The sequence below is a fragment of the Pseudomonas rhodesiae genome, from assembly GCF_007858255.1.
Taxonomy (GTDB): domain Bacteria; phylum Pseudomonadota; class Gammaproteobacteria; order Pseudomonadales; family Pseudomonadaceae; genus Aquipseudomonas; species Aquipseudomonas rhodesiae.
In genome coordinates, this window is sequence record NZ_VFEU01000014.1 from 1 (window position 1) to 115,343 (window position 115,343).

The window sequence follows — 115,343 nt, forward strand, 5'->3', positions numbered from 1 at the left end:
GGGTCCGGGTGGCGAAAACGTAAGAAATACTCGTCGAATTGATTGTTTTTTGATCATTTGGCGAGTTTAAAAGTTGCGCTAGGTGGTATGCCGGGGAAATACATGGCTACTTCAGACCATCCCTAACCGTAAATAATGGCAAGGCGCAATCTTAATTCAACCCCTCCAAGGCGCTCAATGGAGGACAGCACTTATCTACCAAGTGCTTTGTAATAATTGAGCAATTTCCACTCTTCTATCTGCCAATTATACTTGTTTTTTATAGCTAGCTGACCATTGCTTCCCATTATTCGCGCCTGCTCAGGATTCTCACATAAGAAATCAATTGCACGTGCGATGGACTGGCTGTCAAGAGGATCAACACACAGGCCACATTCACTCTCGATCACAACACTACGCCACAACGGAAAATCTGAAGCGATGACGGGTACGCCCGCACTCATATACTCGAACATCTTAACCGGCAGCGCATCAATGTAATTGATGGTCGGATGAAGAGTGACCAGCCCTGCCAAAGAACGCTGCAAGACGTCTCTAATGCCCTCTCTATCGAGATAACCTAAAGCGTCCACCTTCTTCCAAGCGAACATGCCTTGAGCCTGCGACTCGACAGCAGGCTCTGAAAACACACCGGCCAGCAAGAGTTTGACGTCATGCGCGCTACGCCCTACCGCGTCGATAATCTCCAAGATCCCGCGATTCTTCGAAATACCGCCGACATAACAAACATTGGGACTGAGACTTTGTTGCGCTGGCACGCCATCGGTCAATTCACCCAAGATAGGAAAATTATTGATATCAACAACATTCGAGTTAATTCTTAAAAACTTATCTCTGATGAAAGGCGTTGCCGCTATGACCCCGGTAAATTTGGACAAGACAATATGTTCGTACAAGTAAAAAACGCGGGAAAGCACATGTCTAACCACAACGTTCATGTAAGATTTAGCTAAAATTTGCTTTGGCAGATCTTCGTGTGCATCGAAAATTACTTTTTTATTATGACGCAGCAGCTTTCTGCCAACCGGGATCAGCTCTGGATCATGGATATGGTAAATATCGGCATCCACCAAAATTGCTCGTTGGAACACCCTTCGAGTGGTAGCGTACATCCGATTCAGTCTGCCTCTGGACCTGCCAACATCATGAATATTGATTCCGTTTTTCACTTCCTCACCCATACCATCGGCCACAACTAGCGACACTTCATATCCGGCATTTTTCAAGGACGCACACTCCTTGAAGAAAATTCGACTATCAAAACGAGGATGCGCCGATGTCAGGTGACATACTTTCATGATAAAACTTCCGAACGTTGAATGTTAAAAACACGTGGCATCAGGAGTACACGCTAAATCGCCGCCCCGTTAAACGAGCAATCACTCTTTGTACAAGCTTCAGAGTTCGATATCGCCCATTCCAAGTGGAAAAATCAGTATGACTATGAATCGGAGCATTCATCAGGTCATCGAACTCGGCTCTAGAGATCCTCAATTTTTTGCAAAAATAAGCAATATCGAGCTCAAGCTCATCCAAGTCATATAGTGGATCCTCGAGCTTCTCTAGCGCCGTTTCTCTGCTCATCTGACCGGAGACTATCAGGCTAGATAAGTGTGGGCGACGCTTATCGTAGCCAAATTTCTTGGGAAGATAATAATTCTGAAATAGCTTAGTAAACTGCGACTCGCCATGCTTACGGGCGTATGGCTTGTAGCCAACAGTATCCCTTAACTCTTGCAGCGCCTGCTCCTTATCGTATGGCATATAATTCAAGGGCCGCACAGTACGCATTTTTTTTATAAACGGGTACCAAATATAATACTGAAAAAAACTGATAGTCTTATAATTTTTAAGCTTGCGGGTACCGAATTTCTTATGAATTGCCTTCAGATTAATGGCATCCATTGCAGTCCCGTGCCACGACTCTGGAAAAACTCCTTCCGTCGCTAGATTTCCGCCAGACATCATGCAGTTAATACCATTCTTTATGGCGAAGTGATAAAGACTCGAGAAAAATATGTGATCTTGAGGAACGTCTTGGTTAGAGATGCCGGCTCTCATGTACGCAAGATGTAAATCACGCATTTCCTCCCAATCGACCACATGCGTGTGAAGATCATAATCGCAATGCTTGACGATGGATTCAATGTTCGCAACCGCCAGTTCACTGTTCCATCCAGCATCTACATGAACCACCAGCGGACGGAGCCCCCAGTCCTTCACCTTTATCGCCAAGTAAGAACTATCAACGCCGCCACTTAACCCCAGGACACAGTCATACTCCCTCCCCTTTCCGGCCTGTTTTATCTCTTCAATAATTTGCGCCCACTTCGCAGCCCCGGCCTCATTAGGAAACCAACTGCTCTTAGAAACCAGATCAAACTTCAAACAGTGATTACAGACACCTTCCTCACTAAAGGTAATCTCCTTATCAGAGGTATCCATTACACACTTGGTGCAGATCCTATATGTGTCATTTTGCAGCATAAGTACTGTCCACATTTCGTTTAGAGAAGATCAAGAGCGCCATCAACATACCTATTCCAGATGATAGCAACGCGGTTGTAGCGGCCTGCTCAACGACTAAGATGGAATAAGAGAAGCCAAGACATATAAAGCTAGGATTACTTTTCAATAGAAATGCAGAATCCAATATAAGAAAAACAACGCCTACCATCACGATTGTCAGAAAATAGTACGGCAGCCCTCCTGCCCCTAAACTATAGACAAATGCATTGGTATTGGCATTAAGACCTTCCATACCTAGGAAATTTTCGCCTACAAGAAGGCTGACGGGCTTATCCTCAATCGCTCCACCCAACAGCGTCCAGGAGGTATGGTCTGAACTCATAAATTCAAAAAAAGATGACATCACCCATGGTGGAACGGTAAACGACCTACGAATGAAATAGTCGGCTACATAAGAGTAGCCATTCAGGCTGTATTCAATAATAAATATGCAAAAAGCCCCAACCACCAGCCAATATACATATTTTATAAAAAAAACTATCTTCGCCTTGTTTGCCGCCACTCCCAGAAGAGCAGCCACACCGATAGCTAACAGAGGCGCCTTAACTCCCAACAAGTAAAAAAATGTCAACCAGCACAACATTGGCACTATCATTAGCCAGTGTTTTTTCTTCCAGCATGCCCAGAAAGCAATAAAAGGCGAAACGCCATTAATGATTGCAGAACTGATATAGGAAAAGAGAGAGCCTGAAATAAATATCTCCCGCCCCTCCAACCTGCGCTCATACACACTAGAGAAGTCAAAGCCTGCAGAGGCGGTCGGGTTAGATAACGCAACGGCAATACCGACCGCGACAAGAGAACAAAGAATAAAGATCACACTACCTTGAGTTAGAATTCCAGGCACCCGGATGACTGGCATGCTAATGACCATTAGCTTGACGATCAAAAGAGGTAGCACCAATACCGAGAAAAGCATGAAAAACTCTTCAATCGCTACATTTCCGCGTACGGAACTTAACATCACATAAGGGAGTAAAACAAAAAAACCATATAGGAACGAAAAAAAATCAGAGGGCCTGATAATTTTCTTAGGTAATAGTACACCGAGCAAGATTACCCCGCACAGGACGCGGAACATGTAGGCCATATCCGCATCTATATGTGTATAGCCTATATATTCATTATCCTGCTGCAGCTGCAGGACGTACGAAATCATTATAAACAACCCAATGGTTCCCAACACCATTGAGTTAATTATGCTTGCTTTGATCAAACGCCCATTGCCCATACTATAACTGAATGCTTTTAGGGTAATTGATTAGGACCGCGCGATGCTTACCGTGAAAAACAAACATACTACCCGCCGCCGCCCCCGAGACATGCCCTTCTTGAATGACACTCGCTAGATCTTCGATAGACCCTGCACCTCCACACGCGACCACGGGAACATTAACTCTACTGGTGGTACGCAAAATAGGGCTTAAGTCATAACCGCTCATCGTGCCGTCTCGATCAATATTATTTATAAAAATTTCGCCGACGCCCTCGGATACCAAATGGTCGATGTGCTCGTCCAAGCCGCACTTCACTTCGACCGTTGAAGACCTCACATAGACTTTATAGGTACCGAATATATTTCTCTTAATATCTACAGCACCTACAATCGCCTGGCTTCCAAATATATCTGCAGCCTTCCTTATAAGCCCTTTTGACTCAACCGATGCAGTATTTATTACTACTTTTTCAATACCCAACCTGATCAACTGCCTGACTTGGGAAATAGTCCTAATGCCTCCCCCATATGCCAGAGGCATAAAGGCCTCCCCCGCTATCTCCTCAATCAACTGATAATTGGGCTCGACTTGATTTTTCGATGCATCGATATCAAGAACAACAATCTCATCCGCTTCCTTGTCACTAAAAATTCTGACAGCATTAACAGGATCGCCGATATACCTTGAATCCTTGAATTTTTTGGTTTTTACCAAGCCATTGCCGCTTATCAGCAAACAAGGAATTATGCGTGGGCGGTGCATTTATAGTCCTCGCGCAAAAGAATTTAAAAGGCGCTTGCCAAAGCGATGACTTTTTTCAGGATGAAACTGGACGCCGCATATATTCCCCTGTGCAACACCAGCCGCGAACTCTAGACCATACTTCGCAGTCAATATAACATTGCGTGGGTCGGCAGGTTGCATAAAATAGCTGTGCACGAAATAGAATCGGGCATCGCTCTCAATATCATCCGTCAAATAGTGTCGTACGCCAGCGCACGCAAATACGTCATTCCAACCCATGTGAGGTACGCGTAAACCTTCTATTTCGGGAAATTTTTTCACTTCCATATCGAGCCATCCAAGACCAGCTTCATTTCCTTCAGAGCTACTCTTGCCCAGCATCTGGGCGCCCACGCAGATCCCCAAGAGTGGAGTATGTTGCCCCAATACCTTGCCTTCCAACAGACCAATCAGACCACTGGCTTTTAAATTTTTCATGCAGGCATCAAACGAGCCATTACCAGGCAGAATGATTTTACTTGCCTTCTCAATTTCCTGCGCATCTGAGGTGATCAGCGATCGAATACCCAAACGCATCAACATGTTCGATACAGCGGCCACATTGCCTATATCGTAATCGACAATAACAATCATTTTTTCTCACCCAAGCTGAAATGATACGACATGGCTATGTAAACGAAATACAAAGCAGCATATCCAGCACTGTAAATCTTCAACGCCGTCGCGTAATTCTGAAAGACGCTCAACGCAGTCACAGTCATCGCCAGTAGAGCCAACTGCCACATCAAATCAAGATTTTGCTTACCAGCGATGTAAACCATATAGCTCAGAGGACTGGCAATAAATGCCAACGCAAAGTAGGGCAACATCCAAGTAGCGATGGTTCCAGAGAAACGCCACTTCTCGCCAAAAAACACAACAAAAAGCGACTCACTCAAAAATAACATAGCTACGACAAATACTAATGAACCAACGGACAACACCTTAAGCGTGCGAATATACATATCGCTGCACTCTCCATATTGCCGATAGTGGGAAGCGGCGTGCCGTTTGAAAACGTCCAGCACCGACTTCCCCAACAGGCCAAGCGGAGCGCCTAGAATCCGCAATGTCATGGCCAGCAACCCAGCCACCTCAGCCCCATATCGATGCGCCACAATGATAATGGGCAACTGCGCAGCTGCGGAATTTATCGCATCCGCAGGTAGCGAAAATTGTGGAAACCTACGCTGACGGGACCAAAACTCTTTGATTGTTTTTACTTTAGTTGCATCCTGACCAGGGACACGAAGCGGCATGAGCTTCATGGCGATGCCACAAGCAATCAGTCCGCCAAGAAAATAGCCAACACCGAGCGTTGTGGCGCTTGGCTGAATCCAGCCCAACCCAATTTGTAAAAGGGTGATCGCCGATGCGCTGCAGATTCTCATTCTCGAAAGCTGGCCATAATTGCCTTCTGCGGCCGCCCAAGATTGCCAAGTCTGGAGAACGCCAATAGTGAGGGCAGTAGGGACGGCACATAGTAGTAACGTAATGGAAATACTCTGAGTGATTGCCGGGAACGCATATGACAGTACCAAAATCGCAAACATCAAACCGAAAGCGACCATAAGTGACGTGACCAGCACTGCATAGGCAGCATGACCTCGGGGTTCCCCGTCCTGCTCGATAGCCAGTGCGGTCTCAAACCTGCCGGTTACGAGTACGCCCAAAAAGACCACACCGCCCAACCACGAAGCAAAAACACCAAACTCACCGGGCGAATAGAGCCTCGCGATGACCAAAGCACCTAGAATGGGGATGATTTGGGCAATCGCCGACCCGGTCAGTACCGAGGCTATACTTCTCCAATAATCACTCTTTAAGATGAGCCTCATTAAAAAATATTCACTGTTGTATGTGTTGGACAATTAAGATCTGTTTGAGGGGCTGCGCCTTAATTCGACGTGTGTCCGGCAGTTTTTCATCCGCCACCAACACTATCACCATAAAAAGGCGCCTGCTCATGCCGACATTAGCTAATGGCTACTTCGACGATTTTCTTTTGATCCTCCACACTCAAGTATGGCCCCATCGGCAAGCTAATTACCTGATCGGCAATAAGATCACCCACTGGCAACTTTGCATCAGGGTCAGCAACTGCTGGTTGCTTGTTCAGAGGAATCGGATAGTGAACTGCCGTAGGAATTCCAACGTCACTGAGTTTTTTCTGCAATTCCTCTCGATTCTCGACCAGCAAGGTATATTGCGCCCACGCACTCGAATTGTAGGATTCGACAAAGGGAGGTGAAAACTTACCGGACGCTTTGAATAAATCATTGTATCTGCCAGCCACCTCCTCACGACGCTCCAACTCGTCAGAGAAAATCTTTAACTTTGGCAGTAAAATGGATGCTTGAAGAGTATCCAAACGGCTGTTCACACCTACTCTAATGTGATGGTAGCGCCTATCCTGTCCATGCCTGGCAATCTGTCGAATGATAGTTGCTAGACTATCGTCATTGGTAAAGATCGCGCCGCCATCGCCATAGCAGCCCAGAGGCTTACTAGGGAAAAAGCTTGTGCACGCAACCTTGCTCAGGTTGCAGGAGCGTCGACCTTTGTAAATAGCACCAAAGCTTTGCGCCGCGTCTTCAACAACAGGGATGCCATACTTCTCGGCGACTGAGTTAATCGAGTCAAAGTCAGCGCATTGGCCATAAAGCGATACAGGAATGATAGCTTTCGTGCGGGTCGTGATCGCAGCAGAGAGCAACGCAGGATCGAGGTTATACGTTTTTGCGTCGACATCGATATACACAGGCTTTGCGCCAAGCAGTGCCACCGTTTCCGCCGTAGCAATATAGGTGAACCCTGGGGTGATTACTTCGTCCCCCGGGCCTACCCCCAGCGCCATCAAAACGATCTGCAGCGCATCTGTTCCATTTGCACAGGTAATACAGTATTTAACGCCAACGAATTCTTTCAGCCGATCTTCTAACTCATAAACTTCTGGGCCGAGTATATACTGGCCATGAGCCAGGACTTTTTGTATACCCGAATCTATTTCATCTTTTATTCTGGCTTGCTGAGTTTTTAGATCAATGAATTCAATCATTTAAGCGTCCATTTTTTTTAGTTCATTTTGACACAACACATACACCGCGGCTGTATGCTGACATTTCACCGCCCCTTCCCCATTTAACGGAAGGTCAAGTTGCTCGCCAAACTCACTCATCCAGCCAATCTGCTTAGCAGGCACGCCGACCACTAAAGCATATGCCGGCACATCTCTATTTACCACAGCACCCGCACCAACAAAAGCGTAACGCCCAACTGTAGTACCACACACTATCGTGCAGTTAGCGCCAAGCGTCGCACCTTTCTGTATAAGCGTATTACGGTACTCATCTTTTCGCTGAATCAGTGATCGGGGGTTATAGACATTTGTAAACACCATACTAGGACCACAAAACACCCCCTCTTCTAATGTAACATTATCGTACACCGAAACATTGTTTTGAACCTTGCATCGGTCGCCAATGACGACTTTATTACCAACGAAGACGTTTTGCCCGAGAGAAACTTCCTCACCGATTACGGCGCCGCTACATACGTGTACAAAATGCCAAACTCGGGATCCACGCCCGATACTAGCCCCGTCATCAACAATCGCACTTGGATGTACCGTATAATCCATTTCGCCCTCATCATTAACATACAAAAGCAACACATCCAAAAAATAGCTTAACTATTAATATCCGACAGATCAAACTATCGAATCTCAGCTATTCATTTCAACTCACAATCCAGTACCCCAACCAACTGCTGCTCAATAAAAAATTCGTGCCCCGCATCAGCAGGAAAAATGCAAACGCTCGGTTGGCAATTCATCATAGCCGTCCCAAGAGATAGGAATCCCCACGAGCGACTCTCAGCGTGGAAATATTTGCGCCCATTACACACCGCAGACACCCTGGAGTTTGCATTTTCCCGCTTACATTTATCGCCATGTAAAAACGGAAAATAATCAGCTACTCCTATAAAAATCATACGTTTGTGAAAATATTTTCAATTGGGCTTATCGCTTCTGGCGTGAAATTAGTCCGCACGGGGGATGCACACACAATAATCGTGCCTCCCCCCGCTATCAAGCAGCTTGAATGAAAAATATCGGCGCAAAATCAATTCCCGTTTGCGGCGCGCAGTGAACTGAGAGGCCACCATCACCTGGCAGAACTACCACGAATGGTACATGATGGCGGTCAGTCTCATTCTGAAGTCGCTGCCAGGGCCGCTTTCAGGAACGGGACTGCGAACAGGCCATACTGCCGCGCTCCCAGCTCATTTAAATGACTGTCATCCATATAGATCAGTTGCCCTTGTACAAAGGGTGCATCGCGGAAGAACTCGCTGCGGGAAAAATCAAGAAACTGCACCCCGCGGTAGCGATTAGCCAGCTCAGAGACTTTTTGGTTGGCGCCTGCCCATTCGCTATTTTCCGTAATACTCACCGGCAATCCCAGCGCAGCAAAACGCTTTACCCTAACCAGGTTGGTGTTAAACATCGGAACCTGAGCCAGGACAATGACTTTCACATCACGCTGGGCGGCGGTGTCTAGGAAATCAGCGAGCGCAGCCATAAAATCTTTACTAGGGACATGCCATTGCCACATGGCGGCTATTACGATCACCTTAGCGTTATCGATGTATCCCTTCAGGGCGGCAATCTGCGCACGGCAATCAGCACGGGAAAAATCAGGAATTCGCTCAACGTCGAATTCGGCGATCGGAACACAATTGCTCGCGGTGATAACTCTCGCGGAAAACTTGCCTAAAACACCTGCCACGTCGAAAAACTCGTTCAATTGCGCAGCATGACTGTCTCCAATAATGAGTACAGGCTGGCTTTGCTCGTGATCACCACGTAAGCAATCTCCAATGATCCGCCCATGACAAATCTGGTCAGGAGGAGAATATCGGGTCATTTCTCTAGGCAGAGGCTTTTCAATCATTGGATTCAGAATCAGGCTAATCGCAATCATGCAAGCGGTAATCGCAGACAACACGACCCAGCGCCTAATCTTGACTAAACGACTTCTCAGGGGGGTTTCCACCCACCGGTAAGATGCCCATGCCAACAGATAGGTTAGAAGTACGAAGCTGCAGATCCATACAATTGGGAGCTTATCCTGGCCAAGGTAATAACGCATAAACGCCAATACAGGCCAGTGCCAGAGATATAGCGAATAGGACAGTGCGCCGATTGTAACTAACAGTGGCAAAGCCAGCAGGTTATTAACCACACCGCGCCGGGAAGCTATAATCATACCTACAGCAATACATGGCAAGCTCGAAGAGAATCCCGGAAAGTTCTTTTCATCGATAAATACGAGTGAAAACAGCAACAATGCAGCGCCCATCACTCCCACTACAAATGACAGCCTTGGAGACCACGATCGACCAACGCCACTTACCGTAATCAGCGCGCCAACTAGAAACTCAGGGACCCTGGCAAGAAGTGAGAAATACACGTGCCTCTGATTATCCGCTGCGCCTAGCTTTACCTCGGCATATGTGAAAAAAGCAATGGACAACACACCGAGCAAAAGCGCAAGGAACTGACGAGGAACATAGTAAATAATAATCGGCAAAAACAGATAAAACTGCATCTCAATTGCCAGCGACCATGTATGCAACAATGGTAACTCGTGCGCGCCCGGCGCAAAATAATCCCCAAATCCAGCGTAATACTGATTACTCACAAACAATAATGCAGAGCGTAAAGAGCTTTTAAAAAATGAAAAATCTACCGGTGTGAGCAACAGAGCGGAAACCACACACACCAAGGACAACATAACCAGGTAGACCGGGATAATTCTTTTGACTCGCGCCCAATAGAACTGACTCCAACTCAGCGCCTTGCCTTCTTTAAGAAGGACAGAAGAAATAATATAACCAGAAATCACAAAAAAAATATCCACACCAATGAATCCAGCCGGCAACCAGCTGCTATTGGCATGAAAAATCATGACGGCCAAGACCGCAATCGCTCTCAACCCTTGAATATCACCCCTAAAACCAATACCACTGTGTTCATTCGAGTCATTATTTTTTTTTGACATCAGCAATGTACTTTTCGCCTCACCAGCCACTACAGATTATTAATATTGGAAATCGAAAAGGATGGCAAGCGCCATCCTATCAGCACGAAAACCAATCAACGTAGCAGGGTTGCAAGCATCGGGTGACCCTCACCAGCGCCCGGTGCCACAGGTGCGGAAGCACGAATGGTCTCCACAGTTTGAACACAGTGGCGTGCGTCTTCTATACCATAGCCACGACCAGCTAATATTTCTTGGTAACTGATGGTGTGAAGATCAGTAAAGCCTTCCGAGAACTCCAGTTCTTCACCGTCTACTGTAATAGAACGGTAGGTCGACTTTTTACCTTTAACCGCGGCGGGCAAATCATTGGCGTCGATAGTCAGAAACCAACGCACCTTCGCTTTCTCGTATTCCAGATAGCCAGCCGCCTTGTGTTCATTAACAAAATGCACGACGTTTCGCTCAAGCTTGCCAAAAACGAAATGCAGCATGTCGTAGAAGTGAACGCCAATATTGGTCGCCACGCCAAATGACTTACGTGGGTCGCCTTTCCAGCTTTCCATGTACCACTTGCCACGAGAGGTCATATAGGTAAGTTCGACTTCGTACTTACCGTCTTTTTGCTCACTGGCGACCTTGCTCTTCAAGTTTAGGATTGCTTGGTGATGACGAAGTTGCAGGATGTTAAATACACGCTTACCGGTTTCTCTTTCTACGAGCGCAAGCTCATCAAGAATTTCGGTGGTAGGCACTAGCGGCTTTTCACAAATAACGTCACAGCCCAGTCGTAGGCCCGCAACAATGTGAGCATGGTGCAAATAGTTTGGTGAGCAGATTGCAACGTAATCAAGCGCTGTGCTCGAATCTCGCTTCAATCGAAATGCATGCTCTTGAAAACGCTCAAACTCAGTAAAAAACTCGCTGTCTGGAGACAAGCTGTCGATGATTCCAACCGAGTCATTGATGTCATACGCAGAAGCCAGCACGTTACCCGTGTCTTTGATGGCACGCATATGGCGCGGCGCGATGTACCCGGCAGCGCCAATAAGAGCAAAATTCTTCATGAGTCTTTCCTATAACATTCGAAGATTCCCAGCATTCCACGAATGGATGCCGGGAGCGCGCGTCATTCAGGACGGCTTGATCATGCCTTTACAATATGAGGTGCGGCAACACGGTACTTACCGCGGCTGTCCACGATCAGTTGGGCAGAAGACTTGATCAGTTCGTAGTCGAACTTCTCGTGGTCAGTGGCCAAAACAATCGCGTCAAAACTTGCCAGGCTATCGGCGGTCAGCTCTACACTGCTGAGGTCAAAATGGTGTTCACGCATTTTAGGGAATACCGGTACATGCGGATCACTGTAGGCAACCGTGGCGCCCTTGGCTTCGAGCATCTCCATGATTTCTACTGAAGGCGACTCACGCATATCATCTACGTTTTTCTTGTAGGCGATACCGAGTATCAGGACTTTGCTCCCCTTTAGCGGTTTACCCCGGTTATTCAAGCCGTCTGCCAACTTGCTCACAACGTATTCGGGCATTGCCTGGTTAACCTCACCAGAGAGTTCGATGAAGCGAGTGTGCAAGCCGTATTCGCGAGCCTTCCACGTCAAGTAGAACGGGTCGATTGGAATGCAGTGGCCGCCAAGACCCGGACCCGGGTAATAAGCGGTAAAGCCAAAAGGTTTAGTGGCTGCGGCATCCACCACTTCAAAAATATCAATACCCATACGGTCAGCAACGACTTTCATCTCGTTGACTAGACCGATATTGACGGCGCGATGGATATTTTCCAGCAACTTGGTCATCTCTGCCGCTTTAGTAGAGCTGACCGGAACAACCTGATCGATAGCTTGTTCATAGAGCGCAGTACCGACTTCCAGGCACGCCGCCGTGTCACCACCGATTATTTTCGGGATAGTGCGGGTTTCAAAGTTTGGATTGCCTGGATCTTCACGCTCAGGAGAGTAGACCAAAAAGATGTTCTCACCCACTACAAGACCACCTTCCTGTACGCGAGGGAGCAGCTCCTCAACGGTAGTACCAGGATAGGTAGTACTTTCCAGCGATACGATTTGACCTGCACGTAAGTAAGGCTTGATCGCGTCGGTGGTGTTGATGACGAAGCTCATGTCCGGCTCGCGGTACTTGTTGAGCGGTGTGGGCACGCACAAGATCAACGCATCACATTCAGCAACACGCTTGAAATCGACAGTAGCTTCAAAGCCCGAGTTGCGTGCGGCAGCAATTTTCGCGGAGGGGATATGCTCGATGTAGCTTTTGCCAGCGTTAAGCTCGTCGACCTTCTCTAGGTCAATATCGATGCCGAGTACGCGAAAGCCAATCGCATTGTAACGAAGCATTAAAGGCAGCCCGACATAACCAAGACCAACAATCCCGATCAACGCCTCCTTACTTTTGAACTTGGTAACACTGGCCAGCTTCTGCAGGTGCATTCGTAACGCTCCAATTAAACTAAAAAAATTTTAAAGTCAGTGCATGGCCCGTCATATGGTGATCTCTTGTTATCAAGTCTCACACAATGGCTCCAACCTTGCGCGGTTCTATCGTTACTCAAAGGCTGGTAGCATCAGATGACGGGTGTGCGGGCTAGCTCTCCCAAGGCGAATCGCTTCGCATCAGACATGAAACGAATTAAATCATAGCTTCGCTCCGAAATCCGCATAAAGATAGCGTGACAGGGGTACCCGGTCATGATAGACATCATAAAGCCATCATCCCTGACCGCGGCAATACCCCTTTTGACAGTACCCATCTCAGAGCGCTTCAACATTCGACAGCAGCGCTTTTTTTGCAGGGATTGATGAATGTGGCAGCAACGTCGTATCCGAACTGTTTTCACGGCGACTTTGGTCGGTGCCTCGCACAAATGCAGCAACCAGGCCCAACATCAAACCAAACACAATTCCGATAATGATAAGCAACATTTTCTTAGGTTTCACGGGTCCCAACGGATCAATGGCCTTTTTGTCAATTGTAACAAGCTTCAAGCCGCTCATATCGACATTTAGGTTGCGCAGTCGCACTTCTTCAGCGCGCAGAGGCTGTACACCACTGAGGAACAGATCTTCGTTTTTCCGCTGATTGAGCACTTCGACCTCACGATTAGCCTGAAGAAGCTGAAGCTCCTTGGCTATCTGGGCGATCCGCGCCTCGGTGAAGTCATCTGACTTGCGTTGCAACAGCGCAGCCCGCTCAGCCAACAGGGCATCTACGCCCATGAAATACAGGGGGATTTGCTGATTGTTTACCTCTGTCCGCATTACAGGCTGGCTTCCCTGGACACCCGCCCCCCCCAGAGAAGAAGGAGTGCTCGGCTTCTGGATACCTAGAGATTTCGCGATCCCAATCGCTTCGTTCAACTGCGCAATTTGGTCAGCACGCTGATTTTTCAGCTGGGCACGCAGAGCTTTCAATTCATCCTGCAGCTGAGCCCGCTTGAGATTATCCTCCTCGGTCAACTTAGCGATTTTAGCCGCCTTGTCAGTAACATAACTGGAGCGCGCTGAATCGAGCCTGCCAGCAAGTTCACTCAAACGGTTCCTGACAATCACTTCCATATCAGCAGCGATTTGCTGACGCTGACTTTCAATCGCGTACTGAACAAAGCCGTTTAGAATAGCGACGCCAGCAACACCCTCGGGGTAGTTCATTACCAGTTTAATATAAGCATTCAAGGAACCCGCGTTCTTGGCATCAGGAACCACTAATTTAATTGAGTTATAATTAAACTCTTCAAAACTTTGCTCCAAAGTTCTGCCGGGGCGTTCAAAATTTTTGAACAACTTTTGGTTCGCCCTGAAAAAACCAAGGCGAGTCTCATAGGACTCAAGAGAAGCACCCACCTTTATTAAAGCATCACCAGATGGCAACTGGTAAATTTCAGAGCGATTCAACGCATCTAGCTCATTGATCGCCGCTGGGCGCAAAACGCTACTAACTTGATATTCCGGACGCACGAGGAAAGCATAGGCACTTGCTAACGCTGCGACGACAACCGTGACCAACAATATCAGAGCCTTTTGCTGCAATACCATACGGCAAAAAATGTAGAGATCCATTTCATCAGATGAGGAAACGCGGGGAATTTGGAAGCTACTACTCACAACAAAAACCTGCCTTCAAAGAGAAACTGCGGGCTCGTTATGCGGAGCAAATTGTGTATTTTTTATTTTATTTTGATGACCGTGAAAACCCAGCGTCTCTGCCAGATTTTCAGCGCACAAAATGCACGTTATCGAGAACAGATTGCATTCTGCCATCTCTCAGACATATTACAAGCCTTGACATATCCGCAGAGCGCCTCAATGCATGACTAGCGGGAAGTCCTCAAATAACTCTCCTCTGAAGTGAAGACTGAACGAGCCGCCCGCAAGCGGCACCTTCGGTGTTTACGATGCCAAAAGCCCTTACCCATCTATACAGCAGCTGGAACGGCCAGACCAAGAATGCTTTCTAACGGCCAACACCAGGTCACGCACCCCACTTACCGATTTTGAGCACGGGCAATGTGCGAGCTATTGGATGAGCCTGGAACCTCGATTGCGGAACAATACGCCCAAAAAAGGGCCTACCAACATACCAATAATCAAGGACACCACCACGAATACTGATACCGGCATCTGCGCCGTAGCCAGACCAAAGAACACAAGGGAAACACCCTGCTTATTTTCCAAAATGAACACTAACACTACCAGAACAATTATCAGCGTCGCCAATACAACTGCGACTCGCTTAACCCCACGCATAACCTTCTCCCACTCTGAAAAGACTCAGACGCTTTCTTCTTCATCTTCGTTCACTCGGTCACGCAGCTCTTTTCCAGGCTTGAAGTGAGGTACAAATTTTCCATCGAGACTGACGGACTGGCCCGTCTTTGGATTGCGGCCGACGCGCGGAGCACGATAGTGCAGCGAAAAGCTGCCAAAACCGCGAATTTCAATCCGATCCCCGGTCGCAAGGCATTGAGACATCTGTTCAAGCATTGTCTTGATAGCCAGCTCAACATCCTTGGATGAAAGCAGCCCTTGATGGGTGACAATTCGTTCGATCAACTCCGACTTCGTCATATTTTTCCCTTCTTTTTCAAGCAGCTAGATCAGCGCTTCAAAGGTTTTAGCACGACTTCAAGCTTTTGAAAAGCCCGTCGGAAGACTTCACATGGTAAGAACCGTAAAAAACCTGTACGACCCCTCTATGATGTATATTCTCATCCCTACTCAAAGCGAACTTCAAACAAGCGGTACGAAAATACGAAGAGCTTTCGGCGACCTCATAAATACTTATCTCCCCGCCTCCTAGACCTAACAGCTTTTGCCGGAGAACCGTAAGCGACGGTATAGGACTGTACATCATCCAAAACCATCGATTGCCCTCCAATCACTGCATGCTCACCTATGTGCACGCCATGGCGCAAGCTAGCGCCAATCCCCACAGCCGAAGACCTCCCCACCTGACAGCTCCCGCCAGTGGTAACACCAGGCGCCAAACTGGAAAAATCCTGCATTGCAGAGTCGTGATCAAGAGACGCCTTCGTATTAACGATACAGAAATCACCTATCTGGCAACTTGGATTTACAACCGCCCCAGCCATAATTACCGTTCCAGCCCCAATTGAAACATCGATTCCGATAACCGCTGCAGGGTGTATTGCGCTGACAAAACGTAGACTAGGGCAGAGCATTGCGATTCGAGTCACCACACTCTCCCTAACCGCGTTATCTCCTATGGCAACAATCGCCCCGTCGATGCGATGCTCACTGATAAGGCTAGGGAGATCTGCCTCATTGCCAATGATTTCATAGCCGAGCGTTTGTGCCCCCAGCGGCCTCAAACTATCTACGAAGCCAACGATTTTATAGCGCGCCTGTTTTTCGACGATATCAACAACTACTTTGGCGTGACCGGAAGAACCGATCAGTACGATTTTTTCCACACTAAACTCCTAGAGATACAGCTCCCATTGTCATTCCTAGTCGACAGCCGGTCGGATGCATAGTTGTTGTTCATACACTAAGATCAGCACAACGCATATCGACTATTTAACACCTTGTCCATCACTCTATAAACTTATACACGCCTGCCAAACTTGCCTACTCATCCACGTAAAACTTAATTGGAGTCCCCCAATATCTCATATGTGACATGCACTGCTATAATTTCAGTCAAAAAATCAACTGCGTTGACTCCCGGCTATTATCACAACAACGTCAGACATCGAGTACGACACGGACTCACATCCACTATCCTTTTACCCCACCGCACATACGACTCCATACCGGAGGGGGGTCAGGTTAGGCGCCTAGACCGTTTTCATATCCAGTATTGAAACCAATTCGAGGTGGCCCCACAGTTTCTTCGGCAACGTCTGATTCATCCCCCCCCCAACGCCACTTGGACTTTTGCCTTCAACGCCAGATTGGCAGACACGAGCTTCCATAAGGTCCAGACATACCATAATGTGCATTTTTATAGAGAACGCCTTCCGTTGCCGCCATAGCACCATCAAAGTTTGTATGACTCCCAACCGCCCAACGTTCCGCTCACCCTTTTACCCTGATTCAGCTTGAGGTTGCTCGCCCAACTGCCCATAGTGGGTTTATTCGATCAATAGCCATAACCATCTTGCAACCCCGTGCTCCCCGCAGAGGATTCTGAGCCGATCACGCAAGCGGTTCAGGCTCATCATCACTCTTAGCCTCGTCTGCTAATGCCAGCTCACCCCATAAACCAGTCAGTCGCAAACCTAAGGCGGTGCCGCGTGGCTCGTTTCCCAATTCACTGCCAGTTTCAGGTGCCGGTTGAGAAAGCTCTCAACACCCGCTCACCAGCGCGACAACTGCACGCATAGATGTTGGCATCGTCGATATAGCGATCTAAGCAGTGCTCTCCTCCGCTCCAATTCACGGCCCAGCTCATCAAAAAGGATATTCGACAGTAACAGCGAGAGGAGGTCGCCTTGTGGCATTCCTTCCTGCAGTCAGCTGGCGATCCAACCCGACATATATCCTACTTCAAGATAACGGCGGATCAACCTGAGCATGTACCTGTCCTCAGTGTGACGCTCTATCTTGTCCATAAGAACTTCGTGATTCACTTAATCAAAGAACTTCCCCAGATCGAGCTCCATGCATCAACGATGGCTTGCTGCCATATGGGCGTGAGCCGTTTTAATGGCTTGATGGCACTCCGACTTAGACGAAACCCTCGGATTCCGACTGATACTTAGGATGAAAGCCCTCTTATCGAGAGATTTCTACTTTATTGGCATTCGATGAAACGCTAACGCCCATCGGCGGCATAACCAGTTCAGCTCTTCGTGGCAGGCTTTTTGCTATTTACCACAGCTTCGGCTGATTTCTGCTGACCATCCCGTCGCCTCTCGACGCCAGGAAAAACAGTAGATCCCCCAGGGGCAATTCGCGCACCCTTCCTTCTTATGCCGTCGGATATAAGCCGTAGCATTCCGTGCAGGTACCGTGCTTAACAATTTTCACCGCCTTACCTCACTATGCAATTTCTGTATGCTTCCTATTCGTTAGACAAGCATTTTGTCTCAGACCTCCTTTAGATTCGCAGTCATCCACGCCCCCCCCATTGTCTCTGCCTAAGATTTACCCTTGCCGCGCGTGTAGGAGGGCTTTACCTCCACTCACCAACAAAGCCAGCACAGCCAAGCTGGTTACTCTTCGCGCACAAAAAAGGGCGACCGAAGTCGCCCTTTTCCTACAGCTTTTACAGAACTTAGTTCTGCTTAGCCATTGCTTCGCGCAGCAGGGAGGCCATGGTGGTCTCGCCTTGTGCAGCTTCTGGAGCCGATTTCAGGCTCTGGATAGCTTCTTTCTCTTCCACTTCGTCTTTCGACTTGATGGAGAGTTGGATTACGCGGCTCTTGCGGTCAACGCTGATGATCTTGGCTTCTACTTCCTGGCCTTCTTTCAGAACGTTGCGCGCGTCTTCAACGCGGTCACGGCTGATTTCGGAGGCTTTCAGAGTCGCTTCGATATCGTCGGCCAGAGTGATGATGGCGCCTTTAGCGTCAACTTCTTTCACAGTGCCCTTAACGATTGCGCCTTTGTCGTTCTCTTGAACGTACTCGGAGAACGGATCGCTTTCCAGTTGCTTGATACCCAGGGAGATGCGCTCGCGCTCTGGGTCAACCGACAGGATAACGGTGTCCAGCTCGTCGCCCTTCTTGAAACGACGAACAGCTTCTTCGCCCACTTCGTTCCAGGAGATGTCGGACAGGTGAACCAGGCCGTCAATGCCGCCGTCCAGACCAATGAAGATACCGAAATCGGTGATCGACTTGATGGTGCCGGAGATTTTATCGCCCTTGTTGAACTGGCCAGAGAAATCTTCCCATGGGTTAGATTTGCACTGCTTGATGCCCAGGGAGATACGACGACGCTCTTCGTCGATGTCCAGAACCATAACTTCCACTTCGTCGCCGACTTGTACGACTTTCGAAGGGTGGATGTTTTTGTTGGTCCAGTCCATTTCGGAAACGTGCACCAGGCCTTCCACGCCTTCTTCCAGCTCAGCGAAGCAGCCGTAGTCGGTCAGGTTGGTAACACGCGCGGTCACGCGAGTGCCTTCTGGGTAACGTGCTTTGATAGCAACCCATGGATCTTCGCCCAGCTGCTTCAAGCCCAGGGAAACGCGGTTGCGCTCACGATCGTACTTCAGAACCTTGACATCGATCTCGTCGCCAACATTGACGATTTCGGAAGGATGCTTGATACGCTTCCAAGCCATGTCGGTAATGTGCAGCAGGCCATCGACGCCACCCAGATCGACGAATGCGCCGTAATCGGTGAGGTTTTTGACGATACCTTTGACTTGTTGGCCTTCCTGCAGGGATTCCAGCAGAGCTTCACGCTCGGCGGAGTTCTCTGCTTCCAGTACGCTGCGACGGGAAACGACAACGTTGTTGCGCTTCTGGTCGAGCTTGATGACCTTGAATTCGAGTTCTTTGCCTTCCAGGTGCGTGGTGTCGCGCACTGGACGAACGTCGACCAAAGAACCTGGCAGGAACGCACGGATGCCGTTAACGTCGACAGTGAAGCCGCCTTTAACCTTACCGTTGATAACGCCCTTGACCACTTCTTCAGCTGCGAAGGCTGCTTCGAGAACAATCCAGCATTCAGCGCGCTTGGCTTTTTCACGGGACAGCTTGGTTTCACCGAAACCGTCTTCAACCGAGTCCAGAGCAACGTGAACTTCGTCACCGACATTGATTGTCAGATCACCAGCATCGTTGTAGAACTGTTCCAGCGGGATCAGAGCTTCAGACTTCAGACCAGCGTGAACGGTTACCCAGCGAGCTTGGTAATCGATATCAACGATAACACCGGTGATGATGGAGCCTGCCTGAAGGTTCAGGGTTTTTAGGCTTTCTTCAAAGAGTTCCGCAAAGCTTTCGCTCATTTTAATTCCTGTTGATAAGGGCGAAGAATACGCCCATCTCCACACCCCAGACGGTGTGGGTCAGTTTCAATTAAAAGAAGCACCGCAGGACTATGACTGGTCCCCTGCAGCCTTCTTGGTCACCCGGCGATATCGCGAATGGCGATCTCGCTCATGATGCGTTCCAGCACCTGCTCGATGGACAACTCCGTGGAATCCAGCTGTATGGCATCGGCCGCCGGTTTGAGCGGGGCTACTGCGCGCTGGGTATCACGCTCATCGCGTGCACGGATCTCATCTAGCAGACTCGACAGACTAACACCATCGACTTTGCCCTTCAACTGCAAGTAGCGGCGGCGCGCCCGCTCCTCGGCGCTGGCCGTCAGAAAAATCTTCAGCGGCGCCTCGGGAAATACCACAGTGCCCATATCGCGCCCATCGGCGACCAGGCCCGGGGGCTCCTGAAACGCCCGCTGGCGCTGCAGCAGTGCATCCCGTACGGCCGGCAACGCCGCCACTTGGGACGCTCCGGAGCCGACATCTTCAGTGCGAATGGCATCACTGACTTCGTCGCCCTCCAGAATGATGCGCTGCAGTTGACCGTCTGTCGCGGCGATGAATTGCACATCCAGATGAGCAGCAAGCTGGGTCAGCAACGCTTCATTGGTCAGGTCGACCCCGTGGTTACGCGCGGCGAACGCCAGCAAGCGATACAGCGCGCCGGAATCCAGCAGGCCCCAGCCAAGGCGCTTTGCCAGGATGCCGGCGATCGTGCCTTTACCCGAACCGCTTGGCCCGTCGATGGTTATCACCGGTGCTTTGATATTCACAATTGAGCCTCTTGGGCAACACGGATGCCGACTTGGGCACACAGTGTAAGAAAATTCGGAAAAGACGTAGCAACATTGGCGCAGTCATGGATATGAATCGGCGCAGCCGCCCGCAACCCAGCCACACTAAAGGCCATGGCAATGCGATGGTCCCCATGGGCATGAACCTCACCCCCCGCCATCGGGCCGCCGTCAATGATAAGCCCATCAGGGGTGGCTTCACACTTCACGCCCAGCGCCAACAGACCGTCGGCCATGACCTGGATACGATCGGACTCCTTGACCCGCAACTCTTGCGCGCCGCGCAAAACGGTTCGCCCTTCAGCGCACGCCGCCGCGATAAACAATACTGGAAACTCATCGATCGCCAACGGCACCAGGGCCTCGGGGATTTCAATACCCGTCAGCGCAGCCGCACGCACCCGCAGGTCGGCTACTGGCTCGCCCCCCACTTCACGGGGATTTTCCAGCGTGATATCCGCGCCCATCAGCCGCAGGATATCGATCACGCCGGTGCGTGTCGGGTTGATGCCAACATGCTCCAGCACCAGCTCGGAACCCTCCGCAATTGAAGCCGCCACCATAAAGAACGCCGCCGACGAGATATCTCCCGGTACTTCAATATGGGTCGCCTTGAGCGCATGGCCGGATTCAACCGATGCCGTCGCCCCGTCCACCGCCACGGGATAACCAAAGCCGCGCAACATACGCTCGGTATGATCACGGGTTGGCGCCGGTTCAGTCACCGCGGTCTTGCCATTGGCATACAGACCGGCCAGCAGCAGGCAGGATTTAACCTGGGCGCTGGCCATCGGCAGCGTGTAGGTCAAACCCTTCAGGGACTGGCCACCGCGAATAGTCAACGGTGGTCGCCCTTGCGGGCCGGTTTCGATCTGCGCGCCCATTTCACGCAGCGGCTCGGCCACGCGGTTCATCGGGCGATTGGACAGCGACGCGTCGCCAGTCAATACGCTGTCGAAGCTTTGCGCAGCCAGCAACCCACAGAGCAAGCGCATGGATGTGCCGGAGTTACCCAGATAAATCGGCCCGGGCGCAGGTTTCAGACCGTGCAGCCCCACCCCATGGATGCTCACGCGACCATGGTGCGGACCTTCGATCACCACCCCCATGTCGCGAAACGCCTGCAAGGTCGCCAGGGCATCTTCGCCTTCAAGAAAGCCTTCGATTTCGGTCACGCCGTCGGCCAATGAGCCCAGCATGATGGAGCGATGGGAGATCGACTTATCCCCGGGCACCCGGATACGCCCACTGAGGCGGCCACCTGGATTGGCGAGAAAGGTCAACGCATCGGCGTTCACAGCGGTTTCCATATAGGCCCGGCGAGCCAGGATCTTGCTGAAATGTTCACGCGCCACCCGCGCACGGGTGAACACGCCCAATAATTGATGGCCATCCCCGGCGTCGACCGCATCGCGCAAAGCGTCGAGATCGCTGCGGAAGGTGTCCAGGGTGCGCAACACCGCCTCGCGATTAGCCAGGAAGATGTCGTGCCACATCACCGGGTCGCTGCCGGCAATACGCGTGAAATCGCGGAAACCTCCGGCGGCGTAACGGAAAATCTCAAGGTTCTCGTTGCGCTTGGCCAACGAATCCACCAGGCCAAAGGCAAGTAAATGCGGCAAATGACTGGTCGCCGCCAGCACTTCATCGTGCCGCTCGACCTGCATATGCTCCACATCCGCCCCTAGCTCGCGCCACAGACGATCCACCACCGCCAAGGCCGCTGGATCCGTTTGCTCAAGCGGCGTCAGGATGACCTTATGCCGGCGGAACAACTGCGCATTCGACGCCTCCACCCCGCTCTGCTCGGAGCCGGCAATCGGATGCCCAGGCACGAAGCGCGCGGGCATGCCGCCAAAGGCCCGTTGCGCCGCGCGCACCACATTGCCCTTGGCACTGCCGACATCAGTCAGGATCGCTTGCCCCAGGTCCATCTGAGCCAGCACTGCAAGCAGCTTTTCCATGGCCAGGATGGGCACGGCGAGCTGGATCACGTCAGCACCTTTACACGCGAGCGCCAGGTCGGCTTCACAGCGATCCACCACGCCCAACTCAACGGCCAGTTGGCGCGATTGCGGGTCCAGGTCGACGCCCACTACTTCACCGCACAGCCCGCTTTCACGCAGGCCCTTGGCGAAGGAACCGCCGATCAAGCCCAGACCCACTACCACCAGGCGACCGATCATAGGCACAGCAGGTTGCAATGCAGTGACATCAACCACGGGCCAGAACCTTGGCCAACGCCTCCAGGAAGCGACTGTTTTCAGCCGGCAAGCCGATGGTGATACGCAGGTGGTTCGGCATCCCGTAGTTGTCCACCGGGCGCACGATCACACCTTCGCGCAGCAACCCTTGAAATATCGGCGCAGCCACTTGGCCCAGATCGACACAGATAAAGTTGCCCTTGGACGCAATCCAGCCCAGGCCCAATGCGCGGAAGCCATCCTGCAACTGCTGCATACCGCTTTCATTGAGGCGACGGCTTTCTTCCAGGTAGTCGACATCCTTCACCGCCGCACAGGCCGCCGCCAGGGCGAGGCTGTTGACGTTGAACGGTTGGCGCACGCGGTTCAGCACATCGGCGACCACCGCGCTCGACAGGCCATAGCCCACCCGCAGCGACGCCAGGCCATAGGCCTTGGAAAACGTGCGCGACACCAGCAGGTTCGGATACGCCGCGAGGAAATCCAGGCCGTCCGGCAGGTCGCTGCCTTCGGCGTACTCGATGTAGGCTTCGTCCAGCACCACCAGCACATGCTCCGGCACGTCCTGCAGGAAGTCGTTCAAGGCTTCGGCACCGAACCAGGTGCCGGTGGGGTTGTTCGGATTGGCGATAAATACCACGCGGGTCTGGGCGTCGATGGCCGCCAGCATGGCCGGCAGGTCATGCCCCCACTCCTTGGCTGGAATCACCCGCGCCTCGGCACCAACGGCCTGAGTCACGATCGGGTAGACCGCGAACGCGTGCTCGCTGAACACCGCATTCAGGCCCGGGGCCAGATAAGCACGGCCTACCAACTCAAGAATGTCGTTGGAGCCGTTGCCCAGGGTCACCTGGTTCAGTTCCACCCGGCATTGTTCCGCCAACAAGGACTTGAGTGCGAAGCCATTGCCGTCCGGATAACGGGTCAGCTCCGCCAGCTCTTCACGAATCGCCGCCAACACCTTGGGGCTTGGGCCCAACGGGTTCTCGTTACTGGCCAGCTTGACGATGTTGGCCGGATCCAGGTTCAACTCGCGCGCCAGCTCGTCCACCGGCTTGCCCGGAACGTAAGGCGACAGTTGTTGCACGCCCGGCTGAGCCAGGGCGAGGAAGTTGCCACTCATGTTAACGCCTCACAAAACCGCTTTCGGGTAGGAGCCCAGCACCTTGAGTGCCACGGCTTCCTGACTGATTTTCTCGAGCACGCCTTTGACCAGCGGGTCGCGGTGATGGCCGACGAAATCGATAAAGAACACGTAGGTCCATTTACCGCTGCGCGAAGGCCGAGTCTCGATGCGCGTCAGATCGATCCCGTTATCATGGAACGGCACCAGCAGCTCATGCAGGGCGCCGGGCTTGTTGCTCATGGACACGATGATCGAGGTCTTGTCGTCGCCGGTCGGCGGCACTTCCTGATTGCCGATCATCAAAAAGCGCGTGGAGTTGTCCGGGCGGTCTTCGATTTTTTCCGCCAGGCGCGTCAGGCCGTACAGGCCCGCGGCCATATCCCCAGCGATCGCCGCTGAGTTCCACTCGCCCTTGACCCGCTTGGCCGCTTCGGCGTTGCTGGACACCGCCACGCGCTCGACATTCGGGTAGTGGGCATCCAGCCACTTGCGGCACTGAGCCAGGGACTGAGCGTGGGAATAGATGCGGCTGATGCTGTCGGTCTTGGTGTTCTCGCCCACCAACAAGTGGTGGTGGATACGCAGCTCCACTTCGCCACAGATCACCATGTCGTGTTCAAGGAAGCTGTCGAGGGTGTGGTTGACCGCACCTTCGGTGGAATTCTCCACCGGCACCACGCCAAAATTCACCGCCCCGGCCGCCACTTCGCGGAACACTTCGTCGATCGCCGCCATTGGTTTGCTGATCACCGCGTGGCCGAAGTGCTTCATGGCCGCCGCTTGTGTAAAAGTGCCCTCAGGACCGAGGTACGCCACTTTCAGCGGCTGCTCCAGGGCCAGGCACGACGACATGATTTCACGGAACAACCGCGCCATCTCTTCGTTGCCCAGCGGGCCCTTGTTGCGCTCCATTACGCGCTTGAGCACTTGGGCTTCGCGTTCAGGGCGGTAGAACACCGGCACTTCGCCTTCGGCTAGGGACGCCATCTTCACTCGCGCCACTTCCTGGGCGCATCGCGCGCGCTCGCTGATCAGCTCCAGGACTTTCTCGTCCAGGCTGTCAATGCGAACGCGCAGGGCCTTGAGTTCTTGTTCAGACATTAGCCGTGTTCCTTTTCGAACTCTGCCATGTAGGCCACCAGCGCGTTGATCGCGTTGATGTCGACAGCGTTGTAGATGGAGGCGCGCATGCCACCTACCGAACGGTGGCCTTTGAGGTTGAGCAGACCGCGTTCGTCGGCACCGGCCAGGAACGGCTTGTCCAGGCGATCATCGGCCAGGCGGAACGGTACGTTCATCCACGAGCGATCCGTTTTGTTGATCGGGTTGCTGTAGAGGCCGCTGGCGTCGATGAAGTCGTACAGGGTGCGCTTCTTCACTTCGTTAAGCTTGCCCATGGCAGCCACACCGCCCTGCTCCTTGAGCCACTCAAACACCAGGCCCGACAGGTACCAGGCGAATGCCGGCGGCGTGTTGTACATCGAGCCGTTATCGGCCGCGACCTTGTAGTTGAGCATGGTCGGGCACAGCGAACGGGCGCGGCCCAGCAGGTCTTCGCGGATGATGTTGACCAGGATGCCGCTCGGGCCGATGTTCTTCTGCGCGCCGGCGTAGATCATGCCGTATTTGGACACATCGATCGGGCGCGAGAGGATGTCCGAGGACATGTCGCACACCAACGGGACGTCACCGACTTCCGGCACCCAGTCGAACTCCAGGCCTCCGATGGTTTCGTTCTGTACGTAGTGCACGTAGGCCGCGTCCTTCGACAGCTTCCACTCGTTCTGACCGGGAATCGCGAAATAGTCGTAAGGCTTGGCGGTGCCCGCCACATTGACGTGGCCGTAGCGCGAAGCCTCCTCAATGGCTTTCTGCCCCCAGATACCGGTGTCGATGTAGTCCGCAGTGCCGTCTTCCGGCAGCAGATTCAGCGGGATCTGGGCGAACTGCTGACTGGCGCCGCCTTGCAGGAACAACACTTTGTAATTGGATGGGATGTCAAGCAAGTCGCGCAGGTCCTGCTCGGCCTTGGTGGCAATGGACACGAACTCATCGCTGCGATGGCTCATTTCCATCACGGAGAGGCCTTTTCCATGCCAGTCGAGGAGTTCACCCTGCGCGCGCTGCAGGACTGCTTCAGGAAGCGCCGCGGGACCGGCACAGAAGTTATAGGCTCTCTTGCTCACATCCAATCTCACTCTGATCTGGTGGGGCTGCAATCATGTTCGGTAACAACCTTTCTCTGGAGCGAACCCTTGTGGGAGCTGGCTTGCCGGCGATAGGGGCACCTCGGTAGCGCAGTGATACCGCGGCGCTGCCATCGCAGGCAAGCCAGCTCCCACATTGACCGCGTCCAGCCAAAGGACGTGTTATTTCATAGGGGACAAACAACAAGGGGCGAATCTTCATCCGCCCCCTGTGTGTCCGCTTATTCCTGCGGTTCTTCTTCGTCTGCGGCAGCGTCGAGGGTAGGCTCGTCGACGGTGTCATCGCCTGTCGGGATCACCTCGCCTTCAAACGCCTCACCTTCCAGCTCTTCGCCTTCGACTTCCGAGGGTTCCTGGACGCGTTCCAGGCCCACCAGTTTTTCGTCCTTGGCCAGCTTGATCAAGGTGACGCCCTGAGTGTTACGACCCAGGCTCGACACTTCGGCCACGCGAGTACGCACCAAGGTACCCTGGTCGGAAATCAGCATGATTTCCTCGCCGTCGAGCACTTGCACCGCGCCGACCAGACGGCCGTTGCGCTCGTTGCTGACCATGGCGATCACGCCCTGGCCGCCACGCTTGTACTCCGGGAACTCGCTGATGGCGGTGCGCTTGCCGTAACCACGCTCGGAAGCGGTGAGGATCTGGCTGCCTTCTTCCGGGATCAGCATCGAGATCAGCTTCTGCCCTTCCGGCAGACGCATGCCGCGCACACCACGGGCGGTACGGCCCATGGCACGTACGTCGGACTCCTTGAAGCGCGTAACCTTGCCACCGTCGGAGAACAGCATGACTTCACGTTCGCCATCGGTGATGGCGGCCGAGATCAGCACGTCGCCTTCGTCCAGCTCCAGGGCGATCAGGCCCACGCTGCGCTGACGGCTGAAGGATTCCAGTGGGGTCTTCTTCACGGTGCCTTTGGCGGTAGCCATGAAGATGAAGTGACCTTCGGTGTATTCCTCGACCGGCAGCATGGTGGTGATGTACTCATCACTGTCCAGCGGCAGCAGGTTGACCAACGGACGACCACGGGCGGCACGGGAGGCTTCCGGGATCTCGTAGGTCTTGAGCCAGTACACCTTGCCCTTGCTGGAGAACAGCAACAGCGTGGTGTGGCTGTTGGCGACCAGCAGGTGAGCGATGTAGTCCTCATCCTTCACGCCGGTAGCCGACTTACCTTTACCGCCACGACGCTGGGCCTGGTAGGCCGCCAACGGTTGGGTCTTGGCATAGCCGCCGTGGGAGATGGTCACCACGCGCTCTTCTTCCGGGATCATGTCGCCCAGGGTCAGGTCGAGGCGCGCATCGAGGATCTCGGTGCGGCGCACATCGCCGTACTCGGCGCGGATCACCTCCAGTTCTTCGCGGATCACTTCCATCAGGCGCACCGCGCTGCTGAGGATGCGGATCAACTCGCCGATCTGGTTGAGGATCTCCTGGTACTCGGCCAGCAGCTTCTCGTGCTCCAGACCGGTAAGGCGGTGCAGACGCAGTTCCAGGATGGCCTGGGCCTGTTCCGGGGACAGGAAGTACTTGCCTTCGCGCAGACCGTATTGCGGGTCCAGGTTCTCCGGACGGCAGGAGTCGGCGCCAGCGCGCTCGACCATGGCTACCACGGCGCTGGATTCCCAAGGCGTGCTGATCAGCGCTTCCTTGGCTTCCGACGGGGTTGGCGAGGCTTTGATCAGCGCGATCACCGGATCGATGTTCGACAACGCAACCGCCTGGCCTTCCAGGATGTGGCCACGTTCGCGGGCCTTGCGCAGTTCGAACACGGTACGGCGGGTGACGACTTCGCGACGGTGACGGACGAAGGCTTCCAGCAGATCCTTGAGGTTCAGGATGCGCGGGCGACCGTCGATGAGAGCTACGACGTTGATACCAAACACGCTTTGCAGCTGGGTCTGGGCGTAGAGGTTGTTGAGGATCACCTCCGGCACTTCGCCACGACGCAGCTCGATCACGACGCGCATACCGTCCTTGTCGGACTCGTCGCGCAGCTCGGTAATACCTTCGAGCTTCTTCTCCTTGACCAGCTCGGCGATCTTCTCGATCAGACGCGCCTTGTTCAGCTGGTAAGGGAGTTCGGTGATCACGATCTGCTGGCGGCCACCGACCTTGTCGATGTCTTCGATGATCGAGCGGGCACGCATGTAAATGCGCCCGCGACCGGTGCGGTAGGCTTCGATGATACCGGCGCGACCATTGATGATCGCGGCGGTCGGGAAGTCCGGACCAGGGATGTACTGCATCAGCTCATCGACGGTCAGCTCAGGATTGTCGATGAGGGCCAGGCAACCGTCGATGACTTCACCGAGGTTGTGCGGCGGGATGTTGGTGGCCATGCCCACGGCGATACCGCTGGAACCGTTGACCAGCAGGTTGGGGATCTTGGTCGGCATGACGGCCGGGATCATTTCGGTGCCGTCGTAGTTCGGCACCCAGTCCACGGTTTCTTTATGCAGGTCGGCCAGCAGCTCGTGCGCCAGCTTGGTCATGCGCACTTCGGTGTATCGCATGGCCGCGGCGTTGTCGCCGTCGACCGAACCGAAGTTGCCTTGACCGTCTACCAGCAGGTAGCGCAGGGAAAACGGCTGGGCCATACGTACGATGGTGTCGTACACCGCAGTGTCGCCGTGAGGGTGATACTTACCGATCACGTCACCGACAACACGGGCAGATTTCTTGTACGGCTTGTTCCAGTCGTTACCCAGCTCGCTCATCGCGAACAGCACACGCCGGTGCACGGGCTTCAAGCCATCGCGTGCATCAGGCAGTGCTCGACCGACAATCACGCTCATCGCGTAGTCGAGGTAGGACTGTTTCAGCTCGTCTTCGATATTGACCGGGAGGATTTCTTTGGCCAGTTCGCCCATGAGAAGCCTGATTCCTTTTTCGGGTGAAACTTCGTCACATCCATATGGGACGAACGAAGCTCGCCGCTGCCGGCAGAGTGCCTGGCAACGACTTACGACAAATCAACGAGTTATGACACGGATCTGCACGTTATAGGCCGCCCCTCGGGGTGACCTTGGAAACCGCCGGATGTTATCACAATCGCCGCCACGCACCTATCCCCTTGATGGGCATGGAGCATAGTAAGTTGACGGATGACAGGCTTGAGGGCGACGAGAGGGGCTCAGAGGTGGGGTGGTGGTATTTTTCGAGGGAGAATCCGAGGGTTTTGTTGACTTTTAGAGCCAATCGGGGGCAAGCCCCCTCGCACACTGAAAATGTGAACACAGTCAAATGTGGGAGGGGGCTTGCCACGATGACCATTTCAGCCTCAACATAAACCTCAGTGCAGCCGCTTACGGCACATCAACTTGGCCAATTTCGCGGTATCCGGCCGTTCGACGATGCCTTTTTCGGTCACGATCACATCGATCAGGTCGGCTGGCGTCACATCGAACACCGGGTTGTAGGCGCCGACCTCCAGCTGCTGCCCCATCACCTCCAGCAATTCACCGGCATTGCGTTCTTCCAGGGCGACGTCTTCGCCGGTCTCCATCATCAGGTCCAGGGTGGAACTCGGCGCCACTACCATAAAGCGCACGCCGTGATGCATGGCGCAGACCGCAAGTTGATAGGTGCCGATCTTGCCGACCACATCACCGTTGGCGGCGATGCAGTCCGCGCCCACGACCACCCAGGTCACACCTTTGGTCTTGAGGATATGGGCACCGGCCGAGTCGGCATTCACCGTAACCGGGATGCCCTCGCCCGCCAGTTCCCAGGCGGTCAGCCGTGAACCTTGCAGCCAAGGACGGGTTTCATTGACGTAGACCTGCTCGACCATGCCCTCAAGGAATGCGCCACGGATCACCCCCAGCGCCGTGCCGACCCCGCCGGTGGCCAGCGCGCCCGCGTTGCCGTGGGTCAAAATGGCCTGGGCATTGCCCTGATGCTTGCGGATCAGGTCGACGCCCAATTGCGCCATGGTCAGGTTGGCTTCGCGGTCGCTTTCATGAATCGCAATGGCCTCGGCTTCCAGCGCAGCCAGCGGATCGGCGTGTTTCTTGAGACGGTCGAGGCGGTCTCGCATGCATTTGAGGGCCCAGAACAGGTTCGACGCGGTCGGACGACTCTCGGCGAGCAGTGCGTAGTCTTCTTCCCACCCGGCCTGCCAGTCACCGCCCTCGGCGATGCGCGCCCGAGCGGCCAGAACCAGGCCATAGGCCGCGCTGATACCGATGGCTGCCGCGCCGCGCACCACCATCCCACGGATGGCCGCGGCCACTTCGTCCACCGTGGCGCAGGCGACCCAACGCTCGCGGGACGGCAAAGCGCGTTGGTCGAGCAGGCGCAGCGTGCCGTCGCGCCAATCGATGGCCTTCACTTTCTCCGCAGCCAACAGTCGATCGCGCATCCCTTACTCCGCACTCATGAACAAAAGCCGCCGATTATAGCGATCCGCCAGCCAGGACGCTCGGGTATACTTCGCGCTTCTTTTATAGCTGCCCAGGAAGAAGCCCGCGATGACCCCCACCGCCGCCCCGCTCGACATCTTGCTGTTGCCGACCTGGCTGGTACCTGTGGAGCCCGCCGGCGTGGTGCTCAGGGAGCACGGCCTGGGCATCCGCGACGGGCGCATCGCCTTTATCGGGCCTCGGGCGGCAGCGCTGAAACTGCAAGCCGCCGAGGTGCGCGAGCTGCCGGGCATGCTGCTCAGCCCCGGTTTGATCAACGCCCACGGGCACGCGGCCATGAGCCTGTTTCGCGGCCTGGCCGATGATCTGCCGCTGATGACCTGGCTGGAAAAGCACATCTGGCCCGCCGAGGCCAAGTGGGTCGATGAAGCCTTTGTACGCGACGGCACCGACCTGGCTATCGCCGAACAGCTCAAAGGGGGCATCACCTGTTTCTCCGATATGTACTTCTACCCCAAGGTCGCCAGCGACTGCGTACACAACAGCGGCATGCGCGCGCAGATCGCGATTCCGATCCTCGATTTCCCGATCCCTGGCGCCAGCACCGCCGATGAAGCGATTCGCCAGGGCATCGAGCTGTTCGGCGACCTCAAGCACCACCCGCGCGTCAATATCACCTTCGGCCCCCACGCGCCCTACACCGTATGCGATGCCAACCTGGAGAAAATCCGAGTAATCGCCGAAGAACTCGACGCCGCCATCCATATGCATGTACACGAAACCGCCGGCGAGGTGCAGCAAGCCGTGGAGCAGACCGGCGAGCGGCCGTTGGCGCGCCTGAGCCGCCTCGGGCTGTTGGGGCCGCGCTTCCAGGCCGTTCACATGACTCAAATCAGCGAGGACGACCTGGTTTTGCTGGTAGAAAGCAATACCAGCGTGATCCATTGCCCTGAGTCGAACCTGAAACTGGCCAGTGGCTTCTGCCCGGTGGAACGTCTGTGGCAGGCTGGCGTCAATGTGGCCCTCGGCACCGACGGCGCCGCCAGCAATAACGACTTGGATTTACTCGGCGAAACCCGCACCGCTGCGATGTTGGCCAAGGCCGTCGCCGGTTCGGCCACCGCTCTGGATGCGCATCGCGCACTGCGCATGGCTACGCTCAACGGAGCGCGCGCCATGGGGCTGGACACTGAGATCGGTTCGCTGGAGCTGGGCAAGGCGGCGGATATCGTCGCCTTCGATCTGTCGGGGCTGGCGCAACAACCGATCTACGATCCGGTCTCACAGCTTATATATGCCACCGGACGCGATTGCGTGAAACACCTTTGGGTCGCCGGCAAGCAGTTGCTCGACGACCGGCGATTGACCCGCATGGATGAGCAACAGTTGACCGCCACGGCCGTCGCCTGGGGCCGGCGCATCAGCGGGCAGCACGAATAACGACGGTGGTGAACCTGCGCGTTCAACACCGGCCACCGATTTATCAGATTCAGAGGATGCACCATGAGCAACGTCGACCACGCCGAAATCGCCAAATTCGAAGCCCTGGCCCACCGCTGGTGGGACCGCGAAAGCGAGTTCAAACCGCTGCACGACATCAACCCGCTGCGAGTCAACTGGATTGACGAACGCGTCAATCTGGCCGGCAAGAAAGTGTTGGACGTCGGCTGCGGCGGCGGCATCCTCAGCGAAGCCATGGCCCAGCGCGGCGCCACGGTGATGGGCATCGACATGGGCGAAGCGCCACTGGCCGTGGCCCAGTTGCACCAGTTGGAGTCCGGCGTGAACGTGGAGTACCGCCAGATCACCGCCGAAGCCCTGGCCGAAGAGATGCCCGAGCAGTTCGACGTGGTCACCTGCCTGGAAATGCTCGAACACGTGCCGGACCCGTCATCGGTGATCCGCGCGTGCTTCCGCATGGTCAAGCCGGGCGGCCAGGTGTTTTTCTCCACCATCAACCGCAACCCCAAGGCCTACCTGTTCGCGATCATCGGCGCTGAATACATCATGAAGCTGCTGCCGCGCGGCACCCATGACTTCAAGAAATTCATCCGCCCGTCCGAGCTGGGGGCCTGGAGCCGCCAGGCCGGCTTGACCGTCAAGGACATTATCGGCCTGACCTACAACCCGCTGACCAAGCACTACAAGCTGGCCAACGACGTCGACGTCAACTACATGATCCAGACCCTGCGCGAGGAGTAAGCCTGTGAAGTTGCGAGCGGTTCTCTTCGATATGGACGGCACCCTGCTGGATACGGCGCCGGACTTTATCGCCATCTGCCAGGCCATGCGCGCCGACCGAGGCCTGGCGCCGATCAACGACCAACACATCCGCGATGAAATCTCCGGCGGCGCGCGGGCGATGGTCGCGGTGACGTTCTCGATGGACCCAGAGTCTCCAGGCTTCGAGGAACTGCGCCAAGAGTTTCTCGAACGCTACCTCAAGGGCTGCGCGATCCATAGCAAGCTGTTCGACGGCATGGGCGAGCTGCTGGCGGACATCGAAAAGGCCAACCTGATCTGGGGCGTGGTCACCAACAAGCCGGTGCGCTTTGCCGAGCCGATCATGCAGCAGCTGGGCTTGGCCGAGCGTTCGGCATTGCTGATCTGCCCGGACCATGTGAAGAACAGCAAACCGGACCCCGAGCCGCTGATCCTGGCGTGCAAGATGCTCGACCTCGACCCGGCCAGCGTGCTGTTCGTGGGTGACGACCTGCGTGACATCGAGTCCGGCCGCGACGCCGGCACGCGCACAGCGGCGGTCACCTATGGCTATATCCACCCGGATGACAACCCGCGCCATTGGGGCGCGGATGTGGTGGTGGATCACCCGCTGGAACTGCGCAAGGTGCTGGATAACGCGCTATGCAGTTGCTGATGGCTCACCGATCCAGCTGACCGATGAAGATCCCCTGTGGGAGGGGGCTTGCCCCTGATTGCAATGTGTCAGTCATTGCATTTGTTGACTGATCCACCGTTATCGGGGGCAAGCCCCCTCCCACAAGGGGTCTCCATCGATCTCAAGTTTTGTGCTGAAACATGTTGAATTCTGTCGAGGCTATTTATGTTTGATTACTCCGCACGTCCAGAACTGCTCAAAGACCGCGTCATCCTGGTGACCGGCGCCGGTCGCGGGATTGGCGCGGCAGCGGCGAAAACCTATGCCGCCCATGGCGCCACCGTGCTCTTGCTGGGCAAGACCGAAGCCAACCTGGCCCAGGTGTATGACGAAATCGAAGCCGCCGGCCACCCGCAACCGGTGGTGATTCCGTTTAACCTGGAGACCGCCCTGCCCCATCAATACGATGAGTTGGCGGCGATGATCGAGAAGGAATTCGGCCACCTCGACGGCCTGCTGCACAACGCCTCGATCATCGGCCCACGCACGCCGATCGAACAGTTGTCCGGCGAGAACTTCATGCGGGTGATGCATGTGAACGTCAATGCGATGTTTATGCTGACCAGCACTTTGCTGCCGCTGCTCAAGCTGTCCCAGGATGCATCGGTGGTGTTCACCTCCAGCAGCGTCGGGCGCAAAGGCCGGGCGTACTGGGGCGCGTATGGCGTATCGAAGTTCGCCACCGAAGGCTTGATGCAGACCCTGGCCGACGAACTGGAGGATGTGGCGGCGGTGCGGGCCAACAGCATCAACCCAGGCGGCACCCGCACCAGCATGCGTGCCCAGGCTTATCCGGGGGAAAACCCGATGGAAAGGCCGGCACCGGAGGAAATCATGCCGGTGTACCTGTATTTGATGGGGCCGGACAGCGCGGGCGTGAATGGGCAGGCATTCGATGCCCAGTAACCACTGACACAACTGGAACAAAATGTGGGAGGGGGTTTGCCCCCTGCCACATTTGCATTGCGCGGTTCCCTGATTATTAGTTTTTCACCACTTCCTCAAGGGTGAAGCGGCCCAGCGGGTTTTGCAGGAAGTTGCTTATGTTCTTACGTGAGATGTTGATGTAAGGGCTGTAGTACAAGTCGATCCAGTTCACGTCCTGTTTCGCCAGTTTCTGCAGTTCCACATACATCTGCTCGCGCTTGGCCGGGTCAGCTTCGATGCGGGCTGCGGCTACCAGGTCCTTGACCTTGTCGTTCTTGTAACGGGTCATGTAGTTCTGGTTGGTGTCGTGCCCCAGCACGAAGGTGGTTTTCTGGTCCGGGTCGAGGATGTCGTTGGTCCAGTACATCACAGAAATATCGTACTCACCGTCCACCAGCATCTGCCAGCTCTGGGTCGGGTCGACCTTCTGCAGGTTGGCGGTCACGCCGACCTTGGCCAACTGATCCTTGATGATCACCGCAATCTGCTCGTCGGCTTCGTTGCCGGCATTGACCACATAGTTAAGCTTCAAGTCCTTGGCGCCGGCCTGCTCCAGCAGCTTTTTGGCGGCGGTAGGGTCGTAGGGGCGTTGCAGGTTGTTGGCGTAGTGGTACAGCGAGCCTTTTGGGATGTAGGAATAGGCCACGGTGCCTTGTCCGTACGTGACGGTTTTGACCAGCGATTGCTTATCGATGGCCATGTCCAGCGCCTGGCGCACTTCCGGCTTGGCCAGCAGGCCGTGGGCATGGTTGATCAGCAGGTGATCTTCGCGGGTGGATGGGTCGGCGTGAACCACCACGTTTTTGTCTTTCTTCAGTTCTTCAACCCGGGAGAACGGCACGAAGATCGCGGTATCGAGTTCGTTGTTCTGCACCATGCGCATACGGGTGTTGTCGTCGGTCACCGAGACCCACTCCACGCCGTCCAGGCTGACGTTTTTAGCTTGCCAGAAGTTCGGGTTCTTCTTGAGGATCACCCGATCGCCCTTGCGCCACTCTTCCACAGTGAACGCACCCGACGTCACCGGATTTTCCGAGTAGGCGTCTTCGCCCATGGAGGTCATGGCTTTTTCCGACAGGATCGACACCGTCGGCGAAGCGAGCTGGGACAGGAAGGCCACCGCCGGGGTCTTGAGGGTGACGACCAGGGTTTTCGGGTCGGCGGCTTTCGCGGTGTCGATCAGGCTGAACGGGTCGCTCCACAACGAGGCTTTGTTGTCGCGGATGCGCAACAGGCTGAAGGCGGCGTCGGCGGCGGTGATCGGCGAACCATCGGAGAATTTCGCGTCGCGCAGGGTGAAGGTGTAAGTCAGGCCGTCCTTGGAAATGTCCCAGCGTTCAGCCAGGCCCGGTTCCATCTTGGTGCCCAGGTTATCCACGCGCACCAGGGTGTCGTAGACATTGGCGAACACCCAGGTATCGCGGTTCTGCGCACTTTTGATCGGGTCAAAGGTGGTGCTGTCTTCACGGCAACCAATGGTGAGCACACCGGCGGCCTGGGCGAAACCGGCGGTCAGCGACCAGGCAGTCAACGTGGCGGCGGCGAGTAACTTCAAGTGGCGGGATTGCATGTCATAACTCCTTGTTCATGAATGGCAGAGGGTTAAAGCAAAGGCGTTTCAAGCACGCAACTGTACCGATGCTCGTGCAGGTGATGGGTAGGCGGCAACGCCACGGAACACATTGCCCGCGCATGCCGGCAACGGGGGTGGAAGGCACAGCCGGTCGGCAAATTCAGTGGGCTTGGCGGCTCGCCCGGCAGGGGTTCGGTCGGCAATGGCCGCTGCGGGTCGATCTCGGGAATCGCCTGGATCAACGCCGCCGTATACGGATGACGCGGTGCACTGAACACCGCTTCCACCGGCCCTTCTTCGACGATCTTGCCCAGATACATCACCGCCACGCGGTCGCACAGGCGCCGCACGATGGCCAGGTCATGGGCGATAAACAGGATCGCCAGGTTCATTCGCTGTTGCAGTTCCAGCAGCAGGTTGATGATCTGGCCTTGGATCGACACATCCAGCGCCGCCACGCATTCATCGGCGACGATCAAACGCGGCTCCACCGCCAGCGCGCGGGCGATGCCGACCCGTTGGCATTGACCGCCGCTGAGAGCACCGGGTTTGCGCGTAGCCAGTTCAGGTCGCAGGCCCACCAGGTCGAGCAGTTCATTGACCCGCGTCGGAATCTGCGACGCGGCGACCTTGCGCTGCACCCGCAACACTTCGGCCAGGGTCTCGCCAATGCTGTGCCGTGGATTGAGCGCGGCGTACGGGTCTTGGAAGATCATTGCGGTTTCATGGCGCAGGCGCGTGATGTCGACGGCGCTGGCGTGGGCCATGTCGACACCATCGAACACCACCTGCCCGGCGCTGATGGGGTTGAGGTGCAGAATCGCCCGGCCCAGGGTGCTCTTGCCGCTGCCCGACTCGCCCACCAGGCCCAGGGTTTCGCCGGCCGCCAGGTTCAGCGACACACCGTTCACCGCCCTCACCCACTGCTTGTTCAGCCCGAACACGCCGCTGCCGGACGCCGCGAAGCGGACTTCCAGGTCCTTGATCTGCAACAGGCTCATGGGCGGTCTCCCAAGGGGTAGTGGCACGCCACCCGCGCGCCATGGGGCAACTGCTCGGTGCATAACGCGCCCACTTGCGGGCACCGCGGGCTGAAGCGGCACCCGGCGGGCAATGCGTCGAGCAACGGCGGCTGGCCGGGGATGGTACGCAGCAAGGCGTGGCCACTGCTGTGGGCCGGCTGGCAGTCGATCAGGCCGGCGGTGTACGGATGCTGTGGATGCGCCAGCACCTCGTACTTGCTGGCGTGCTCGCACAAACGCCCGGCATACATCACTGCGATGGAGTCGCAGGTTTGCGCCACCACGCCGAGGTCGTGGGTGATCATGATGATCGACAGGCCGCGCCGGTCGCGCAGGTCCAGCAGCAGACGCAGAATCTGCGCCTGCACGGTCACGTCCAAGGCAGTGGTCGGTTCGTCGGCGATCAGCACCTTGGGGTTGCAGCCCAGTGCCACGGCGATCATCGCGCGCTGACGCATGCCGCCGGAGAATTCGTGGGGGTAGTTGTCGACGCGGGCCTGCGGATCGGGAATGCCGACTTGGCGCAGCACCTCGACGGCCTGACGACGCGCGTCCTTTTTCGACGCGCCCTGATGCAACCGAATGCCCTCGGCGATCTGCTCACCGACGCGCATCAAAGGGTCCAGGTGGCTGCTGGGGTTCTGGAAAATCATGCCCAACTGCCCGCCGCGCACCGCGCGCATGTCGGCCTCGCCCATGGCCAGCAGGTCCTGACCGGCCAGGCGCAGCGCGCCGCCCTGCACGCGCAGGTTAGGCGATGGCAGCAGGCGGATCAGGCCACGACAGGCCATGGTCTTGCCCGAACCGCTTTCGCCCACCAGGCCGAGAATCTCGCCTTCGGCCAGGTCGAACGAGACACGGTCCACCAGGGTCACGTCATGCCCGGCGTTGTTGGCGATCACACTCAGGTCGCGTACCTGCAACAGGCTCATGAGCGGTCCCCCAGGATCTGCGCCACACCGTCGGCCAGCAGGCTGAAGCCCATGGCCAGGGTCACGATGGCCAGGCCGGGAAAAGTGCAGATCCACCACGCTGTGGTGATAAACGCCTGGCCTTCGGCAACCATGGTGCCCCACTCGGCGGTCGGCGGTTGCACCCCCAGGCCCAGGTAGCTCACGGCTGCGCCATTGAGCAGCACCAGCACCGCATCGGACATGGAAAACACAATCGAGCCGAACATCGCATTGGGCAGCAGGTGCCGAAACAGGATGCGCCCGTGGCCAAAGCCCAGGCTCTTGGCGGCCAAGGCGAAGTCGCTTTCCTTGAGCACCAGGATCTGCGAGCGGATCAACCGCGCGTAAGACACCCAACCCACCAGCGCCATGGCGATATAGAAGCTCTTCAGGCCCGGACCGAGGATCGCCATGATCGCCAGCATCAACACCAGGAACGGGAACGCCAGAATCACATCGATCACGCGCATGCACACGCTGTCGAAACGCCCGCCGATATAGCCCGAGACCGCACCGATAAACGTGCCGATGAGAAACGGGAAGATCACCCCGACCACCGCCAATTGCAGATCGATGCGCGCGCCCCAGATAACACGCGAAAGGATGTCTCGACCGTAGTTATCCGTGCCAAATGGATGGGTCAGACTGGGCGCCAACAGGCTCAGATCGGTGTTCTGCGCAATCGGATCGTACGGCGCGATCCACGGCGCAAACAGCGCCAAGCCAAGCCACACGCCTAAAATCAGCAGGCCCCACGCGGCCGTCAACCGGCCATTGCGCAAACCGAATCGTAGCCGCAGGCGCCACGGGGCAATCAGGGGGCGGCTACTCATTGCATTTTTACCCGTGGGTCGAGGGCGACGGTCACCAGGTCGGCGACGAAATTGACCAGCACGGTAGCGCACGCCAGCACCATTGCCACGCCCTGCACCACCATGTAATCGCGGGTAAAGATGCCGCGCACCAGCAACTGGCCGATGCCGGGAATGGCGAACAGGCTTTCGATGACCACCGTGCCGCTGATCAGCCAGCCAATATTGACCGCCAGCAAGTTGACCGCCGGTACTAGGGAGTTGGGCAACACATGCCGACGAAACACCGCCGCCTCCGACAGCCCACGCGCCCGGGCGGCGGTGACGTGGTCGGCCTGCAGCTCCATCAACATGCTCGCACGCAGGTTGCGCACCAGCACCGCCGACAACGCCAGGGCGATGGTCAAGCACGGCAACACCATGTGGTGCGCCTTGTCCAGCCAGGTACGGCCGTAGCCGGAGACCGGGAACAGCCCCCATTGCACGCTGAGCAGCAGGATCAGCATCAAGCCCAGCCAGAACGCCGGCATGCCCAGGCCGACGGTGGTGAAGACACGAATCAGGTTATCCGCCCAGCCGCCCTTATGCCGCGCGGCCACGCTGGCCAGCGGCAGCGCGATCAGCAGCGCCAGCAATACGCTGCCGAGCACCAGCATCAGGGTCGGTTCGATCCGGGTCACGATCAGTTTCAGCGCATCGACCTTGTATAACAGCGACTGGCCGAGATCGCCCTTGAGCAGGTTCTTCAGGAAGTAGAAATACTGCAGCCACAGCGGCTGGTCGAGGCCGTACTGGGCGCGGATTTTCAACAGCGCATCGGGTGTGCTGCGCGAACCCAGCAGCGCCCGCGCCGGATCGCCGGGAATCGAGCGCACCAGCACGAACGTGATCACGCTGATGCCAAACAGCACCGGCAGCAGTTGCAGCGGCCGGTACAGCACGAAACGGTAACGCGCCAGGTTCATCCGTCAGCCTCGATGGCGAGCGAGAAAGTCCAACAGCACCGGGAAGTATGCCTGGGGTTCTTCGTAGAACGGCATATGGCTACTGTTGGGGAAGACATGCAATTCGGCGTGCCGGGCCGCCATTTTCATGCGCATGGCGCAGGCCGGCGTGAGTTCGTCGTGCTGGCCGGTGGTGATCAGCATGGGCATCGTGAAGTCGGCCATTTCAGGGATGCGGTTCCAATCCTTGAGGTTGCCGACGTAGAGAAACTCGTTGGGGCCCTGCATGGTTTCATAAGGCCCCATGTTCCAGTCGCCGAGGGAGCGCTTGACCGGCTCGGGCCATTCGTCCAGACGGCACACATGGCGATAGTTGAGCAACGTGATCGCGGCCTGATACTGCGGGTGATCGAGGGTGCCCATGGCTTCGTGGCGTTGCATCATGGCCACGGTTTCGCTGCCCAGGGCACCGCGCAGGCGCTCCAGTTCCTGGGACAGGTGCGGGATATCGCCGACGGTGTTTTCCAGGATCAGGCTTTTGAGCGCATCGGGATAATGAATGGCGTATTCGATGCCCAGCCAGCCGCCCCAGGAATGGCCAAGCAGATGCACGCGGCCCAGGCCCAGGGCCTGGCGCACGGTTTCGACTTCTTCGACATAACGGCGGATTTCCCACAGGGAAACATCGGTCGGTCTGGCTGATGCCCCCGTGCCGAGCTGGTCGAATGCGACCACTCGCAGGTTATGCTCCTTGAGCCAGCCATGGGCGTCGCGCAAGTAGTCACACGGCAGGCCGGGGCCGCCGTTGAGGCACAACAGCACCTCATCGCCCTGGCCAAAGCTGTAGACCACGAGGTTATGGCCATCGACTTGCACGTTGTACCGCTGGTCGGGGGCAATTTCACGCCACATGCATACATTCCTTGTGTGGTATCGGCCTGGCAGGTCGCGGCCGTTTATTAGGCCAACACTACCGAGGATGCCGTGCGTCCATAACCTAGTATTTCTTATAGGTTTGGCCTGGCAGTCCTTCGCCGGGGCGTGGCATTCTACTTGGCGCAAGTCGAGATTCAAATGAAAACGGGAGCAGAACGGATGCTGACCAAGCTAACTGCATTCAACGACCGTCTGATGCCGGGCAGGAGCCTGGATGAACAGATGGACAACACTTTCATCCTCGCCCGACAACTGGGCTTCGATGCCTTGGTGTATGACTACACACCGGTGCCGATGGACCAGAAGGGCGCGTTGATCACCCCTTCGGTCTTGGAACTGCGCAACACCCCGCCGGACTGGCACGCCTTATGGTGCAGCGAAGGCTTCTATCAGATCGATCCGGTGCAGCACCTGGCGCTGAGCACAGTGTCGCCGTTTGTGTGGTCCTACGACGTCAAAGCCGATACCCCGCTTAAGAAGGTCATGGACCCCTGCCATGCGCCAGTGTCTTCCTACCTGCACGACCAGCAACTGACCTGCGGGGTCAGTGTGCCGATCCATTTGCCCCGAGGCGGTTTTGCCTCACTGACCGGCCTGCGCGTCGGCAAGACCCGCGCGGTGCTGCGGGATGCGCAACACACCCTGGCGGATTTCAGCTTGATCACCCATGCCTTGCAGGAAGCGGCCTACCCGCTGTTCGGCAAAGAACTGCGCAGCTACCCGCATATCCGCCTGACCAAACGCGAACGCGAGTGCCTTAAATGGGCCGCCGAAGGCCTGACCGCGGCGGAAATCGCCACCCAGTTGAGCCGTTCACTGGCCGTGGTGACCCTGCACCTGGCCTCGGCGATGCACAAACTGGGGGCCAAGAATCGCGTACAGGCCGTGGTGCGCGCTACCCATTACCGCCTGCTGGAAGACTGATCCGCCGATAAAACCTAGCTGTTTTGCTAGTTACCTAAATGTGCGCGGCGGCTTATCGTGACCCTGATCCTTTTTTTCAAAGAGCAGGGTACGAAATGGAATTCATCGAAAAAATCCGCGAAGGGTATGCGGCGTTCGGCGCCTACCAGACCTGGTACCGCGTCACCGGTGACCTGAACAGCGGCCGCACGCCGCTGGTGATCATCCACGGTGGCCCCGGCTGCACCCATGACTACGTCGACGCCTTCAAGGACGTCGCGGCCAGTGGCCATGCCGTGATCCATTACGATCAACTCGGCAACGGCCGCTCCACCCATTTGCCAGATGAAGATCCATCCTTCTGGACGGTCGAACTGTTCCTCGCCGAGCTGAACAACCTGCTGGACCACCTGCAGATCAGCGATAACTACGCGATCCTGGGTCAGTCCTGGGGCGGCATGCTTGGCAGCGAACACGCGATCCTGCAGCCGAAGGGCCTGCGCGCGTTTATCCCGGCCAACTCGCCGACCTGCATGCGTACCTGGGTCAGCGAAGCCAATCGCCTGCGCAAACTGCTGCCTGAAGGCGTGCACGAAACCCTGCTTAAACACGAAGCCGCCGGCACCTACCAAGACCCGGAATACCTCGCCGCGTCGCGGATCTTCTATGACCAGCATGTGTGCCGGGTCAACCCATGGCCGGAAGAAGTGGCCCGCACCTTTGCCCAGGTCGATTCGGACCCGACGGTGTACCACGCCATGAGCGGACCCACCGAGTTCCACGTCATCGGCAGCCTGAAGGATTGGAAATCGATTGGCCGTTTGTCGAAGATCAACGTGCCGACCCTGGTGATCTCCGGCCGCCACGACGAGGCCACACCGCTGGTGGTCAAGCCGTTCCTGGATGAGATCGCCGATGTGCGCTGGGCGCTGTTTGAGGACTCCAGCCACATGCCCCATGTGGAAGAACGCCAGGCGTGCATGGGGACTGTGGTGAAGTTTTTGGACGAAGCGTGCGCAGTACCGCACGCAACACGCAAGGCAGGTTGAGTTGAGTGTGGGAGCAAGCGGGCTTGCTCCCCCCCTTCACACCTCGGAAGTCTCAGGCGTTGACGGCTGCCTTGCCGGTTCAGCCATCAGCGGAATCTCTTTGCCCTCGGCATCAAACAGCTTGCCGCCCCTGAAGTAATCCCCATCCCGCAGCGCCGCCACATCGTGGAAGCACAGGCTGCGTTCGGTCCCCGCGACAAACACCGACTGCTGATCCGAGTTGCCGGCGGTGAAATGGTTGAACGCCAGGTTCAGCAGGATCGCCATGATCGCCGACGAACTGATGCCGGAATGGAAAATGGTCGCGAACCAGCTGGGGAAGTGATCGTAGAAGCTCGGTGCGGCGATGGGGATCATGCCGAAGCCAATGGAAGTGGCGACGATGATCAGGTTCATGTTGTTGCGGTAATCCACCTTGGACAAGGTGCGAATCCCACTGGCCGCCACCGTGCCAAACAGCACGATCCCGGCTCCTCCCAGCACCGATGTCGGCACTGCGGCAATCACCCGGCCCATAAACGGCAGCAATCCGAGAATCACCAGGAATAGCCCACCGGTGGCCACTACAAAACGGCTTTTCACCCCGGTGACCGCCACCAGGCCGACGTTTTGGGCAAAAGCGCTTTGGGTAAACGAACCGAAAATCGGCGCGAACATGCTCGACAGCATATCGGCGCGCAGGCCGTTGCCCAAGCGTTTGGAATCGACCTTGGTGTCGATGATTTCACCCACGGCCAGGATGTCCGCCGAGGTTTCCACCAGGGTCACCATTACCACGATGCACATGGAAATAATCGCGGCGATGTGAAAGGTCGGCATGCCGAAATGGAACGGCGTGGGGAAGCCGAACATCGGCCCTTGGGCGACGCCCGAGAAGTCGGCCATGCCCAGCAGCACCGCGATCAGCGTGCCGATCACCATCGCCAGCAGGATCGATAAACGCGAAATAGTGGCGCTGCCGATTTTGCTCAGCAGCAACACCAGCACCAGGGTCAACGCTGCCAGACCGATATTGGACATGCTGCCGAAATCCGCCGCGCGGCTGTTGCCACCCATGGCCCAGCGCGCCGCGACAGGCATCAGGGTCAGGCCGATGGTGGTGATGACAATACCGGTGACCAATGGCGGAAAAAACTTGGTAATCCGCGAGAACACCGGCGTGATCAGCAGCCCGATCAAGGACGCGGCCATCACCGCCCCCAGGATCGCCGGTATACCGCCCGCTCCGTCACTGCCAACGATCGCCACCATGGTGGCCACACCGGCGAACGACACGCCTTGCACCAGTGGCAACTGACAACCGAAAAATGGCAGGCCAAGGGTTTGCAGCAGAGTCGCCAAGCCACCGGCAAACAACGACGCAGCGATCAGCAGGCCGATATCCGCCGGCGATAAGCCGGCCGCTTGGCCGACGATCAACGGGACGGCAACGATGCCGCCGTACATGGTGAGTACATGCTGCAGGCCATAAGCCATATTGGCCGCGACGCCGAGATTCTCATCTTCTGGCCGCTGCGGTGACGCCTTCGGGGTAGTCATGGTGAGGGGTTCTCTGTTTTTGTTGTGGGGCCACTGTATGCAATCCTAGGACTGGATGTCCATAGAGTTGTATACAATCATTCAGACAAGATACCCTCCGCCGGCGTTACAAAAACCATTCGGCCGTGATGAGCCGCAACGCCAAAGGACACAAAAACAATGAAAAAGGCATTACAGGGCGCTACCGTCGCACTCACTCTGCTGGGCGGCGGGGAGGCTGTCGCGGTGGAGTGGATGAACAACAGCGTAGGATTTCGCTACGGCCAGCAGTTCACCAACCCGAACAACCCCGATGAATTCAGCAAGCGTATCTACAGCTTCACCCACGCCAGCGGCTACCGGTACGGCAGCAACTTCCTCAACCTGGATGTGTTTCTGTCGGACAGCCGCGACCCGCGCAAGGGCACCGATCACGGCGGCAGCGAGGTGTACGCGGTGTACCGGCACCAGCTCTATGCGTCGCGGGTATTCGACAGGCCGCTGGGCACGGGTGCGATCAAGGATTACGCCCTGACCCTGGGCTTCGACGCCAACCGCAATAACAACTTCGCCTCCGCGAAGAAACGCGCGCTGGTGATCGGCCCGACCGTAAAATTCAATACTGTCGGCGTATTGGACCTGAGCCTGCTGTATTACAAGGAGCGCAACCACACAGGCATTCCCGGCGCCCAGGAATCCGACCACACCTTCGACGACACCTACATGCTTAACCTGACGTGGATGCGCCCGTTCGAGATCGCCAACCACGGGGCGAAATTCCAAGGGTTCATCAATTACGTCGGGGCTAAAGGCGAGGACTACCACGGCCGCGATACCGCTGCCGAAGCGCTGATGCGCACCGCGTTGATGGTGGCCGTGCGACCGGGCAAGAGCGTCAAACCGAACCTGTACCTGGGCGTGGGTTACGAGTACTGGCATAACAAATTTGGCGTGGACGGCGGGCGCGGCAGCCGCACCTCCACGCCGACCGTGAATATGGAAATCACCTTTTAATCACGGGTGCTGCTGTGAGTCAGACACACCGCATTCGCAGCCATTAGGGCCGCTGCGCAGCCCAACGCAGGGCAAGCCTGCTCCCCACAAGGAAGCAGCCCCCCCGCAAGTTGTGGTGAGCGGGCTTGCCCCGCGCTGGGGCGCGAAGCGGCCCTGTCTCCAGACACTGCGGTGTGCCAGGCATAAACGGTTTACAGGCTTTGGGGCAGCCGCTGCGCAGGGTCCTCTTTCAGTTCAGCTCTGTCACCAGCTCGGCGCGATTGGCCTTCGGCCGGGCCAGCCAATATCCCAACACCGCCAACGGCGCGGTCGCCAGCATCACGATCACGGTGATCATTAGCGGATGCTCGAGCATCGATGACACCAGCAGGCTGCTCACAAAGCACAACCCCAGTTGCAGGGTGTTTTGCAGCGCTGCGGCCTTGCCGGAATTTTCCGCAAAGGGCATCAGCGCATTCGCCACCACGATGGGGTAACTGGCACCGTTGCACAGCGCCATCAGGCAGAACGGAATCAGCAAGGTGGTCAGGGTCGGCACGGTCAACGTGGCAACCAGGTACAGCGCGCCCATGCTCACGCAGTAGGCCAGCAACAACCACGGCAGCAACGTTTTGCCCGGCAGATGCTGCAAGGCGCTGCGACAGCTGTAGCCGCCGATCAGGAACGCCAAGGTCGGCAGCACATAACTCAAACCGATATCGTTAGGGCTGTAGCCCATGCCGCCGAGGATAAAGGGAGAGGCCGTCAGCCAGGCGAAGAAACTGGCCGAGCACGCGGCAAAGATCATCACATTGCCGCTGAACACCCGCGATTTAAGCAACTGCCCATAACCCAAACGTGCCGACGCCTGTGTCAGCCGTTTCGGCACGCTGCGCAGGAACAAGGTGGGCACCAGCAGCACCAGCGACACACCCAACAGCACGCCGAAGATTGCCTGCCAGCCCAGATGATTCAACACCACCGCTCCCAACAACGGCGCCAAAGCCGGCGACAGCGACATCAACGGCATGATGCTGGCAAATACGCGGTGGGCCTTATCGGCGGGGTAGCGATCGATCACCAGTGCCTGCCAACTCACGGCGGCGGAACACACCCCAACCGCCTGGATAAAGCGCAGGGCCAGCAGTTGCGCAGCGCTGTCGACCCAGAACATCCCGACGCAGCCCAGCACAAACAGGCTCAGGCCCGCGAGCAGGATTGGCTTGCGTCCTAGCCGGTCGGACAGCGGCCCCCAAATCAACTGCCCCAGCGCAAAACCTGCGAGGAATACGCTCAAGCTCGCGCCAACCGCGCTCGCGCTGATCTGCAAGTGCTGGCCCATGGCGCCGAACGCCGGCAAGTACATGTCCATGGCGAGATAACCGAGCATGCTCAGGCCCGCTAGATACCCGGTGAAACCAAACGAATTTTTCATTGAAGCCTTGCTGACATTGCCATCAAACTATTTGCTGACTAGCGCCCATTATGAAGCTGACAGCTTCTGTGTGAAGCGATAATAATTGGGCACTCTTATCAATATTTTTGAAGGCAATAGCCATGTGGTCCGAATATTCTCTGGACGTGGTAGACGCAGTGGCCCGCCATGGCAGTTTCAGCGCCGCCGCTCAGGAATTGCACCGCGTACCGTCAGCCATCAGCTATACGGTGCGTCAGTTGGAAGAATGGCTGGCGGTGCCGTTGTTCGTGCGACGTCACCGTGACGTGGAGCTGACCCCCGCCGGCCGACTGTTTATCGACGAAGCTCGGGGGGTGATGAAGAAAATGCTCGGTACGCGGCGCTTGTGCCAGCAGGTGGCCAATGGCTGGAGCGGCCAGTTGAAGGTGGCAGTGGACTCCATCGTCAAGCCCCAGCGCTGCCGGCAACTGGTGCTGGATTTCTATCGACAGTTCCCCGAGGTGGAATTGCTGTTGGAATACGAGGTGTACAACGGCGTATGGGATGCCCTGGCCGACGAGCGCACCGACATTGTGATCGGCGCCACCAGCGCGGTGCCGGTGGCCAGCCACTTTACCTTCCGCGACATGGGCCTGTTGAACTGGCTGTGCGTGGTCAGCGCAGAACACCCGCTGGCGAGGGCTGAAGGCTTGCTCAACGACGACCAGTTGCGCCCCTTCGCTTCGCTGTGCATGACCGATACCTCGCGCAACCTGCCCAAGCGCGATACCTGGACCCTGGATAACCAACGGCGCCTGGTCGTGCCCAACTGGGCGTCCGCCATCGATTGCCTGCGCGACGGCCTGTGTGTCGGCATGGCGCCGGCACATCAAGTGACGCCGTGGATCGAACGCGGCGAGCTGGTAGCGCTGCGACTCACCCGCCCCTTCCCCGCCAGCCCGTCCTGCGTGGCCTGGGCGCAGAACAAGCTGTCCCCGGCCATGGCGTGGTTGCTGGAATACCTGGGTGACACCGAAACCCTCAACCAAGAATGGCTCAATGGCCCTGATCCAATAACCGGCTAATGGCCCGCACGATCATCTCGACTTCCTTGCCGTCCAGGGTCAGCGGCGGCAGCAGGCGGATGATCTTGCCCCGCGTCACATTGATCAGCAGCCCATGTTCCTGGGCGGCGCGCTGGGCCAGGTCGCGATACGGGTTGGCCAGTTCGATGCCGATCATCAAGCCCTGCCCGCGAATCGCCAGCACCTGGGGGTGTTCCGCCAGCTCCACGCGCAGCCGCGCCAGCAAGCGTTCGCCCTGTTGCGCGGCGTTGTGCAGCAAGCCCTGCTCTTCGATGATGTCCAGCACCGTGCAGCCCACCCGGCAAGCCAGCGGGTTACCGCCAAACGTGCTGCCATGACTGCCCGGCGTGAACAAGCGCGCCACACCCGCCCGCGCCAGGCAAGCTCCGATCGGCACGCCATTGCCAAGGCCCTTGGCCAAGGTCATCACGTCCGGCACGATGCCTTCATGCTGGAACGCGAACCACGCACCGGTGCGACCGATGCCGGTCTGGATCTCATCGAGCATCATCAGCCAACCGTGGGCGGTGCAATGATCGCGCAGGTCACGCAAATAGCCGGGCGGCGCGGGCAGTACGCCACTTTCGCCCTGGATCGGCTCCAGCAGCACAGCCGCGATACGTGCGCCGTGGGTGCGGGTGATCGCCTCAATGGCGGCCAAGTCACCGAACCGGACCTTGAGAAAATTCCCCGGCAAGCGCTGAAACCCAAGGCGTACCGACGGCCCGTCACTGGCCGCCATGGTGCCCAGGGTGCGCCCGTGGAAAGCGTTCTCCATCACCACGATCAACGGCTCTTCGATACCCTTTTTCCAGCCGTGCAAGCGCGCCAGTTTGAGCGCGGTTTCGTTGGCTTCGGCACCGGAGTTGTTGAAGAACGCGCAATCCAGGCCGGACAGCTGCGCAAGACGCTGGGCCAGGCGTTGTTGCCAGTCGATGCTGTAGAGGTTGGAGGTGTGCAACAACAGACCGGCCTGCTCGCTGATGGCCGCCACCAGGCGCGGGTGGGAATGCCCGACATTGGTCACCGCCACACCCGCCACCGCATCGAGGTACTCGCGACCCTGCGGGTCCCACAGACGCGTGCCCAGGCCACGGGCGAAGCTCAGGGCCAAGGGTTGGTAGGTGGTCATCAGGCAGGCGGCGGTCATGGTGCGGGCTCCAAGTCATCAGGTTGATGGTCCCAGTATCGTTAGCCACCTGAGCTGGATAAACTGCGCATTTGTGCAATGACTTTAAATCAGGGCTTGATAATGGATCTGTTCCAGGCAATGTCGGTGTACGTAAAAGTGGTGGAGACCGGCAGCATGACAGCGGCAGCCCACGCCTGCGGCATGTCGACCACGATGGTCGGCAACCACCTGCGAGCCCTGGAACAGCGCCTGGGAGTCAGCCTGCTCAAGCGCACCACGCGCAAGCAGAGCCTTACGGAGTTCGGCGGCCAGTATTACCAACGCTGTCTGGAGGTGCTGGGGCTGGTGGCCGACTCCGAACAACTGGCCGAACAAGCCCACAGCGACGTGCCCAGAGGCACCTTGCGCATCACCGCCCCACCCGCCTTCGGCACCGAGCGCCTGGCGCCGGCGTTGAGCGAATTCTCCCAACGTTATCCGCAGATCAAGCTCTATGTGGTGCTCAGCAACCAGCGCATGGACCTGGTCGACAGTGGCTTCGACGTGGCGATCCGCCTGGGCGAGTTGGAACCGTCGAGCCTGATCGCCCGGCCCATGCAGGACTACACCATCACCCTCTGCGCTTCGCCGAGCTACCTGGCGCGACGCGGCACGCCGACCAAGCCCGAAGACCTGCAACAACACGACTGCCTGGCATTCGCCTATCCGTCCACCGACGACTGGCGCAACGCCGACAAGCTCTGGCGTATGACGGGAGCGGACGGCGAAGTGGAAATCCCGGTGTCCGGATCGTTGACCATCAATAGCTCACAAGCCCTGCGCCAAGCGGCGGTGCAAGGCATGGGCATCGTGATGCTGCCCGATGCGCTGGTCCAGCCCGATCTGCACAGCGGCAAACTAGTGGCGTTGCTGACCGACTATCAATTGCCCAGCCGCCCCATGCATGTGCTGTACGGCCAGGATCGTTATCGCCTGCCCAAGTTGCGAGCGTTTGTCGATTTTGTGATGGAGAAATGGGCGCGCTAGAAGCCCACGCCCAATTCACGCAACCGTGCCGATGTCTGCTCGGCCGATACATGATGAATGCCCTGCCAACCCAGAGCGCTGGCGGCTTCGGCGTTGTCGGCCACGTCATCGATGAACACCACTTCGCTCGGCTGGATATCGGCCAGATGGGCACGCACCTGCGCGAGGCTGGCGTGGTAGATCGCCGGGTCGGGTTTGATCAGCTTCACTTCGCCAGACACGACGATGTCACGCAAGCACTGCAGGAACGGGTAGTGTTTACGAGCATAGGGGAAGGTTTCGGCCGACCAGTTGGTGAGCCCGAACAAGGGCATGTTTGCGGTGTGCAAGGCCTGGAGAATCGCCACGCCTTCAGGCAAAGGGCCGCGCAGCATTTCGTGCCAGCGGTCGTAATAGGCCGTGATCAAGTATCTATGCTGGGGGTGTTGATCGATCAGGATTTGCGTGGCTTCAGCCAGCGGCCGCCCCGCATCTTGTTCGGTATTCCAGGCCTGGGTGCAGATGTTATCCAGGAACCACTGCCGTTCGTGATCGTCGGCAATCAGTTTGCGGTAGAGGTGATGCGGGCTCCAATCGAAGAGAACACCGCCGAAATCAAAAACTACTGCACGAATCGTCATCAGATCCTCCGTTGGCTTGGCTTGGCTTGATAGCGGGAGGAGTCTGGCAGATTTGAAGGGAGGGAAAGGCGCGCTGAAGCGTAAGAAACCTCTGAAACGCACACAAATCAAAGTGGGAGGGGGCTTGCCCCCGACGGCGGTAGCTCAGCTACAGCTGAGCTGTCTGACGCGACGCCATCGGGGCAAGCCCCCTCCAACATTTTTAACCGCGCTTTAGGCTTGGATCAGACCGTTGATCTTCACCGTCGGGTTCACGTCAGCCTCGTAGTCCACACCCTCGACTTCAAAGCCGAACAAGCGCAGGAACTCCGCCTTGTAGCCGGCAAAATCGCTGATCTCGTCGACGTTTTCATCGGTCACCTGGTTCCACAGCGCCGCCACGGCGTCCTGGACTTTCGGCTCCAGCTCAGCCAGGTCGGCACGCAGGCGGCCGTCGGTGTCGAGCTTCGGTGCCTTGCCGTACAGGCTGTCCTTGAACAGGCCGTAGACCTGCTCGATGCAACCTTCGTGGGTGCCCTGCTCTTTCATCACTTTAAACAGCAACGACAGGTACAGCGGCATGATCGGAATCGCAGAGCTGGCCTGGGTGACAACCGCCTTGAGTACCGAGACGCGGGCGTCGCCCTTCAATGCCGCGAGGTTTTCACGCAGGGTCAGGACTTTCTTGTCCAGGTCTTTCTTGGCTTCGCCAATGGAGCCGTTCCAGTAGATGTCCTGGGTCAGCTTTTCGCCGAGGTAGGTGAACGCGGTGGTCTTGGCGCCTTCGGCCAGTACATCTGCGTCACGCAGGGCGTCGATCCACAGTTGCCAGTCTTCGCCACCCATGACCTTCACGGTGCCGTCGATTTCTTCCTGGGTCGCCGGCTCCAGGGTGGTGTCGACCACTACGCCCTTGTCGGTGTTGATACCACGCAGGGTCACGGCCTTGCCGATCGGCTTGAGCGTGGAGTTGTAGACTTCACCGGTCTTCGGGTCGGTACGGCGTGGCGCGGCCAGGCTGTAGACCACCAGGTCGATCTTGCCCAGATCTTTCTTGATGGTGTCGATGGTCAGGCGCTTGATCTCGTCGGAGAACGCGTCGCCGTTGATGCTCTTGGCGTACAGGCCTTTTTCGACGGCAAACTTCTCGAACGCAGCGCTGTTGTACCAGCCGGCCGAACTCAGCTTGCCTTCTTCGCCTTCTTTCTCAAAAAACGCGCCCAGGGTATCGGCGCCGCAGCCAAACGCGGCACTGATGCGCGCGGCCAGGCCGTAGCCGGTGGAAGCACCGAGAACCAGCACCTTCTTCGGGCCGCCTTCGATGGTGCCGTGTTGAGTCACGTAGTCGATCTGCTCTTTGACGTTCGCCTCACAGCCAACAGGGTGAGCGGTCACACAGATGAAGCCACGAACCCGCGGTTTGATGATCATAAAATTTCTGCCTCTTCCAAGGTGCCGAAGGCCAGTGGTAGCCATTCAACTTCAATCGTACCGGTCTATGACGTCCAAAAAACCGAAGCGTCACGATAGTCGCAAATCTTGCGTTTACAAAATCCAATGCACGGGATCCTGCGGGGTTAAAAACTGTGTAAAGCCTTCACAATTTCGCACTATTTAAAATGCCGATGGGGCGGCAAACGCCTTATGATGACGCAAATGTTTCAACATGTTTCAAAAACCACCACTCGCGGCCACGGATACGGACCTGTCGAATGGCGTCCTGCTGGAGCTTGAGTGTCATGAATAAGTCTGCGTTGCGTAAAAAAGCGGTGTCTGTTGCCTGGGTCATCGGCGTGTTGCTGTTTATGGGAGTGTTTCCCGTGACCACCGTGGTCTTTCTAAGCCTGGTGCTGGTCTGCGGGATCTACGATTTCCTGCGCAACGGCCTGTATGACGCGCCCACCGTCAAAAAGTACTTTATCGGCAGCGGCCGCAACACGTGGTTGCTGGCGCCGTTCAACACCCTGTTCGACCTGCTGAGTTCGCGCAATCGCCATGTCTATACGATGCGTGACTTGCCGCCTGCCTGGCGCGAGGAACTGCAACAGGTGATCGACGATGCCATGGCCCACAAGGATGAAATCATCGGTTATCTGGATGAGCGCATGGCCGAGAAGAAACGAGGCATGTTGTTTTTCCAATGGTACGGTCGGCCGATCGAAACCACGCTGAACATCCCGCAACTGCGGCAAAAGCTGCCGTTCGTGAAAACCATCGGCGTGTCGGTATTCAACGAGAACCGCTCCACGTCTTTTCACTTCGGCCCGCTGCGCATGATGTTCCGCGTGCTCTACAACATGGCACCGGCGCCCCATCACGATGGGGTGTATATCCAGGTGGGCGAGCACAAGCACTACTGGCATGACGATCCGCTGTTTATCTTCGATGACACCCTGATGCACGCGTCCTTCAACAAAAACGACGCCAAGCGCTACTGCCTGTTTATCGACATTGTGCGGCCGACCCCGCTGCCGGCGGTGCTTAACGCCGTGATCGCCGGGTTTGCCGCCATGGTCTTTACCCTGCGTCGGGTTTTCTACAAAAACTGGAAGCTGATCGAGTAAGTTCTGCGGCATGATGGTGCTGGACGGTGTTTGCGCTCGGCCGTGTGGCTGAGGTAAAAACCGTCTCGTGCGACCGTGATCGGCGCCCACCTTTCTCAAGCCATCGCCCCCCAGGGGCTGCGGTGGCTGCGCTTTCAAGGAATCAGAATGCCCCAACGTCAAGTCATCAATGCCTCCGTCAGCCCCAAGGGCAGCCTCGAAACCCTCTCCCAACGCGAAGTCCAGCAACTGAGCGAAGCCGGTACCGGCAGCATCTACACCCTGTTCCGCCAATGCGCCCTGGCGATCCTCAATACCGGCGCGCATATCGATAACGCCAAGACCATCCTCGACGCCTACAAAGACTTTGAAGTGCGCATCCACCAGCAGGACCGTGGCGTGCGCTTGGAATTGCTCAATGCCCCGGCCGACGCCTTCGTCGATGGCGAAATGATCGCCAGCACCCGCGAGATGCTGTTCAGCGCCCTGCGCGACATCGTCTACACCGAGAACGAGCTGGACAGCCAGCGCATCGACCTGAGCAACTCCCAGGGCATCACCGACTATGTGTTCCATCTGCTGCGCAACGCACGCACGCTGCGTCCGGGCGTGGAACCGAAGATCGTGGTGTGCTGGGGCGGTCACTCGATCAATACCGAAGAATACAAATACACCAAAAAAGTCGGGCACGAACTCGGCCTGCGCAGCCTGGACGTGTGCACCGGCTGTGGCCCAGGCGTGATGAAGGGCCCGATGAAGGGCGCGACCATTTCCCACGCCAAGCAGCGCATCACCGGCGGGCGTTACCTGGGCCTGACCGAGCCAGGCATCATCGCCGCCGAAGCGCCGAACCCGATCGTCAATGAACTGGTGATCCTGCCGGACATCGAAAAACGCCTGGAAGCCTTCGTGCGCGTGGGCCACGGCATCATCATCTTCCCAGGCGGCGCCGGCACCGCTGAAGAATTTCTGTACCTGCTGGGCATCCTGATGCACCCGGATAACCGCGATGTGCCGTTCCCGGTGATCCTCACCGGGCCACAACAGGCCGCGCCGTATCTGCAACAACTGCACGCGTTCGTCGGCGCCACCCTTGGCGAAGCGGCGCAGGCGCACTACCAAATCATCATCGACGACCCGGCCGAAGTGGCCCGTCAGATGAACGCCGGCCTAAAGGAGGTGAAGCAGTTCCGCCGCGAGCGCAACGACGCCTTCCACTTCAACTGGCTGCTGAAGATTGACGAAGGCTTCCAGCGCCCGTTCGATCCGACCCACGAGAACATGGCCAGCCTGCAACTGAGTCACGCCCTACCGCCTCACGAACTGGCGGCGAACCTGCGTCGCGCGTTCTCCGGGATCGTGGCGGGCAACGTGAAGGACAAGGGCATCCGCCTGATCGAAGAAAATGGGCCGTACGAGATCCATGGCGATCCGGCGATCATGAAACCGCTGGATGAACTGTTGAAAGCATTCGTGGCCCAGCACCGCATGAAACTGCCCGGCGGCGCCGCGTATGTGCCGTGTTATCGCGTGGTGCAGTAAGCGCGTTCATAGTTTGTATTGCTTTGGCGCCGGATCGGGTGTGCGAGCGTTAAAAGTTCGGACTAGGTTTTGACCTACCCCACTTTTAGCTTGAGCAGAACACGCTATGGACCAACGGACCTTGTCCTCCATCATTCCTTACCTTAGGGTAAGGAATACCCCGATGGAGCTCTTTGCTATGGCCACCGCCACCCTCACCTCTAAAGGACAAATCACGATCCCCGTGCAAGTCCGTACCGCCCTTGGCCTGGAAACCGGCGACCGCGTGGAATTCGTCGAGATGGAAGACGGCCGGTTTTCAATCGTTGCAGCGAGTAAAACCGTTCGCGATCTGAAGGGACTGATCCCAATGCCAGCCAAAGCGGTCTCGCTCGATGACATGAACCAGGCCATCGCCGCGCAGGGAGCTAAAGCTCGATGATCGGGTTGGATACCAATGTCTTGGTGCGCTACATCACCCAGGACGACCCGGTTCAGTCCGCTCAGGCGTCCGAATTGATCGAATCCCTCACTACAGTGTCTCCAGGGTTTGTCAGCCTGGTGTCGGTAGTGGAACTGGTGTGGGTCCTGCAGAGCTGCTACGCGTGCGCCAAGCGTGACGTGGTCAGCGTGCTGGAAACCCTGCTGCGCACCCGCGAGTTGACCCTGGAACATGCCGAAGTCATCTGGCAGGCGCTACGCAAGTTCAGCGTCGGCAAGGCCGATTTCGCCGACTGCCTGATTGAGCGGTGCGCCCATGGGGCCGGCTGTGAATACACCGCGACCTTTGACGCTAATGCCGCCAAGGCAGCCGGCATGAAGCGCCTGGGCTGAGCCGGGCTCAACGCACCCAGCCACCAATCTGCCAGTGAAAGCCATCACTGCGCTGCACCCAATGCGGATGCACATAGCGATAGCCTTCGCGCACTGGCTCCCAGTGGCCATGGACCGCCACATAGCGACCGCCCTCCCAACGCCAATAGCCGCGAGACCAGATATAGCCATAACGTGCCGGCGGTTCGACTTCGACCACTTGCACCGGCGGCGGCTGCGGCGCCACCACCTCGACATATTCCCGTTGCACCGGTCGGCGCTCATGCACCACACGCTCTTGCACACACCCGGACGCAGCCACGACCACCGCCGCCAATGCCGCATAACGTAGCAACATACAAACCCCTCGGGCGTAAGCGCCCAACACCTGCCGCTGTCAAAAATCCCCCCGTTGCCGCAGCCATGCTCCTGCGTGGCCATGGAGAATTTGTAACAGGCGATATCTGTCGGCTTGCTGAAGCTGAGGGCATCACGATGTGCAGGCGACGGTCGGTCGCTTGAGTCGAACCAGAATCAGACCGGCGACAACCACCGCAATGCCGGCATAGGTGGAGGCGAGAATCGCATCGCCAAACATCAACGCCGCCCACACCAAGGTCACTGGCGGCTCCAGGTAAACCAGCACTGCCACATGGGTCGCGGTCATGAACCGCAGCAGCATCCAAAGACTCAAGTAGGCAATGAAGGTCGAGAACACCGTCAGCCAGACAATCGAGATCAGTACCTCAGGCTCATGGGGAATGCTCAGGGTGTCGGTATACAACACCGCAGCGGTAAACCCGATCAGCGTCAGCAGCGATTGGATAAACAGTGGCAAGACCAGGCCCGTGCTGTGTTGTTGCGCAGAACGGCGCTCATACAGGGTTGCCAGGGTCAGCCCCAACGCCGACACCAGCGGTAACAGATACATGACCAGGCCGACACTTTGCCCGCTGCTGCCGTATTGCCCTGAGATGACGATCGACACGCCGACAAACCCGATCAGCAACCCCAGCCACTGCCATCCACCACTGCGCTCCCCGGCGTTCCCCGTTGACAGCGCCGCCGTCATCAACGGCTGCAAGGCCGCGATAATGGCCGCGATCCCCGGCGGCAACCCGTTCTGGATCGCCACGTAAACGCAACTCAAATAGAGAAACTGCGAGAGAAACCCGATCACTGCGTAATGGCGTATCTGCGCCCAGGAAACCTTGAGCAACCGCACATTCAAAAACACGCCCAGGCACAGCGAGACCAACAGAAATCGCCAGAACAGCAGGTTGAATGCACCGGCACTCTGCGCGCCCAATTTGGCGCCGATAAAGCCCGAACTCCAGGACAGAACAAACACCGCCTGCAGGAGCAGCAGCTTCACATAACCCATGCGAGGCGTGCCGCGAGTGGCGCTCACGGCGCCACGCTCAACGGATCGAGATCGGCGAAGGTAATCGGCTCGATGCCCAGCCGCTGGTACTGCTCGTGGGCCGGCCGCACCAGGTCGTGCTGTAAACGGAACCACGGCCGGATCGTCCGCAAGACCCCGTCGTCCGAAGCCAGGTGCCAGAACTTGTTCACATCCTCCTGGCTATAAGGGCAATGAAACGACAGCACCAACGACATACGACGACCGCGCGTAAGCGGACGCACTCCATGGAACACACGGCTGCCGTAGATATACACCGCATCACCACTGGATTTGACCGAGCAACTGCGCACACGCTGATCCAGCTCCTCGACATCGAACTGTTCAGCGGTGCCATCGAAGTAGACGAACTCGCCGCCGTCATACTCGTCGGACTCAGACAGCAGAATATTCAACACGAAACTGGTGCCGTCGGTGTGCCACATGCCGATCTGCGCCTTGTCGTGGTGTGCCTGGGGCGGATAGAAATAGTTGACCTGGGAACGCGCCCGCGGGAACGGATGGGGCACCAACGGAACCCCGGCAATGCGCGATACCGCCAGCAGAAAGGCCCGACTGTTCATCATCTCGCGTATCAGTGTGGACGACTCGGTGACGCCGCGGGTGCGGTTTGAAATGATCCAGTCACTGGTGCTGGAACCCGCCTCCAACTGATAACAGGCACGCCGCAGTTGGAGGATGCCCTGCTCGCTGAACAGCCCGGATACCTGGGCCAAGGCCGTCAACTGTTGAGGCGTGGAAACCGCCAAGGGCGAGTCCACATAACCCAAGTCCGCAAGGGTGCGGCTCCCCATGAGACTGGGCCCATCCGTTCGCAAATAACTGTCGCGCCAAGGTTGCAACGTATCGAGCAATGCGCCCGGATGTTTGCAACGGGATGTGGGGGCCAATGACGCCTGCAAGGCTGATCTGACGCGCGCGAAGCCTTGGGCGAATACCGGTAGCTCACTTTGTCTTTTCATGGTGATGCCTCACTCAATTGACGGCCGCGTGATCCGCGCAATATTCCGACAGCTGAAACAGCACGCTGCCGTCACCGCTGCAGTACTCGCCGATGACTCGGCAACCGCCGTAGTCCTGGCGTACGCGGGTAAATTGTTCGCGGGTGTACTTCAAACAGACATTGGTCAACAGGTAGCCCTGTGCCGAGCCTTTGCTGACGGGCAACAAGGTGGCGGCAACGCGGTAGCGATCCACCCCGTGCTCGATTTCTGAAACAACCACTTCGTGCTCGCCGGTTTTCTGGAAGCCGAGCTTCATGCCGATCAGGTCGGAGAATCGATACATACAGTCGTGCCGGTAAAAGCGCTGGATGTGTTCGTCACCCTGGGCAGTGGACAGTTGCATCTCCGAAAGCACGTAGGTTCGCGCACCACCAATACGCCGTAGGATCTGTCCGATGGTGTCGGGCAGTTCATTGCCTTCCTGAAACCCCAACATGGTGATCAGCGTCACATCCTGCCCGCAGTCGATGTGGCGCCTGTACAGCGAGCGAAAATCCGTCGACAAGTAGCGAAACCCTTGCGGCGCTGCGAGCAATGGCTCAACCGATCGGCGCATGACCCCGTGTGATGCCTGGTTGATATCAACGGCGGTGTAATGCAACGGCTCAGCGCCGTTCTCCAGCAGGTGTCGCATCAGCGCGCAGGTTTTGATCGGCTCAGGGCCCAACTCCACATAGTGCAAGCGGTCTTGACCGACCAGCTCCACAAGGTCATCCGCCACCGCGCGCAACAGTTGGCCCAATGCGCCCTGGCCACAGGGCGCGGCGCACAGATCCACGCGGTCGACGCCCTCCTGATTCAGCGAGGTCATCAGGTGCAGGATTTCTTCGCTGACCAACCGGTCCCATTCCGATAAATCAGCGCCTGTGGCCGCGTATTTAGCGGCATTTTCAACCGTCCATATCGGGCTTTCGAAGCCGTGGTTGTTCTTCAACGACGACACCACCAGCTCATTGATATCCATAAGCGCTCCCTTTCTTATTGTTCTCAGGCACCCACCGGCGTACCTGCTTGACCCAAAGCCTAGGGAGCGAGCATGATTTTGTATATTTGAATAATCTGCACAACTGATCCTTAAAAGTAGAATCATGAGCAAACAACTGAATGTCGACCTGCTGCGCACCTTTCATGCGGTGGCCCGTTTTCGGCGCTTCAATGAAGCCGCCCAACATGTGCACCGCAGCGCCTCGACGGTCACCACGCAGATCCAGAAGCTCGAAGCGTTGATCGGTCAGCGTTTGTTCATCCGCAGCAATCAGGGTGTGGAGCTGACGATGTATGGCAAGAAGCTGCTCAGCGAAACCACTGACTTCCTCAAGAGCCATGACCGACTCCTCGCTTCCCTGACCCCACAACGCATGCAGGGGAAAATTCGCCTGGGCTTGCCGGACTCCTACGCACCGGCCTTTATGCGGGACTTCCTGCCGCAACTGATCGCCGACAATCCGCTGCTCGAACTGGAAGTCGAAGCCCGATCCAGTGGTGAATTGTTCACCATGTTCAGCCGTGAGCAGATCGATCTGGCGTTGATTGTCAGCGCTCAGCCGTTGGAACAAGGGGAGCTGTTGGGGTCGATACAACCGGTGTGGGTGGTTTCCGAAGATTTCAGAACACCCGAACAGGCGCCGCTGCCAATCGCCGTGCAATTGAACGGTTGCCCCTACCGCGCTTCGGCCATGCGGGTGCTCAAGGACAACGGCACCTACTACCGGGTGCTACTGGAAAGCGCGAGCTCCACGGCAGTGGAGGCGGCCATCAGCTGCGGCCTGGCCGTGGGCATGATCGAAGAAAGTCGCATCAGCGCCGGGCTGACTAAAAACATTCCAGGGGTGCAACTGCCCGAACTGCCACGCCACCATCTCTACTTGCTGTCCGATAGCGCGAACTACCTGGCGCTCGATCTGCATGAGCAGTTAAAGCAGGGCTTCACCCTTTGACAGATGCCCACAAAAAAGCCCGCTGACCGTTACCGGTTCAGCGGGCTTTTTTGTGTCTTACAGCATTTTTTACAGCGCCAGGTCAGACGCCGGTTTGCTTGGCTCGCCCGCAGGCTTGGCAGCCTCGGTAGCCGTTGGTGCCGTCCGCTGTGGGATTGCAGGCGGTGGTGTCAGTTGCAGGACACCGGCGGTGTAGGCCCATTCCTTGGCAACCGCTTCCGGGCTGTCGTTCAGCTTGGTGCCATAGCTCGGCACGATCTGGTGCAGCTTTTCCTGCCAGGCCGGAGTGGCGACCTTGTCCTTGAACACTTTCTGCAGCACGGTCAGCATGATCGGAGCCGCGGTGGACGCGCCTGGCGATGCACCCAACAGGCCGGCGATGGTGTTGTCGGCGGAGCTGACCACTTCGGTGCCGAGTTTCAGGACGCCGCCCTGCTCTTCGTCACGCTTGATGATCTGCACGCGCTGACCGGCCTGCCACAGACGCCAGTCGGATTGCTTGGCGTTCGGGAAGTACTCTTGCAGCGCCTTGAAGCGGTCGTCATCGGACAGCATCAGTTGGCCGGCGAGGTACTCGACCAGTGGGTATTCACGAATACCGACTTTGGTCATTGGCCAGATGTTGTGGGTGGTGGTGCTGGTCAGCAGGTCCAGGTACGAACCTTCCTTCAGGAACTTGGTGGAGAAGGTCGCAAATGGGCCAAACAGGATCACGCGTTTGCCATCCAGCACACGGGTGTCCAGGTGCGGCACCGACATCGGCGGCGCGCCGACCGAGGCTTTACCGTAGGCTTTGGCCAGGTGCTGCTCGGCGATGGTCGGGTTCTCGGTCACCAGGAACGAGCCACCCACCGGGAAACCTGCGTATTCCTTGGCTTCAGGAATGCCGGACTTCTGCAGCAGGTGCAGTGCACCGCCGCCAGCGCCAATGAACACGAACTTGGCGTCGGTTTCAGTCTTGGTGCCGTCTTTCAGGTTTTTGTAGCTGACGCGCCACGAACCGTCATCGTTCTTGGTGATGTCCTGCACTTCGCTGGACAGCTTCAGATCGAACTTCGGAGTGGTTTGCAGGTGCGCGACGAACTGGCGCGTGATTTCGCCGAAGTTCACGTCGGTGCCGATCGGGGTCCAAGTGGCCGCGATTTTCTGGTTCGGGTCACGCCCTTCCATCATCAGCGGCACCCATTTGGCGATCTGCGCCGGGTCTTCGGAGTACTGCATACCGGCGAACAGCGGGCTGGCCTGCAGGGCTTCGTAGCGTTTTTTCAGGAACTTGATGTTGTCATCGCCCCACACGAAGCTCATGTGCGGTGTGGAGTTGATGAACGAACGCGGGTTCTTCAGCACGCCCTGCTGAACCTGCCAGGACCAGAACTGACGGGAGATCTGGAACGCTTCGTTGATCTCGACCGCTTTCGGGATCTCAACGTTGCCGTTCTTGTCTTCGGGGGTGTAGTTCAGCTCAGCCAGGGCCGAGTGGCCAGTACCGGCGTTGTTCCAGCCGTTGGAGCTTTCTTCGGCGACGCCGTCGAGACGCTCGACCATCTCCATCGACCAATCCGGCTCCAGCTCGTTGAGCCATACGCCGAGGGTCGCGCTCATGATGCCGCCGCCGATCAGCAGCACATCGACTTTCTTGGGCTCTTGCGCTTGCGCAGTCGTGATCCCCATCGACAACGCCAACCCCAGCAGGGCAGTGTTAACTTTCTTAAACATCCGTAGCACCTATGATAAAACGCCATCCGCCCCGCAGCCCCTGCGCCTGGGCACGCTTCCATCGCGCTGCGCCAGGCAACGCACCGCAAGGTGTGCACAGTCATTTCAGGGTCGCAGGGTGGGCACACAAAGCCGACGTATCGACTTCACTTTTATGTCCCTTCTGCGCTGACTTCTTATCATTATTGGCTTCAGCTACCCGGCGACAGCCGCCCGTCGCAACGTATACAGGAATACGTTGCGGGAACAGACCAGACCAGGACGGCGCGCAGAATATCACGGCAAAAGGCCGTTATGCGCTGTTTGGCTAATTGACAACGCCAAAACAACCGCTTTAGCGCGCTGGATCGGCCACAGTGTCAAGCCTGACGGGCGCGACGTGGGGTCACAGCCTGGCAATCGCGCGGGAACTCTGGTGCAAATGGCTGTTCTAGACACCTTCGTCGTTGCTTGCGTAGCATCGGCGGCTGTCTTTCGTGCCCTTCATCAAAACAGAGCGATTCATGTCTATCCAGCAAACACCCGGGCATGTGCTGCCCGCGCGCAGTGCCGCCAAAATGGAAGCGGCCATGGCCGTGGGCGCGTTCGCAATCGGCACCGGCGAATTCGCCATCATGGGCCTGATGCCCGACATCGCCCATAACCTGAACTTGAGTGAACCCCAGGTCGGCCACGCCATCAGCGCTTACGCGTTGGGCGTAATGGTCGGCGCGCCGCTGCTGGCGATCCTCGGCGCCAAATTGCTGCGCAAACACATGTTGCTGTTGCTGATGGGGCTGTATGCGTTGGGCAATCTGGCCACGGCGTTTACCCCGACCTTCGGTTCGCTGGTAGCGTTTCGCTTTATCAGCGGCCTGCCCCATGGCGCCTACTTCGGCATTGCCGCCGTGGTGGCCTCCAGCATGGTGCCCACCGACAAACGCGCCGGCGCCGTGGCCCGCGTGATGATGGGCCTGACCCTGGCCATGTTGTTGGGCAACCCCATCGCCACCTTCCTCGGCCAGTACCTGGGCTGGCGCTCGGCGTTCGCACTGGTGAGTGCAATTGCTCTGTGCACCATCGCTCTGGTCTGGCAGTTCGTGCCCCACCGCCATGACGAACAACGCAGCGACCCGCGCAAAGAACTGCGCGCCTTCACCAAACCCCAGGTCTGGATGGCCCTCGCTATCGGCGCCATCGGCTTTGCCGGGATGTTCTGCGTATTCAGCTACCTGGCGCCGACCATGCTGGAAGTGACCAAGGTGCCGCCCCAGTGGATCCCCTTCGGCCTGGCGGCCTTCGGTGTGGGCGGGATCATCGGCAATATCGCCGGCGGTAAGCTTTTCGACCGCCTGCAATTTCGCGCGGTGGGCCTGATATTGGTGTGGTCGATGGCGGTGTTGCTGTTCTTCCCCGTCGCCGCATCCTCGTTATGGGGCGTACTGCTGAGCATGGGCCTGGTCGGCACCATGGTGTCACTGGCCGCACCGCTGCAAATCCGCCTGATGGACATCGCCCACGAAGCCCCCAGCCTGGCAGCGGCCTCCAATCATGCGGCATTCAACCTGGCGAACGCCCTGGGGCCATGGTTCGGCGGCATGGCGATCACCGCCGGGTACGGCTGGACCAGCACCGGCTACATCGGCGCCGCCACCGCACTGGTCGGCCTGGGCATCTACCTGATCGCCCGCCGCATGCAAGGCGGCCACTAACGCCACCCGCTCCGCTGGAGATCAAACTGTGGGAGGGGGCTTGCCCCCGATACCGATGGGCCAGTCAATACACCACTGACTGACCCACCCCCCCATCAATCATCATGCAACAACCCCGCCCCATACTCCCCATAACTGCTCCCCAACCCACTGCCGCCAAAAATCATCTTGGCGGCTTTGTTGGGGCTGTGGTCGCCAAAGGCTTGGCACCCGCCTGAAAAACACGGGTCGCTGCTGACAGCAGAAGACGATGAACACGCGCTCAACAGCAACGCACCGGCGATCAACACGACTTTGACAAGGTTTGAAGTCATTTTCGGTTCCCTAGGGGCTGGAGGCTCGGCGGTCCTCGCTTGAGCAGATCGTAGGCCTACCGGGCAGAAACGATGATGAAACTTTAATGCGCGACAGGGTGGGTTCAGGTTCCTGCCGGACGGAGACGAGGCTCTTGAACGCGCAACGTTTCGGATGCATCCCTGATAAACTGCGCCCCATTCGCCTCGCTGACTCAGATCCCCCATGCTCTTACAACCCGCTCCACTCTCCCGCCGCTTCTCCGTCGCCCCGATGATGGATTGGACCGACCGCCACTGCCGGTTCTTCCTACGCCTGCTCTCCAAGCACGCCTTGCTCTACACCGAGATGGTCACCACCGGTGCGATCCTGCATGGCGATCACGAGCGCTTCCTGCGTCACAACGAAGCCGAGCACCCGCTGGCGCTTCAACTGGGCGGCAGTGTTCCCGCCGATTTGGCGGCCTGTGCGCGCATGGCCGAGGCGGCTGGGTACGATGAGGTGAATCTGAACGTCGGCTGCCCCAGCGATCGTGTGCAGAACAATATGATTGGCGCGATCCTGATGGCGCATCCGGCGCTGGTGGCCGATTGTGTGAAGGCGATGCGTGATGCAGTGTCGATTCCAGTGACGGTCAAGCATCGCATCGGTATCAACGGCCGCGACAGCTATGCCCAGTTGTGTGATTTCGTCGGGACAGTCAACGAGGCAGGCTGCACCAGTTTTACGGTGCATGCGCGGATTGCGATTCTTGAGGGCTTGTCGCCGAAGGAAAACCGCGACATTCCACCGTTGCGCTATGACGTGGCGGCGCAGTTGAAGCAGGACTTTCCGGCGTTGGAGATCGTGCTCAATGGTGGGATCAAGACGCTTGAGCAGTGCCAGGAGCATTTGCAGACGTTTGATGGGGTGATGCTCGGACGTGAGGCATATCACAACCCCTATCTGCTCGCGGAGGTGGATCAGCAATTGTTTGGCAGCGAGGCGCCGGTGATCAGTCGTGCCCAGGCGCTGGCGCAGTTGCGCCCCTATATTGCTGAGCATCTGGCGAGTGGTGGGACGATGCATCACATTACTCGGCATGTGCTGGGCTTGGGCACTGGTTTCCCTGGGGCGCGCAAGTTCAGGCAGTTGTTGTCGGTGGATATTCATAAGGCGGCGGATCCGCTGGCGTTGCTGGATCAGGCTGGGGCTCTGCTGGAAGGGCGTTGATGGGATTGCTTGCAGGGGGCAGCCAAGCTGCGGATTGGCTGGCGCTGCCATCGGGGGCAAGCCCCCTTCCACATTTTGATCTGGTTTCGTCAGCAGGTATTCGGGCAGTTGGGTTGAACCTGCGGGCGCTTTTGTCCTCCTATTGATCACCACGGCCGGTAATTCAAACGGCTGTTTTCAGGTTGTTGCCCTCGCAAACGATCGAACGCATTTGCGCCCTTGAGCGCTTGTTGGCGCTCGGGTAATGTCATCAGACCCATAGGACAGAGCACGCCCATGACTTCCAAGCTGGAACAACTCAAGCAGTTCACCACCGTCGTAGCCGATACCGGCGATTTTTCCACGCTCGCCAAGCTCAAGCCGCAGGATGCCACCACCAACCCTTCCCTGCTGCTCAAGGCCGCATCGATTCCAGGCTATGCCAAGCTGTTGGATGAATGCGTGCAGGACTGCAACGGCGATGTAGGCCTGGCCAGCGACCGGTTTGCGGTGGCGGTGGGTCAAGAGATTCTCAAAGTGGTACCGGGCCGTATTTCCACCGAGGTGGACGCCCGTTTGTCGTTCGACGAAGGCGCGATACTCAAGCGTGCGCACCGCCTGATCGACCTGTACGAAAAAGCCGGCGTTGGCCGTGACCGTGTACTGATCAAAATCGCCTCCACCTGGGAAGGTATTCGCGCTGCGGAAAAGCTGGAAAAAGAAGGCATCCAGACCAACCTGACGCTGCTGTTCTCCTTCGCCCAAGCCGTGGCCTGTGCCGAAGCCGGTGTGTTCCTGATTTCGCCGTTCGTGGGCCGCATCTACGACTGGTACAAGAAAGCCAATGGCAATGACTACACCGGCGCCGACGATCCAGGTGTGCAGTCGGTGACGCGCATCTACAACTACTACAAGGCCAATGGCTACAAAACCGTAGTCATGGGCGCGAGCTTCCGCAATCTGAGCCAGATCGAAGAACTGGCCGGCTGTGATCGCCTGACCATCAGCCCGGACTTGTTGGAAAAGTTGGCGGCGGATGAAGGCAAGTTGGAGCGTAAGTTGTCGCCAGGCCATGCGGGCGAGGCGCGCGTGCATATGACTGAAGCACAGTTCCGTTGGGAGTCCAACGAGGATGCGATGGCAACCGAGAAACTGGCCGAGGGTATTCGCCAGTTTGCGCGGGACCAGGAGAAGCTGGAGGCACTGCTGTCCGCTAAGCTGTAAACGGCGGAGGCGACAAAAAGGGCGGGACCTGTGAGGGTACCGCCCTTTTTTGTGTCGATGTCTCAGGCCGATGTCATTTCAACAGGGGAAGATACATTGACTGACACTGCGTTATCGGGGGCAAGCCCCCTCCCACAATGGGGCGAATGTTAGGCAGAGGCTCAGTGGCGCTCGAGGGCGTTGACCAGATCGTGGAAGGCTTCGCGGTTGGATTCGTTGAGGCCCATGAGGATCTTGTGCGCCTCCAGCACTTTGACCCGCACTACTTCCTCGGACTGGTCCTGGGAGGGCAGGTCTGTCAGGCATTCCGGGCAAGGTATCGGGCGATCGACGATGTTGAACACCTGATCGAAGCCCATGGATTGCAATAGACGGGTGATGTCCTCGTGGGTCGTCACCACCGTCGGCAACAGGCCGACCTTCTGGCGCGACAGAATGGACAGCTTGGCCAGCAGCCCCAGCGTGGTGCTATCGATACTGCGGGTTTCGGTCAGATCGATCACGATCGCCGAGAAGTTCAGCGCAGTGAAGATCCGCTCAATCGTCGCATCCAGCGCCGAACACAAGGTCAGGCGCACTTCACCGACAAACTTCAGGACAAACGTCCCGTCTTGCTCGGCGAATTGGATTCTTCCGGTACTCATCAAAGATTCCTGCTCAACACCAGTAGGGCGATATCATCCGGCATCTCCCCCAGCGTGGCCAATCCAAAAACCTGCCGCAAGCCATCCAGGCTGCCGCCCGCCGACTTGACCCGTTGGGGCAAGGCAGCTTCTTTCTCTTTGAGTGTAGGCTCTGGAAGAAGATCCAAAATGCCGTCGGACATCAGCGTAAGACTGAACGTCGGCGGCAGTTCCAGAATATGGTCTTCGTAGGTGGCTTCATTGAACAAGCCTACGGGCAGGCCACGGCCTTCCAGGTAACGCACACTGTCGGGAGTGTATAAAACAGGCATCGGCAGGTGACCGCCGATACTGTAAGTCAAAAGACCGGTTTCTTCGTCAATCACGCCGCCAACCATCGTCACATGCTTGCCCAGCTTGCAGCTGATCAGGCCTCGATTGATGTGGCCCAGTACCTGTGAAGGAGTGAACTCCGGCAAGGTGCCATTGCGCTTGGATTCAAACAACAGCCGTGTGGTCATGAATTTCAACAGCACGGTCACGAAGGCGGATGAAGCACCGTGGCCGGACACGTCCGCCAGGTAGAACGCAACGCGACGCTCATCGACGCGGAAATAGTCGACAAAATCTCCCGACAGGTACAGCGACGGGATGATCTGGTGGGCAAACCGGAACTCATCGATCGTCCACGGGCTTACCGGCAGCATGTTCATCTGTACCTGACGACCGGCGTTCTGATCTTCCTGCAGCAGATTCAGGCTGGCTTCCAACTCGCGGTTGGCGGTTTCGAGCTTTTCACGGTAGCGCTGGTTTTCCAGCAGCAGACGCGCACGGTCCAGGGCACGGCGTACCGAGTGCTCCAGCACCGCCAGGTCTTCCAGGGGTTTGATCAGGTAATCGGCGGCACCCAGGCGCAAGGCTTCGACGGCATCATTCATCACGCCAGCGCCGGACACCACAATCACCGGCGTCTGCGGCGCCAGCTCGGCGACTTGGCGAATCAGCTCAAGGCCACCCATCTGGGGCATGCGCAGGTCGCAGATCACGAGGTCGGGCTTATCGCGCTCGAACACCTGGAGACCCTGTTGGCCATTACTGGCCTGCAGGACGCTGAAGCCACTGTCTTCCAAATAGGCCGCGAGGCTCGCGCGCACTACTTCGTCGTCATCGATTATCAGCAGCGTGGCACTGGTTTTTTGCATGTGGGCAAACGGCGCCAGAATTAGGTTGGCGTAGGCGGCACGGCAATGGCCGGGCTCATACTACTGGATTCGCTTTCTAGCCTCTCTGTCCTACAAAGCATAGGCCTTTTGCCCACGCACAACTGTAAAGCAGAGGTGCCCTTCTAAGGCGCAGACGGTACTCCCATCCGCCAGGTGTTTCAAGCTCATGCCGATGGTCGCCGGGCGTCTTTACACCGCAAATCACCGGGAGTTATAAGAACAGCCAAGACCACAACACAAAGTAAGGATGAAACCGATGAGCGACCGAGAGCGCGACTACGCCGAAAAACGCGATTTCATCCGCATGCGGGTGGATACCAATGTGTCTTTGATCCACGCAGGCCAGGAAATTGAAGGTGTGTGCCTGGACCTTTCCAGCTCCGGTATGCAGGTGCAGGCGCCTCGTCAATTCAGCGTCGGTGACCTGCTGAGCGTGCGCATTGAATCCGAGCACGCAGCACTCAAGGGCCTTGAAGCCGATACCGAGGTGGTTTGGGTCAACGCGCAAGACGGGCAACAGAAGCTGGGGCTCAAAATCTTGAAAAAGAGCTGAAAAGCGCGCACAAAAAAGGCGACCCTACAGAGGTCGCCTTTTTCATTTCAATATGTCACAGCTTAAAAGTCGTCAACCACCTTGCCATCTCGAACCTTGAACTCACGGTTCTGCAGATAAGCATTGCGGATAAAGGTGTACTTGTCACCGGTGATCAGCTTCTCACTGTCGAGCAAGCTGGCACGGGTGTCGATGATGTTCAGGCCCATGGTGCTGTTGCGCCAGTCGATATCGTTCATATAGCGATACGGCTGGGTGTAGCTATCGACATACTTGGACGGTGCATCACGCAGCGTACTAGGCCCCAACAGCGGCAGCATCACGTACGGACCGCTACCCACGCCCCAGTAACCCAAGGTTTGGCCGAAGTCTTCATCACTGCGTTGCAGCCCCATTTTGGTGCCGACATCAATAAAGCCGAGCACGCCAAATGTGGTGTTGACCAGCAAACGGGCCGTATCCACACCTGCGTTATGGGGCTTGAGTTGCAGCACGTTGTTGGCCAGGTTGCCGACATCGCCGATATTGCGGAAGAAGTTATGGATGCCGTCTTCGACAAATTGCGGGGTGATCCACTGATAGCCTTGAGCCAAAGGCTTGAGGGCGTAGGTATCAACCGTGTCGTTGAATGTGAAGATCGGGCGGTTGATGCTTTCCCATGGATCGTCTTCCGATGCAGCCTGTACGGCGAACGGCGCCAGCATCACAGTGGCACACACCGACAGCTGAGCGAAATAATGGCTCCAGCGCATAGCTTTAGCTCCTTGAATAGTCTGTCATGGGCGCTATGCCCTGAATAAGGCCGTTAGTATATGACGGAAGTATCCAATTAGGCAGCCGCTAGGAAACGACATACGCAAAATGGACAAAATTCCTACAATTAAATAAAGCTGTCATCGCCTTGTCATCCCGTCTCGATAGCGTTTGAGCTATTTCAGGGACGTCGACATGCCACACGCCGAAATTGCCAACGCCAGCGCTCCTACCCTGACTGCCGTGTTGTTCGGCCTGAGTGGCTGCCTGGTGGACTTTGGTTCCCAGGCGCGCACCGACTCATCGTCGCCACACTCCCAAGCCACCCCAGGCGCTCTGAACGTCCTACGCAGCCTGAAGGAACAAGGCGTGCCGTGCGCCTGGTTAGATGAGCTGCCGGCTACCGTGACCACGCCATTGGCAGCCGTGCTGCCGCGCTGGCTCAAGGCCGCGACGCCCTCCCCGATCCGCTGGCCGGCGCCCCATGCCTGCTGGCAAGCCTTGATGGAGTTGAATATCGAGCGCTTGGAAGGCTGCGTACTGGTCAGCGGCGAGCCGCGTCTGTTGCAGTCAGGCTTGAATGCTGGACTGTGGACCATCGGCCTGGCCTCCTGCGGCTCGCTGTGCGGCCTGGCGCCCGAGCAATGGCAAGCGCTCAGCGAACAGGAACGCGAGTACAAGCGCGGTAAAGCCACCGTGGCGTTGTATGGGCTGGGCGTGCACTCGGTGATCGATCACCTCGGCGAACTCGGCACCTGCCTGGCGGACATCAGCCTGCGCCAACTCAAAGGCGAGAAGCCCTGATCGAGATCATGCACAGTCGCCTCCAGTGAATTAATCTACGAGTAAGTCCGTAGACCTTTCCCGGCGTGCCGCGGTCTATGCCAGTGCCTATCGATAAAAGGAAGAATGTGATGCCTGATCGCGAGAAGTTAAAACAGCAGGCCGATATAGTGAGCAAACAACTGGAAGAGCATCCAGATTTGCCCCTCGAAAAGCGCCAAGCACTGGAAAAACTGGTTGCCGATTTGAATTTTCAACTTCAAATGGAACCGGGCGCCCAGTCACCCAGCATTGCCGACGATTTCAACAAAGCGGCGATCGAGTTTGAATCCAGTCATCCCGGGCTGGCTGGAGCGTTTCGCAATATAGTCACTACCCTGGGCAGCATGGGCATCTAACCCGAGCCCAAGCCGAACCCAAAACCAAGTGTGGGAGCTGGCTTGCCTGCGATACCGACGTATCAGTCACTGGATAAATGACTGAAAGATCGCAATCGCAGGCAAGCCAGCTCCCATAGTATTTTTGGGTAAAGGCTTACTGACGCGCGAGCCTCATGTTTAAGAACTGAGTATTCTCGGTGCTTCGATATGGGTTGATGTCCAACCCACCCCGCCGCACATACCGTGCATACACCGTTAGTTTCTCCGGCTTCAGCAAACGCTGCACATCCAGGAAAATCCGCTCCACGCACTGCTCATGGAAGTCCGAGTGCTGGCGGAAGCTCACCAGGTATTCCAGCAAACTGGCGTGATCCAGCGCCGCCCCCCGGTACTCCACCACCACGCTGCCCCAGTCCGGCTGACTGGTGACCGGGCAATTGGACTTGAGCAAATGGCTATGCACGCTCTCCTCGACGATGCGCGATGCATCGCAGCGCAGCAGCTCCGGGCGCGGATGCTCGTAACTGCTGACCTTGATATCCAGATCGTCAATGCAGACACCCGGCAGCGCCTGCACGCCTTCGGCTTCCACGTCGGCCAGGCTGCGGATGCGCACGCCCACCGGTTTGCCGGCCGCCGCGCTGAGGTCGGCGCGCAGGGTCGCTTCCAGGCTCTGGCTATCGGCAAAAGCACTCTGGTTCAACGAGTTGAGGTACAGCTTGAAAGACTTGGATTCGATGATGTTCGGCGAATCGGCGGGGATACTGAATTCACCGATGGCCACCACCGGTTTGCCCGATGGCAACAGCCACGACAGCTCGAAGCAGTTCCAGAAATCCACGCCTTGGTACGGCAGGGTTTCGGCGCTAAGGCCCAGCTCGGCCCACTTGGCGGCGCGGGGAATCGGGAACAGTAACGACGGAGTGTAAGTGGAGATGTATTCACTGGACTTGCCCAGCGGCGAATGTTCGGCTGCGGGATGCATGGCGGAAACCTGGCTAAATAAACCGCGCCAGTCTAACAGCCTTGCCCCCGCCTTTGCGCCTCAGCCGCTTACTGGCTGACGTGGACCTTACCCACCATGCCGGCCTGATAGTGGCCCGGTAGGTTACACGCGAACTCCAGGCCAGTGGCTTGCTTGAAGGTCCACGTCAGTTCAGCCGTCTTGCCCGGCTCCACCAGCACGCTGTTGGGATCGTCATGTTTCATCATCCCACCGTGCCCCATGGCGCTGTGGTCCATTTTTCCCATGCCGGTGGCGGTGAGCATGCCGCTGGCCTGCATCTGCAACATTTCCTTCTGGTGCTGCGCATGCATCGCCGCGTCGCCCAGGTTGAATTCGTGCAGCAGGTTGCCTTTGTTGACCAGTACGAAACGCACTGTCTCACCGGCCTTTACATCGATGGATGCTGGCGAGTAGGCAATGTCCTGCATCGTCACTTCCACGGTACGCGTGGCTTTGTCGGCCGGCGCCGGCTGGCCGAACGCATAGGTGGAAGCCCCATCGGCCAGCGCATCGAAGCTCAACGCCAACAGGCAGCCCGCCAATAGCAGGGGTGTACGCAATGCCATCGCTATTCTCCAAAAAAATGTAATCCGCTTGAGACGCACTCTAAGATGGCGCCGCTGCCAGCCAGCTGACTGCTAGATTACAACTTTGTCAGGTTGCGCCTTTGCCCTGGCGCCCACGGTATAAAGCCCTTCGTTCCCCGTTGCCTAGAGCCGCCCATGAAACTGCTGATCGTCGAAGACCAACCAAAAACCGGCCACTACCTGCGCCAGGGCCTGGCCGAGGCAGGTTTCACCACCGAATTGGCGATCGATGGTACTACCGGGCAGCACCTGGCATTGTCCGGTGACTACGACCTGTTGATCCTCGACGTCATGCTGCCGGACCGCGACGGCTGGCAAATCCTGCAAGCGGTGCGTGCCACCGGGCTGGATGTGCCGGTACTGTTCCTCACCGCGCGTGACGCCGTGGAAGACCGCGTGCATGGCCTGGAACTGGGCGCAGATGATTATCTGGTCAAACCGTTCGCCTTTTCCGAACTGCTGGCCCGCGTGCGCAGCCTGTTACGACGCGGTAGCAGTGCGCCCCAGGAGACTGCGCTGCAGTTGGCCGACCTGCGCCTGGACCTGATCCGCCGCCGCGTCGAACGCGACGGCCAACGTATCGACCTCACGGCCAAGGAATTCTCCCTGCTCGAATTGCTGCTGCGGCGCCAGGGCGAAGTGCTGCCCAAGTCGCTGATTGCCTCCCAGGTGTGGGACATGAATTTCGACAGCGATACCAACATCATCGAAGTGGCGATCCGCCGTCTGCGCCTGAAAGTCGATGACCATTTCCCCAATAAACTGATCCACACCGTGCGCGGCATGGGCTATGTGCTGGAGGAGCGGTGCAATTGATCCGCCGCCTGTCCCTGGCCAGTCGCCTGGCGCTGTTGTTTGCCGCCTGTACTGCGGTGGTCTCGCTGCTGGCCGGCGTGCTGTTCAATCGAGCCAGCGAGGCGCATTTCCTGGAGTTGGATCAGCAACTGCTGGACAGCAAACTGATGGCGCTACGCGGCGCCCTGCAAGGCGTCGATTCCCCGCAGGCGTTCGCTCAACACCAAGCCCCTTTGCACGCCGAACTCAGCCGCCAACCGGACCTGACGCTGCGTGTCACGGCTGCCGGCCAGCGCTGGTTTGACAGCACAGCGAGCCTCACCCTGCCGGAATCGCCCGGATTGCATAGCCTGCGACAGGCCGGCACGGACTATCGGGTGCTCAACGCACCGCTGATTGCGGGCCAGGCCGGTTCGCCGCAACTGAGCCTGCTGCTCGATATCACCCACCATCAGCATTTCCTGCAACGCATGCAGCATTTGATCTGGCTTACCGTCGGCCTCTCGGCACTGGCCACCGCCCTGCTCGGCGCCTGGGCTGCGCGCAGCGGGTTGCGGCCTCTGCGGCGCATGGGCGAAGTCGCGGCCAGTGTGTCGGCCAATTCCCTAACCCAGCGCCTGCCCCAGCAACATATGCCCGCAGAACTGGCGGAGCTGGCCCAGGCCTTCAATGCCATGCTCGGTCGCCTGGATGACGCATTCCAGCGCCTCTCGGCGTTCTCCGCCGACATCGCCCATGAACTGCGCACGCCGCTGTCGAACCTGCTGACCCACACCCAAGTCATCCTCACCCAGCCGCGCCCGCTGGAAGATTATCGCGAGGCGCTGCACAGCAACCTGGAAGAACTGCAATGGATGGCGCAGTTGGTCAACGACATTTTGTACCTGGCCAAGGCCGACCATGGGTTGCTCACGCCCAAGCGCGAGCCCCTGGCGCTGGCGGATGAAGTGGAGGCGCTGCTGGAGTTTTTTGCGCTGCTGGCCGAAGACGCCAATGTGCGCCTGGTGCGTGAGGGCGCTGCCTACACACGCGGCGATCGCGGCATGTTGCGCCGGGCGTTGTCGAACCTGCTGGACAACGCGCTGCGCTTCACCCCGGCCGGGGGCGAAGTGCGGGTGACGATGCTTGAGGATGCACACGGGGTGAGGTTGGCGGTGGAAAACACTGGCGATGGCATCCCGGCGCCGTTACTGCCTAGATTGTTCGACCGCTTCTATCGGGCAGATCCAGCGCGGCGCGAAGGCAGCAGCGAGCATGCCGGCTTGGGCTTGGCGATTACTCAGTCGATCGTGCGGGCCCATGGGGGGCGGATTTTTTGTGAATCCGCGGCTGGAGTGACAAGGTTTGTGATTGAGTTGCCCAGGGTAAGTTGATGCAAGATGGGCCGGCCCTATCGGGGCAAGCCCCCTCCCACACCTTGAATGCCGTTCTTATGTGTGTGGGCTTGCCCCCGATAGCGGTCTCAATGATTACGAATATCTCAGCGCATGGGCCGGCTCGATCTTCGCTGCGCGATACGCCGGGTAGATCGTCGCCAGAAAGCTCAGCACAAAACCGGCCGAGCAGATCAGCAGCACGTCGCCGCCCTGCAGCTCGGAGGGCAGGTTACTGACAAAGTACACATCCGAACTGAAGATATGCTGCCCGGTCACGCGCTCCAGCCAGCCCACCAGTTCGCTCACGTTCAGTGCCGCGATTACGCCGAGTACGCCGCCGATCAAGGTACCGACGATGCCGATCACGGTGCCCTGCACCATGAAGATCGCCATGATCTGCCGCGGCGTGGCGCCAATGGTGCGCAGGATCGCGATGTCCGCGCCCTTGTCGTTCACCACCATGATCAACGTGGCGATGATGTTGAACGCGGCCACGGCGACAATCATCAGCAGCAACAGGCCGATCATGGTTTTTTCCATTTTCATGGCGCTGAACAGGCTGCCCTGGGTGTGGGTCCAGTCATCGGCCTTGTAGCCCGCGCCCAGGCTGGCGGCGATATCCGCCGAAACCTTGGGTGCCGCGTACAAGTCTTTCACCGCCAGACGCACGCTTTGCACCTGGTTCGGCTGCCAATGCTGTATCTCGGCGGCGTCGGCCATGTTGATCAAGGCCATGGAGCCATCCAGCTCGGCGCCGACCTTGAAGATCCCCACCACATTCAACCGCTGCATGCGCGGGGTGATGCCGCCCGGCGCGCTGCTGAGTTCCGGCACGATCAGGGTCAGCTTGTCGCCCACATTGAGGCGGAAACGCCGCGCGGTGATCTCACCGACCACCACGCCGAACTCGCCGGGCCTCAAGTCTTCCAGTTTGCCGCGCACGATATGCTGGGCCACGATCGACACCTTGCCTTCCTGGGCCGGGTCGACGCCGCTGATTTCAATCGGCTGCATGGCACCCTTATAGGAAAACATGCCGTCCATTTGCGTGAAAGGCACCGCAGCGGTGACCTGCGGGTTCTTCATCGCCGCGGCGGCCACTGGCTGCCAATCGTCGATGGGCTTCACGCCGACGACGGTCGCATGAGGCACCATGCCGAGAATGCGCGAACTCATTTCGCGCTGGAAGCCGTTCATCACCGACAGCACCACGATCATCGCCAGTACGCCGAGGGCGAGGCCGATCATCGAGGTCATCGAGATAAACGAGACAAAACGGTTGCGGCGCTTGGCGCGGGTATAGCGCGTGCCGATAAAAATCGATAACGGTCTGAACATTCGCGGGCACCGTTGGAAAAATAGAAAACCCGGCATCATGCGCCGGGCTTGAAACAGGTCAGATGGCGACCAAATGACCTTCCTGCAAGTGCAACACGCGGTCCATCTGCCGAGCCATGCTCATGTCATGGGTCACCACCAGGAACGCGGTGCGCATCTGGGTGCTCAGTTCCAGCATCAGGTCCTTGATGCCCTGGGCGGTGTGCGAATCCAGGTTGCCGGTGGGCTCGTCGAGCATCACCAGGCCCGGGTTGTTCACCAGGGCACGGGCAATGGCCACACGCTGACGCTCGCCGCCGGACAACTCCGCGGGTTTGTGCTCCAGGCGATGGCCGAGGCCGACACGCTCCAGCAGCGCCGTCGCACGTTGACGGGCCTCGGGGATCGCGGTTTTGCCGATCAGCAATGGCATGCATACGTTTTCCAGAGCAGTGAACTCCGGCAACAGGTGGTGAAACTGATACACAAAGCCCAGCGAGCGGTTGCGCAACTGGCCACGGGCTTTCTCGCCCAGGGCCGACAACTCTTCACCGGCCAACCAGACGCTGCCCTGGGACGGCGTATCGAGGCCGCCCAACAGGTTGAGCAAGGTACTTTTGCCGGAACCGGAACTGCCGACGATCGCCACGCGCTCGCCCGGATGCAGTTCAAGCTGCAGGTTGGACAGCACCACCACGGACTCCGGGCCTTCCTCGTAGGATTTGCCCAGGTTGCGGCAGCTCAGGATTGCTTTTTCACTCATGCCCGATTCACTCATAACGTAAGGCCTGTGCTGGCTGGGTACGTGCCGCGCGCCAGGCTGGATACAGGGTGGCAAGGAAACTCAGGACCAACGCCGCGCCGCCTACCATCAACACGTCCTGGGTCTGGACCTGGGACGGCAGATAGTCGATGAAGTAGACGTCGGCGTTGAGAAACTTGTGGCCGATCAGGGTTTCCAGAGCGGCGATGGCCGCGCTGACGTTCAACGCAGCAAGGATCCCGACGGCAGTGCCGATCAAGGTACCGACCACACCGATCACGGTGCCCTGCACCATAAAGATCGCCATGATCTGACCCGGCGTGGCGCCGAGGGTGCGCAGGATGGCGATATCGCCTTTTTTGTCGTTCACCACCATCACCAGGGTGGAGATGATGTTGAACGCCGCCACGGCAACGATCAGCAGCAACAGCAGACCGATCATGGCTTTTTCCATGCGGATGGCCTGGTACAGGTTGCCGTGGGTGCGGGTCCAGTCGCGGGCGTAATACTCGGACTCGCCCAGGTGCTGGGCGATTTCCCAGGCGCCGCGCGGGGCGTCGAACAAGTCACTGAATTTCAGGCGCAGGCCCTGAACCTGGTCCGGCTGCCAGCGATGCAGGCGCGCCAGGTCGGTGAGATTGGTCAGACCGAGGTAGCCGTCGATCTCGCCAGCGCCGACGTGGAAGGTGCCGACCACGGTAAAACGCTTCATGCGCGGAAACATGCCAGCCGGGGTCACGGTGACTTCCGGGGCGACGAAGGTGAGCTTGTCACCGATACCCACGCCGAGCTTGGCCGCGGCCTTGTCACCGATAACGATGCCAAAACTGCCCGGGGCCAGGTCGTCGAGCCGGCCCTGCAGCATGAACTGGTCGATGATCGAGACCTTGCGTTCCTGGGCCGGGTCGATGGCGTTAAGCAGGATCTTCTGCACCTTGCCGTCGTTGGTCAGCAGCCCCTGCATCTGGGTGAACGGCGCAACGGCCACGACCTTGGGGTTCTGCTTGACCTTATCGGCCAGGCTTTGCCAATCACTGATGGGCTCACTGGCTTCGATGGTCGCGTGGGGCACCATGCCCAGCACGCGGGTGCGCATCTCATGATCGAAACCGTTCATCACCGACAGCACCACAATCATCACGACCACGCCCAAGGCGAGCCCGATCATCGAGGTCAAGGAAATGAACGACACAAAATGATTGCGACGCTTTGCACGGGTATAACGCGTGCCGATAAATACGAAGAGAGGTCTGAACATGTCGGGGCTTGTTCGGAGGAAAAGAAGACGTCCCGGTGGCGGGGTCTGGTAAGCAGCTTTACACTCAGACCATTACCGCCAGCAGGGGTTCGCCATGACGACATTAGATGAAGAAGAGCGCCGCGAATACTACCGTATCGACGACATGATCGCACTTCAAATCAAAAGCCTGTCTGCCCCTGAAGCAGCGGGCAAGGAAGTATTGCTGGATGATTCACCGCTGTTCAACCTGCTCAGTGAATTGCACCTGAGCGAATTCGAAGCCCAGCACCTGTTGCGCCAGATCAGCGAGAAAGATCGAAGCCTGGCGGCCTTCCTCAAAGTCCAGAACAAACGCCTGGACCTGCTCAGCCAAGTCATGGCGCTCGGCCTGCTGGACGAAGTGGGCGCGCCGCAGCCCGTGATCATCTCCGAAGGCGGCATCGACTTCCAACACCCCTCATCCTTGCCTGTGGGTGCCCACCTGGCGGTCAAGCTGGTGCTGATGCCCCAGGCGCTGGGCCTGTTGCTGCGCGCCAAGGTCACCCATTGCGACGCCAAAGGCGATGGCTTCGACGTCGGCACGGAATTCGAATCCATGACCGATGCCCAACGCCAGTTGCTGGCGCGCTACATCCTGCAAAAACAAGCCCAGGAGCGGCGCCTGGCGCGGGAAAAAAGCGACGCCCAGGCCACCTGAATTCGTATACACCCCGCCGGACGATCTGGCGAAAAGGAGCAACTGTGACCCTGATTTACGGCCATCGCGGCGCCAAAGGCGAAGCACCGGAAAACACCCTGACCAGCTTTCAGCAATGCCTCAAGCACGGTGTACGCCGCTGCGAACTGGACCTGCACCTGTCCATGGATGGCGAGCTGATGGTCATCCACGACCCGACCCTCAAGCGCACCGCCGACCGGCGTGGCAAGGTGGTCGAGTATTCGGCGGCCGACCTGGTGAAAATGGACGCGCGCAAGGGCGGCCCGGGCTGGGTCTCGCCTTGCCCTATCCCGCGCCTGGAAGAACTGTTCGAACAATGCGATTTCGATCACTGGCAACTGGAAGTCAAAAGCGCTTCGCGCACCCGCGCCGCGACCACTGTGTTGGCGATCCGCGAGATGGCGGTGCGCTTCGGCCTGATGGACAAGGTCACCGTTACGTCCAGCTCAAGGGAAGTGCTCAAGGCGGCGGTGGAACTCACCCCGGACCTGTCGCGCGGGCTGGTGGCCGAATACGCCTGGCTCGACCCGTTGAAGGTCGCGCAGAACTATGGCTGTGAGTACTTGGCATTGAATTGGACGTTGTGCACCCCCGAGCGCCTGGCCAAAGCCCAGCGCCAGGGTTTGCACGTATCCGTGTGGACGGTCAACGAACCCGCGCTGATGCGCAGGCTCGCCGACTTCGGCGTAGATAGCCTGATTACAGACTTTCCCGGTTTGGCCACTGCCACCCTCGGGAATTACTGAAATCGGTCTCCCCGGCCGGCTCAGGCCACCGGCCGGAGCCGCTCAAAAAAGCCGGTTGAGGCCGTCGTAGGCCGCTACCCGATAGGCTTCGGCCATGGTCGGGTAGTTGAAGGTGGTGTTCACAAAATACTTGAGGGTATTTTGCTCACCCGGCTGGTTCATGATGGCCTGGCCGATGTGCACGATCTCCGACGCCTGATAGCCGAAGCAATGCACGCCGAGGACTTCCAGGGTTTCACGGTGGAACAGAATCTTCAGCATGCCTTGCGGCTCACCGGCGATCTGCGCACGCGCCATGCTCTTGAAGAACGCCTTGCCCACTTCGTAGGGCACCTTGGCCTTGGTCAGCTCGTGCTCGTTCTTACCAATGGAGCTGATTTCCGGAATCGTGTAGATGCCGGTGGGCACGTCGTTCACATAGCGCCAGCTGCCGTTATCGACGATGCTGCCGGCGGCCGAACGGCCCTGGTCATGGGCGGCACTGGCCAGGCTCGGCCAGCCGATCACGTCACCGGCGCCATAGATGTTGGCCACGCAGGTACGGTAATTCTCGTCCACTTCGATCTGGCCACGGTTGTTGACCTTGACCCCGATGTTTTCCATGCCCAGCTTATCGGTGTTGCCGGTACGTCCGTTGCACCACAGCAAGGCGTCGGCCTTGATCTTCTTGCCGGACTTGAGGTGCAGGATCACCCCGTTGTCCAGGCCTTCGACCCGCTCGTACTCTTCGTTATGGCGCACGGTGATGTTGTTGTTGCTGAAGTGGTAACTCAACGCCTGGGAAATTTCCGAGTCGAGGAAACTCAGCAACTGATCGCGGTTGTCCACCAGCTCCACCAGAACACCCAGGCCACTGAAGATCGACGCATACTCACAGCCGATCACGCCGGCACCGTAGATGATCAGTTTGCGCGGGGTGTGGCCCAGGCTCAGGATGGTGTCGCTATCGTAGATACGCGGGTGATGGAAATCGATATCCGCCGGGCGATACGGGCGCGACCCGGTGGCGATGATGATGTGCTTAGCCACCAGTTTCTCGACCACGCCGTTGGAACACACCACTTCAATGGTCTGCTCGTCAGCGAAGCTGCCGGTGCCGAAGAACAGGTCGACACGGTTACGGGCGTAGTAACCGGTGCGCGAGGCCACCTGCTTGGAGATGACTTTCTCGGCGCTTTTCAACACATCCGGGAACGAAAACCAACGCGGCTCACCAATAGCCCGGAACATCGGGTTGGTGTTGAACTGCATGATCTGGCGCACCGAGTGACGCAAGGCCTTGGACGGGATGGTACCCAGGTGGGTGCAGTTACCGCCGACTTGGCGACGGCTATCGACCATCGCCACCTTGCGCCCTGCCTTCGCGGCATTCATCGCCGCACCTTCTCCAGCTGGGCCGGAACCCAGTACCACCACGTCGTAGTTGTAGACAGCCATGCGTACTCCTCAGAACAGGCCAGGCGTACGGTAGGACGCCGGGCTAAATCATGCCGCGGCCAGCGGTCATGAAGGACAATTTGGCTCAAGTGTGTGAACCGGGGCACAGTCTATATAAGGCTCAACGCCGCGCACATTAACCCTTGGTCGCGTCATAGGCCAGTCTTGCCATACTACAGGACGCAAATCAGCGCCGATTCCAGGATGAGCCCATTATGCGACAACTATTGTTTTGTTTAATGCTGATGGTGTCGATCACGGCACACGCCAGCGATGCGCAGCGCCTTAAGCAAGCTGGCTTCCCGGCACAGGTCGAGGGACTGACGCGAAAAAACCAGGCGGTGCTTAACTATCTATGGGCAGACGTGTATGCCGCAGCGCTGTATGCCCCGGCAGGGCTCAGCGCAAGGCACGCCTGGGACCAGCAGAAAGCCTTGCGCCTGACTCTGTATTACTTTCGCGACATCGACCGCAGTGACGTGATCAAGGCCGCCACGACTACCCTGGCGCGCCAACACGCCAACGCTCGATTAAAGCCGGAACTGGATAGATTGCACGGCAGTTTTCGTGACATCCGCAACGGTGATCGTTATGCCCTGGATTTTCATCCCGGTCGCGGTTTGAAGCTGGAGATCAATGGGCAGGTGGTGTTCAGCAGTGTTGATGATGAACTGGCGAGGGCCTACCTAGGCATCTGGCTCGCGCCTGGGGGGTTGTCGGACAGTTTGCGGGATCGATTGCTGAATTGATGTGTCGGCTGCACCACCACTATCCGGGGCTGCCCCCTCCCACCTTTGAATATATTCACAAATCAAACTGTGGGAGGGGGCTTGCGCCCGATCAGGCACCCCAGGCCACACAAAAACCTAGCCACAAAAAAGCCCCGAACCAGTCGGGGCTTTTTCATTCAGCGCAGAGGCTTAGCGCGGAAACGCAGGCGGGTTGACCCCGGCCATGTCTTCCATCACACGCACCACCTGGCAGCTGTAACCGAACTCGTTGTCGTACCACACGTACAGCACAACGCGGTTGTCCTGGGTGATGGTCGCTTCTGCGTCCACCACACCGGCGTGGCGCGAGCCGACGAAGTCGGTGGACACCACTTCCTGAGAATTGACGAAGTCGATTTGCTTGTGCAGATCGGAGTGCAGCGCCATGTAGCGCAGGTACTCGTTCATCTCTTCGCGGGTAGCGGCTTTCTCAAGGTTCAGGTTGAGAATGGCCATCGACACGTTAGGCGTCGGAACACGGATCGCGTTGCCGGTCAGCTTGCCGGCCAATTCAGGCAGGGCCTTGGCAGCGGCGGTGGCGGCACCGGTCTCGGTGATCACCATGTTCAACGCGGCGCTACGACCACGGCGATCGCCTTTGTGGAAGTTGTCGATCAGGTTCTGGTCGTTGGTGTACGAGTGAACGGTTTCAACGTGACCATTCACGATGCCGAACTTGTCGTTGACGGCCTTGAGCACCGGCACGATGGCGTTGGTGGTGCAGGACGCGGCAGACACGATCTTATCGTCAGCGGTGATTTCAGCGTGGTTGATGCCGTGCACGATGTTCTTGAGCTTGCCCTTGCCAGGCGCGGTCAGAACAACGCGAGCGATACCTGGGCACTGCAAGTGCTGGCCCAGGCCCTCGGCATCACGCCATACACCGGTGTTATCCACCAGCAGGGCGTCCTTGATGCCGTACTGGGTGTAGTCCACCTCAGTCGGGTTCTTCGCGTAGATCACCTGGATCAGGTTACCGTTGGCGGTAATGGTGTTGTTTTCTTCGTCGATGACGATGGTGCCGTTGAACGGGCCGTGGACCGAATCGCGACGCAGCAGGCTGGCGCGCTTGGTCAGGTCATTCTCGGCGCCTTTGCGCACCACGATGGCACGCAGACGCAGGCCGTCGCCGCCACCGGTTTTTTCGATCAGGATGCGCGCCAGCAGGCGGCCGATACGGCCAAAGCCATACAGCACGACGTCGGTGCCCTTGCGAGCGGCGGCGTTTTGCTGGCCAACCACATCGGCCATTTCCTCACGCACGAACTGCTCGGCGCTACGGCCGTTGGCTTCGGTACGGAATTTGTAGGCCAGCTTGCCCAGGTCTACCGAAGCCGCGCCGAGCTTGAGCTCGCTCATGGCCTTGAGCAGGGGGAATGTTTCGTGGACGGAGAGTTCGCTGTCGTCGGCAGAACGATGGCGAGCAAAGCGATGCGCCTTGAGAATCGCGATGACTGACTGGTTGATCAGGCTGCGGCCATAGATCGAACTCACCACATTGTTATTGCGGTAGAGCTGACCGATGAGCGGGATCATCGCTTCTGCGAGTGCTTCACGGTCGATCCATTCACCAAGACACTGGTCGGGCTTCTGAGTCACGGGAACCTTCCACATGTAGGGGCTGAAAAAAGGGGCTACATTATGACGCCCGACCGCCCTCGGAGCAATGCGCCGACCACAACAAAAAGGCCTTGCGAAAAAAAGCGACCCCGCTGCAGCCCAGTAAATACGCGGCTTTCAGAAGGCCACCATTGGAACGTCTTGGGCGACTTGTCCGTAACTCTCCGAAAACCCCACGCATTTTGGCACTACATATTGAGTCAAAACACCGCTTTGTTTGTCTTAGCCACTACATTTCCTACAAACCGTAATAGGCTCAGTCAGCAACTGACAGGCGGCACCTGGGGCCGTTACAATTACCGACTTTGTCGCAACGCTTGGAGCTCAACCTTCCGTGCCCGTTCTGCGTCTACCGCAACTCCCTGCCGCGGCAGGTAAACAGCACTGGGGCAACCTGCCCGGTGCCGCCCTGAGCCTGGCCATCGCCGAGGCTGCCAGCGCAGCCAAGCGCTTTACCCTGCTGCTTACCGCCGATAGCCAAAGCGCCGAACGGTTGGAGCAGGAGCTGAGCTTCTTCGCCCCCGATTTGCCGGTGCTGCATTTTCCCGATTGGGAAACCCTGCCTTACGACCTGTTCTCACCGCATCAGGACATCATTTCCCAGCGCATCGCCAGCCTGTACCGTCTGCCGGAACTGGCCCATGGCGTGCTCGTGGTGCCGATCACCACGGCGCTGCACCGCCTGGCGCCGACCAAGTTCCTGCTGGGCAGCAGTCTGGTGCTGGATGTCGGCCAGAAGCTCGATGTCGAACAGATGCGCACGCGCCTGGAAGCCAGCGGCTACCGCTGTGTGGACACCGTGTACGAGCACGGCGAGTTCGCAGTGCGTGGCGCGCTGATCGACCTGTTCCCGATGGGCAGCAAGCTGCCTTATCGCATCGATCTGTTCGACGACGAAATCGAAACCCTGCGCACCTTTGATCCGGAAAACCAGCGCTCCATCGACAAGGTCGAATCGATCAAGCTGCTGCCGGCGCGGGAATTTCCGTTGCAAAAAGATGCGGTGACCCGGTTCAAAGCGCGTTTCCGTGAACGCTTCGACGTCGACTTCCGCCGCTGCCCGATCTTCCAAGACCTGAGCAGCGGGATTACACCCGCCGGTATCGAGTACTACCTGCCGCTGTTTTTCGACGAAACCTCCACCCTGTTCGACTACCTGCCCCAGGACACCCAAGTGTTCTCGCTGCCGGGCATCGAGCAGGCCGCGGAAAACTTCTGGAACGACGTGCGCAACCACTATGAAGAGCGCCGCGTCGACCCTTCCCGTCCTTTATTACCGCCCGCCGAGCTGTTCCTGCCGGTGGAAGATTGTTTCGCGCGCCTGAAAAACTGGCCGCGGGTCGTCGCCAGCCAGCAGGACGTGGATGCCGGCAGTGGCCGCGAGCGCTTCCCCGCGCAAGCGCTGCCTGACTTGGCAATTGAAGCCAAGGCCAACCAGCCGCTGGAAGCGCTGTCCACCTTCCTTGGCGACTTCCCGGGCCGCGTGTTGTTTACCGCCGAATCCGCCGGGCGCCGCGAAGTGCTGCTGGAGTTGCTCGAACGCCTCAAACTGCGTCCGAAGAACGTCGACAGTTGGCCGGACTTCGTCGCGAGCAAGGATCGCCTGGCGATCACCATCGCCCCCCTGGACGAAGGCTTACTGCTTAATGACCCAGCCCTGGCGTTGATCGCCGAGAGCCCATTGTTCGGTCAACGCGTGATGCAGCGTCGGCGCCGGGAAAAACGCGCGGACGCCAACAACGACGCGGTGATCAAAAACCTCACCGAACTGCGCGAAGGCGCGCCGGTGGTGCATATCGATCACGGTGTCGGCCGCTACCTGGGCCTGCAGACCCTGGAGATAGACAACCAGGCCGCCGAATTCCTCACCATGGAATACGCCGAGGGCGCCAAGCTCTATGTGCCGGTGGCCAACCTGCACCTGATTGCGCGTTACACCGGCAGCGACGACGCCCTGGCGCCGCTGCATCGCCTGGGTTCCGAGACCTGGCAAAAAGCCAAGCGCAAGGCCGCCGAGCAGGTGCGCGATGTGGCCGCCGAGCTGCTGGACATCTACGCCCGGCGCGCGGCGCGCGAAGGTTATGCATTCGCCGACCCGAAAGCCGACTACGCCACCTTCAGCGCCGGTTTCGCCTTTGAAGAAACCCCGGATCAGCAGACCACCATCGAAGCCGTGCGCGCCGACATGCTCGCGCCCAAGCCGATGGACCGCCTGGTGTGTGGCGACGTGGGCTTCGGCAAGACCGAAGTGGCCATGCGCGCCGCCTTCATCGCGGTGCACGGCGGCAAGCAAGTGGCAATTCTGGTGCCCACCACCCTGCTCGCCCAGCAGCACTACAACAGCTTTCGCGATCGCTTTGCCGACTGGCCGGTGACCGTGGAAGTGATGAGCCGCTTCAAGTCCGCCAAAGAAGTGAACGCCGCCGTCGCCGACCTGGCCGAAGGCAAGATCGATATCGTGATCGGCACTCACAAGCTGCTGTCGGACGATGTGAAGATCAAAAACCTGGGCCTGGTGATCATCGACGAAGAACACCGTTTCGGCGTACGCCAGAAAGAGCAGCTCAAGGCCCTGCGCAGCGAAGTCGATATCCTCACCCTGACCGCCACGCCGATTCCGCGCACGCTGAACATGGCGGTGTCGGGCATGCGTGATCTGTCCATCATCGCCACGCCACCGGCGCGGCGCCTGTCAGTGCGCACGTTCGTGATGGAGCAGAACAAAAGCACGGTCAAAGAAGCGCTGCTGCGGGAGTTGCTGCGCGGCGGCCAGGTGTATTACCTGCACAACGACGTCAAGACTATCGAGAAATGCGCTGCCGACCTCGCCGAACTGGTGCCCGAAGCGCGGATCGCCATCGGCCACGGCCAGATGCGCGAGCGCGAACTCGAACAGGTAATGAGCGACTTCTACCACAAGCGCTTCAACGTGCTGATCGCCTCGACCATCATCGAGACCGGCATCGACGTGCCGAGCGCCAACACCATCATCATCGAGCGCGCCGACAAGTTCGGCCTGGCGCAACTGCACCAGTTGCGCGGCCGGGTCGGACGCAGCCATCACCAGGCCTACGCGTACTTGCTCACCCCGCCACGCCAGCAGATCACCGGCGACGCGGAGAAACGCCTGGAAGCCATCGCCAACACCCAGGACCTCGGCGCTGGCTTTGTGCTGGCCACCAACGACCTGGAAATCCGTGGCGCCGGCGAACTGCTGGGTGACGGCCAGAGCGGGCAGATCCAGGCTGTGGGTTTCACCTTATATATGGAAATGCTCGAGCGGGCGGTCAAAGCCATCCGCAAGGGCGAACAGCCGAACCTCGATCAACCCTTGGGTGGCGGTCCGGAAATCAACCTGCGCCTGCCGGCGTTGATTCCCGAGGACTACCTGCCGGATGTGCACGCGCGACTCATCCTGTACAAACGCATCGCCTCGGCCACCGATGAAGAGGGGCTCAAGGACCTGCAAGTGGAGATGATCGACCGCTTCGGCCTGCTGCCGGAGCCGACCAAGAACCTGGTACGCCTGACCCTACTCAAATTGCAGGCCGAGCAACTGGGGATCAAGAAGGTCGACGCCGGGCCCCAGGGCGGGCGTATCGAATTCGAAGCGCAGACGCCGGTCGACCCGCTGGTACTGATCAAACTGATCCAGGGCCAGCCCAACCGCTACAAGTTCGAAGGGGCTACGCTGTTCAAATTCATGGTGCCGATGGAACGCGCCGACGAACGCTTCAATACCCTGGAGGCGCTGTTCGAGCGCCTTATCCCGAAATCTGTTTGAAGGACGCCCCAATGCGCCTGTCCCGCATTCTGAGCCTGTTGTTAGTGATACTTGCGCCCCCGGCGTTTGCCGACAGCCCGTACCAGGTGGAAATGATCCTGGTGCGTCAGAACGCCGAACCGGTGATCTACAGTCGCGCCGCGCCGGAAACCTGGGATGACGGCGCTGAGCGCCTGGGCGACAAAATGAGCCCACCGCGCCTGAGCGCTATCGTCGACAAACTGCGTGGCGACGCCAACTACACGGTGTTGGCCCATAAGGCCTGGGAGCAGAACCTCGGCGAACAACCGGTGAAAATCGCCATCGCCGAGGGTCAGGAGCAGTTCGGCCAATTCCCCATCGAGGGCGTGCTGAACCTGCAACTGGGCCGCTTCACCGATATCGATGCGGATTTCTGGATCAACCAGTTCGACAGCAACGGCAGCGTGGTCGCCAGTGAACACCTGGCGCAGAAAGACGTGCGCACCAAGAACAACCAGCTCAATTACCTGGATGGCGGCCATTTGGCGCTGCTGATCAAAATCACCTCACTGACCGCCAAACCGCCCAGCGCACCACCGCCCGACCTGCAGGACTGATCCAGCGCCATGCCCCTCACCCCGCCGTTGACCAAGCCCCTGGCCCCTTCGTGGGCCAATCGCTTCAAAGAACAAAGCCTGGAGCGTGGGCGGCGTTATGCGTTGGAAAACCGCGTGCGGATTGTCGAGTCCGGCGACAGCACCATCATCGCCAGTTGCGAAGGCTCGGGCGGCAATGTGTACCGGCAGACCATTTCGCTGCGCGAGTCGGCCAAAGGCGCGCTGCTCCTGGTGGACAGCCGCTGCACCTGCCCCGTACACAGTAACTGCAAACATATCGCGGCTGTGCTGCTCAAGGTTCAGGAAACCCTGGCCTACCCGGCGGCGGCTCAAGATGCCGAGTTGCTGGAAAAACTCCAGGCCGTGCTGGATAACCGCGTGGTACTGCCGCAAGTGCTGATGGAGGACGTGCAACCGGTGCCGCGCCTGTGGCTGGCCAGCGCCGAGTTCAGCGCATTCGAACCGCGCAACGGCAAGATGCAACGCTATATCCAGCACCGCGCGGCACTGGCGTTCAACTACCTGGGTAACTACGTCAGCGGGCAAAAACACGCTGACATCATCGTGCGTCAAGAAACCCAGAGCCTGCGGATCAAGCGGCACCCGGAGGTGGAACAGGCCTACCGCGAACAGCTGCGCCTGCTGGGTTTCAAGATCGCCACGCGCCAGAGCAAAGCCTTGCCGGAAAGCGCCGGCGAGCTGTTCGAGATGGTCAACGACAGCGCCTGGCTGAATTTCACCCTCAACGACTCGCCGTCCCTGCGCGCCGAGGGCTGGGAATTGCTGCTCGACGACGATTTCGGCTTCGACCTCAGCGCGGTGGACGACTGGTACGCCACCGTCGATGAAGGCCCGGAACGTGATTGGTTCGACCTTGAGTTGGGGATTATCGTCAATGGCCAGCGACTGAGCCTGTTGCCGATCCTGCTGAACCTGATGCGCTCTCACACCGAAATCCTCAACCCGGAGAAGCTCGCACGGCGCCGCGACGATGAACTGATCCTGGTGAACATCCCCGCCGCGCCCAACGGCGACCATGGCCCCGTGCAGGTGGCGCTGCCCTACGGTCGCTTGAAACCGGTGCTGGCCACCCTTGGTGAGTTCTACCTGCAGGAACCGGGCAGTACTGCGCTGCGCTTGGCCAAGGCCGATGCGGTCCGACTCAACCCGCTGGAAGGCCTGCCTCTGCAATGGGAGGGCGGTGACAAAATCCGCAACTTCGCCCAACGCCTGCGGGACATCAAAGACTTCACCTGCGCGGCCCCCGAAGGCTTGAACGCGACGTTGCGCCCTTACCAGTTGGAAGGCTTGAGCTGGATGCAATCGCTGCGGCAATTAGAGGTGGGCGGCATTCTGGCGGATGACATGGGCCTGGGCAAAACCCTACAAACCCTGGCGCATATTCTCAGCGAAAAAAACGCCGGGCGCCTGGACCAGCCCTGCATGGTGGTAATGCCCACCAGCCTGATCCCTAACTGGCTCGATGAAGCAGCGCACTTCACCCCGCAACTGAAAGTACTGGCACTGTACGGTGCCGGACGTAAGAAACATCTCCCAAATTTGCGGGACTATGACCTGCTGCTCACCACCTATGCGCTGCTGCCCAAGGATATCGAGCATCTGGCCACCCTGCCCTTGCATGTGCTGATCCTCGACGAAGCGCAGTACATCAAGAACCCGACCAGCAAGGCCGCCCAGGCGGCACGCGAGCTGAACGCACGACAGCGCCTGTGCCTGAGCGGCACGCCGCTGGAAAACCACTTGGGCGAGCTGTGGTCGCTGTTTCACTTTCTGCTGCCGGGCTGGCTGGGCGATGTGAAAAGCTTTAACCGCGACTACCGCGTGCCCATCGAAAAGCGCGCCAGCGATGTGCGATTGCAGCACCTGAACGGTCGGATCAAGCCGTTTCTACTGCGTCGCACCAAGGAACAGGTGGCTACCGAACTGCCGCCGAAGACCGAGATCATCCACTGGGTCGACCTCAACGAAGCCCAGCGCGACGTGTACGAGACCATGCGCCTGGCCATGGACAAGAAGGTCCGCGACGAGATCACCCGCAAAGGCGTGGCACGCAGCCAGATCATCATCCTTGAGGCGCTGCTCAAGCTGCGCCAAGTGTGCTGCGACCTGCGCCTGATCAACGATGCCACCCTGCCCGCTCGCGGCAGCAGCTCGGGCAAGCTCGACAGTTTGATGGACATGCTCGACGAGCTGTTTGCCGAAGGTCGGCGGATCCTGTTGTTTTCCCAATTCACCTCGATGCTGAGCCTGATCGAAGCCGAGCTGAAAAAACGCGGCATTGCCTACGCACTACTGACCGGGCAGACACGTGATCGGCGCACGCCGGTCAAGGACTTCCAGAGCGGCAAGCTGCAGATATTTCTGATCAGCCTGAAGGCCGGCGGTGTGGGCCTGAACCTGACAGAAGCCGACACCGTGATCCACTACGATCCCTGGTGGAACCCGGCCACGGAAAACCAGGCCACTGACCGTGCCTATCGCATCGGCCAGGAGAAACCGGTATTCGTCTACAAGATGATTGCGCGCGGCACGGTGGAAGAGAAAATCCAGCACCTGCAAAAGGAAAAATCCGATCTGGCGGCGGGGGTGCTGGATGGACGAACCACGGGTGATTGGCAGTTGGGCAACGAGGATATCGAGGCGTTGTTCGCGCCGTTGCCCAATAAACAGGAGAAGCGTTGACGGAGCGAGGTATCAGTCGATCAACTGGGCTTCGCGTAACGCCGTAAGCGCCGCCAACCAGCGCGGGTCTTGCTTGTACTCCGTTGAAGCCATTGCCTGACCGCGCATGCGCGCGATGCGAGGCGATGGCGTGACCTTCATACGCTGCGCAGCACTTAACGCCAACTCCGCCGCCGCACGATCATTGCACACCAAGCCCATGTCACAACCGGCGGTCAACGCGGCCTCGATACGGCTGGCCGCGTCACCGACCACATGGGCACCGGCCATGGACAAGTCGTCACTGAAAATCACCCCATCGAATTGCAACTCGCCGCGCAGAATGTCTTGCAACCAGCGACGCGAAAAACCGGCAGGCTGGGCGTCCACCTGCGGGTAGATCACGTGGGCCGGCATCACCGCCGCCAACTGCTGGCTCAGACGTGCGAAAGGCACCAGATCATTGGCGCGAATCTGCTCCAGGCTGCGCTCGTCATTAGGAATTGCGACGTGGGAATCGGCCTCAGCCCAGCCGTGGCCTGGGAAATGTTTACCGGTGGCGGCCATACCGGCGCTGTTCATGCCACGGATAAAGGCACCGGCGAGTAAGGCGGCACGCTCGGGGTCGCCCTCGAAGGATCGGGTGCCGACCACAGCGCTGCGTTGGTAATCCAGGTCCAGTACCGGGGCAAAACTGAGGTCAAGGCCAACTGCCAGCACTTCCGTAGCCATGATCCAGCCGCATTGCTCGGCGAGGTATTCAGCGTTGGGGTTGTCCGCGAGCGCTCGCATGGCCGGCAGGCGCACAAAGCCCTGGCGCAGGCGCTGCACGCGGCCTCCCTCTTGGTCGACGGCCAGCAACAGGTCGGGGCGCACCGCGCGAATGGCCGCGCTCAGCTCACGCACCTGGCGCGGATGTTCGATATTGCGCGCGAAAATAATCAGCCCACCCACTTCAGGCTGGCGCAACAAGTGGCGATCCTCAGCCGTGAGCCAGGTACCGGCCACGTCGACCATCAAAGAACCTTGCAGAGCAGCAGTCATAAACCTTCCTTATATAACGCACACAACCCGTTGCGCTCACGGCGCGCGAAGGGCACGGCGAGCACAACGGGTTGCGAATAAATAGCTGAAATCGGCATGGCGGCTAGCTTAGCGGATGCCAATGGCCGCGCACACCCGGGGCAATCAAACCTTGGCGGGAACGGGCACTGTTTTGCTGCGTGGGCGCAGTTGCGCGGCGGCCATGGTTGGGTCGGTCACGCCGGTTTCGGCACGCATACCGGCGGCGAGGAACGGCACCATCAAGCGCATCACTTGCTCAATGGAAGTGTTAACGCCGAAGTCGGTCTCGGCAATCGCGCGCAACGCCTTGATCCCGGACATACTGAACGCCGCTGCGCCGAGCATAAAGTGGACGCGCCAGAACAGTTCAATCGGTGGAATACGTGGGGCAGCTTCGTTGACCAGCAACATATAGCGACGAAATACCTTGCCGTACATGTCTTCCAGGTAACGCCGCAGGTGGCCTTGACTCTGACTGAACGCCAGGCCGAGCAAACGCATAAAGATCGACAGGTCGTTACCGCTACGCGGTTGCACCACCAACGCTTGCTCGACGAGAATCTCCAGCAGCTCTTCAAGACTTGGCTTGTTGTCGGCCTTGGCCTGGCGACGTTCAAGCTCGCGGTCGAGGCTGGCGCAGAAAGGCCCCAGAAAGCGCGAAAACACGGCCTGGATCAGGGCTTTCTTCGAGCCGAAATGGTAATTCACCGCCGCGAGGTTGACCCCGGCCTTGCTGGTAATCAGCCGCAATGAAGTTTCAGCAAATCCTTTTTCCGCGAACAATTGCTCAGCAGCATCGAGAATGCGCTCAACGGTTTCCGACTGGGCCATGGCTACTCCGCCTGACAAACACTTGTTTGAAACATACGTTTCAAGGTGTGTCTTGTCAAGCCTGAGGAGCCGTTTTCCGGCCGGGCAGTCATCTGTGTGCGTGCTATTTAATCACATCCGTATCGGTCTGTAGGTAGCGCTATCCGTGGCTTGTAGGACGGATACCGAATGACCGTCCAGCGGAGTGCCGAAAAAGGATGATTGCCAAGCGCAGTTCACTGTATATAATCCCAGTCACTGTATAAAAAGACAGAGCGATCAACATGCTAAAACTGACGCCACGCCAAGCTGAGATTCTGGCTTTTATCAAGCGCTGCCTCGACGACAACGGCTACCCGCCGACACGAGCCGAAATTGCGCTGGAACTGGGGTTCAAGTCCCCTAACGCCGCCGAAGAACACCTCAAGGCCCTCGCACGCAAAGGCGCCATCGAGATGACCCCCGGTGCTTCGCGGGGCATTCGCATCCCTGGCTTCGAGGCCAAGGCCGACGAGTCTACGCTGCCCATCATCGGCCGTGTCGCCGCCGGTGCGCCGATCCTGGCGCAGCAGCACGTCGAGGAATCCTGCAACATTAATCCGACCTTCTTCCACCCTCGCGCTGATTACCTCTTGCGGGTACACGGCATGAGTATGAAGGACGTCGGTATCTTCGACGGTGATCTGCTGGCCGTCCATACCACCCGCGAAGCCCGTAACGGTCAGATCGTAGTGGCCCGTATCGGCGACGAAGTCACCGTCAAACGCTTCAAGCGCGAAGGCAGCAAGGTCTGGCTACTGGCCGAGAACCCTGAGTTCGCCCCGATTGAAGTGAACCTGAAAGATCAGGATCTGGTGATCGAAGGCTTGAGCGTCGGCGTCATTCGCCGCTAGAGGAGGCACCATGCAGCTCGTACACACCCCACAACACACCCAACTGTCGCTGTTCGAGGCCTTTATGGCCCATCCTCTCGCGCCTATCCTCAAGGAAACGGTCGAAGCGCCCTGGAGCGCCGAACCCGAGGTGTTCAGTGAGCTGTCGTTGCGCGGTGCTGCCGGGAGCTGCCTGAGCCTGCTGGCGCCAATTCTTCGCGAATTGAGCGAGGAACAGGACGCTCGCTGGCTAACGCTGATCGCTCCGCCTGCCAGCCTTACCCAGGCTTGGCTGCGGGACGCCGGCCTCAACCGCGAACGCATCCTGTTGCTTCAACCGCGCGGCGCACAAAGCGCACAACAGCTGACTTGCGAGGCCTTACGCTTGGGCCGAAGCCACACCGTGGTCAGTTGGCTCAACCCATTGAACGCGGCCGCCAAGCAACAACTGGTGAGCGCTGCGCGTGTTGGGGATGCACAGAGCTTGAATATTCGGCTGGGATGAAGGTTTCGCTACGCGGGAGGCCTCAGCAGGGCTCGCTGGGGTGAAGATGCTCTTTGTGGTCAGCGAGCGTGTCCAGTATTGGAGCGCTGCTTCGCAGCCGGACGTGGGACAAGCCCGCCGACCACAACAATATCGAACAGCCTGAAATCAGTGAAGGACCCGCGGCCCGTCTTCTTTCTCCGGCTCGCCCTCGGCCAGGCGACCAGCCATCTGCACGCCGACGCTCAACATGGCTTTCGCCACTTCCACATGCTGACCTTGCAGAAACGCTTTGGCGTCCTCGGAAAAATCCAAGATAACCAGAGAACCTTCGTCCTCCGCCCGGCGCAGCTCAATTCGGCCGTCAGGCAGTTCAACAATTTCCAGAAAGGACGTCGGCATAAAAGTCTGTTCTCCACGAAAGGCCAGGATTATATCAGTCATCCGCCAAGCCTCGGTGCGGATCTCAGCAGGTTTCTTTACGTCTTGATGAACGGCGTAGTTTAGCGCCACGCCATTGACCTGCGTTCTAGCACTCGCTCAACCCTTCCCGAAAACGCAGTGCCAGTTTTTTCAGTTCCTGGCGCCAGCTCTCCAGCTCTTGCCGGCTCAAAGGTTCGGGCTCCTCGTCTTCCACTGCAACCGCAACAATCAGCGGCTGGGTCACATCGCCCTTGGGCACATGAGGAATGCGCGGCGGCTGGAACATATCGGCATGGGCCTTGAGCAAGCGCGCCAACCAGCTTTCAGGGCTTTGGGCCATTTCCACCAGCTCGGCCAACTCGGGAATGGCCATGGCGTCCAATACTTCGCGGCTCATGATCATCTCTGCCCGCGGAGAACCCGCCTGCGGCAGGCGATAGAACCCTGCTATTTCATGGCACAGGCCCAACAAAGCGCCGTACAGGTGGAATAACGCCGCTTCACGCCCGGCCTGCACCAGCGCGATCGCGTTCATCTCCTTCCCTTCCTCGGCGCGGCCAAGGGCTTCCAGGGATAAACCCGCGAAGTAAATTTTCTGATTGGTACGGGTATAGAGTTCGTGGGCCATAACGGCAATCTCCACTACGAATTAGGCGTGATGCTGGCTGAACAGTGTCATGGATCAGCCGAATCGACCGCAAGTGCAATCAAGCGCTGCTTATGCAGATCAACACGCTACTTCAGAATCTAAAAGATCCAAATATGAGAGGGGCTTACCCCTCCGCTATTTGGATCTTCAGCGCATCCGACAGATCAGGCGCCCTGACGCTTGTCCTCGACCTTCCACTTGCCGCCTTCATAGAAGGCTTTCCAGCCGGTCGGCTTACCGTCGACCTCGGACTGCACATACTGCTCCTTGGTCTTGCGGCTGTAGCGAATCACGGCTGGGCGACCATCCGGATCCTTCTTCGGCGCTTCACACAGGAAGTGGTACTTAGGATCGATCTCGTCCTTGTGCGGCACGATTTCCATCACTAGCGGCGCACGGGTCTCGCGGTTTTTCGGGAACTGGCTGGCTGCCAGGAACAAGCCAGAGGCACCGTCACGCAGAATGTAGGTGTCGTTGACCTTTTCGCACTTGAGCTCCGGCATCTTCACCGGGTCCATCTTCGGCGGCGCCGCATCGCCGCTCTTGAGCAGTTTGCGGGTGTTCTTGCACGTCGGGTTGGTGCAGCCAAAGAACTTGCCGAAGCGGCCAGTCTTGAGCTGCATCTCGCTGCCGCACTTGTCGCATTCCAGGCTCGGACCTTCGTAGCCCTTGATGCGGTAGGTGCCCTCTTCGATCTCGTAGCCGTTGCAATCCGGGTTGTTACCGCAGATATGCAGCTTGTGCTTCTCATCCAACAGGTAGGCATCCATCGCCGTGCTGCAGATCGGGCAGCGGTGCTTGCCGCGCAGCACCAACGACTCGGACTCACCCTCGTCGTCAGCCGCGATTTCATCGCCCGGCACCAGGTTGACCGTGGCCTTGCAGCGCTCTTTCGGCGGCAGGCTGTAGCCCGAGCAACCAAGGAACACACCGGTGGAAGCCGTGCGAATCTGCATCGGCCGACCGCAGGTCTGGCACGGGATATCCGTCATCACCGGCTGGTTGGCGCGCATACCGTTCTCGGGGCTCTCGGCCACCTCAAGCTTCTTCTTGAAGTCTCCGTAGAACTCGTCCAGCACGTTTTTCCAGTCGCGCTCGCCCTGGGCCACGTCGTCGAGATTCTCTTCCATGCCGGCAGTGAAGCCGTAATCCATCAGGTTGGAGAAGCTCTCGGAGAGACGCTCGGTAACGATGTCACCCATCTTTTCCGAATAGAAACGACGGTTATGCAGCGCCACATAGCCACGGTCCTGAATGGTGGAAATGATCGCCGCGTAGGTCGAAGGGCGACCGATACCGCGCTTTTCCATCTCCTTGACCAGGCTGGCTTCCGAATAACGCGCCGGCGGCTTGGTGAAGTGCTGGGACGGATCGAGCTTGATCAGCTTCAATGTATCGCCCTGAGCCATGTCCGGCAGCACATCGTCGTCACCAGGCTTGGCGATCTGCGGCATTACGCGGGTGTAGCCGTCGAACTTGAGAATGCGGCCCTTGGCACGAAGTTCGAAGTCGGAGGCCGCCACGGTAACCGTGGTGGACAGGTACTGCGCCGGCAGCATCTGGCAGGCCAGGAACTGGCGCCAGATCAGCTCGTAGAGGCGCTCAGCGTCGCGCTCCATGCCGCTCAGCTTGCTTGGCTCGGTATTGGCGTCGGAAGGACGAATCGCTTCGTGAGCCTCCTGTGCGCCTTCCTTGCTGCTATAGACGTTAGGCTTCTCCGGCAGGTACTTCTTGCCGAACTCGCTTTCGATATAGGTTCGCGCCATGGCGACCGCGTCCACCGACAGGTTGGTGGAGTCGGTACGCATATAAGTGATGTAGCCGGCTTCGTACAGACGCTGGGCCATCATCATGGTTTTCTTCACACCGAAGCCCAGGCGGTTGCTCGCGGCCTGTTGCAGGGTGGAGGTGATGAAAGGTGCCGACGGCTTACTGCTGGTCGGTTTGTCTTCACGCTTGACGATGCTGTAGCTGGATGCCTTGAGCTTTTCCAGCGCGGCCATGGCCTGGGCTTCGTTCAGCGGCTTGAAGGCTTCGCCTTTCTCGCGGGCCACTTCAAAGCGCACATTGGCGCCCTTGGCGGTACCCAGGTCGGCGTGGACTTCCCAGTACTCTTCAGGGATGAACGCACGAATCTCACGCTCACGCTCCACCACCAGCTTCACCGCAACCGACTGCACACGGCCGGCGGACAGGCCACGGGCGATCTTGGCCCACAGCAGCGGCGAGACCATATAACCCACCACGCGATCGAGGAAACGCCGTGCCTGCTGGGCATTGACGCGGTCGATATCCAACTCGCCCGGCTTGGAGAAGGCTTCCTGGATGGCTTTCTTGGTGATTTCGTTGAACACGACGCGCTTGTAGCGGCTGTCGTCACCGCCGATGGCTTCCCGCAAGTGCCAGGCAATGGCCTCCCCTTCGCGGTCCAAGTCCGTCGCGAGATAGATGGTGTCAGCATCCTTGGCGAGCCGGCGCAGCTCTTCGATGACCTTTTCCTTGCCAGGAAGGATCTCGTACTTGGCCTTCCAGCCATGGTCCGGGTCCACACCCATGCGCGAGACCAGTTGCTTGCGCGCTTTCTCCTTGGGCGTGAGCACCGGACCTTCGCCCGCAGCGGCCTTGCCGCGCTTGGCGGCTGGCTCCTTGCTGGCGCTAGCCGAACCGCTGGTGGGCAGGTCTCGGATATGGCCGATACTCGACTTCACCACGTACTCGTTGCCCAAGTACTTGTTGATGGTCTTGGCCTTAGCCGGGGATTCCACAATGACCAGCGATTTGCCCATGGATCGGAAAATTCCTGAATTCGAGAAGTGAAAGGCAGTTGGCGCCTGACGCGGCAACGCTATATATAGTGGCAACCGGGTGAGGTCAAGCGCAGCATTCTGCGCGGCCTGCGGTTATTGCCCTTTAAGAAGACCGTGTTCGGCCTGGACCAAAGCAAAGCGTGGGACCTGCTCGCCGTCAACCTCGACGCTCTCCAGGAACATGCTCAAGGGGCGCACCCAAAAGCCGTAATCTCCATACAGTGCTTGGTAAAACACTACTTGCTCTTCGGTCTCGGAATGGCGCGCCACGCTGAAAACCCGGTACTGCGGACCCTTGTAATGCTGATAGAGCCCTGGTGTGACATTCATGCTCTGGCCCCCTCACAAAATTTATTAAAAAAAATATTAAAAAATCCAAAAAACAAAAACCGGGGCACTGGGCCCCGGCTTCCGTCAACCCAACGCTTAGACGCGTTCGAAGACGGTGGAAATGCCTTGGCCGAGACCAATGCACATGGTGGCTACCCCGAGGTTGCCGCCATTTTGCTTCATCACGTTAAGCAGCGTGCCAGAGATCCGCGCACCGGAGCAACCGAATGGGTGGCCCAGGGCAATCGCGCCGCCGTGCAGGTTAACCTTCTCGTTCATCTTGTCGAGCACTTTCAAATCTTTCAACACCGGCAGGGCCTGTGCAGCGAAAGCTTCGTTGAGTTCGAAGAAGTCGATATCGGTGATGGAAAGGCCCGCGCGCTTCAAGGCTTTTTGCGTGGCCGGTACCGGACCGTAGCCCATGATAGCCGGGTCAACGCCGGCCACCGCCATCGAACGGATCACCGCCAAAGGCTGGATCCCGAGGTCTTGGGCGCGTTGCGCCGACATCACGATCATGCACGATGCGCCGTCGGTGATTTGCGACGAAGTACCCGCCGTCACGGTGCCGCCCTTGGGATTGAAGGCCGGCTTCAAGGCCGCCAGGCTTTCCAGGGTGGTATCCGGACGAATGGTTTCGTCGTAGTCGAACAGTTTCAGGAAACCGTTCTCGTCATAGCCGTTCATCGGGATGATTTCATCCTTGAACTTGCCTTCCACCGTCGCCTTATGAGCGAGTTGGTGTGAGCGCAGGCCGAATGCGTCCTGGGCTTCACGGGTAATGCCGTGCATCTTGCCGAGCATCTCCGCCGTCAGGCCCATCATGCCCGAGGCTTTTGCCGCATACAGCGACATGTGCGGGTTCGGATCGACGCCATGCATCATGCTGACGTGCCCCATGTGCTCCACGCCACCAACCACGAACACATCACCGTTACCGGTCATGATCGCCTGGGCGGCGGTGTGCAACGCGCTCATGGACGAACCGCACAGGCGGCTGACGGTCTGGCCGGCCGCAGTGTGGGGGATCTGAGTCATCAGCGACGCCATGCGCGCGATGTTCCAGCCCTGCTCCAAGGTCTGGTTGACGCAGCCCCAGATCACGTCCTCGACTTCGTTCGGGTCGACCTTGGTGTTACGTTCCAGCACTTTGCTGATCAGGTGCGCCGACATGTCTTCGGCGCGGGTGTTGCGGTGCATGCCGCCCTTGGAGCGGCCCATCGGCGTGCGACCGAAGTCGACAATCACGACGTCTCTTGGATTCAAGCTCATAAATATTCTCGCTCTAGTCGTCTGGGCGCTTAACCGAAGAAGCTCTGGCCGTTCTTGGCCATTTCACGCAGCTTCGCGGTCGGGTGGTACAGCGGGCCCAGCTCAGCGTATTGATCAGCCAGGGCAACGAACTCGGCCACACCGATCGAGTCGATGTAACGCAGCGCACCACCACGGAATGGAGGGAAACCAATACCGTACACCAAGCCCATATCGGCTTCGGCGGCGGTCTCGACGATGCCATCTTCCAGGCAACGTACGGTTTCCAGGCACAGGGCGATCATCATCCAGTTGATGATGTCCTCGTCGGACACTTCACGCTGCTCGTACACAATCGGTGCCAGCACTTCGTGCACCGACGGATCGGCCACTTTCTTCTGCTTGCCTTTCTTGTCCGCCTCGTAGGCGTAGAAGCCCTTACCGTTTTTCTGGCCAAGGCGCTTAGCGTCGTACAGGGCGTCGACAGCCGAACGGCGGTCGTCTTTCATGCGGTCCGGGAAGCCTTCAGCCATCACATCGCGGCCATGGTGGCCGGTGTCGATGCCGACCACGTCCATCAGGTACGCCGGGCCCATTGGCCAGCCGAATTTTTCCATGACTTTGTCGATGCGCACGAAGTCCACGCCGGCGCTGACCAACTTGGCGAAACCACCGAAGTAAGGGAACAGCACGCGGTTGACCAGGAAACCCGGGCAGTCGTTGACCACGATCGGGTTCTTGCCCATTTTCTTGGCGTAGGCAACGGTGGTGGCCACCGCATGTTCGCTGGATTTCTCGCCACGGATCACTTCCACCAGCGGCATCATATGTACCGGGTTGAAGAAGTGCATGCCGACGAAATTTTCCGGACGCTTGAGGGCCTTGGCCAGCAGCGAGATGGAAATGGTCGAGGTGTTGGACGCCAGAATGGTGCCTTCCTTGACCTGCGCTTCCACTTCAGCCAACACGGCCTGCTTGACCTTCGGGTTCTCGACAACCGCTTCGACCACCAGGTCGACGTGACCGAAATCGCCGTAGGACAGCGTAGGACGAATGCCGTTAAGCACTTCAGCCATCTTCGCGGCGGTCATGCGACCTTTATCCACACGACCTACCAGCAGTTTGGCGGCTTCCGCCAGCCCTTGCTCGATACCGTGTTCGTTGATGTCTTTCATCAGGATCGGCGTGCCTTTGGACGCCGACTGATAGGCGATGCCGCCGCCCATGATACCGGCGCCGAGTACGGCAGCCTGTTTCACGTCGCTGGCGATTTCATCGTAGGCCTTGGCCTTTTTCTTCAGTTCCTGATCGTTCAGGAACAGGCCGATCAGGCTCTGGGCCGCCGAGGTTTTCGCCAGTTTGACGAAACCGGCCGCTTCCACTTCCAGGGCTTTGTCGCGACCGAAGTTGGCGGCTTTCTGGATGGTCTTGATGGCTTCAACCGGCGCCGGGTAGTTCGGGCCGGCCTGGCCAGCCACGAAACCTTTGGCGGTTTCGAACGACATCATTTGTTCGATGGCGTTGAGCTTGAGCTTTTCCAGCTTGGGCTGGCGCTTGGCCTTGTAGTCGAACTCGCCGCTGATGGCACCTTTGATCAGGTTCAGCGCGGCCTCGGCCAGTTTTTCCGGGGCAACCACTGCGTCGACAGCGCCGACTTTCAGGGCGTCTTCGGCTTTGTTTTCCTTACCGGCGGCGATCCACTCGATGGCGTTGTCCGCACCGATCAGGCGCGGCAAACGCACGGTGCCGCCGAAGCCTGGGTAGATGCCCAGTTTCACTTCCGGCAGGCCGATTTTTGCGGTGGCCGACATCACGCGGAAGTCAGCGGCCAGGCACATTTCCAGACCACCGCCGAGGGCGATGCCATTGATCGCGGCAACGGTCGGGACGTTGAGGTCTTCGAAATCGCTGAAAATCTTGTTGGCTTCGAGGTTGCCAGCCACCAGCTCGGCATCGGGCAGCTTGAAGTTGTCGACGAATTCGGTGATGTCAGCGCCGACGATGAACACGTCCTTGCCGCTGGAGACGATCACGCCCTTGACCGAAGCATCTGCTTTGATGGTGTCTACGGCCTGACGCAGTTCGTTCAGGGTTAGACGGTTGAACTTGTTGACGGACTCACCCTTGAGGTCGAATTTCAATTCGACGATGCCACTTTCAAGAGCCTTAACCGTGATGGCTTTACCTTCGTAAATCATCAACTGATCTCCACGATATGGAAGCTGAACAGTACACATCGGACGCTGGCCTATGGTTGGACACTGATGGTTAGGTCAATGCTCATGCCAATCCGCCAGGCACACCCGCCAATGCGATAGTCGGGATTATGTATGAACGATCTGACAGACAAACGCTCAATTCATACGCCCGTTTGATTTGGGTACGCCACCTTCATCCAATTCCGAGCAATTGTCAATCGCTCCAAAGGCTAGGAAAAACGCGACTTTCCAGTCATTTCAGAACCTCAACCATAGGCCCGCGCTTCGTCAATATTCAACTATTCACGAAATCAATAATTTCAGTTATTTGGGAAAGGGCTGTACAGATTGAGAGATACGGCTACGCTAGCGCCAACCGTACAGCGCCAGAAGACAACACCCGGCGCAAGATTCACCGGCCTGCCTGGCCAACTCCAGCCCGATGATGATGTCGGGCTTTTTAATGCCTGTTTGAGTCTGGGCCGCCTGGGTTCAGGCCAGCGCCTTGAGCAACGCGTCGATGTCCTTCAAGACACTCGCATCGCCCTTCTCGCCCCAATACAAGGCAATCATTTGCTTGTCGGCTTCGACTTTGTAGACGTTGACCGGCAGCGTTGAAAAATGCGGCAACAACTTCTCATCCACGCAGTTTTCTCGCCATTGGTTAACCCACACCCCCGGCTCCAGTTGCCAGTAGCTCCAAATGGCCGGCGTGGCGCCGCGTCGTGGCCGGCAGTACTGGGCGCAAGGGCTGGGCGGCTCTTGTTTGAGCCAGTGCGGCCATTCCTGGGGCGCCAATTGCATGGCCAACCCCATGCGGCGAGCCTCCATGCGCAAGGCCATGCGCCCGCTCTGGTGACGCGACGGGCGCAGCCATGCCAGGGGGCTCAATACCACCACAAGGATTGACACCACTATCCAGACCGTCATATGTGTACTCCCGATTTTTCTGATGAGCGGATTTGACCTGACGCAACCCCATCCGCTTGAAACCAGCCATACTTAATTTATTGCAGTCCTCTGGAGGAACGCCTCATGTCATACGAACATATTCTGGTCGCCGTAGATCTGACCGAAGAGTGCGATCCAGTGATCAAGCGCGCCCGGGCTTTCGCGGTCGCCAGCGGCGCCAAACTGTCCCTCGTGCATATCGTCGAACCCATGGCCATGGCCTTCGGCGGCGATGTTCCGATGGACCTGTCCCAACTGCAGCAACAACAGTTCGACCAGGCCAAAGAACGTCTCGACCGCCTGATAGCCAAATACCCGGAAGTGACCAAAGAAAACTCACACCTTACCTACGGCCAGCCGCGCCAGGAAATCCACCACCTCGCCAAGGAGCAAGGCTGTGACCTGATCGTGGTCGGCAGCCATGGCCGTCACGGCCTGGCGCTGCTGCTGGGCTCCACCGCCAATGATGTGCTGCACGGCGCGCCGTGCGATGTGCTGGCGGTGAAGCTGGTAAAAAGCGCCTAGGACCTGTGCAGATCTAATTTGGGAGGGAGCAAACCCTTCCCCATTTGAACCGCATTTCATATGAAAAAAGCCCGGCGCCCCCATGAGGGCGCCGGGCTTTTTACTGCACCAAGGTCACTCAGGCATCCAGCTCGGCCCAACGTTCGAGCAACGTTTCCAGCTCCTCATTCAACGTCTCCAGAGAAGCAATGACCTTGGCGGTTTCTGCCGCAGGACGCAGGTAGAAACCTGCGTCAGCCATTTGCGCCTCTACTGCAGCGATCTGCTGCTCCTTGGCCTCGATATCCCCCGGCAAGGCTTCCAACTCGCGCTGCAATTTGTAGCTGAGCTTTTTCTTGGCCGCTGGTGCGGCTTCCTGCGCGGGTGCTGGCGCGGCCACCGGCGTAACCACCGCCGAGTTCAAGTCGGCCTTGCCGGATTTGCTTTCGGTCACGCCCAGCAGACGCGGCGAGCCGCCCTGGCGTAGCCAGTCCTGATAGCCACCGACATATTCGCGCACCTTGCCTTCGCCTTCGAAGACCAGGGTACTGGTCACCACGTTGTCGAGGAATGCCCGGTCGTGGCTGACCATCAGCACGGTGCCGTTGAAGGTCAGCAGCACCTCCTCCAGCAGTTCGAGGGTTTCCACGTCCAGGTCGTTGGTCGGTTCGTCGAGCACCAGCAGGTTCGCCGGTTTGCTGAACAATTTGGCCAGCAGCAGACGCGCACGCTCACCACCGGACAAGGCTTTTACCGGCGTACGCGCACGCTGCGGGCTGAACAGGAAATCGCCGAGGTAGCTGAGTACGTGGCGGCTCTGGCCGTCGATATCGATAAAGTCACGGCCTTCGGCCACGTTATCGATCACGGTCTTTTCCAGGTCCAGCTGGTGGCGCAGTTGGTCGAAATAAGCCACATCGATACGCGTGCCTTCGGCCACAGTACCGCTGGTCGGTTGCAGACCGCTGAGCATCAGCTTGAGCAGCGTGGTTTTGCCGGTACCGTTGGCGCCGAGCAGGCCGATCCGGTCGCCGCGCTGCAGGACCATGGAGAAGTCCTTGATCAGGAACGGGCCGTCCGGGTGATGGAAGCTGACGTTCTCCAGCACCATCACTTGCTTGCCCGACTTGTCGGCGGTATCCAGCTGGATATTGGCTTTGCCGGTGCGCTCGCGACGTTCGCTGCGCTCCACGCGCAAGGCTTTCAGCGCCCGTACGCGACCTTCGTTACGGGTGCGACGCGCCTTGATGCCCTGGCGGATCCAGACTTCTTCCTGAGCCAGTTTCTTGTCGAACAAGGCGTTGGCGGTTTCTTCGGCGGCCAGTGCGGCTTCCTTGTGTACCAGGAAGCTGGCGTAGTCGCCGTTCCAGTCGATCAGGCCACCACGGTCCAGTTCGAGGATGCGGGTTGCCAGGTTTTGCAGGAAAGAACGGTCGTGGGTGATAAACAGCACGGCGCCCTGGAAATCCTTCAGGGCCTCTTCCAACCAGGCAATGGCGCCGATGTCCAAGTGGTTGGTCGGTTCGTCGAGCAGCAGCAGGTCCGGTTCGGACACCAGCGCCTGGGCCAGCAACACCCGGCGACGCCAGCCGCCGGATAATTCGGCGAGGGTCTTGTCGGCCGGCAGTTGCAGGCGGCTCAGGGTGCTGTCCACCAGCTGCTGCAAGCGCCAGCCATCACGGGCTTCGAGCTCTTGCTGGACGTGCATCAGCTTGTCCAGGTCTTCCTCGGTGACGCAGTTCTGCGCCAGATGATGGTACTCGGCGAGCAGTGCGCCGACGCCGTCCAGGCCTTCGGCAACCACGTCGAACACTGTCCGTCCGTCGGCCACCGGCAATTCCTGGGGCAATTCGCCGATCTTCAGGCCCGGGGCGCGCCAGACGGAGCCATCGTCGGGCTTCTGATCGCCTTTGACCAGCTTCATCATGCTGGACTTGCCGGTGCCGTTGCGGCCGATGATGCACACCCGCTCACCACGGGCGATCTGCCAGGACACCTTGTCCAACAACGGCATAGCGCCGAAAGCAAGGGACACATCGCTGAATTTGAGCAGGGTCATACGCTTCTCCAAAAACTGGGCGCGCATTCTACCTGAGTTGAGGGTGGGATGCGGCTGGCATTTTCGTTGTTGACACGTTCTGTAGGACATTTGCAGCGAACTTGCAGGAACCATCCTGCAAAGCTTTCACGGGCCGCTGGCAAAAGGCTAAGCTAGGGGCAATCAGCGTCGGCGGTGCCGGTGCTAGTCGTGATTTCTCTGCACGGACGTCTCATGCGCAGTCGCCTTTTCAACTTTTTATCCTGTCTGCTTCTTTCCGCCACCGCCGTTCAATCCGCCCAGGCTGTGGACCTCACCACTCAACGTCAATATTACGATGAGGCCAAGCGCGCCCTGGCCAAGGGCGATACCGGCCCGTACATGCAATACAGCCAGGCCCTGGCCGATTATCCACTGACGCCGTACCTGGCCTACGACGAGCTGACCGCACGCCTGAAGAGCGCCAGCAACGAAGAAATCGAACAATTCCTCGCCAAGAACGGCGACCTGCCCCAGGCCAACTGGATGAAGCTGCGCTGGTTGCGCTGGCTGGCCGAGCGTGGTGACTGGCAGACCTTTGAAAAGTACTACGACCCCAAGCTCAATTTCGTCGAGCTGGACTGCCTGCACGGCCAATACCAACTCACTCACAACCTGAAAGCGGAAGGCTACAAAACCGCCGAAAAACTCTGGATGACCGGCAAATCCCAACCGGCCGCCTGTGATGTGACTTTTGGCCAGTGGGCCGCCGACGGCCAACTCACCGAACAGAAAATCTGGGACCGCGCCAAGCTCGCCGCCGAAGCGCGCAATTACGCGCTGGCCAACAGCCTGGTAAAAACCCTGCCGACCCTGGGCGCCCAAGGCCGTTTGATGGTGGACGTGGCACAGAAGCCCGACATGCTCAGTGACCCGTCGCGCTTCCTGCCGGCCACCGAGGCGATGTCCGACGCCGTGGGCTTGGGCCTGCGTCGCCTGGCCCGCCAGGACCCGGACAAGGCCATGGCGCTGCTCGATGGCTATGCCAGCAGCATGCACTTCTCCCGTGACGAAAAAGTGGCGATCGCCCGCGAAATAGGCCTGACCCTGGCCAAACGCTTCGACCCGCGCGCCCTTGAGGTGATGACCAAATACGACCCGGAACTGCGCGACAATACGGTCTCCGAATGGCGCCTGCGCCTACTGTTGCGCCTGGCGCGCTGGGAAGATGCCTACCAGCTGACCCGCAAACTCCCGCAGGACCTGGCCACCAGCAACCGCTGGCGCTACTGGCAGGCCCGCAGCCTGGAATTGGCCGAGCCGAAAAACCCGCAAGCGTTGGTGCTGTACAAAAACCTCGCCCAGGAACGGGACTTTTATGGCTTCCTGGCCGCCGACCGTTCCAAAGCGCCTTATCAATTGAAAAACAAGCCGCTGCTGATGAGCCAGGCGCTGGTCAACAAGGTGCGCAATACGCCTGGCGTGCGCCGTGCCCTGGAGTTCTACGCGCGCGGGCAAATCGTCGACGGCCGCCGCGAGTGGTATCACGTCAGCCGTCACTTCAACCGTGACGAGATGGTCGCCCAAGCCAAACTGGCCTACGACATGAAATGGTACTTCCCGGCCATCCGCACCATCAGCCAAGCCCAGTACTGGGATGACTTAGATATTCGTTTCCCGATGGCCCACCGCGACACCCTGGTGCGCGAAGCCAAGGTACGCGGGCTGCATTCAAGCTGGGTATTCGCCATTACCCGCCAGGAAAGCGCCTTTATGGACGACGCCCGCTCCGGCGTCGGTGCCAGCGGCCTGATGCAACTGATGCCCGGCACCGCCAAGGACACCGCGCGCAAATTCAGCATTCCGCTGGCCTCCCCGTCTCAGGTGCTGGACCCGGACAAGAATATCCAACTGGGCGCCGCTTACCTGAGCCAAGTGCACAGCCAGTTCAACGGCAACCGCGTGCTCGCCTCCGCCGCCTACAACGCCGGCCCCGGCCGCGTACGCCAGTGGCTGCGCGGGGCCGACCACTTGAGCTTCGACGTGTGGGTGGAAAGCATCCCGTTCGACGAAACCCGACAATACGTACAGAACGTGCTGTCTTATTCGGTGATCTACGGGCAGAAGCTCAACTCGCCACAGCCATTGGTGGATTGGCATGAGCGGTATTTTGATGATCAGTGAACGCTGAAGCAGTTACCCGCTCAAGCGTGAAGATAAGTGCCCGTATTGGAAGATACGGGCATTTTTTATGGAGTGTGGATTCCACCTGTGGAATGGGAGCTGATCACCGCTAACAATCGCCTAGCTGGCCGATTCTTCCCCATCGCTGAACTGCAACGCCGCCAACCGCGCATACAGCGGGTTACTCGCGATCAACTGCTGATGGGTGCCCACCGCCATCAGTTTTCCTTGATCCATCACGGCAATTCGATCGGCGTTCTTCACCGTGGCCAGCCGGTGGGCGATGACCAGGGTAGTGCGCCCTTGCATAAGTTGCGGCAGGGCCTGTTGGATCAGGTGTTCGCTCTGGGCATCGAGGGCGCTGGTGGCTTCGTCCAGCAGCAGGATCGGCGCGTCCACCAAGAGCGCGCGGGCGATGGCCAGGCGTTGGCGTTGGCCGCCGGAAAGGCCCTGACCGCCATCACCGAGGTGCGTCTGGTACCCGTCGGGCATTTGCAGAATGAAGTCGTGGGCGTGGGCAATGCGCGCAGCGGCTTCGACTTGCTCGCGTGTGGCATTCGGGTTGCCGTAGCGGATGTTCTCTTCGACACTGCCGAAAAACAGCGCGGGGCTCTGGGACACCAGGGCGAAGTGGCGGCGCAGGTCCATGGGGTCGAGGGCGGTCAGCGGCTGGCCTTCGAGCAGGATGCGGCCTTGCTGGGGATCGTAGAAGCGCAACAATAGATCGAAAATCGTCGACTTGCCCGCGCCGGACGGCCCGACCAGTGCCAAGGTCTCGCCAGGATTGATCGTCAGCGTCAGGCCATCGATGGCGTAGCTGTCCGGCCGCGACGGGTAGGAAAAACGCAGATCTTGCAGTTCCATGCGGCCGCTGCCCCGCTCGGGCAGCGGCACGCTGCCAGCAGCCGGCGCTTGGATCTGGTTGGTCGACTGCAACAACTCGGCGATGCGCTCCGCCGCACCGGCGGCGCGCTGCAGTTCGCCGAGCACCTCGCTCAGCGTGCCGACGGCGCTGCCGACGATCAGGCTGTAGAACACGAATGCCGCCAGCTCACCACCGGAAATGCGCCCGTTGATCACGTCCATGCCGCCCACCCACAGCATCACCCCCACCGCGCCGAGCACCAGCATGATCACCAGGGTAATCAGCCAGGCTCGCTGGGCGATGCGTTTACGCGCAGTACTGAACGCCTGTTCGACGGTGACGGCAAAGCGCTGCTCGTCCTGCACTTGATGGTTGTAGGCCTGCACGGTCTTGATCTGGCCAAGGGTCTCGGCCACATAGCTGCCCACATCGGCAATGCGGTCCTGGCTCTGGCGCGACAAACTGCGCACCCGACGGCCAAAGATCAGAATCGGCGACAACACCAGCGGCAGCGCCACCACCACGATGCTGGTGAGTTTGGGGTTAGTGACAAACAACAGCACGATGCCGCCGATCACCATCAACCCATTGCGCAGGAACAGCGACAGCGATGAACCGATCACCGACTGCAACAGGGTGGTGTCGGTGGTCAGGCGCGACTGGATTTCCGAGCTGCGGTTGTTTTCATAGAACCCAGGGTGCAGATAGATCAAGTGGTTGAACACCTGCCGCCGGATATCCGCCACCACCCGCTCGCCGATCCACGACACCAGGTAGAAGCGCGCAAAGGTGCCGACCGCCAGGCCCAGCACCAACACCATAAACAGGCCGATGGACTGGTTGAGCAGGTGCGGCGACTGGGTCATGAAGCCTTGATCCACCAGCAGGCGAATGCCCTGCCCCATAGACAAGGTGATGCCGGCGGTGACGATCAGCGCCACCAGGGCACCCAGCGCCTGCCAACGGTAGGGCGCGATGAAGCGGCTGGCCAGGCGAATCGCACGGCGTTGACGGACTGAGAGCATGGAAGGCATCACCGGTAAGGAATCTGTAGTTCAACATTGGGGGAACTTGGGCAAATAACAATGAGTCCAGTTAATTATGCCCGTCGATGCTGGCCACTAGAGGCTATCGGTCTAACGCCCGGCTGGAAATCCTTGGCGGTTTCTGTTGGAGTGGACGTTCGAACCGGTGATCTTGTAAGGAGTTGTAATAGCTCGGTCACGCGGGGGATTTAGAGTAGGTACACAACCTGATGAGGAGACAGGCCCATGACCTTGCAACACAGCAGCGATGCCAAAATCGAAGTAATCCGCCAGCCGCAGCAGCTGCCGTGCTGGTATGTCGATGCCGATGGCAACGATGTGCAGATTACCGAAGAGATGATCCAGCAAGCCTGCAGCGCGCTGGAACAGCGACTGGTCAAGCCTGCCAAGCAAGGCTGAAGCGCCCACGCTCTTTCAAACCCGGCCCCGGTGGCCGGGTTTTTTATGCGTGGTGTTCCTACAAGGCTTCGGCACCGAGGGCAGTGACCAACTTGGCGAGAGCCGCCGACTCCCCGTTGATCCGCACTTTCAAACCCTCGATCTCGCGGCGCTCCGGGTAGTGCTTGCGCAGCCGGTCAAAGGCCAGGCGTTGCTCTTGCACGGTGCCGACCAGGCTGCGGCGAAAATCCGCATCGTCACGGCGCGGGTCGTACACGCTGCGGCACACAGTCGCCAGCGCCCAGGCCGGGTCCGTCGCGGCGTTCAAATGCACTTCGGCCAACCACGGCGGCGGCAGCAGATCACTCAGCTGGATACTCGGCACCTGCCCCAGATAGGTGCAAAACGCTTGATAGATCTGCGCCGTGCCGCGCTGTTTGCCGTCCAGGCTGTAACCGGCGATATGCGGCGTGGCCAGCACGCATAGATCGGCCAGTGCCACATCGACCTCAGGCTCGCCCTCCCACACATCGAGCACGGCTTGCAGATCTTCGCGTTCCAGCAGCACCTCGCGCAGCGCGGCGTTATCCACCACCGGACCGCGGCTGGCATTGATCAGCCACGCGCCGTGCTTGAGCTGGCTAAGGCGCTGACGGTCGAACAAGTGCCAGGTCGCGGCATTGCCGGACTTGATCAACGGCGTGTGCAGGCTGATCACGTCGCACTGCTCGATGATCTGCCCGAGGCTGACGTAATCCCCGTCTTCGGCGACCTGGCGCGGCGGGTCGCACACCAGCACGTTCCAGCCCAGGCCCTTGAGCACCTGAACCAACCGCCCGCCCACTTCACCGGCGCCGACCACGCCATAGGTGCGCCGGGTGAGGTCCACCCCTTCGATCTCGGCCAGGGTCTGCAGGCTACCCAGCACATAGTCCACCACGCCGCGGGCGTTGCAACCGGGGGCGCTGGCCCACTGGATACCGGCCTGCTTGAAGTAATCCAGGTCCAAATGGTCGGTGCCGATGGTGCAGGTGCCGACAAAACGCACCGACGAGCCCTCAAGCAAGGCGCGGTTGACGTTGGTCACCGAGCGCACCAACAGCACGTCGGCCTGCTCGACGGTCGCACGGTCGATGGAACGGCCCGGCACTCGGCGAATCTCGCCGAACCCTTGGAAGAACGCGTCGAGCAGCGGGATATTTTCGTCGGCAACAATCAACATGGCAGGCTCCTTTGGCGGACAGGCAGTGTACAGGGATCGCGGGCCTCGCTTACAAATCCCTAACACAGCTTTTTTCCTGACCATTGCGTCAAGGCGTAGAATCCGCCGTCCTTGCGCACCTTTCGACTGGACACCCGTACGTGAACACTGCCACCGCTCCCCTCACCCGCCCCGCCCGCATCAGCCGGGAGGTGCGGGATCTGTTGACGCTCGCGCTGCCGATCATGATCGGCCAACTGGCGACCACCGCCATGAGCTTTGTCGACGCGGTGATGGCTGGGCGCGTCAGCCCCCAGGATCTGGCGGCGGTGGGCCTGGGTAATTCGATCTGGATCCCGGTGTACCTGCTGATGACCGGCACACTGCTGGCCACCACGCCGAAAGTCGCCCAGCGTTACGGCGCCGGTCAGTTCAGCGAGATCGGGCCGTTGGTCCGTCAGTCATTGTGGTTGGCGGTGGTCGTCGGGGCCATCGGCGCATTATTGCTGCTGTGCGCCGAACCGATTTTGCATGCCATGAAGGTGGAACCCGACCTGATCGCGCCATCCATGGGTTACCTGCACGGCATCGCCGCGGGCATGCCGGCGGTGGCGTTGTATTACGTGTTGCGCTGTTTCAGCGACGGCCTGGGCCGCACCCGGCCAAGCATGGTTATGGGCCTGATCGGCCTGGCGCTGAATATTCCGCTGAACTACATCTTCATCTACGGCCATTTTGGCGTGCCGGCCATGGGCGGCGTAGGCTGCGGCTGGGCCACGGCCATTGCGATGTGGGTGATGATGCTCGGCCTGGCCGGCTGGACGCGCTGGGGCGCCGCCTACCAGAGCAGCGAGTTGTTCAAACGCTTCGATTGGCCGCAATGGGCAGTGATCAAACGCGTGCTGGGCATTGGCTTGCCGATTGGCGTGGCGATCTTTGCCGAATCGAGCATCTTCGCGGTAATCGCCCTGCTGCTCGGCAGCCTGGGCGCCACGGTGGTGTCGGGGCATCAGATCGCGCTGAACGTCAGTTCCCTGGTATTTATGATCCCCTACTCCCTGAGCATGGCGGTCACCGTGCGCGTCGGCCAGGCCCTGGGGCGTGGCGAGCCGCGTGAAGCGCGCTTCGCCGCCGGGGTCGGCATGGGCACGGCGCTGGCGTATGCGTGCCTGTCCTGCAGTTTGATGCTGCTGTTTCGCGAACAGATCGCAAGCATTTACACCCCAGACCCGGTGGTGATCCATCTGGCGTCCACCTTGATCGTGTTCTCGGCGCTGTTCCAGTTCTCAGACTCGATCCAAGTCACCGCCGCCGGTGCGCTGCGCGGCTACCAAGACACGCGGGTGACCATGGTGCTGACCCTGTTTGCCTATTGGGGCGTGGGATTGCCGGTGGGCTATGCCCTGGGGCTGACCCACTGGCTCGGCGAACCCAGCGGCCCGAGCGGCTTGTGGCAAGGGTTGATCGTGGGTCTGAGTTGTGCGGCGGGGATGTTGCTGATACGCCTGGCGCGTAGCGCGCGCCGGCGCATTCGGGCCGACAAGGCACGGGGTTAATCGGCTTTTTTGCGAATCCAGTACAGGTAGGTGCCGGCCTGCTCCTGCTGCTCCACCAGTTCGTGGTCCAGAAACACACAGAACTTGGGGATATCGCGACGGGTCGACGGGTCGGTCGCAATCACCTTGAGCAAGCCGCCCGCCGGCAAGTCGCGGATGTGCTGGTGCAGCATCATCACTGGTTCCGGGCAGTTGAGGCCGGTGGCGTCGAGGGTGGCGTCGACGGGCAATTCAAGACTCATATTTCACTCCTAAAACCAGCTCGATTTCCTGTGGGAGCGAGCTTGCTCGCGATGACGCGGGCACATTCAACATAAATTTCGACAGTTATACCGCTTTCGCGGGCCGGCCCGCTCCCACATTTTGAGCGCTGGATCAGCGGGCCTTGGGTTTCTTTACGCTTTCCAGCCGACGCAGGTGGCAGGTCACCTCTTCACGGTCGTGGTACAGCTGCTTACAGCCGATTTCCACACGAACGCCACGCGTCTTGAAGCCTTCCTCGATGCGCTCCAGCAAGCGCTTGACCTCGGCATAGCGCTGTTTCATCGGCAACTTGAGGTTGACCACCGCTTCGCGGCAATGCCCTTCGCCGATCCAGGTTTCCAACAGCGCCGCATTACGCGCGGGTTTCTCGACGATGTCGCAGACCATCCAGTCCACCGGCTGCTTGGGCACGAAAGTGAAACCGTCGGCCATCAGGTGCTGCACCAAGCCGGTGTCCATCAAGCTCTCGGCCATGGGGCCGTTGTCGATGGCGGTCACCAGCATGCCACGGTTGACCAACTGCCAGGTCCAGCCACCCGGCGCGGCACCAAGGTCGACGCCGGTCATGTCGCCATGCAGGCGCTCGTCCCACTGGTCGCGGGGGATAAAGTGGTGCCAGGCCTCTTCCAGCTTCAAGGTTGAGCGGCTGGGGGCTTCGCGGGGGAATTTCAGACGGGGGATGCCCATGGGCCACATCGCCGAGTTGTTCGACTCGGCCAGGCCCATAAACACTTCGCGGCCGCTCTTGAAGGTCAACAGCAGGCGCGGTTTGCTCGGGTCATCCACCAGCCGGCCGGCATTGAGCAGGGCTTTGCGCAGGTGTACTTCGAATTTCTTGCAGAAGTTCGACAGCTCTTTGCCGTCGTTGGTGTCGACCATTTCCAGCCACAGGCTGCCGCACACCGGAAATTCGCGCAGGTGGGCAAGGATCACACTGATGCGGTCGGTTTCCGGCAAGTCGATAAACACTCCACGCGCCCATTGCCGCGGGAAGATCAGCTCGGCAAAGCGCTGGCCGTGCATCAAGCGCTGGGCGCCGTCTTCTTCGGTGCAGACAAATTCGGCGCAGGCGCTGCCGGTCTTGGCCTTGGCGTAGCCGGACACGTTCAGGCGCGCGGCGTGTTCCGCGATCTCGGAACAGACTTCGCCTTCAAACCCTGGGCGGCAGTGCATAAAAAGGATGTTCATCAACTCTCCTGGCGACTCGACGGACCTTGCGCTATCGCAATGTCTGTCATGAAAACGCGCGCATGATAGCCGAGTTCGGAACCTTGGACTTCACCATAGAGTCCAGTTATTAGCCTGCTAATGAAAACAGCGCTAGCTTTAAAGCTCTGTTCGTCCCGTCAGGTCCGTAGCCGTGCGGACCATAAGGAGTCGTGTCATGTCATCGCTTGATAGTCTGAGAACCCTTAAGACCCTTGAAATAGACAGCAAGACCTACCACTACTTCAGCCTGCCGGAAGCCGCCAAGAGCCTGGGTGACCTGGATAAGCTGCCGATGTCGCTCAAAGTGCTGCTGGAGAACCTGCTGCGCTGGGAAGACAACAAAACGGTCACCGGCGCCGACCTCAAGGCCATCGCCGCCTGGCTCAAAGAGCGCCAGTCCGACCGCGAGATCCAGTACCGCCCCGCCCGCGTGCTGATGCAAGACTTTACCGGCGTACCCGCCGTGGTCGACCTGGCCGCTATGCGCGCCGCCGTGGCCAAGGCCGGTGGCGACCCGCAACGCATCAACCCGCTCTCTCCCGTCGATTTGGTGATCGACCACTCGGTGATGGTCGACAAGTTCGGCAATGCCGACGCCTTCGAGCAGAACGTCGACATCGAAATGCAGCGCAACGGCGAACGCTATGCCTTCCTGCGTTGGGGCCAGAGCGCCTTCGACAACTTCAGCGTGGTGCCGCCGGGCACCGGTATTTGCCACCAGGTCAACCTCGAATACCTGGGCCGCACGGTCTGGACCAAAGACGAAGACGGCCGCACTTATGCGTTCCCCGACACCCTGGTGGGCACCGACTCCCACACCACCATGATCAACGGCCTGGGTGTGCTCGGCTGGGGCGTGGGTGGTATCGAAGCAGAGGCGGCGATGCTCGGCCAGCCGGTGTCGATGCTGATCCCCGAAGTGATCGGCTTCAAGCTCACCGGCAAACTCAAGGAAGGCATCACCGCCACCGACCTGGTGCTGACGGTGACCCAGATGCTGCGCAAGAAAGGCGTGGTGGGTAAGTTCGTCGAGTTCTATGGCGACGGCCTGGCCGACCTGCCCCTGGCGGACCGCGCCACCATCGCCAACATGGCCCCGGAATACGGCGCCACTTGCGGCTTTTTCCCGGTCGATGAAGTGACGCTGGACTACCTGCGCCTCTCGGGCCGTCCGACAGAAACCGTCAAACTGGTCGAGGCATACACCAAGGCCCAAGGCCTGTGGCGTCACGCGGGCCAGGAGCCGGTGTTCACCGACAGCCTGGCCCTGGAGATGGGCAGCGTCGAAGCCAGCCTGGCCGGGCCGAAGCGTCCCCAGGACCGGGTGGCGCTGCCGAATGTCGGCCAGGCATTCAGCGACTTTCTCGACCTGCAATTCAAACCCACCAATAAAGAAGAAGGTCGCCTGGAAAGCGAAGGCGGCGGCGGCGTCGCCGTGGGCAATGCCGACCTGGTGGGGGAAGCCGATTACGACTTTGACGGTCAGACCTATCGCCTGAAAAACGGCGCCGTGGTGATCGCCGCGATCACCTCCTGCACCAACACCTCTAACCCCAGCGTGATGATGGCCGCCGGCCTGGTGGCCAAGAAGGCCGTGGAAAAAGGCCTGACGCGCAAACCCTGGGTGAAAAGCTCCCTGGCGCCCGGCTCCAAAGTGGTCACCGACTACTACAAGGCCGCGGGGCTCACGCAATACCTGGACAAGCTCGGTTTCGATCTGGTGGGTTATGGCTGCACCACCTGCATCGGCAACTCCGGGCCCTTGCCCGAGCCGATCGAGAAAGCCATCCAGAAAGCCGACCTCACCGTGGCATCGGTTTTGTCCGGCAACCGCAACTTCGAAGGCCGCGTGCATCCGCTGGTGAAAACCAACTGGCTGGCATCGCCGCCCCTGGTGGTGGCCTACGCCCTGGCGGGCACCGTGCGCATCGATATCAGCAGCGAGCCGTTGGGTAACGACCAGCATGGCAACCCGGTATACCTCAAGGACATTTGGCCCAGCAGCCAGGAAATCGCCGACGCCGTGGCCCAGGTCAGCACTGGCATGTTCCACAAGGAGTACGCCGAAGTGTTTGCCGGGGATGAGCAATGGCAGGCCATTGAGGTGCCACAAGCCGCCACCTATGTGTGGCAGAAAGACTCGACCTACATCCAGCACCCGCCGTTCTTCGACGACATTGCCGGGCCGCTGCCGGTCATCAAGGACGTCAAAGGTGCGAACGTGCTGGCGTTGCTGGGGGATTCGGTGACCACCGACCACATCTCCCCCGCCGGTAATATCAAAGTCGACAGCCCCGCCGGCCGCTACCTGCGCGAACAGGGCGTGGAACCGCGCGACTTCAACTCCTACGGCTCACGTCGGGGCAACCATGAGGTGATGATGCGCGGCACCTTTGCCAATATCCGCATCCGCAACGAAATGCTCGGCGGCGAGGAAGGTGGCAATACGCTGTATATCCCCACTGGCGAGAAGATGGCGATCTACGACGCCGCGATGAAATACCAGGCTACAGGCACGCCGCTGGTGGTGATCGCCGGGCAGGAATACGGCACCGGCTCCAGCCGCGATTGGGCGGCCAAGGGCACCAATCTGCTGGGGGTCAAAGCGGTGATTGCCGAGAGTTTCGAGCGCATCCACCGCTCCAACCTGGTGGGT

Annotated in this window: 99 protein-coding genes (1 of these 99 running past the window's edge); 35 read left to right on the plus strand and 64 right to left on the minus strand. The window is 58.6% G+C overall.

The features are described from left to right. Positions 1–191 precede the first annotated feature (191 nt). The 23 genes from FIV35_RS19260 to mtnA form a co-directional block, all read right to left on the minus strand. Positions 192–1,226, minus strand: a complete 1,035-nt coding sequence (locus tag FIV35_RS19260; RefSeq protein ID WP_231980865.1) for a glycosyltransferase family 4 protein — start codon at positions 1,224–1,226, stop codon at positions 192–194. Positions 1,227–1,338: 112 nt separating this feature from the next. Next, positions 1,339–2,502, minus strand: a complete 1,164-nt coding sequence (locus FIV35_RS19265) for an N-acetyl sugar amidotransferase (protein WP_323162500.1) — start codon at positions 2,500–2,502, stop codon at positions 1,339–1,341. Then, positions 2,474–3,688: a hypothetical protein gene (locus tag FIV35_RS19270; protein WP_144419335.1), complete on the minus strand. Its 1,215-nt coding sequence runs from the start codon at positions 3,686–3,688 to the stop codon at positions 2,474–2,476. Before FIV35_RS19270 ends, FIV35_RS19265 begins: the two co-directional genes overlap by 29 nt. Positions 3,689–3,761: 73 nt before the next feature. Beyond that, positions 3,762–4,508 carry an AglZ/HisF2 family acetamidino modification protein gene (locus FIV35_RS19275; protein WP_034137454.1) on the minus strand — a complete coding sequence of 249 codons (747 nt, stop codon included), beginning with the start codon at positions 4,506–4,508 and terminating at the stop codon, positions 3,762–3,764. Continuing rightward, positions 4,509–5,123 carry an imidazole glycerol phosphate synthase subunit HisH gene (gene hisH, locus FIV35_RS19280; protein ID WP_034137453.1) on the minus strand — a complete coding sequence of 205 codons (615 nt, stop codon included), beginning with the start codon at positions 5,121–5,123 and terminating at the stop codon, positions 4,509–4,511. It lies immediately after the preceding gene. Further along, complete coding sequence (locus FIV35_RS19285; RefSeq protein WP_144419334.1) at positions 5,120–6,400, minus strand: oligosaccharide flippase family protein; 1,281 nt, start codon at positions 6,398–6,400, stop codon at positions 5,120–5,122. Before FIV35_RS19285 ends, hisH begins: the two co-directional genes overlap by 4 nt. 104 nt (positions 6,401–6,504) lie before the next feature. Then, entirely contained in the window at positions 6,505–7,587 is a 1,083-nt protein-coding gene (locus FIV35_RS19290; RefSeq protein ID WP_034137452.1) for a DegT/DnrJ/EryC1/StrS family aminotransferase, read from the minus strand. Beyond that, complete coding sequence (locus tag FIV35_RS19295; protein WP_080761408.1) at positions 7,588–8,169, minus strand: acyltransferase; 582 nt, start codon at positions 8,167–8,169, stop codon at positions 7,588–7,590. It abuts the gene before it with no gap. A gap of 571 nt (positions 8,170–8,740) precedes the next feature. Next, positions 8,741–10,594 carry an acyltransferase family protein gene (locus FIV35_RS19300; protein WP_034137450.1) on the minus strand — a complete coding sequence of 618 codons (1,854 nt, stop codon included), beginning with the start codon at positions 10,592–10,594 and terminating at the stop codon, positions 8,741–8,743. Between the two features lie 95 nt (positions 10,595–10,689). Then, entirely contained in the window at positions 10,690–11,640 is a 951-nt protein-coding gene (locus tag FIV35_RS19305; RefSeq protein ID WP_034137449.1) for a Gfo/Idh/MocA family protein, read from the minus strand. An 80-nt stretch (positions 11,641–11,720) separates the two neighbouring features. After that, positions 11,721–13,034, minus strand: a complete 1,314-nt coding sequence (gene wbpA, locus FIV35_RS19310) for a UDP-N-acetyl-D-glucosamine 6-dehydrogenase (protein ID WP_034137448.1) — start codon at positions 13,032–13,034, stop codon at positions 11,721–11,723. Positions 13,035–13,355: 321 nt separating this feature from the next. Further along, on the minus strand, positions 13,356–14,705 hold the full coding sequence (locus tag FIV35_RS19315) for a Wzz/FepE/Etk N-terminal domain-containing protein (protein ID WP_173668943.1): 1,350 nt from the start codon (positions 14,703–14,705) through the stop codon (positions 13,356–13,358). 411 nt (positions 14,706–15,116) lie between these two features. Then, complete coding sequence (locus tag FIV35_RS19320) at positions 15,117–15,347, minus strand: LapA family protein (protein WP_034137446.1); 231 nt, start codon at positions 15,345–15,347, stop codon at positions 15,117–15,119. A gap of 24 nt (positions 15,348–15,371) precedes the next feature. Next, positions 15,372–15,668, minus strand: coding sequence for an integration host factor subunit beta (ihfB, locus tag FIV35_RS19325; protein ID WP_008437689.1), 297 nt, complete (start codon positions 15,666–15,668; stop codon positions 15,372–15,374). A 203-nt stretch (positions 15,669–15,871) separates the two neighbouring features. Then, positions 15,872–16,534 carry an acetyltransferase gene (locus FIV35_RS19330; protein WP_080761407.1) on the minus strand — a complete coding sequence of 221 codons (663 nt, stop codon included), beginning with the start codon at positions 16,532–16,534 and terminating at the stop codon, positions 15,872–15,874. A 1,808-nt stretch (positions 16,535–18,342) separates the two neighbouring features. Beyond that, positions 18,343–20,028, minus strand: coding sequence for a 30S ribosomal protein S1 (rpsA, locus tag FIV35_RS19340; RefSeq protein ID WP_034096538.1), 1,686 nt, complete (start codon positions 20,026–20,028; stop codon positions 18,343–18,345). A 119-nt stretch (positions 20,029–20,147) separates the two neighbouring features. Continuing rightward, positions 20,148–20,837 (minus strand): (d)CMP kinase, encoded by a 690-nt coding sequence (gene cmk / locus FIV35_RS19345; RefSeq protein ID WP_034096537.1) that lies wholly within the window; start codon positions 20,835–20,837, stop codon positions 20,148–20,150. After that, on the minus strand, positions 20,834–23,044 hold the full coding sequence (locus FIV35_RS19350) for a bifunctional prephenate dehydrogenase/3-phosphoshikimate 1-carboxyvinyltransferase (RefSeq protein ID WP_034137444.1): 2,211 nt from the start codon (positions 23,042–23,044) through the stop codon (positions 20,834–20,836). Before FIV35_RS19350 ends, cmk begins: the two co-directional genes overlap by 4 nt. Positions 23,045–23,072: 28 nt before the next feature. Beyond that, positions 23,073–24,185 carry a histidinol-phosphate transaminase gene (hisC, locus tag FIV35_RS19355; protein ID WP_034137443.1) on the minus strand — a complete coding sequence of 371 codons (1,113 nt, stop codon included), beginning with the start codon at positions 24,183–24,185 and terminating at the stop codon, positions 23,073–23,075. A gap of 9 nt (positions 24,186–24,194) precedes the next feature. After that, positions 24,195–25,289, minus strand: a complete 1,095-nt coding sequence (gene pheA, locus FIV35_RS19360) for a prephenate dehydratase (RefSeq protein WP_034096534.1) — start codon at positions 25,287–25,289, stop codon at positions 24,195–24,197. Continuing rightward, entirely contained in the window at positions 25,289–26,374 is a 1,086-nt protein-coding gene (gene serC, locus FIV35_RS19365) for a 3-phosphoserine/phosphohydroxythreonine transaminase (RefSeq protein WP_034096533.1), read from the minus strand. Before serC ends, pheA begins: the two co-directional genes overlap by 1 nt. A 242-nt stretch (positions 26,375–26,616) precedes the next feature. Further along, entirely contained in the window at positions 26,617–29,271 is a 2,655-nt protein-coding gene (gyrA, locus tag FIV35_RS19370; RefSeq protein ID WP_034137442.1) for a DNA gyrase subunit A, read from the minus strand. A gap of 422 nt (positions 29,272–29,693) precedes the next feature. Further along, complete coding sequence (gene mtnA, locus FIV35_RS19375; RefSeq protein WP_034137441.1) at positions 29,694–30,764, minus strand: S-methyl-5-thioribose-1-phosphate isomerase; 1,071 nt, start codon at positions 30,762–30,764, stop codon at positions 29,694–29,696. A gap of 109 nt (positions 30,765–30,873) precedes the next feature. On the opposite strand from mtnA, the gene FIV35_RS19380 reads away from it, so the two are divergent. From FIV35_RS19380 to FIV35_RS19395, 4 genes are all read left to right on the plus strand, one after another. After that, positions 30,874–32,205 carry a TRZ/ATZ family hydrolase gene (locus tag FIV35_RS19380; protein ID WP_034137440.1) on the plus strand — a complete coding sequence of 444 codons (1,332 nt, stop codon included), beginning with the start codon at positions 30,874–30,876 and terminating at the stop codon, positions 32,203–32,205. Positions 32,206–32,268: 63 nt separating this feature from the next. Then, positions 32,269–32,967, plus strand: coding sequence for a bifunctional 2-polyprenyl-6-hydroxyphenol methylase/3-demethylubiquinol 3-O-methyltransferase UbiG (gene ubiG / locus FIV35_RS19385; protein ID WP_010211967.1), 699 nt, complete (start codon positions 32,269–32,271; stop codon positions 32,965–32,967). 4 nt (positions 32,968–32,971) lie between these two features. Next, positions 32,972–33,643: an N-acetylmuramic acid 6-phosphate phosphatase MupP gene (mupP, locus tag FIV35_RS19390; protein ID WP_034137439.1), complete on the plus strand. Its 672-nt coding sequence runs from the start codon at positions 32,972–32,974 to the stop codon at positions 33,641–33,643. A 186-nt stretch (positions 33,644–33,829) separates the two neighbouring features. Continuing rightward, positions 33,830–34,570: a YciK family oxidoreductase gene (locus FIV35_RS19395; RefSeq protein WP_034137438.1), complete on the plus strand. Its 741-nt coding sequence runs from the start codon at positions 33,830–33,832 to the stop codon at positions 34,568–34,570. 76 nt (positions 34,571–34,646) lie between these two features. Here FIV35_RS19395 and FIV35_RS19400 read toward each other — a convergent pair whose 3' ends face one another. The 6 genes from FIV35_RS19400 to FIV35_RS19425 are packed head-to-tail and all read right to left on the minus strand — an operon-like array spanning position 34,647 to position 40,807. Further along, entirely contained in the window at positions 34,647–36,161 is a 1,515-nt protein-coding gene (locus FIV35_RS19400; protein WP_034137437.1) for an ABC transporter substrate-binding protein, read from the minus strand. 32 nt (positions 36,162–36,193) lie between these two features. Continuing rightward, positions 36,194–37,165, minus strand: a complete 972-nt coding sequence (locus FIV35_RS19405) for an ABC transporter ATP-binding protein (RefSeq protein WP_034137436.1) — start codon at positions 37,163–37,165, stop codon at positions 36,194–36,196. Next, positions 37,162–38,118 (minus strand): ABC transporter ATP-binding protein, encoded by a 957-nt coding sequence (locus FIV35_RS19410; protein WP_034137435.1) that lies wholly within the window; start codon positions 38,116–38,118, stop codon positions 37,162–37,164. The genes FIV35_RS19405 and FIV35_RS19410 overlap by 4 nt, the downstream gene beginning before the upstream one ends. Next, complete coding sequence (locus FIV35_RS19415) at positions 38,115–38,972, minus strand: ABC transporter permease (RefSeq protein WP_034137434.1); 858 nt, start codon at positions 38,970–38,972, stop codon at positions 38,115–38,117. Before FIV35_RS19415 ends, FIV35_RS19410 begins: the two co-directional genes overlap by 4 nt. Then, positions 38,969–39,916: an ABC transporter permease gene (locus FIV35_RS19420; RefSeq protein ID WP_034096523.1), complete on the minus strand. Its 948-nt coding sequence runs from the start codon at positions 39,914–39,916 to the stop codon at positions 38,969–38,971. The genes FIV35_RS19415 and FIV35_RS19420 overlap by 4 nt, the downstream gene beginning before the upstream one ends. 3 nt (positions 39,917–39,919) lie before the next feature. Then, on the minus strand, positions 39,920–40,807 hold the full coding sequence (locus FIV35_RS19425) for a proline iminopeptidase-family hydrolase (RefSeq protein WP_034096522.1): 888 nt from the start codon (positions 40,805–40,807) through the stop codon (positions 39,920–39,922). Between the two features lie 183 nt (positions 40,808–40,990). Here FIV35_RS19425 and FIV35_RS19430 point away from each other — a divergent pair, with 183 nt between their 5' ends. Both FIV35_RS19430 and FIV35_RS19435 read left to right on the plus strand, forming a co-directional pair. Further along, positions 40,991–41,755 carry a LuxR family transcriptional regulator gene (locus FIV35_RS19430; protein ID WP_034137433.1) on the plus strand — a complete coding sequence of 255 codons (765 nt, stop codon included), beginning with the start codon at positions 40,991–40,993 and terminating at the stop codon, positions 41,753–41,755. Between the two features lie 95 nt (positions 41,756–41,850). Beyond that, a complete protein-coding gene (locus FIV35_RS19435; protein WP_034137432.1) occupies positions 41,851–42,783 on the plus strand; it encodes a proline iminopeptidase-family hydrolase in 933 nt (310 codons plus the stop codon). 36 nt (positions 42,784–42,819) lie between these two features. Here FIV35_RS19435 and FIV35_RS19440 read toward each other — a convergent pair whose 3' ends face one another. Continuing rightward, a complete protein-coding gene (locus tag FIV35_RS19440; protein WP_034137431.1) occupies positions 42,820–44,322 on the minus strand; it encodes a nucleobase:cation symporter-2 family protein in 1,503 nt (500 codons plus the stop codon). A gap of 159 nt (positions 44,323–44,481) precedes the next feature. Here FIV35_RS19440 and FIV35_RS19445 point away from each other — a divergent pair, with 159 nt between their 5' ends. Then, entirely contained in the window at positions 44,482–45,315 is an 834-nt protein-coding gene (locus FIV35_RS19445; protein WP_034137430.1) for a nucleoside-binding outer membrane protein, read from the plus strand. Positions 45,316–45,544: 229 nt separating this feature from the next. Here FIV35_RS19445 and punC read toward each other — a convergent pair whose 3' ends face one another. After that, entirely contained in the window at positions 45,545–46,729 is a 1,185-nt protein-coding gene (gene punC / locus FIV35_RS19450; RefSeq protein WP_034137429.1) for a purine nucleoside transporter PunC, read from the minus strand. Positions 46,730–46,851: 122 nt separating this feature from the next. Between punC and punR the strand changes: the two genes are divergently transcribed. After that, entirely contained in the window at positions 46,852–47,775 is a 924-nt protein-coding gene (gene punR, locus FIV35_RS19455) for a DNA-binding transcriptional activator PunR (RefSeq protein ID WP_034096516.1), read from the plus strand. Here punR and FIV35_RS19460 read toward each other — a convergent pair. Beyond that, positions 47,747–48,925: an aspartate aminotransferase family protein gene (locus FIV35_RS19460; RefSeq protein ID WP_034137428.1), complete on the minus strand. Its 1,179-nt coding sequence runs from the start codon at positions 48,923–48,925 to the stop codon at positions 47,747–47,749. The two genes, punR and FIV35_RS19460, sit on opposite strands and share 29 nt — an antisense overlap. 102 nt (positions 48,926–49,027) lie before the next feature. On the opposite strand from FIV35_RS19460, the gene FIV35_RS19465 reads away from it, so the two are divergent. Then, the gene (locus tag FIV35_RS19465; RefSeq protein ID WP_034096514.1) at positions 49,028–49,933 is read left to right on the plus strand and encodes a LysR family transcriptional regulator; all 906 of its coding nucleotides are present in this window, start codon (positions 49,028–49,030) and stop codon (positions 49,931–49,933) included. Here FIV35_RS19465 and FIV35_RS19470 read toward each other — a convergent pair. Together FIV35_RS19470 and fabV are read right to left on the minus strand one after the other, a co-directional pair. Further along, complete coding sequence (locus FIV35_RS19470) at positions 49,930–50,553, minus strand: HAD family hydrolase (RefSeq protein WP_034137426.1); 624 nt, start codon at positions 50,551–50,553, stop codon at positions 49,930–49,932. The two genes, FIV35_RS19465 and FIV35_RS19470, sit on opposite strands and share 4 nt — an antisense overlap. A gap of 213 nt (positions 50,554–50,766) precedes the next feature. After that, entirely contained in the window at positions 50,767–51,963 is a 1,197-nt protein-coding gene (gene fabV, locus FIV35_RS19475) for an enoyl-ACP reductase FabV (protein ID WP_034137425.1), read from the minus strand. A gap of 308 nt (positions 51,964–52,271) precedes the next feature. On the opposite strand from fabV, the gene FIV35_RS19480 reads away from it, so the two are divergent. The 4 genes from FIV35_RS19480 (at position 52,272) to FIV35_RS19495 (ending at position 55,430) form a co-directional block, all read left to right on the plus strand. Then, the gene (locus FIV35_RS19480; protein WP_034137424.1) at positions 52,272–53,096 is read left to right on the plus strand and encodes an aspartyl/asparaginyl beta-hydroxylase domain-containing protein; all 825 of its coding nucleotides are present in this window, start codon (positions 52,272–52,274) and stop codon (positions 53,094–53,096) included. 147 nt (positions 53,097–53,243) lie between these two features. Next, positions 53,244–54,617, plus strand: coding sequence for a nucleotide 5'-monophosphate nucleosidase PpnN (gene ppnN, locus FIV35_RS19485; protein WP_034096510.1), 1,374 nt, complete (start codon positions 53,244–53,246; stop codon positions 54,615–54,617). Positions 54,618–54,780: 163 nt separating this feature from the next. Beyond that, positions 54,781–55,038: an AbrB/MazE/SpoVT family DNA-binding domain-containing protein gene (locus tag FIV35_RS19490; protein WP_034096509.1), complete on the plus strand. Its 258-nt coding sequence runs from the start codon at positions 54,781–54,783 to the stop codon at positions 55,036–55,038. Continuing rightward, on the plus strand, positions 55,035–55,430 hold the full coding sequence (locus tag FIV35_RS19495) for a type II toxin-antitoxin system VapC family toxin (protein ID WP_034137423.1): 396 nt from the start codon (positions 55,035–55,037) through the stop codon (positions 55,428–55,430). The genes FIV35_RS19490 and FIV35_RS19495 overlap by 4 nt, the downstream gene beginning before the upstream one ends. 7 nt (positions 55,431–55,437) lie before the next feature. Here FIV35_RS19495 and FIV35_RS19500 read toward each other — a convergent pair whose 3' ends face one another. The 4 genes from FIV35_RS19500 to FIV35_RS19515 form a co-directional block, all read right to left on the minus strand. Next, the gene (locus FIV35_RS19500; RefSeq protein WP_034096507.1) at positions 55,438–55,767 is read right to left on the minus strand and encodes a YXWGXW repeat-containing protein; all 330 of its coding nucleotides are present in this window, start codon (positions 55,765–55,767) and stop codon (positions 55,438–55,440) included. Between the two features lie 132 nt (positions 55,768–55,899). Beyond that, positions 55,900–56,793: a DMT family transporter gene (locus FIV35_RS19505; protein ID WP_052198939.1), complete on the minus strand. Its 894-nt coding sequence runs from the start codon at positions 56,791–56,793 to the stop codon at positions 55,900–55,902. Between the two features lie 23 nt (positions 56,794–56,816). Continuing rightward, on the minus strand, positions 56,817–57,794 hold the full coding sequence (locus FIV35_RS19510; RefSeq protein ID WP_034137422.1) for a 2OG-Fe(II) oxygenase family protein: 978 nt from the start codon (positions 57,792–57,794) through the stop codon (positions 56,817–56,819). Positions 57,795–57,807: 13 nt separating this feature from the next. Then, positions 57,808–58,800 carry a hypothetical protein gene (locus tag FIV35_RS19515; protein ID WP_034112478.1) on the minus strand — a complete coding sequence of 331 codons (993 nt, stop codon included), beginning with the start codon at positions 58,798–58,800 and terminating at the stop codon, positions 57,808–57,810. A gap of 124 nt (positions 58,801–58,924) precedes the next feature. On the opposite strand from FIV35_RS19515, the gene FIV35_RS19520 reads away from it, so the two are divergent. Then, the gene (locus FIV35_RS19520) at positions 58,925–59,773 is read left to right on the plus strand and encodes a LysR family transcriptional regulator (protein WP_034137421.1); all 849 of its coding nucleotides are present in this window, start codon (positions 58,925–58,927) and stop codon (positions 59,771–59,773) included. Positions 59,774–59,842: 69 nt separating this feature from the next. Here the strand turns inward: FIV35_RS19520 and mqo are convergent, their stop codons facing one another. Continuing rightward, entirely contained in the window at positions 59,843–61,489 is a 1,647-nt protein-coding gene (gene mqo / locus FIV35_RS19525; protein WP_034137420.1) for a malate dehydrogenase (quinone), read from the minus strand. 503 nt (positions 61,490–61,992) lie between these two features. Here mqo and FIV35_RS19530 point away from each other — a divergent pair. Beyond that, positions 61,993–63,180: an MFS transporter gene (locus FIV35_RS19530; protein ID WP_034137419.1), complete on the plus strand. Its 1,188-nt coding sequence runs from the start codon at positions 61,993–61,995 to the stop codon at positions 63,178–63,180. A 95-nt stretch (positions 63,181–63,275) separates the two neighbouring features. On the opposite strand, the gene FIV35_RS29940 is transcribed toward FIV35_RS19530, so the two are convergent. Next, positions 63,276–63,494: a hypothetical protein gene (locus FIV35_RS29940; RefSeq protein WP_034137418.1), complete on the minus strand. Its 219-nt coding sequence runs from the start codon at positions 63,492–63,494 to the stop codon at positions 63,276–63,278. 205 nt (positions 63,495–63,699) lie between these two features. Here FIV35_RS29940 and dusA point away from each other — a divergent pair, with 205 nt between their 5' ends. Both dusA and tal read left to right on the plus strand, forming a co-directional pair. Next, positions 63,700–64,686, plus strand: coding sequence for a tRNA dihydrouridine(20/20a) synthase DusA (dusA, locus tag FIV35_RS19540; RefSeq protein ID WP_034137417.1), 987 nt, complete (start codon positions 63,700–63,702; stop codon positions 64,684–64,686). 276 nt (positions 64,687–64,962) lie between these two features. After that, positions 64,963–65,889, plus strand: a complete 927-nt coding sequence (gene tal, locus FIV35_RS19545) for a transaldolase (protein ID WP_034096500.1) — start codon at positions 64,963–64,965, stop codon at positions 65,887–65,889. 161 nt (positions 65,890–66,050) lie between these two features. Here tal and rssC read toward each other — a convergent pair whose 3' ends face one another. Both rssC and rssB read right to left on the minus strand, forming a co-directional pair. After that, positions 66,051–66,533 carry an anti-sigma factor antagonist RssC gene (rssC, locus tag FIV35_RS19550; protein WP_003172602.1) on the minus strand — a complete coding sequence of 161 codons (483 nt, stop codon included), beginning with the start codon at positions 66,531–66,533 and terminating at the stop codon, positions 66,051–66,053. Further along, positions 66,533–67,714, minus strand: coding sequence for a two-component system response regulator RssB (gene rssB, locus FIV35_RS19555; protein WP_034137416.1), 1,182 nt, complete (start codon positions 67,712–67,714; stop codon positions 66,533–66,535). Before rssB ends, rssC begins: the two co-directional genes overlap by 1 nt. Positions 67,715–67,991: 277 nt before the next feature. Between rssB and FIV35_RS19560 the strand changes: the two genes are divergently transcribed. After that, positions 67,992–68,288, plus strand: a complete 297-nt coding sequence (locus tag FIV35_RS19560) for a PilZ domain-containing protein (protein WP_034137415.1) — start codon at positions 67,992–67,994, stop codon at positions 68,286–68,288. Positions 68,289–68,350: 62 nt separating this feature from the next. Here FIV35_RS19560 and FIV35_RS19565 read toward each other — a convergent pair whose 3' ends face one another. Further along, complete coding sequence (locus FIV35_RS19565; protein WP_034096497.1) at positions 68,351–69,040, minus strand: MlaA family lipoprotein; 690 nt, start codon at positions 69,038–69,040, stop codon at positions 68,351–68,353. A 196-nt stretch (positions 69,041–69,236) separates the two neighbouring features. Between FIV35_RS19565 and pcrP the strand changes: the two genes are divergently transcribed. Together pcrP and FIV35_RS19575 are read left to right on the plus strand one after the other, a co-directional pair. Next, positions 69,237–69,845, plus strand: coding sequence for an HAD superfamily inactivated hydrolase PcrP (pcrP, locus tag FIV35_RS19570; RefSeq protein ID WP_034137414.1), 609 nt, complete (start codon positions 69,237–69,239; stop codon positions 69,843–69,845). Between the two features lie 110 nt (positions 69,846–69,955). Next, positions 69,956–70,222 carry a DUF4404 family protein gene (locus FIV35_RS19575; RefSeq protein WP_034096495.1) on the plus strand — a complete coding sequence of 89 codons (267 nt, stop codon included), beginning with the start codon at positions 69,956–69,958 and terminating at the stop codon, positions 70,220–70,222. Between the two features lie 136 nt (positions 70,223–70,358). Here the strand turns inward: FIV35_RS19575 and queF are convergent, their stop codons facing one another. Next, the gene (gene queF / locus FIV35_RS19580) at positions 70,359–71,189 is read right to left on the minus strand and encodes an NADPH-dependent 7-cyano-7-deazaguanine reductase QueF (protein ID WP_034096494.1); all 831 of its coding nucleotides are present in this window, start codon (positions 71,187–71,189) and stop codon (positions 70,359–70,361) included. 68 nt (positions 71,190–71,257) lie between these two features. Further along, positions 71,258–71,776 (minus strand): copper-resistant cuproprotein CopI, encoded by a 519-nt coding sequence (gene copI, locus FIV35_RS19585; protein ID WP_034137413.1) that lies wholly within the window; start codon positions 71,774–71,776, stop codon positions 71,258–71,260. Between the two features lie 156 nt (positions 71,777–71,932). On the opposite strand from copI, the gene FIV35_RS19590 reads away from it, so the two are divergent. Both FIV35_RS19590 and FIV35_RS19595 read left to right on the plus strand, forming a co-directional pair. Next, a complete protein-coding gene (locus FIV35_RS19590) occupies positions 71,933–72,613 on the plus strand; it encodes a heavy metal response regulator transcription factor (protein WP_034137412.1) in 681 nt (226 codons plus the stop codon). Beyond that, positions 72,610–73,965, plus strand: a complete 1,356-nt coding sequence (locus FIV35_RS19595; protein ID WP_034137486.1) for a heavy metal sensor histidine kinase — start codon at positions 72,610–72,612, stop codon at positions 73,963–73,965. Before FIV35_RS19590 ends, FIV35_RS19595 begins: the two co-directional genes overlap by 4 nt. Positions 73,966–74,061: 96 nt before the next feature. Here the strand turns inward: FIV35_RS19595 and FIV35_RS19600 are convergent, their stop codons facing one another. The 3 genes from FIV35_RS19600 to FIV35_RS19610 are packed head-to-tail and all read right to left on the minus strand — an operon-like array spanning position 74,062 to position 77,306. Next, positions 74,062–75,306 carry a lipoprotein-releasing ABC transporter permease subunit gene (locus FIV35_RS19600; RefSeq protein ID WP_083377897.1) on the minus strand — a complete coding sequence of 415 codons (1,245 nt, stop codon included), beginning with the start codon at positions 75,304–75,306 and terminating at the stop codon, positions 74,062–74,064. 58 nt (positions 75,307–75,364) lie between these two features. Further along, a complete protein-coding gene (lolD, locus tag FIV35_RS19605) occupies positions 75,365–76,048 on the minus strand; it encodes a lipoprotein-releasing ABC transporter ATP-binding protein LolD (RefSeq protein WP_162830773.1) in 684 nt (227 codons plus the stop codon). Positions 76,049–76,055: 7 nt separating this feature from the next. After that, positions 76,056–77,306 carry a lipoprotein-releasing ABC transporter permease subunit gene (locus FIV35_RS19610; protein WP_034096489.1) on the minus strand — a complete coding sequence of 417 codons (1,251 nt, stop codon included), beginning with the start codon at positions 77,304–77,306 and terminating at the stop codon, positions 76,056–76,058. 94 nt (positions 77,307–77,400) lie between these two features. On the opposite strand from FIV35_RS19610, the gene FIV35_RS19615 reads away from it, so the two are divergent. After that, positions 77,401–77,985, plus strand: a complete 585-nt coding sequence (locus FIV35_RS19615) for a PilZ domain-containing protein (protein WP_034137410.1) — start codon at positions 77,401–77,403, stop codon at positions 77,983–77,985. A gap of 44 nt (positions 77,986–78,029) precedes the next feature. Next, the gene (locus FIV35_RS19620) at positions 78,030–78,752 is read left to right on the plus strand and encodes a glycerophosphodiester phosphodiesterase (protein ID WP_034096487.1); all 723 of its coding nucleotides are present in this window, start codon (positions 78,030–78,032) and stop codon (positions 78,750–78,752) included. 42 nt (positions 78,753–78,794) lie between these two features. Here the strand turns inward: FIV35_RS19620 and sthA are convergent, their stop codons facing one another. Continuing rightward, positions 78,795–80,189 carry a Si-specific NAD(P)(+) transhydrogenase gene (gene sthA / locus FIV35_RS19625; RefSeq protein WP_034096486.1) on the minus strand — a complete coding sequence of 465 codons (1,395 nt, stop codon included), beginning with the start codon at positions 80,187–80,189 and terminating at the stop codon, positions 78,795–78,797. A 215-nt stretch (positions 80,190–80,404) separates the two neighbouring features. Here sthA and FIV35_RS19630 point away from each other — a divergent pair, with 215 nt between their 5' ends. After that, positions 80,405–80,938 (plus strand): chalcone isomerase family protein, encoded by a 534-nt coding sequence (locus FIV35_RS19630; RefSeq protein ID WP_034137409.1) that lies wholly within the window; start codon positions 80,405–80,407, stop codon positions 80,936–80,938. A gap of 171 nt (positions 80,939–81,109) precedes the next feature. Here FIV35_RS19630 and FIV35_RS19635 read toward each other — a convergent pair whose 3' ends face one another. Next, positions 81,110–82,573: a glyceraldehyde-3-phosphate dehydrogenase gene (locus FIV35_RS19635; protein ID WP_034096484.1), complete on the minus strand. Its 1,464-nt coding sequence runs from the start codon at positions 82,571–82,573 to the stop codon at positions 81,110–81,112. 340 nt (positions 82,574–82,913) lie between these two features. Between FIV35_RS19635 and mfd the strand changes: the two genes are divergently transcribed. From mfd to FIV35_RS19650, 3 genes are read left to right on the plus strand one after another with little or no spacing between them, the layout of a single operon-like run. Further along, the gene (gene mfd / locus FIV35_RS19640; RefSeq protein WP_083377898.1) at positions 82,914–86,363 is read left to right on the plus strand and encodes a transcription-repair coupling factor; all 3,450 of its coding nucleotides are present in this window, start codon (positions 82,914–82,916) and stop codon (positions 86,361–86,363) included. Between the two features lie 11 nt (positions 86,364–86,374). Then, on the plus strand, positions 86,375–86,941 hold the full coding sequence (locus tag FIV35_RS19645; protein WP_034137407.1) for a CsiV family protein: 567 nt from the start codon (positions 86,375–86,377) through the stop codon (positions 86,939–86,941). A 9-nt stretch (positions 86,942–86,950) separates the two neighbouring features. Continuing rightward, on the plus strand, positions 86,951–89,644 hold the full coding sequence (locus FIV35_RS19650; RefSeq protein ID WP_034137406.1) for a DEAD/DEAH box helicase: 2,694 nt from the start codon (positions 86,951–86,953) through the stop codon (positions 89,642–89,644). A gap of 12 nt (positions 89,645–89,656) precedes the next feature. Here FIV35_RS19650 and nagZ read toward each other — a convergent pair whose 3' ends face one another. Both nagZ and FIV35_RS19660 read right to left on the minus strand, forming a co-directional pair. Continuing rightward, positions 89,657–90,667, minus strand: a complete 1,011-nt coding sequence (nagZ, locus tag FIV35_RS19655; RefSeq protein WP_034112459.1) for a beta-N-acetylhexosaminidase — start codon at positions 90,665–90,667, stop codon at positions 89,657–89,659. A gap of 144 nt (positions 90,668–90,811) precedes the next feature. Beyond that, on the minus strand, positions 90,812–91,519 hold the full coding sequence (locus FIV35_RS19660) for a TetR/AcrR family transcriptional regulator (protein WP_034137405.1): 708 nt from the start codon (positions 91,517–91,519) through the stop codon (positions 90,812–90,814). A gap of 263 nt (positions 91,520–91,782) precedes the next feature. On the opposite strand from FIV35_RS19660, the gene lexA reads away from it, so the two are divergent. After that, positions 91,783–92,391 (plus strand): transcriptional repressor LexA, encoded by a 609-nt coding sequence (lexA, locus tag FIV35_RS19665; protein WP_003172575.1) that lies wholly within the window; start codon positions 91,783–91,785, stop codon positions 92,389–92,391. Positions 92,392–92,401: 10 nt separating this feature from the next. Beyond that, entirely contained in the window at positions 92,402–92,875 is a 474-nt protein-coding gene (gene sulA, locus FIV35_RS19670; RefSeq protein WP_034137404.1) for an SOS-induced cell division inhibitor SulA, read from the plus strand. A 147-nt stretch (positions 92,876–93,022) separates the two neighbouring features. On the opposite strand, the gene FIV35_RS19675 is transcribed toward sulA, so the two are convergent. From FIV35_RS19675 to FIV35_RS19705, 7 genes are all read right to left on the minus strand, one after another. Beyond that, a complete protein-coding gene (locus FIV35_RS19675; RefSeq protein ID WP_017254451.1) occupies positions 93,023–93,256 on the minus strand; it encodes a hypothetical protein in 234 nt (77 codons plus the stop codon). A gap of 127 nt (positions 93,257–93,383) precedes the next feature. Further along, a complete protein-coding gene (locus FIV35_RS19680) occupies positions 93,384–93,905 on the minus strand; it encodes a DUF6586 family protein (RefSeq protein WP_034137403.1) in 522 nt (173 codons plus the stop codon). Positions 93,906–94,090: 185 nt separating this feature from the next. Beyond that, a complete protein-coding gene (gene topA, locus FIV35_RS19685; RefSeq protein ID WP_034096476.1) occupies positions 94,091–96,712 on the minus strand; it encodes a type I DNA topoisomerase in 2,622 nt (873 codons plus the stop codon). Positions 96,713–96,826: 114 nt separating this feature from the next. Then, the gene (locus FIV35_RS19690) at positions 96,827–97,063 is read right to left on the minus strand and encodes a DUF1653 domain-containing protein (RefSeq protein ID WP_034137402.1); all 237 of its coding nucleotides are present in this window, start codon (positions 97,061–97,063) and stop codon (positions 96,827–96,829) included. A gap of 96 nt (positions 97,064–97,159) precedes the next feature. Next, complete coding sequence (gene fadA, locus FIV35_RS19695) at positions 97,160–98,335, minus strand: acetyl-CoA C-acyltransferase FadA (protein ID WP_034096474.1); 1,176 nt, start codon at positions 98,333–98,335, stop codon at positions 97,160–97,162. Positions 98,336–98,364: 29 nt separating this feature from the next. Then, the gene (fadB, locus tag FIV35_RS19700; RefSeq protein ID WP_034096473.1) at positions 98,365–100,512 is read right to left on the minus strand and encodes a fatty acid oxidation complex subunit alpha FadB; all 2,148 of its coding nucleotides are present in this window, start codon (positions 100,510–100,512) and stop codon (positions 98,365–98,367) included. Between the two features lie 492 nt (positions 100,513–101,004). After that, positions 101,005–101,442 carry a hypothetical protein gene (locus FIV35_RS19705; RefSeq protein ID WP_083377899.1) on the minus strand — a complete coding sequence of 146 codons (438 nt, stop codon included), beginning with the start codon at positions 101,440–101,442 and terminating at the stop codon, positions 101,005–101,007. Positions 101,443–101,547: 105 nt separating this feature from the next. Here FIV35_RS19705 and FIV35_RS19710 point away from each other — a divergent pair, with 105 nt between their 5' ends. Then, entirely contained in the window at positions 101,548–101,988 is a 441-nt protein-coding gene (locus FIV35_RS19710) for a universal stress protein (RefSeq protein ID WP_034096471.1), read from the plus strand. Positions 101,989–102,106: 118 nt separating this feature from the next. On the opposite strand, the gene FIV35_RS19715 is transcribed toward FIV35_RS19710, so the two are convergent. Next, a complete protein-coding gene (locus FIV35_RS19715) occupies positions 102,107–104,026 on the minus strand; it encodes an ATP-binding cassette domain-containing protein (protein ID WP_034137401.1) in 1,920 nt (639 codons plus the stop codon). Between the two features lie 213 nt (positions 104,027–104,239). Here FIV35_RS19715 and FIV35_RS19720 point away from each other — a divergent pair, with 213 nt between their 5' ends. Then, positions 104,240–106,168, plus strand: coding sequence for a transglycosylase SLT domain-containing protein (locus tag FIV35_RS19720; RefSeq protein WP_034096469.1), 1,929 nt, complete (start codon positions 104,240–104,242; stop codon positions 106,166–106,168). Between the two features lie 120 nt (positions 106,169–106,288). On the opposite strand, the gene FIV35_RS19725 is transcribed toward FIV35_RS19720, so the two are convergent. After that, on the minus strand, positions 106,289–108,067 hold the full coding sequence (locus tag FIV35_RS19725) for an ABC transporter transmembrane domain-containing protein (RefSeq protein WP_162276700.1): 1,779 nt from the start codon (positions 108,065–108,067) through the stop codon (positions 106,289–106,291). Between the two features lie 237 nt (positions 108,068–108,304). Between FIV35_RS19725 and FIV35_RS29655 the strand changes: the two genes are divergently transcribed. After that, on the plus strand, positions 108,305–108,478 hold the full coding sequence (locus FIV35_RS29655) for a PA1571 family protein (RefSeq protein ID WP_034096467.1): 174 nt from the start codon (positions 108,305–108,307) through the stop codon (positions 108,476–108,478). A 58-nt stretch (positions 108,479–108,536) separates the two neighbouring features. Here FIV35_RS29655 and pdxB read toward each other — a convergent pair whose 3' ends face one another. Beyond that, a complete protein-coding gene (pdxB, locus tag FIV35_RS19730) occupies positions 108,537–109,679 on the minus strand; it encodes a 4-phosphoerythronate dehydrogenase PdxB (protein WP_034137399.1) in 1,143 nt (380 codons plus the stop codon). Between the two features lie 140 nt (positions 109,680–109,819). On the opposite strand from pdxB, the gene FIV35_RS19735 reads away from it, so the two are divergent. Then, positions 109,820–111,214, plus strand: a complete 1,395-nt coding sequence (locus tag FIV35_RS19735; RefSeq protein WP_034096465.1) for an MATE family efflux transporter — start codon at positions 109,820–109,822, stop codon at positions 111,212–111,214. Here FIV35_RS19735 and tusA read toward each other — a convergent pair. Together tusA and rlmM are read right to left on the minus strand one after the other, a co-directional pair. Next, positions 111,211–111,456: a sulfurtransferase TusA gene (tusA, locus tag FIV35_RS19740; protein ID WP_034096464.1), complete on the minus strand. Its 246-nt coding sequence runs from the start codon at positions 111,454–111,456 to the stop codon at positions 111,211–111,213. The two genes, FIV35_RS19735 and tusA, sit on opposite strands and share 4 nt — an antisense overlap. A gap of 133 nt (positions 111,457–111,589) precedes the next feature. Then, positions 111,590–112,666 carry a 23S rRNA (cytidine(2498)-2'-O)-methyltransferase RlmM gene (gene rlmM, locus FIV35_RS19745; protein WP_083377900.1) on the minus strand — a complete coding sequence of 359 codons (1,077 nt, stop codon included), beginning with the start codon at positions 112,664–112,666 and terminating at the stop codon, positions 111,590–111,592. A gap of 196 nt (positions 112,667–112,862) precedes the next feature. On the opposite strand from rlmM, the gene acnA reads away from it, so the two are divergent. Continuing rightward, a protein-coding gene (gene acnA, locus FIV35_RS19750; protein ID WP_034137397.1) for an aconitate hydratase AcnA crosses the window boundary here: on the plus strand, positions 112,863–115,343 show its 5' portion. Its footprint extends 261 nt past the window's final position; the window shows 2,481 of its 2,742 coding nt (coding positions 1–2,481); its start codon is at positions 112,863–112,865; its stop codon lies beyond the right edge, outside the window.

What these genes read in the sequence shown, in the direction of transcription:
- FIV35_RS19490 (WP_034096509.1), top strand. Translation starts at nt 54,781, where the DNA reads ATGGAGCTCTTTGCTATGGCCACCGCCACCCTCACCTCTAAAGGACAA.
- FIV35_RS19415 (WP_034137434.1), bottom strand. Translation starts at nt 38,972, where the DNA reads ATGAGTAGCCGCCCCCTGATTGCCCCGTGGCGCCTGCGGCTACGATTC.
- fabV (WP_034137425.1), bottom strand. Translation starts at nt 51,963, where the DNA reads ATGATCATCAAACCGCGGGTTCGTGGCTTCATCTGTGTGACCGCTCAC.
- FIV35_RS19630 (WP_034137409.1), top strand. Translation starts at nt 80,405, where the DNA reads ATGCGACAACTATTGTTTTGTTTAATGCTGATGGTGTCGATCACGGCA.
- FIV35_RS19305 (WP_034137449.1), bottom strand. Translation starts at nt 11,640, where the DNA reads ATGAAGAATTTTGCTCTTATTGGCGCTGCCGGGTACATCGCGCCGCGC.
- rlmM (WP_083377900.1), bottom strand. Translation starts at nt 112,666, where the DNA reads ATGAACATCCTTTTTATGCACTGCCGCCCAGGGTTTGAAGGCGAAGTC.
- FIV35_RS19500 (WP_034096507.1), bottom strand. Translation starts at nt 55,767, where the DNA reads ATGTTGCTACGTTATGCGGCATTGGCGGCGGTGGTCGTGGCTGCGTCC.
- FIV35_RS19480 (WP_034137424.1), top strand. Translation starts at nt 52,272, where the DNA reads ATGAATAAGTCTGCGTTGCGTAAAAAAGCGGTGTCTGTTGCCTGGGTC.
- FIV35_RS19690 (WP_034137402.1), bottom strand. Translation starts at nt 97,063, where the DNA reads ATGAATGTCACACCAGGGCTCTATCAGCATTACAAGGGTCCGCAGTAC.
- wbpA (WP_034137448.1), bottom strand. Translation starts at nt 13,034, where the DNA reads ATGCACCTGCAGAAGCTGGCCAGTGTTACCAAGTTCAAAAGTAAGGAG.
- FIV35_RS19380 (WP_034137440.1), top strand. Translation starts at nt 30,874, where the DNA reads ATGACCCCCACCGCCGCCCCGCTCGACATCTTGCTGTTGCCGACCTGG.
- FIV35_RS19510 (WP_034137422.1), bottom strand. Translation starts at nt 57,794, where the DNA reads ATGAAAAGACAAAGTGAGCTACCGGTATTCGCCCAAGGCTTCGCGCGC.
- FIV35_RS19430 (WP_034137433.1), top strand. Translation starts at nt 40,991, where the DNA reads ATGCTGACCAAGCTAACTGCATTCAACGACCGTCTGATGCCGGGCAGG.
- dusA (WP_034137417.1), top strand. Translation starts at nt 63,700, where the DNA reads ATGCTCTTACAACCCGCTCCACTCTCCCGCCGCTTCTCCGTCGCCCCG.
- punC (WP_034137429.1), bottom strand. Translation starts at nt 46,729, where the DNA reads ATGAAAAATTCGTTTGGTTTCACCGGGTATCTAGCGGGCCTGAGCATG.
- FIV35_RS19470 (WP_034137426.1), bottom strand. Translation starts at nt 50,553, where the DNA reads ATGACGATTCGTGCAGTAGTTTTTGATTTCGGCGGTGTTCTCTTCGAT.
- FIV35_RS19275 (WP_034137454.1), bottom strand. Translation starts at nt 4,508, where the DNA reads ATGCACCGCCCACGCATAATTCCTTGTTTGCTGATAAGCGGCAATGGC.
- FIV35_RS29940 (WP_034137418.1), bottom strand. Translation starts at nt 63,494, where the DNA reads ATGACTTCAAACCTTGTCAAAGTCGTGTTGATCGCCGGTGCGTTGCTG.
- FIV35_RS19400 (WP_034137437.1), bottom strand. Translation starts at nt 36,161, where the DNA reads ATGCAATCCCGCCACTTGAAGTTACTCGCCGCCGCCACGTTGACTGCC.
- FIV35_RS19615 (WP_034137410.1), top strand. Translation starts at nt 77,401, where the DNA reads ATGACGACATTAGATGAAGAAGAGCGCCGCGAATACTACCGTATCGAC.
- FIV35_RS19410 (WP_034137435.1), bottom strand. Translation starts at nt 38,118, where the DNA reads ATGAGCCTGTTGCAGGTACGCGACCTGAGTGTGATCGCCAACAACGCC.
- FIV35_RS19520 (WP_034137421.1), top strand. Translation starts at nt 58,925, where the DNA reads ATGAGCAAACAACTGAATGTCGACCTGCTGCGCACCTTTCATGCGGTG.
- FIV35_RS29655 (WP_034096467.1), top strand. Translation starts at nt 108,305, where the DNA reads ATGACCTTGCAACACAGCAGCGATGCCAAAATCGAAGTAATCCGCCAG.
- FIV35_RS19420 (WP_034096523.1), bottom strand. Translation starts at nt 39,916, where the DNA reads ATGAACCTGGCGCGTTACCGTTTCGTGCTGTACCGGCCGCTGCAACTG.
- FIV35_RS19530 (WP_034137419.1), top strand. Translation starts at nt 61,993, where the DNA reads ATGTCTATCCAGCAAACACCCGGGCATGTGCTGCCCGCGCGCAGTGCC.
- FIV35_RS19675 (WP_017254451.1), bottom strand. Translation starts at nt 93,256, where the DNA reads ATGCCGACGTCCTTTCTGGAAATTGTTGAACTGCCTGACGGCCGAATT.
- rssC (WP_003172602.1), bottom strand. Translation starts at nt 66,533, where the DNA reads ATGAGTACCGGAAGAATCCAATTCGCCGAGCAAGACGGGACGTTTGTC.
- FIV35_RS19295 (WP_080761408.1), bottom strand. Translation starts at nt 8,169, where the DNA reads ATGGATTATACGGTACATCCAAGTGCGATTGTTGATGACGGGGCTAGT.
- FIV35_RS19425 (WP_034096522.1), bottom strand. Translation starts at nt 40,807, where the DNA reads ATGTGGCGTGAAATTGCCCCCGACCAGCGGTACAACGTGCAAGTCGAT.
- lexA (WP_003172575.1), top strand. Translation starts at nt 91,783, where the DNA reads ATGCTAAAACTGACGCCACGCCAAGCTGAGATTCTGGCTTTTATCAAG.
- rssB (WP_034137416.1), bottom strand. Translation starts at nt 67,714, where the DNA reads ATGCAAAAAACCAGTGCCACGCTGCTGATAATCGATGACGACGAAGTA.
- ubiG (WP_010211967.1), top strand. Translation starts at nt 32,269, where the DNA reads ATGAGCAACGTCGACCACGCCGAAATCGCCAAATTCGAAGCCCTGGCC.
- FIV35_RS19715 (WP_034137401.1), bottom strand. Translation starts at nt 104,026, where the DNA reads ATGACCCTGCTCAAATTCAGCGATGTGTCCCTTGCTTTCGGCGCTATG.
- FIV35_RS19265 (WP_323162500.1), bottom strand. Translation starts at nt 2,502, where the DNA reads ATGTGGACAGTACTTATGCTGCAAAATGACACATATAGGATCTGCACC.
- tal (WP_034096500.1), top strand. Translation starts at nt 64,963, where the DNA reads ATGACTTCCAAGCTGGAACAACTCAAGCAGTTCACCACCGTCGTAGCC.
- FIV35_RS19705 (WP_083377899.1), bottom strand. Translation starts at nt 101,442, where the DNA reads ATGACGGTCTGGATAGTGGTGTCAATCCTTGTGGTGGTATTGAGCCCC.
- sulA (WP_034137404.1), top strand. Translation starts at nt 92,402, where the DNA reads ATGCAGCTCGTACACACCCCACAACACACCCAACTGTCGCTGTTCGAG.
- FIV35_RS19650 (WP_034137406.1), top strand. Translation starts at nt 86,951, where the DNA reads ATGCCCCTCACCCCGCCGTTGACCAAGCCCCTGGCCCCTTCGTGGGCC.
- FIV35_RS19720 (WP_034096469.1), top strand. Translation starts at nt 104,240, where the DNA reads ATGCGCAGTCGCCTTTTCAACTTTTTATCCTGTCTGCTTCTTTCCGCC.
- mtnA (WP_034137441.1), bottom strand. Translation starts at nt 30,764, where the DNA reads ATGCGCGATCGACTGTTGGCTGCGGAGAAAGTGAAGGCCATCGATTGG.
- FIV35_RS19600 (WP_083377897.1), bottom strand. Translation starts at nt 75,306, where the DNA reads ATGTTCAGACCGTTATCGATTTTTATCGGCACGCGCTATACCCGCGCC.
- FIV35_RS19645 (WP_034137407.1), top strand. Translation starts at nt 86,375, where the DNA reads ATGCGCCTGTCCCGCATTCTGAGCCTGTTGTTAGTGATACTTGCGCCC.
- sthA (WP_034096486.1), bottom strand. Translation starts at nt 80,189, where the DNA reads ATGGCTGTCTACAACTACGACGTGGTGGTACTGGGTTCCGGCCCAGCT.
- lolD (WP_162830773.1), bottom strand. Translation starts at nt 76,048, where the DNA reads ATGAGTGAAAAAGCAATCCTGAGCTGCCGCAACCTGGGCAAATCCTAC.
- rpsA (WP_034096538.1), bottom strand. Translation starts at nt 20,028, where the DNA reads ATGAGCGAAAGCTTTGCGGAACTCTTTGAAGAAAGCCTAAAAACCCTG.
- pdxB (WP_034137399.1), bottom strand. Translation starts at nt 109,679, where the DNA reads ATGTTGATTGTTGCCGACGAAAATATCCCGCTGCTCGACGCGTTCTTC.
- topA (WP_034096476.1), bottom strand. Translation starts at nt 96,712, where the DNA reads ATGGGCAAATCGCTGGTCATTGTGGAATCCCCGGCTAAGGCCAAGACC.
- FIV35_RS19495 (WP_034137423.1), top strand. Translation starts at nt 55,035, where the DNA reads ATGATCGGGTTGGATACCAATGTCTTGGTGCGCTACATCACCCAGGAC.
- FIV35_RS19660 (WP_034137405.1), bottom strand. Translation starts at nt 91,519, where the DNA reads ATGGCCCAGTCGGAAACCGTTGAGCGCATTCTCGATGCTGCTGAGCAA.
- FIV35_RS19435 (WP_034137432.1), top strand. Translation starts at nt 41,851, where the DNA reads ATGGAATTCATCGAAAAAATCCGCGAAGGGTATGCGGCGTTCGGCGCC.
- hisH (WP_034137453.1), bottom strand. Translation starts at nt 5,123, where the DNA reads ATGATTGTTATTGTCGATTACGATATAGGCAATGTGGCCGCTGTATCG.
- FIV35_RS19445 (WP_034137430.1), top strand. Translation starts at nt 44,482, where the DNA reads ATGAAAAAGGCATTACAGGGCGCTACCGTCGCACTCACTCTGCTGGGC.
- FIV35_RS19710 (WP_034096471.1), top strand. Translation starts at nt 101,548, where the DNA reads ATGTCATACGAACATATTCTGGTCGCCGTAGATCTGACCGAAGAGTGC.
- FIV35_RS19560 (WP_034137415.1), top strand. Translation starts at nt 67,992, where the DNA reads ATGAGCGACCGAGAGCGCGACTACGCCGAAAAACGCGATTTCATCCGC.
- FIV35_RS19515 (WP_034112478.1), bottom strand. Translation starts at nt 58,800, where the DNA reads ATGGATATCAATGAGCTGGTGGTGTCGTCGTTGAAGAACAACCACGGC.
- FIV35_RS19610 (WP_034096489.1), bottom strand. Translation starts at nt 77,306, where the DNA reads ATGTTCAGACCTCTCTTCGTATTTATCGGCACGCGTTATACCCGTGCA.
- ihfB (WP_008437689.1), bottom strand. Translation starts at nt 15,668, where the DNA reads ATGACGAAGTCGGAGTTGATCGAACGAATTGTCACCCATCAAGGGCTG.
- tusA (WP_034096464.1), bottom strand. Translation starts at nt 111,456, where the DNA reads ATGAGTCTTGAATTGCCCGTCGACGCCACCCTCGACGCCACCGGCCTC.
- ppnN (WP_034096510.1), top strand. Translation starts at nt 53,244, where the DNA reads ATGCCCCAACGTCAAGTCATCAATGCCTCCGTCAGCCCCAAGGGCAGC.
- FIV35_RS19635 (WP_034096484.1), bottom strand. Translation starts at nt 82,573, where the DNA reads ATGTGGAAGGTTCCCGTGACTCAGAAGCCCGACCAGTGTCTTGGTGAA.
- FIV35_RS19350 (WP_034137444.1), bottom strand. Translation starts at nt 23,044, where the DNA reads ATGATCGGTCGCCTGGTGGTAGTGGGTCTGGGCTTGATCGGCGGTTCC.
- FIV35_RS19320 (WP_034137446.1), bottom strand. Translation starts at nt 15,347, where the DNA reads ATGCGTGGGGTTAAGCGAGTCGCAGTTGTATTGGCGACGCTGATAATT.
- FIV35_RS19460 (WP_034137428.1), bottom strand. Translation starts at nt 48,925, where the DNA reads ATGACCGCCGCCTGCCTGATGACCACCTACCAACCCTTGGCCCTGAGC.
- FIV35_RS19465 (WP_034096514.1), top strand. Translation starts at nt 49,028, where the DNA reads ATGGATCTGTTCCAGGCAATGTCGGTGTACGTAAAAGTGGTGGAGACC.
- mqo (WP_034137420.1), bottom strand. Translation starts at nt 61,489, where the DNA reads ATGTTTAAGAAAGTTAACACTGCCCTGCTGGGGTTGGCGTTGTCGATG.
- FIV35_RS19300 (WP_034137450.1), bottom strand. Translation starts at nt 10,594, where the DNA reads ATGTCAAAAAAAAATAATGACTCGAATGAACACAGTGGTATTGGTTTT.
- FIV35_RS19680 (WP_034137403.1), bottom strand. Translation starts at nt 93,905, where the DNA reads ATGGCCCACGAACTCTATACCCGTACCAATCAGAAAATTTACTTCGCG.
- punR (WP_034096516.1), top strand. Translation starts at nt 46,852, where the DNA reads ATGTGGTCCGAATATTCTCTGGACGTGGTAGACGCAGTGGCCCGCCAT.
- FIV35_RS19290 (WP_034137452.1), bottom strand. Translation starts at nt 7,587, where the DNA reads ATGATTGAATTCATTGATCTAAAAACTCAGCAAGCCAGAATAAAAGAT.
- FIV35_RS19575 (WP_034096495.1), top strand. Translation starts at nt 69,956, where the DNA reads ATGCCTGATCGCGAGAAGTTAAAACAGCAGGCCGATATAGTGAGCAAA.
- hisC (WP_034137443.1), bottom strand. Translation starts at nt 24,185, where the DNA reads ATGAGTGGCAACTTCCTCGCCCTGGCTCAGCCGGGCGTGCAACAACTG.
- FIV35_RS19270 (WP_144419335.1), bottom strand. Translation starts at nt 3,688, where the DNA reads ATGATTTCGTACGTCCTGCAGCTGCAGCAGGATAATGAATATATAGGC.
- pheA (WP_034096534.1), bottom strand. Translation starts at nt 25,289, where the DNA reads ATGTCTGAACAAGAACTCAAGGCCCTGCGCGTTCGCATTGACAGCCTG.
- FIV35_RS19590 (WP_034137412.1), top strand. Translation starts at nt 71,933, where the DNA reads ATGAAACTGCTGATCGTCGAAGACCAACCAAAAACCGGCCACTACCTG.
- FIV35_RS19405 (WP_034137436.1), bottom strand. Translation starts at nt 37,165, where the DNA reads ATGAGCCTGTTGCAGATCAAGGACCTGGAAGTCCGCTTCGCGGCGTCC.
- fadB (WP_034096473.1), bottom strand. Translation starts at nt 100,512, where the DNA reads ATGATTTACGAAGGTAAAGCCATCACGGTTAAGGCTCTTGAAAGTGGC.
- FIV35_RS19440 (WP_034137431.1), bottom strand. Translation starts at nt 44,322, where the DNA reads ATGACTACCCCGAAGGCGTCACCGCAGCGGCCAGAAGATGAGAATCTC.
- FIV35_RS19725 (WP_162276700.1), bottom strand. Translation starts at nt 108,067, where the DNA reads ATGCCTTCCATGCTCTCAGTCCGTCAACGCCGTGCGATTCGCCTGGCC.
- fadA (WP_034096474.1), bottom strand. Translation starts at nt 98,335, where the DNA reads ATGAGCTTGAATCCAAGAGACGTCGTGATTGTCGACTTCGGTCGCACG.
- FIV35_RS19395 (WP_034137438.1), top strand. Translation starts at nt 33,830, where the DNA reads ATGTTTGATTACTCCGCACGTCCAGAACTGCTCAAAGACCGCGTCATC.
- pcrP (WP_034137414.1), top strand. Translation starts at nt 69,237, where the DNA reads ATGCCACACGCCGAAATTGCCAACGCCAGCGCTCCTACCCTGACTGCC.
- gyrA (WP_034137442.1), bottom strand. Translation starts at nt 29,271, where the DNA reads ATGGGCGAACTGGCCAAAGAAATCCTCCCGGTCAATATCGAAGACGAG.
- FIV35_RS19565 (WP_034096497.1), bottom strand. Translation starts at nt 69,040, where the DNA reads ATGCGCTGGAGCCATTATTTCGCTCAGCTGTCGGTGTGTGCCACTGTG.
- FIV35_RS19505 (WP_052198939.1), bottom strand. Translation starts at nt 56,793, where the DNA reads ATGGGTTATGTGAAGCTGCTGCTCCTGCAGGCGGTGTTTGTTCTGTCC.
- queF (WP_034096494.1), bottom strand. Translation starts at nt 71,189, where the DNA reads ATGCATCCCGCAGCCGAACATTCGCCGCTGGGCAAGTCCAGTGAATAC.
- copI (WP_034137413.1), bottom strand. Translation starts at nt 71,776, where the DNA reads ATGGCATTGCGTACACCCCTGCTATTGGCGGGCTGCCTGTTGGCGTTG.
- nagZ (WP_034112459.1), bottom strand. Translation starts at nt 90,667, where the DNA reads ATGACTGCTGCTCTGCAAGGTTCTTTGATGGTCGACGTGGCCGGTACC.